General features: G+C 72.1%; 87 protein-coding genes, 1 tRNA gene and 2 pseudogenes. 38 read left to right on the top strand and 52 right to left on the bottom strand.

Features of this window, described 5'->3' with window-relative positions:
• Positions 1-187: 187 nt before the first annotated feature.
• Together AC3ET4_RS08855 and glgB are read left to right on the top strand one after the other, a co-directional pair.
• Positions 188-1,657, top strand: a complete 1,470-nt coding sequence (locus AC3ET4_RS08855) for a maltokinase N-terminal cap-like domain-containing protein (RefSeq protein WP_431947753.1) — start codon at positions 188-190, stop codon at positions 1,655-1,657.
• Positions 1,658-1,693: 36 nt separating this feature from the next.
• Complete coding sequence (gene glgB, locus AC3ET4_RS08860; protein WP_431947755.1) at positions 1,694-4,306, top strand: 1,4-alpha-glucan branching enzyme; 2,613 nt, start codon at positions 1,694-1,696, stop codon at positions 4,304-4,306.
• A 103-nt stretch (positions 4,307-4,409) separates the two neighbouring features.
• Here glgB and AC3ET4_RS08865 read toward each other — a convergent pair whose 3' ends face one another.
• Both AC3ET4_RS08865 and AC3ET4_RS08870 read right to left on the bottom strand, forming a co-directional pair.
• On the bottom strand, positions 4,410-5,189 hold the full coding sequence (locus AC3ET4_RS08865; RefSeq protein WP_431947757.1) for a metallophosphoesterase family protein: 780 nt from the start codon (positions 5,187-5,189) through the stop codon (positions 4,410-4,412).
• Between the two features lie 476 nt (positions 5,190-5,665).
• On the bottom strand, positions 5,666-7,039 hold the full coding sequence (locus AC3ET4_RS08870; protein ID WP_431947914.1) for a cation:dicarboxylate symporter family transporter: 1,374 nt from the start codon (positions 7,037-7,039) through the stop codon (positions 5,666-5,668).
• A gap of 142 nt (positions 7,040-7,181) precedes the next feature.
• Between AC3ET4_RS08870 and AC3ET4_RS08875 the strand changes: the two genes are divergently transcribed.
• The gene (locus AC3ET4_RS08875; protein WP_431947759.1) at positions 7,182-8,816 is read left to right on the top strand and encodes a sensor histidine kinase; all 1,635 of its coding nucleotides are present in this window, start codon (positions 7,182-7,184) and stop codon (positions 8,814-8,816) included.
• Positions 8,813-9,496, top strand: a complete 684-nt coding sequence (locus AC3ET4_RS08880) for a response regulator (RefSeq protein WP_431947761.1) — start codon at positions 8,813-8,815, stop codon at positions 9,494-9,496. Before AC3ET4_RS08875 ends, AC3ET4_RS08880 begins: the two co-directional genes overlap by 4 nt.
• A gap of 38 nt (positions 9,497-9,534) precedes the next feature.
• Here the strand turns inward: AC3ET4_RS08880 and AC3ET4_RS08885 are convergent, their stop codons facing one another.
• Positions 9,535-10,560 carry an ATP-dependent 6-phosphofructokinase gene (locus tag AC3ET4_RS08885; protein ID WP_431947763.1) on the bottom strand — a complete coding sequence of 342 codons (1,026 nt, stop codon included), beginning with the start codon at positions 10,558-10,560 and terminating at the stop codon, positions 9,535-9,537.
• Between the two features lie 159 nt (positions 10,561-10,719).
• On the opposite strand from AC3ET4_RS08885, the gene pta reads away from it, so the two are divergent.
• From pta to pyk, 3 genes are all read left to right on the top strand, one after another.
• On the top strand, positions 10,720-12,798 hold the full coding sequence (gene pta, locus AC3ET4_RS08890; protein WP_431947765.1) for a phosphate acetyltransferase: 2,079 nt from the start codon (positions 10,720-10,722) through the stop codon (positions 12,796-12,798).
• 23 nt (positions 12,799-12,821) lie between these two features.
• Entirely contained in the window at positions 12,822-13,973 is a 1,152-nt protein-coding gene (locus tag AC3ET4_RS08895; RefSeq protein WP_431947767.1) for an acetate kinase, read from the top strand.
• A 109-nt stretch (positions 13,974-14,082) separates the two neighbouring features.
• On the top strand, positions 14,083-15,507 hold the full coding sequence (gene pyk, locus AC3ET4_RS08900; RefSeq protein ID WP_431947769.1) for a pyruvate kinase: 1,425 nt from the start codon (positions 14,083-14,085) through the stop codon (positions 15,505-15,507).
• 133 nt (positions 15,508-15,640) lie between these two features.
• Here the strand turns inward: pyk and AC3ET4_RS08905 are convergent, their stop codons facing one another.
• From AC3ET4_RS08905 to AC3ET4_RS08920, 4 genes are all read right to left on the bottom strand, one after another.
• Positions 15,641-16,975: a hydrogenase expression protein HypF gene (locus AC3ET4_RS08905; protein WP_431947771.1), complete on the bottom strand. Its 1,335-nt coding sequence runs from the start codon at positions 16,973-16,975 to the stop codon at positions 15,641-15,643.
• A complete protein-coding gene (locus AC3ET4_RS08910) occupies positions 16,965-17,585 on the bottom strand; it encodes a DUF6114 domain-containing protein (RefSeq protein ID WP_431947773.1) in 621 nt (206 codons plus the stop codon). Before AC3ET4_RS08910 ends, AC3ET4_RS08905 begins: the two co-directional genes overlap by 11 nt.
• A gap of 92 nt (positions 17,586-17,677) precedes the next feature.
• Positions 17,678-18,307 carry a DUF6230 family protein gene (locus AC3ET4_RS08915; protein ID WP_431947775.1) on the bottom strand — a complete coding sequence of 210 codons (630 nt, stop codon included), beginning with the start codon at positions 18,305-18,307 and terminating at the stop codon, positions 17,678-17,680.
• 620 nt (positions 18,308-18,927) lie between these two features.
• On the bottom strand, positions 18,928-19,890 hold the full coding sequence (locus AC3ET4_RS08920; protein ID WP_431947777.1) for a tetratricopeptide repeat protein: 963 nt from the start codon (positions 19,888-19,890) through the stop codon (positions 18,928-18,930).
• Positions 19,891-20,084: 194 nt separating this feature from the next.
• Here AC3ET4_RS08920 and AC3ET4_RS08925 point away from each other — a divergent pair, with 194 nt between their 5' ends.
• Positions 20,085-20,702, top strand: coding sequence for a TetR/AcrR family transcriptional regulator (locus tag AC3ET4_RS08925; RefSeq protein WP_431947779.1), 618 nt, complete (start codon positions 20,085-20,087; stop codon positions 20,700-20,702).
• A gap of 228 nt (positions 20,703-20,930) precedes the next feature.
• Positions 20,931-22,073, top strand: coding sequence for a DUF3103 family protein (locus AC3ET4_RS08930; RefSeq protein WP_431947781.1), 1,143 nt, complete (start codon positions 20,931-20,933; stop codon positions 22,071-22,073).
• Between the two features lie 85 nt (positions 22,074-22,158).
• Here AC3ET4_RS08930 and icmA read toward each other — a convergent pair whose 3' ends face one another.
• The 4 genes from icmA to AC3ET4_RS08950 all read right to left on the bottom strand — a co-directional run bounded on the left by icmA (position 22,159) and on the right by AC3ET4_RS08950 (position 26,214).
• Positions 22,159-23,859: a coenzyme B12-dependent isobutyryl-CoA mutase large subunit gene (gene icmA / locus AC3ET4_RS08935; RefSeq protein WP_431947783.1), complete on the bottom strand. Its 1,701-nt coding sequence runs from the start codon at positions 23,857-23,859 to the stop codon at positions 22,159-22,161.
• Positions 23,860-24,008: 149 nt separating this feature from the next.
• The gene (locus AC3ET4_RS08940; RefSeq protein ID WP_431947785.1) at positions 24,009-24,344 is read right to left on the bottom strand and encodes a DUF3817 domain-containing protein; all 336 of its coding nucleotides are present in this window, start codon (positions 24,342-24,344) and stop codon (positions 24,009-24,011) included.
• A 62-nt stretch (positions 24,345-24,406) separates the two neighbouring features.
• Positions 24,407-24,913: a MarR family winged helix-turn-helix transcriptional regulator gene (locus AC3ET4_RS08945; protein WP_431947787.1), complete on the bottom strand. Its 507-nt coding sequence runs from the start codon at positions 24,911-24,913 to the stop codon at positions 24,407-24,409.
• A gap of 731 nt (positions 24,914-25,644) precedes the next feature.
• Positions 25,645-26,214 (bottom strand): GNAT family N-acetyltransferase, encoded by a 570-nt coding sequence (locus AC3ET4_RS08950; RefSeq protein WP_431947789.1) that lies wholly within the window; start codon positions 26,212-26,214, stop codon positions 25,645-25,647.
• Positions 26,215-26,377: 163 nt separating this feature from the next.
• Between AC3ET4_RS08950 and AC3ET4_RS08955 the strand changes: the two are divergent.
• Positions 26,378-26,803 (top strand): annotated as a pseudogene (locus tag AC3ET4_RS08955) (ArsR/SmtB family transcription factor); the annotation flags it as partial.
• Between the two features lie 35 nt (positions 26,804-26,838).
• On the opposite strand, the gene AC3ET4_RS08960 reads toward AC3ET4_RS08955, so the two are convergent.
• The gene (locus AC3ET4_RS08960; RefSeq protein ID WP_431947791.1) at positions 26,839-27,135 is read right to left on the bottom strand and encodes an MTH1187 family thiamine-binding protein; all 297 of its coding nucleotides are present in this window, start codon (positions 27,133-27,135) and stop codon (positions 26,839-26,841) included.
• Entirely contained in the window at positions 27,132-27,485 is a 354-nt protein-coding gene (locus AC3ET4_RS08965; RefSeq protein ID WP_431947793.1) for a DUF3817 domain-containing protein, read from the bottom strand. Before AC3ET4_RS08965 ends, AC3ET4_RS08960 begins: the two co-directional genes overlap by 4 nt.
• 302 nt (positions 27,486-27,787) lie before the next feature.
• On the opposite strand from AC3ET4_RS08965, the gene AC3ET4_RS08970 reads away from it, so the two are divergent.
• The 4 genes from AC3ET4_RS08970 (at position 27,788) to AC3ET4_RS08985 (ending at position 30,389) form a co-directional block, all read left to right on the top strand.
• Positions 27,788-28,426, top strand: coding sequence for an AIM24 family protein (locus tag AC3ET4_RS08970; RefSeq protein WP_431947795.1), 639 nt, complete (start codon positions 27,788-27,790; stop codon positions 28,424-28,426).
• Positions 28,426-29,076: an AIM24 family protein gene (locus tag AC3ET4_RS08975; protein WP_431947797.1), complete on the top strand. Its 651-nt coding sequence runs from the start codon at positions 28,426-28,428 to the stop codon at positions 29,074-29,076. Before AC3ET4_RS08970 ends, AC3ET4_RS08975 begins: the two co-directional genes overlap by 1 nt.
• A complete protein-coding gene (locus AC3ET4_RS08980) occupies positions 29,073-29,849 on the top strand; it encodes an AIM24 family protein (protein WP_431947799.1) in 777 nt (258 codons plus the stop codon). The genes AC3ET4_RS08975 and AC3ET4_RS08980 overlap by 4 nt, the downstream gene beginning before the upstream one ends.
• Positions 29,850-29,912: 63 nt before the next feature.
• Positions 29,913-30,389, top strand: coding sequence for a MarR family winged helix-turn-helix transcriptional regulator (locus tag AC3ET4_RS08985; RefSeq protein WP_431947801.1), 477 nt, complete (start codon positions 29,913-29,915; stop codon positions 30,387-30,389).
• Between the two features lie 131 nt (positions 30,390-30,520).
• On the opposite strand, the gene meaB is transcribed toward AC3ET4_RS08985, so the two are convergent.
• A complete protein-coding gene (meaB, locus tag AC3ET4_RS08990; RefSeq protein WP_431947803.1) occupies positions 30,521-31,477 on the bottom strand; it encodes a methylmalonyl Co-A mutase-associated GTPase MeaB in 957 nt (318 codons plus the stop codon).
• 182 nt (positions 31,478-31,659) lie between these two features.
• Positions 31,660-32,835, bottom strand: coding sequence for an acetyl-CoA C-acetyltransferase (locus AC3ET4_RS08995; RefSeq protein WP_431947916.1), 1,176 nt, complete (start codon positions 32,833-32,835; stop codon positions 31,660-31,662).
• A gap of 172 nt (positions 32,836-33,007) precedes the next feature.
• Between AC3ET4_RS08995 and mce the strand changes: the two genes are divergently transcribed.
• The 7 genes from mce to AC3ET4_RS09030 all read left to right on the top strand — a co-directional run bounded on the left by mce (position 33,008) and on the right by AC3ET4_RS09030 (position 42,692).
• A complete protein-coding gene (gene mce, locus AC3ET4_RS09000; protein ID WP_431947805.1) occupies positions 33,008-33,436 on the top strand; it encodes a methylmalonyl-CoA epimerase in 429 nt (142 codons plus the stop codon).
• A 177-nt stretch (positions 33,437-33,613) separates the two neighbouring features.
• Positions 33,614-37,510 (top strand): polarized growth protein Scy, encoded by a 3,897-nt coding sequence (scy, locus tag AC3ET4_RS09005; RefSeq protein WP_431947807.1) that lies wholly within the window; start codon positions 33,614-33,616, stop codon positions 37,508-37,510.
• A 103-nt stretch (positions 37,511-37,613) separates the two neighbouring features.
• Positions 37,614-38,546 carry a coiled-coil domain-containing protein gene (locus AC3ET4_RS09010; protein WP_431947809.1) on the top strand — a complete coding sequence of 311 codons (933 nt, stop codon included), beginning with the start codon at positions 37,614-37,616 and terminating at the stop codon, positions 38,544-38,546.
• Positions 38,547-38,675: 129 nt separating this feature from the next.
• Entirely contained in the window at positions 38,676-39,662 is a 987-nt protein-coding gene (locus AC3ET4_RS09015) for an ABC transporter ATP-binding protein (RefSeq protein WP_431947811.1), read from the top strand.
• 1 nt (position 39,663) lies between these two features.
• Entirely contained in the window at positions 39,664-40,440 is a 777-nt protein-coding gene (locus tag AC3ET4_RS09020; RefSeq protein WP_431947813.1) for an ABC transporter permease, read from the top strand.
• Between the two features lie 105 nt (positions 40,441-40,545).
• Positions 40,546-41,826 carry an ABC transporter ATP-binding protein gene (locus AC3ET4_RS09025; protein ID WP_431947815.1) on the top strand — a complete coding sequence of 427 codons (1,281 nt, stop codon included), beginning with the start codon at positions 40,546-40,548 and terminating at the stop codon, positions 41,824-41,826.
• Complete coding sequence (locus AC3ET4_RS09030) at positions 41,823-42,692, top strand: ABC transporter permease subunit (RefSeq protein WP_431947817.1); 870 nt, start codon at positions 41,823-41,825, stop codon at positions 42,690-42,692. The genes AC3ET4_RS09025 and AC3ET4_RS09030 overlap by 4 nt, the downstream gene beginning before the upstream one ends.
• Before the next feature lie 33 nt (positions 42,693-42,725).
• Here AC3ET4_RS09030 and AC3ET4_RS09035 read toward each other — a convergent pair whose 3' ends face one another.
• The gene (locus AC3ET4_RS09035; protein WP_431947819.1) at positions 42,726-43,049 is read right to left on the bottom strand and encodes an ATP/GTP-binding protein; all 324 of its coding nucleotides are present in this window, start codon (positions 43,047-43,049) and stop codon (positions 42,726-42,728) included.
• A gap of 211 nt (positions 43,050-43,260) precedes the next feature.
• On the opposite strand from AC3ET4_RS09035, the gene AC3ET4_RS09040 reads away from it, so the two are divergent.
• A complete protein-coding gene (locus tag AC3ET4_RS09040) occupies positions 43,261-44,286 on the top strand; it encodes an LLM class flavin-dependent oxidoreductase (RefSeq protein WP_431947821.1) in 1,026 nt (341 codons plus the stop codon).
• A gap of 63 nt (positions 44,287-44,349) precedes the next feature.
• On the opposite strand, the gene AC3ET4_RS09045 is transcribed toward AC3ET4_RS09040, so the two are convergent.
• A complete protein-coding gene (locus AC3ET4_RS09045) occupies positions 44,350-44,742 on the bottom strand; it encodes an SCO5389 family protein (protein ID WP_431947823.1) in 393 nt (130 codons plus the stop codon).
• 186 nt (positions 44,743-44,928) lie between these two features.
• On the opposite strand from AC3ET4_RS09045, the gene nucS reads away from it, so the two are divergent.
• The gene (gene nucS, locus AC3ET4_RS09050; protein ID WP_431947824.1) at positions 44,929-45,591 is read left to right on the top strand and encodes an endonuclease NucS; all 663 of its coding nucleotides are present in this window, start codon (positions 44,929-44,931) and stop codon (positions 45,589-45,591) included.
• A 392-nt stretch (positions 45,592-45,983) separates the two neighbouring features.
• Here nucS and AC3ET4_RS09055 read toward each other — a convergent pair whose 3' ends face one another.
• The 3 genes from AC3ET4_RS09055 to AC3ET4_RS09065 form a co-directional block, all read right to left on the bottom strand.
• Positions 45,984-48,689: an ATP-binding protein gene (locus AC3ET4_RS09055; protein WP_431947826.1), complete on the bottom strand. Its 2,706-nt coding sequence runs from the start codon at positions 48,687-48,689 to the stop codon at positions 45,984-45,986.
• 424 nt (positions 48,690-49,113) lie between these two features.
• Positions 49,114-49,437, bottom strand: a complete 324-nt coding sequence (locus tag AC3ET4_RS09060; RefSeq protein WP_431947828.1) for an STAS domain-containing protein — start codon at positions 49,435-49,437, stop codon at positions 49,114-49,116.
• 208 nt (positions 49,438-49,645) lie between these two features.
• Positions 49,646-50,494, bottom strand: a complete 849-nt coding sequence (locus tag AC3ET4_RS09065) for a 3-hydroxyacyl-CoA dehydrogenase family protein (protein ID WP_431947829.1) — start codon at positions 50,492-50,494, stop codon at positions 49,646-49,648.
• A 262-nt stretch (positions 50,495-50,756) separates the two neighbouring features.
• Between AC3ET4_RS09065 and AC3ET4_RS09070 the strand changes: the two genes are divergently transcribed.
• The gene (locus AC3ET4_RS09070; RefSeq protein ID WP_431947831.1) at positions 50,757-51,329 is read left to right on the top strand and encodes a cob(I)yrinic acid a,c-diamide adenosyltransferase; all 573 of its coding nucleotides are present in this window, start codon (positions 50,757-50,759) and stop codon (positions 51,327-51,329) included.
• Positions 51,330-51,339: 10 nt separating this feature from the next.
• On the opposite strand, the gene AC3ET4_RS09075 is transcribed toward AC3ET4_RS09070, so the two are convergent.
• Positions 51,340-51,750, bottom strand: a complete 411-nt coding sequence (locus tag AC3ET4_RS09075) for a hypothetical protein (protein ID WP_431947833.1) — start codon at positions 51,748-51,750, stop codon at positions 51,340-51,342.
• Between the two features lie 12 nt (positions 51,751-51,762).
• On the opposite strand from AC3ET4_RS09075, the gene AC3ET4_RS09080 reads away from it, so the two are divergent.
• Positions 51,763-52,413 (top strand): response regulator, encoded by a 651-nt coding sequence (locus tag AC3ET4_RS09080; RefSeq protein ID WP_431947835.1) that lies wholly within the window; start codon positions 51,763-51,765, stop codon positions 52,411-52,413.
• Between the two features lie 166 nt (positions 52,414-52,579).
• On the opposite strand, the gene AC3ET4_RS09085 is transcribed toward AC3ET4_RS09080, so the two are convergent.
• The 25 genes from AC3ET4_RS09085 to AC3ET4_RS09205 form a co-directional block, all read right to left on the bottom strand.
• Positions 52,580-53,026 carry a DUF2550 domain-containing protein gene (locus tag AC3ET4_RS09085; protein ID WP_431947836.1) on the bottom strand — a complete coding sequence of 149 codons (447 nt, stop codon included), beginning with the start codon at positions 53,024-53,026 and terminating at the stop codon, positions 52,580-52,582.
• Between the two features lie 99 nt (positions 53,027-53,125).
• Entirely contained in the window at positions 53,126-53,506 is a 381-nt protein-coding gene (locus AC3ET4_RS09090) for a F0F1 ATP synthase subunit epsilon (RefSeq protein WP_431947918.1), read from the bottom strand.
• 124 nt (positions 53,507-53,630) lie between these two features.
• A complete protein-coding gene (atpD, locus tag AC3ET4_RS09095) occupies positions 53,631-55,085 on the bottom strand; it encodes a F0F1 ATP synthase subunit beta (RefSeq protein WP_431947838.1) in 1,455 nt (484 codons plus the stop codon).
• Between the two features lie 4 nt (positions 55,086-55,089).
• The gene (locus AC3ET4_RS09100) at positions 55,090-56,007 is read right to left on the bottom strand and encodes a F0F1 ATP synthase subunit gamma (protein WP_431947840.1); all 918 of its coding nucleotides are present in this window, start codon (positions 56,005-56,007) and stop codon (positions 55,090-55,092) included.
• 2 nt (positions 56,008-56,009) lie between these two features.
• Entirely contained in the window at positions 56,010-57,581 is a 1,572-nt protein-coding gene (atpA, locus tag AC3ET4_RS09105; protein WP_431947842.1) for a F0F1 ATP synthase subunit alpha, read from the bottom strand.
• An 89-nt stretch (positions 57,582-57,670) separates the two neighbouring features.
• Positions 57,671-58,486, bottom strand: coding sequence for a F0F1 ATP synthase subunit delta (locus AC3ET4_RS09110; RefSeq protein ID WP_431947844.1), 816 nt, complete (start codon positions 58,484-58,486; stop codon positions 57,671-57,673).
• Positions 58,483-59,028 (bottom strand): F0F1 ATP synthase subunit B, encoded by a 546-nt coding sequence (locus tag AC3ET4_RS09115; protein WP_431947846.1) that lies wholly within the window; start codon positions 59,026-59,028, stop codon positions 58,483-58,485. Before AC3ET4_RS09115 ends, AC3ET4_RS09110 begins: the two co-directional genes overlap by 4 nt.
• A gap of 44 nt (positions 59,029-59,072) precedes the next feature.
• Complete coding sequence (gene atpE, locus AC3ET4_RS09120) at positions 59,073-59,321, bottom strand: ATP synthase F0 subunit C (protein ID WP_361800962.1); 249 nt, start codon at positions 59,319-59,321, stop codon at positions 59,073-59,075.
• Between the two features lie 78 nt (positions 59,322-59,399).
• Entirely contained in the window at positions 59,400-60,230 is an 831-nt protein-coding gene (gene atpB, locus AC3ET4_RS09125; RefSeq protein WP_431947920.1) for a F0F1 ATP synthase subunit A, read from the bottom strand.
• Positions 60,231-60,440: 210 nt separating this feature from the next.
• Positions 60,441-60,854 carry a Cg1360 family ATP-synthase-associated protein gene (locus AC3ET4_RS09130; protein ID WP_431947849.1) on the bottom strand — a complete coding sequence of 138 codons (414 nt, stop codon included), beginning with the start codon at positions 60,852-60,854 and terminating at the stop codon, positions 60,441-60,443.
• Between the two features lie 254 nt (positions 60,855-61,108).
• Positions 61,109-62,416, bottom strand: a complete 1,308-nt coding sequence (locus tag AC3ET4_RS09135; RefSeq protein WP_431947851.1) for an MraY family glycosyltransferase — start codon at positions 62,414-62,416, stop codon at positions 61,109-61,111.
• Positions 62,417-62,533: 117 nt separating this feature from the next.
• Positions 62,534-63,835 (bottom strand): serine hydroxymethyltransferase, encoded by a 1,302-nt coding sequence (locus AC3ET4_RS09140; RefSeq protein ID WP_431947853.1) that lies wholly within the window; start codon positions 63,833-63,835, stop codon positions 62,534-62,536.
• 308 nt (positions 63,836-64,143) lie between these two features.
• Positions 64,144-64,776, bottom strand: coding sequence for an arsenate reductase/protein-tyrosine-phosphatase family protein (locus AC3ET4_RS09145; protein ID WP_431947855.1), 633 nt, complete (start codon positions 64,774-64,776; stop codon positions 64,144-64,146).
• The gene (locus tag AC3ET4_RS09150) at positions 64,773-65,420 is read right to left on the bottom strand and encodes an L-threonylcarbamoyladenylate synthase (RefSeq protein WP_431947857.1); all 648 of its coding nucleotides are present in this window, start codon (positions 65,418-65,420) and stop codon (positions 64,773-64,775) included. The genes AC3ET4_RS09145 and AC3ET4_RS09150 overlap by 4 nt, the downstream gene beginning before the upstream one ends.
• A gap of 31 nt (positions 65,421-65,451) precedes the next feature.
• Positions 65,452-66,297 carry a peptide chain release factor N(5)-glutamine methyltransferase gene (gene prmC, locus AC3ET4_RS09155; protein ID WP_431947859.1) on the bottom strand — a complete coding sequence of 282 codons (846 nt, stop codon included), beginning with the start codon at positions 66,295-66,297 and terminating at the stop codon, positions 65,452-65,454.
• A 16-nt stretch (positions 66,298-66,313) separates the two neighbouring features.
• Complete coding sequence (prfA, locus tag AC3ET4_RS09160; protein ID WP_431947861.1) at positions 66,314-67,393, bottom strand: peptide chain release factor 1; 1,080 nt, start codon at positions 67,391-67,393, stop codon at positions 66,314-66,316.
• Between the two features lie 114 nt (positions 67,394-67,507).
• On the bottom strand, positions 67,508-67,732 hold the full coding sequence (gene rpmE / locus AC3ET4_RS09165; RefSeq protein WP_431947863.1) for a 50S ribosomal protein L31: 225 nt from the start codon (positions 67,730-67,732) through the stop codon (positions 67,508-67,510).
• Positions 67,733-67,855: 123 nt separating this feature from the next.
• Positions 67,856-68,980 carry an LCP family protein gene (locus AC3ET4_RS09170; RefSeq protein WP_431947865.1) on the bottom strand — a complete coding sequence of 375 codons (1,125 nt, stop codon included), beginning with the start codon at positions 68,978-68,980 and terminating at the stop codon, positions 67,856-67,858.
• 536 nt (positions 68,981-69,516) lie between these two features.
• Entirely contained in the window at positions 69,517-71,466 is a 1,950-nt protein-coding gene (gene rho / locus AC3ET4_RS09175) for a transcription termination factor Rho (protein ID WP_431947867.1), read from the bottom strand.
• A 395-nt stretch (positions 71,467-71,861) separates the two neighbouring features.
• Positions 71,862-72,785 carry a homoserine kinase gene (gene thrB, locus AC3ET4_RS09180; RefSeq protein ID WP_431947868.1) on the bottom strand — a complete coding sequence of 308 codons (924 nt, stop codon included), beginning with the start codon at positions 72,783-72,785 and terminating at the stop codon, positions 71,862-71,864.
• A gap of 301 nt (positions 72,786-73,086) precedes the next feature.
• Positions 73,087-74,175, bottom strand: coding sequence for a threonine synthase (thrC, locus tag AC3ET4_RS09185; protein WP_431947870.1), 1,089 nt, complete (start codon positions 74,173-74,175; stop codon positions 73,087-73,089).
• Between the two features lie 5 nt (positions 74,176-74,180).
• Positions 74,181-75,530: a homoserine dehydrogenase gene (locus AC3ET4_RS09190; RefSeq protein WP_431947872.1), complete on the bottom strand. Its 1,350-nt coding sequence runs from the start codon at positions 75,528-75,530 to the stop codon at positions 74,181-74,183.
• A gap of 126 nt (positions 75,531-75,656) precedes the next feature.
• Complete coding sequence (gene lysA, locus AC3ET4_RS09195) at positions 75,657-77,048, bottom strand: diaminopimelate decarboxylase (protein WP_431947874.1); 1,392 nt, start codon at positions 77,046-77,048, stop codon at positions 75,657-75,659.
• 19 nt (positions 77,049-77,067) lie between these two features.
• Complete coding sequence (gene nrtL, locus AC3ET4_RS09200) at positions 77,068-78,045, bottom strand: ArgS-related anticodon-binding protein NrtL (RefSeq protein WP_431947876.1); 978 nt, start codon at positions 78,043-78,045, stop codon at positions 77,068-77,070.
• A 66-nt stretch (positions 78,046-78,111) separates the two neighbouring features.
• Positions 78,112-78,528, bottom strand: coding sequence for a response regulator (locus AC3ET4_RS09205; protein WP_431947878.1), 417 nt, complete (start codon positions 78,526-78,528; stop codon positions 78,112-78,114).
• 267 nt (positions 78,529-78,795) lie between these two features.
• Between AC3ET4_RS09205 and AC3ET4_RS09210 the strand changes: the two genes are divergently transcribed.
• Positions 78,796-78,867: transfer RNA gene (locus tag AC3ET4_RS09210), tRNA-Arg, on the top strand.
• Positions 78,868-78,923: 56 nt separating this feature from the next.
• Positions 78,924-79,562: a hypothetical protein gene (locus AC3ET4_RS09215; protein WP_431947880.1), complete on the top strand. Its 639-nt coding sequence runs from the start codon at positions 78,924-78,926 to the stop codon at positions 79,560-79,562.
• A 264-nt stretch (positions 79,563-79,826) separates the two neighbouring features.
• Here AC3ET4_RS09215 and AC3ET4_RS09220 read toward each other — a convergent pair.
• From AC3ET4_RS09220 to AC3ET4_RS09240, 5 genes and pseudogenes are all read right to left on the bottom strand, one after another.
• Positions 79,827-80,822 (bottom strand): annotated as a pseudogene (locus AC3ET4_RS09220) (recombinase family protein); the annotation flags it as partial.
• A 31-nt stretch (positions 80,823-80,853) separates the two neighbouring features.
• Positions 80,854-80,988 (bottom strand): hypothetical protein, encoded by a 135-nt coding sequence (locus AC3ET4_RS09225; protein WP_431947882.1) that lies wholly within the window; start codon positions 80,986-80,988, stop codon positions 80,854-80,856.
• A 258-nt stretch (positions 80,989-81,246) separates the two neighbouring features.
• Entirely contained in the window at positions 81,247-82,206 is a 960-nt protein-coding gene (locus tag AC3ET4_RS09230; RefSeq protein WP_431947884.1) for a TRM11 family SAM-dependent methyltransferase, read from the bottom strand.
• Between the two features lie 23 nt (positions 82,207-82,229).
• On the bottom strand, positions 82,230-82,556 hold the full coding sequence (locus tag AC3ET4_RS09235) for a hypothetical protein (RefSeq protein ID WP_431947886.1): 327 nt from the start codon (positions 82,554-82,556) through the stop codon (positions 82,230-82,232).
• Between the two features lie 563 nt (positions 82,557-83,119).
• Positions 83,120-83,506, bottom strand: a complete 387-nt coding sequence (locus AC3ET4_RS09240; RefSeq protein WP_431947888.1) for a hypothetical protein — start codon at positions 83,504-83,506, stop codon at positions 83,120-83,122.
• Positions 83,507-84,234: 728 nt separating this feature from the next.
• Here AC3ET4_RS09240 and AC3ET4_RS09245 point away from each other — a divergent pair.
• The 11 genes from AC3ET4_RS09245 to AC3ET4_RS09295 all read left to right on the top strand — a co-directional run bounded on the left by AC3ET4_RS09245 (position 84,235) and on the right by AC3ET4_RS09295 (position 98,651).
• Complete coding sequence (locus tag AC3ET4_RS09245) at positions 84,235-86,163, top strand: ATP-dependent nuclease (RefSeq protein ID WP_431947890.1); 1,929 nt, start codon at positions 84,235-84,237, stop codon at positions 86,161-86,163.
• A 695-nt stretch (positions 86,164-86,858) separates the two neighbouring features.
• Complete coding sequence (locus tag AC3ET4_RS09250; RefSeq protein WP_431947892.1) at positions 86,859-87,617, top strand: hypothetical protein; 759 nt, start codon at positions 86,859-86,861, stop codon at positions 87,615-87,617.
• Between the two features lie 292 nt (positions 87,618-87,909).
• On the top strand, positions 87,910-88,260 hold the full coding sequence (locus AC3ET4_RS09255; RefSeq protein ID WP_431947894.1) for a pilin: 351 nt from the start codon (positions 87,910-87,912) through the stop codon (positions 88,258-88,260).
• A 305-nt stretch (positions 88,261-88,565) separates the two neighbouring features.
• Entirely contained in the window at positions 88,566-89,912 is a 1,347-nt protein-coding gene (locus tag AC3ET4_RS09260) for a TrbL/VirB6 family protein (RefSeq protein ID WP_431947896.1), read from the top strand.
• A gap of 3 nt (positions 89,913-89,915) precedes the next feature.
• Positions 89,916-90,851 carry a PrgI family protein gene (locus AC3ET4_RS09265; protein WP_431947898.1) on the top strand — a complete coding sequence of 312 codons (936 nt, stop codon included), beginning with the start codon at positions 89,916-89,918 and terminating at the stop codon, positions 90,849-90,851.
• Positions 90,848-92,683 (top strand): VirB4 family type IV secretion system protein, encoded by a 1,836-nt coding sequence (locus AC3ET4_RS09270; RefSeq protein WP_431947900.1) that lies wholly within the window; start codon positions 90,848-90,850, stop codon positions 92,681-92,683. Before AC3ET4_RS09265 ends, AC3ET4_RS09270 begins: the two co-directional genes overlap by 4 nt.
• The gene (locus tag AC3ET4_RS09275) at positions 92,680-95,070 is read left to right on the top strand and encodes a DUF8128 domain-containing protein (RefSeq protein WP_431947902.1); all 2,391 of its coding nucleotides are present in this window, start codon (positions 92,680-92,682) and stop codon (positions 95,068-95,070) included. Before AC3ET4_RS09270 ends, AC3ET4_RS09275 begins: the two co-directional genes overlap by 4 nt.
• Positions 95,071-95,077: 7 nt before the next feature.
• A complete protein-coding gene (locus tag AC3ET4_RS09280) occupies positions 95,078-96,076 on the top strand; it encodes a replication-relaxation family protein (protein WP_431947904.1) in 999 nt (332 codons plus the stop codon).
• Between the two features lie 10 nt (positions 96,077-96,086).
• Positions 96,087-97,025 carry a C40 family peptidase gene (locus tag AC3ET4_RS09285; RefSeq protein ID WP_431947906.1) on the top strand — a complete coding sequence of 313 codons (939 nt, stop codon included), beginning with the start codon at positions 96,087-96,089 and terminating at the stop codon, positions 97,023-97,025.
• A complete protein-coding gene (locus AC3ET4_RS09290; RefSeq protein WP_431947908.1) occupies positions 97,022-97,807 on the top strand; it encodes a hypothetical protein in 786 nt (261 codons plus the stop codon). The genes AC3ET4_RS09285 and AC3ET4_RS09290 overlap by 4 nt, the downstream gene beginning before the upstream one ends.
• Positions 97,808-97,955: 148 nt before the next feature.
• Entirely contained in the window at positions 97,956-98,651 is a 696-nt protein-coding gene (locus AC3ET4_RS09295) for a helix-turn-helix domain-containing protein (RefSeq protein ID WP_488175920.1), read from the top strand.
• Positions 98,652-98,883: 232 nt separating this feature from the next.
• Here the strand turns inward: AC3ET4_RS09295 and AC3ET4_RS09300 are convergent.
• Positions 98,884-99,094, bottom strand: a 211-nt coding sequence (locus tag AC3ET4_RS09300; RefSeq protein WP_431947912.1) for a hypothetical protein, incomplete at its 5' end; no start/stop codon positions are given.

Consider the following 99,094-nt stretch of genomic DNA (forward strand, 5'->3'; position numbering starts at 1 on the left):
CTCCCCCTGCCGGATCCAGCGTCATATCGGATGCTGTACGGGCCCTTGTCCCTCGCACGCCACGTACGCCAATTGCTCCACCGGCTCGGATGATATTCGTCCGACACGTCCCACTCGTCGGACCATCGCCCCAGCGCGCCCCTTCACTTAGGGAACCAGCAGGCCCGGCACCCGAGGAAAGGACGTCATGTCGGACACCTCGTGGCTTCGCACCTCCGCAGTCCGGTCGGGGACCACCGTGCCCCCCGCGCCTGGTCTGCTCCCCGCGCTCGTCCCGATGCTGCGCGAGTGGCTGCCCCGGCAGCGGTGGTTCGCCGGGAAGGGACGGCCGATCAGCGGCTTCGGGCTGGTCTCGGCCACCGAGCTGCTGCCGGCCGACGGGCGGCTCGGCGCCCCCGGTCTCCTTCATCTGCTGCTCGACGTCCACCACGACGCGCGGGAGGGGGCGTCCGGCGCCGGGCACCGGCTCGGGCAGGGGCAGCCGACCGACACCTACCAGCTGCTGCTCGGCACCCGGGCGCTGCTGCCACCCGCGCTGGCGCCCGCCCTCGTCGGTCACGCCGTCGGCGGGCCCCTGGACGGCCTGACCATCTACGAGGCCCTGCACGACCCGCGCCTGACGTCCCTGCTGCTGGAGCGGCTGCGCGCCCCCGGCCGCACCGGGCACCTGCGTTTCGGCTCCGAGCCGGGCGCGGCGATCCCGGCGGGGCTGGCACCACGGCTGTCCACCGCCGAGCAGTCCAACAGCTCGGTCATCTACGGCGACACCTTCATCCTCAAGCTGTTCCGGCGCGTCGCCCCGGGTCCCAACCCCGACCTGGAGCTCTCCCTGGCCCTGGCGCGGGCCGGCTCGCGGCGCGTCGCGGCGCCCGCCGCCTGGTTCGAGGCGCTCGGCCTGTACGACGAACCCGCCACGCTCGGCGTGCTGCAGCGCTTCCTGCCCGGTTCTGCCGGCGCGTGGGAACTCGCCCTGCAGGCCGTGGAGGACGGCAGCGACTTCTCCGGCGAGGCGCACGCGCTGGGACGCGCCACCGCCGAGGTCCATCTGGCGCTGGCGCGCGCCCTGCCGACGAGCACCCTGCGGCGTCCGCAGATCGAACTGCTCGCCGCCGCCATGGCCGCACGCCTGGACGCCGCCGCGGCGGCGGTGCCCGCTCTGCGGCCGTACCGCGCGGCGCTGCGGGCCGCCTTCGACGACCTCGCCGCGCTCGGCGCGCGCGGCACGGTGCTGGCCGCGCAGCGCGTGCACGGCGACCTCCACCTCGGGCAGGCGCTGCGCACCCGTCCCGGGGGGTGGGTGCTGATCGACTTCGAGGGCGAGCCGGCCCGGCCGCTGCCCGAACGCCGCCGTGCCGCTCCCCCGGTGCAGGACGTCGCCGGGATGCTGCGCTCCTTCGACTACGCCGCCCGGCACCACGACCCGTCCGCCGCCGAAGCGCCCGAGTGGGCGCGGACGCAGCGCGCCGCCTTCTGCGCGGGCTACGCGGAGGCCGCCGGGACCGATCCACGGGACGAGCCCGTCGTGATACGGGCCTTCGAGACCGACAAGGCCGTCTACGAAGTGCTCTACGAGGCCAGGCACCGGCCCGCCTGGCTCTCCATCCCCATGGCCGCGGTGCGCCGCCTCGCGCAGCCCCCGCACGGCCGCACCCCCTGACCGGGCATCCCGCGCCCATCCGAGGAGGACCTGATCGTGACCGATCGCCAGCCGTTCCCCGACGCCATCCCCGGCCCGGGCGGAAAGGGGAGTGCCCGCGCCGCACGTTCCGAACACGGCAGCGGGTCCGAGGGCTCGGCTCCCCCGCCGCCCCCCGTCGACCCGCTGATCCCCCCGGCCCCGGCCGCCGGGGCGCGCGGGGCCGCCGGCGCGAAGCGCGCACGCGGGGGCACGTCCGAAGGCGCCAAGCCCGGGGCCACGGGCGCCCGGCCGCCCGCGAAGCGCCCGCAGCCGGACCCCACCGGCTCCTCCGAGGCCGCCGCACGCGGCTACGACAGCACCGGGCGCGGACGGCGGCCGGCTTCCGGCGCCGCTCCGCGTCCCGCGCCGGAAGCCGGCCGGCAGGCACCGCCGCCCGCGCCCGGGGTCGCGGTCGCCGCGGGCCCCGCGGCCGGCGATGTTCCGCCGGCCCCCGGGCTCGACCCGGGCGAGCGCCGGCGCCTGCTGGACGGCTCCCACCACGACCCGCACGCCCTGCTCGGCGTCCATCGCGTGACGGACGGCCTGGCCTTCCGCGCGCTGCGGCCCTACGCGCGCAGCGTGGCCGTCGTCACCGCCGACGGGGCCCGCACGGCGCTGCACCACGAGGGCGACGGGCTGTTCAGCGGCGTGCTGCCGCTGACGGAGGTCCCCGAGTACCGGCTGGCCGTCGCCTACGACGGCGACGAGCGCGAGGTGCACGACCCCTACCGCTTCCTGCCCGCCCTCGGCGAGCTCGACCTGCACCTGATCGCCGAGGGACGGCACGAGCAGCTGTGGCGGGCGCTGGGCGCCGAGCCGATGACCCACCAGGGGGTCGCCGGCACCCGCTTCACCGTGTGGGCGCCCAACGCCCGCGGGGTGCGGGTGGTCGGCGACTTCACCTGCTGGGACGGCACCGCCTTCCCGATGCGCTCGCTGGGCTCGTCCGGCGTCTGGGAGCTGTTCCTGCCCGAGGTCGGCGAGGGGCAGCGCTACAAGTTCGAGGTCTGCGGCGCGGACGGCGGACGGCGGCTCAAGGCCGATCCGATGGCCCGCCGCACCGAGGAACCGCCGGCCACCGCCTCGATCGTCACCGTCTCCCGCCACGAGTGGCGGGACGCCGACTGGATGGCCTCGCGCGGGCGGCTGCCGGTGCACGAGGCCCCCTTCTCGGTGTACGAGGTGCACCTCGCCTCGTGGCGGCCGGGGCTGTCCTACCGCGAACTGGCCGAGCAGCTCCCCGCGTACGTGCGCGATCTGGGCTTCACGCATGTGGAGCTGATGCCGGTCGCCGAGCACCCCTTCGGCGGCTCCTGGGGCTACCAGGTCACCTCGTACTACGCCCCGACCGCCCGGATGGGCACCCCGGACGACTTCCGGTACCTGGTGGACGCGCTGCACCGGGCGGGCATCGGCGTGATCATGGACTGGGTGCCGGCCCACTTCCCCAAGGACGACTGGGCGCTGGCGGGCTTCGACGGCACCAACCTCTACGAACACCCCTGGCGCGGCGAACATCCCGACTGGGGAACCCTGGAGTTCGACTTCGGCCGCACGGAGGTCCGCAACTTCCTGGTGGCCAACGCGGTCTACTGGTGCGAGGAGTTCCACATCGACGGACTGCGGGTGGACGCCGTCGCCTCGATGCTCTACCTCGACTACTCGCGCGAGGACGGCGAGTGGGCGCCGAACGTCCACGGCGGCCGCGAGGACCTCGACGCCGTCGCCTTCCTGCAGGAGATGAACGCGACGGTCTACCGGCGCTGCCCCGGCGTCGTCACCATCGCCGAGGAGTCCACCGCCTGGGACGGCGTCACCCGGCCCACCCACCACGTCGGCCCGACCGGCTTCGGCGGGCTGGGCTTCGGTCTGAAGTGGAACATGGGCTGGATGCACGACTCGCTGGAGTACATCAAGCACGAGCCGGTGCACCGCAAGTACCACCACAACGAGATGACCTTCTCGATGGTGTACGCCTACAGCGAGAACTACGTCCTGCCGATCTCGCACGACGAGGTCGTCCACGGCAAGGACGCGCTGGTGGCCAAGATGCCCGGCGACTGGTGGCAGCAGCGCGCCAACCACCGCGCGTACCTCGGATTCATGTGGGCACATCCGGGCAAGCAACTGCTCTTCATGGGGCAGGAGTTCGCGCAGGGCGCCGAATGGCACCACGAACACGGGCCGGACTGGTGGCTGCTGGACGAGACGTACTCCGCGGCGGGCGACCACTGCGGCGTACGGGACCTCGTCCGGGACCTCAACACCCTGTACCGGGCCACGCCGCCGCTGTGGCAGCGCGACACCACCCCGGACGGCTTCTCCTGGCTCGACGGCGGCGCGGCCGAGGACAACGTCTTCTCCTTAATCCGCATGGACGCCGGGGGCGACCCTCTGGTCGCGGTCAGCAACTTCTCGCCGGTCGTCCGGCACGGCTACCGGATCGGCGTGCCGGACGGGGTGGAGGCGCTGCGGGAGGTGCTCAACACCGACGCCGCGGGCTACGGCGGGAGCGACGTCACCAACCCCGAGCCGCTGAAGTCCGAGCCGGTCCCCTGGAACGGCCGCGGCCAGAGCGTGCAGCTCACCCTGCCGCCGCTGGCCACCGTCTGGCTGCGGCCCGCCTGACCGGACGCCGTCCCGGGCCGCCGGGTGCGGCCCGCCCGCGCCCCTCGGGTGCGGGCGGGCCCGCCCGTGTCACGGCGGGACGAGACCTCGCCCCGCGTCGGCGTCAGCCGCCGCCGCGCGCGTGCTCCGGCGCGGGCCGCCCGTCGCGCGGCCCCCACGCCTCGATCACGGCCTCCGCCGGATGGCAGCCGAGGACGTACTCCCGCACCCACGGCGCGGCGCCGTCGAAACCCGACTCCGCGACGATCCGGGCGGCCGCCGCCTCACGGTCGTAGACCGTGCGCCGCAACTGGACGCCGCCCGCGCCCAGGAGTGCCCAGTGGGCGCCGCCGCGGCCGTACGGCATGCCCACGCTTCCTGGGTTGACGACGAGCCGGCCGTGGACGATCCGCGCGTACGGCATGTGCGTGTGCCCGCAGACCACGGTCTCCACCTCCGGGGCGACGCCGGACATCACCTCGGCCCAGCGTTCGGCACGGGAGTCGACGAGCACGATCTCCTCGTCGTCGCGCGGGGTCGCGTGGCAGAACAGCGTCCGGCCCGGGCCGTCGACCTCCAGCTCCAGGGTGTCCGGGAGCCCGGCCAGCAGCGCCGCCTGGTCCTCGCTGAGCCGCCGCGCCGCCCAGTCCGACTCGGGGTACCCGGTCGCGGCGCCCGTACGGCGGTGCTCGACCAGTTCCCGGTCCGCGTTGCCGCGGATCCACAGGGCGCGCCCGCCGAGGGCGCGCAGCGCGTCGAGAGTGGGCGCCGGCATCGGCCCTGCCGCGTGGTCCCCGGTGAGGACCACCCGATCGGCGGCGCGGACGTCGGGCTCGGCGAGCACGGCCTCCAGGGCGGGCAGATTGCCGTGGACGTCGGACAGGACCGCGACTCGTCTCAGCACACCCCTCACTCTGCCCGCCTCCGGGGCATGTTGCGCCGGGCGTTCGCCGAGGGCGTGACGGCCGGACCACCGAGGGCGTGACGGCCGGACCACCGAGGGCGCCCGCGGGGAGCGCGAGTTCGGCCGGACGCCCTGTACCGGCTGGGTACGGCAGGACGTGTACCTCCGGGAGCGCGTCCAGGTGCAGTCCGCGCCGGCCGTCGCGGCCTGGGCGCAGCTGCGCCGGTACAGCCCGCCACGGCCGCCGCGCGTACCGGATGGCGGCGGACGAACCGGAGCTTGTGCGGGTGCGGTCGGCGTCGCTGGACCTGGACGACCCGCATGCCGAGGCCTGCGGCCCCGGCTCACCCGGGACGCGGAGGACGCGGTGTCATGGGAGCACACCACCTGGCGGGCGCGGCGCGAGATGCGCGCGGGAGCACACCAAGGGTCCCGCCGGGCGGAGGGGATCCGCCCGACGGGATGGTGACGGATGGTCAGGCCGTCGCCACCGGCTCCTTGCCGGATGCCGCCGGAGCGGCGGGCTCGGTGGCGGCGCCGTGGCCGTGGTCGATGAGCGTGGTCTCGTCGAAGGGCAGCTCGCCGGCGAAGACGCGCTGGGCCTGCTCGCGGTCGAACTCCTTGGTCCAGGTGCCGATCAGCACCGTGGCGACGGCGTTGCCCGCGAAGTTGGTGACCGCGCGCGCCTCGCTCATGAAGCGGTCGATGCCGACGATGAGGCCGACGCCGTCGACCAGGGCCGGCTTGTGCGACTGGAGCGCCCCGGCCAGGGTCGCCAGGCCCGCGCCGGTGACGCCGGCGGCGCCCTTGGAGGCGACCATCATGAACAGCAGCAGGGTGATCTGCTGGCCGATGGCGAGCGGCTGGCCCATCGCGTCGGCGATGAACAGCGAGGCCATGGTCAGGTAGATCATGGTGCCGTCGAGGTTGAAGGAGTAGCCGGTCGGCACGGTGATGCCGACGACCGGGCGGCTGACGCCCAGGTGCTCCATCTTGGCGATGAGGCGGGGCAGCGCCGACTCCGAGGAGGAGGTGGAGACGATCAGCAGGAACTCCCGGCCGAGGTACTTCAGGAGCTGGAAGAGGCTGATCCCGGCGATGAAGCGGAGCATCAGGCCGAGGACGACCACGACGAAGATCAGGCAGGTGACGTAGAAGCCCAGCATGATCGTGGCGAGGGCCTTCAGGGCGTCCACGCCGGCCGAGCCGACGACCGCCGCGATCGCGCCGAAGGCGCCGATCGGAGCCGCCCACATGATCATCGACAGCACGCGGAAAACCAGCTTCTGGATGTGGCCGATGCCGCGCAGGACCGGCTCGCCCGCCGTGCCCAGGGCCTGCAGGCCGAAGCCGACCAGCAGCGCGACCAGCAGGGTCTGCAGCACCTGGCCCTCGGTGAAGGCGGAGACAAGGGTGACCGGGATGATGCTCAGCAGGAAGTCCGGCAGGGTCTCGGCCGGGGCGTCCTTGGCCTGCGCCTGCCCCACGTCCTTGAGCGCGTCGGTCAGGTGCAGTCCGTCGCCGGGTTGGAGGATGTTGCCGACCACCAGGCCGATGGCGAGGGCGACGAAGGACATCACCACGAAGTAGCCGAGGGCGAGGCCGCCGACCCTGCCGACCTTGGCGGCCTTGCGGACCGACCCCACGCCGAGCACGATCGTGCAGAAGATGATCGGCGAGATCATCATCTTGATCAGGTTCACGAAGCCGGTGCCGATGGGCTTCAGTTCGACGGCCGCGTCGGGCGCCACCATCCCGAGCACGGCGCCGGCGATCGCGGCGACGAGCACCGCGATGTACAGGAAGTGGGTGCGGTCTCTGCGACCCTGGGTACGGCTCTGTACCGGCACTGACACCTTCGTCTCCTCGGTCCATCCGGACGCCGTCCCAGGACGCCCGCGATCGGATAGGTCCCGGTGACTATGCGCCGTGCCGTGAGCCAGGTCACGTTTGCGTTCATTGTGTTCGCGGCACCTGTGCACACTGGTGGGCATGCCGCTTCCGACCCGCTTCCGCCGCCCCCGGCCGCGCCGCCGCGCGCACAGCCTGGCCGGCCAGTTGTTCGCGATGCAGGTGGTCATCGTGGCCATGGTGGTCGCGGGCATCGCGGCGCTCGTCTACGCGGGCACCGCCGCCCGCGCGCGGGACGCCGCGCGGGACCGGGTCACGGCCGCGGCGCGGGCGGTGGCCGACGCGCCCTCGGTCGCGGCGGCGATCCGCGGCGCTGACCCCACCGCCGCGCTCCAGCCGTACGCGGAGCAGGTCCGGCGGGACGCCGGGGTGTCCTTCGTGACCATCATGAGCCGGGACGGCATCCGCTGGACGCACCCCGAGACCGCCCAGATAGGCCACCGCTTCCTCGGCCACATAGAACGCGCCCAGCACGGCGAGACCTTCACCGAGACCTACACCGGCACGCTGGGCGCGTCCGTGCGCGTGGTCACCCCCGTCCTCGACGACGGCCGGATCGTCGGCCTGGTCAGCGTCGGCATCACGGTGGAGACCATCACCGGTCAGGTGCGCGACCAACTGGTGGTGGTCATCGGGATAGCCGCGGCGGCCCTGGTGGTCGGCGGCCTCGGCACCTACCTCGCCAACGCCCGGCTGCGGCGGCACACGCACGGCATGGCCGCGGACGAGCTGAGCCGTATGTACGACTACCACCAGGCGACCCTGCACGCGGTGCGCGAGGGCCTGATCCTGCTGGACGCGGCCCGCAGGGTCGCGCTGTGCAACGACGCCGCCCGCGAACTGCTGGGCCTGCCCGGCAACGTGGTCGGCTCGTACGTCGCCGGCCTCGGGCTGCCCGCCTCGCTGACCGGCGCGCTGCTGGCGGCCGAGCCGCGGGTGGACGAGGTGCACCTGACCGCGGAGCGGGTGGTGGTCGTCAACACCTCGCCGGTGAGCGGCGGGGAGCGCCGCGGCACCGTGGTGACCCTGCGGGACCACACGGACCTGCAGTCGCTCACCGGTGAGCTGGACTCCGTGCGCGGCTTCGCCGAGGCGCTGCGCTCTCAGGCCCACGAGGCCTCCAACCGGCTGCACGCGGTCGTCTCGCTCATCGAACTCGGCCGGGTGGAGGACGCGGTGGAGTTCGCCACCGCCGAACTGCAGCTCGCCCAGGCGCTGACCGACAGCGTGGTGGCGGCGGTGGCGGAACCGGTGCTGGCCGCGCTGCTGCTGGGCAAGGCTGCCGAGGCGAACGAGCGCGGCGTGGAGCTGACGGTCACCGAGGACAGCCGTATCGACGACGGCGTGCTGCCTGCCGCACTGACCTCCCGGGATCTCGTCACCCTGCTGGGCAACCTGATCGACAACGCCCTGGACGCCGCCATCGAGGGGGCCGCGCTGACGACCGCGCGCCCGCACGTCGAGGTCACCGCCCGGGCCGACGACGGCGAGTTGCTGCTGCGGGTCACCGACAGCGGGCGCGGGGTGGACCCGGCGGTGGTGCGCGAGGTCTTCCGGCGCGGCTGGACGACCAAGAGCCACGGGCACGGCCTCGGGCTCGCGCTCGTCGCGCAGACCGCCCGGCGTGCGGGCGGCGCCGTGGACCTGGACCGGGCGGTGGGCGGCGGCGCCTCCTTCACCGTACGGTTGCCGCTGCACAGGGAGGTACCGACATGATCAAGGTGCTGGTCGTCGAGGACGACCCGGTGGCCGCGGACGCCCACCGGCTGTACGTCGAGCGGCTGCCGGGGTTCACGGTCGCGGCGGTCGCCCACTCCGGGAGCGCCGCCCTGCGCGCGCTGGACCGGCACCAGGTGGACCTGGTCCTGCTCGATCTCAACCTGCCCGACGGGCACGGGCTGCAGGTCGTGCGCACGCTGCGGGCGGCCGGGCACACCGCCGACGTGGTGGCGGTGACCTCGGCCCGGGATCTTGGCGTGGTGCGGCAGGCCGTCTCGGTCGGGGTGGTGCAGTACCTGCTGAAGCCCTTCACCTTTCCCACGCTTCGCGACCGGCTGCAGCGCTGGGCGCGCTATCGCGACGGGCTCGCCGGCGGCGAGGCCTCCGGGCAGGACGAGGTGGACCGCGCCCTGGCGGCCCTGCGCGGCCCGGAGGGCTCGGTGCTGCCCAAGGGCCTCAGCGCCCCCACCCTGGAGGCGGTGACGGCGGCGCTGCGCGAGGCGGAGCGGGGCCTGTCGGCGAACGCGGCGGCCCAGGCCGTCGGCGTCTCCCGGATCACGGCCCGCCGCTACCTGGAGCACCTGGTGGAGACCGGCCGCGCGGTCCGCGCCCCGCAGTACGGCCAGGTCGGCAGGCCCGAACTCACCTACCGCTGGGCGCCGCAGCACCGCGCCTGAACCGTCCGCGCACACGGCCCCGTCGAGGCGACGGCCCGTCAGAAGACCACGGCCGCCTCCTCCATCCGGTCCTCGGGCACCCGCTTGAGCACCATCACCGCGTCGGCGAGCGGCACCAGTTCCACCGCGGTGCCGCGCAGCGCCGTCATGCACCCGAAGGCGCCCTTGTGCGCGGCCTCCACGGCGTGCCACCCGAAGCGGGTGGCCAGCACGCGGTCGTACGCCGTGGGCACCCCGCCGCGCTGGACGTGCCCGAGGATGACCGGGCGGGCCTCCTTGCCCAGGCGCTGCTCCAGCTCGACGGCGAGCCGCGCGCCGATGCCGGCGAAGCGCTCGTGGCCGTAGGCGTCGATCTCGCCGTGGGCGTACGGCATCGTGCCCTCGGCGGGGTGCGCGCCCTCGGCCACGCAGATGACGGCGAACTTCTTGCCACGGGCGAAGCGCTCCTCGACCATGGCGACGAGGTCGGCGGGGTCGAAGGGCCGCTCCGGCAGGCAGATGCCGTGCGCGCCGCCGGCCATGCCGGACTCCAGGGCGATCCAGCCGGCGTGCCGGCCCATGACCTCGACGACCATCACCCGCTGGTGTGACTCGGCGGTGGTCTTCAGGCGGTCGATCGCCTCGGTGGCGACGGTGACGGCGGTGTCGAAGCCGAAGGTGCGGTCGGTGGCGGAGATGTCGTTGTCGATGGTCTTGGGCACGCCGACCACCGGCATGCCGGCGTCGGCGAGCAGTCGGGCCGCGGTCAGCGTGCCCTCGCCGCCGATGGGGATGAGCACGTCCAGTCCGTAGCCGGAGCACAGGGTGCGCCAGTTGTCGGCGGCCTCGTGGAGGCGGGCGCGTTCCAGGCGGGAGGAGCCCAGAATGGTGCCGCCCCGGGCGAGGATGCCGCTGACGGAGTTGAGGTCGAGCGCGCGGTAGTGGCCCTCCAGCAGACCCCGGAAGCCGTCCTCGAAGCCGATGACCTCGTCGCCGTGGCAGCTCACCGCGCGGTGGGTCACCGAGCGGATCACGGCGTTGAGTCCCGGGCAGTCGCCGCCGGCGGTGAGGACTCCGATGCGCATGGCGCTCCACGCTCCCTCCGGTCGCGTGTACGGTCGCCTGTTCGCATCGTAGGTCCGCACCGGACCCGCCGCGCGTCATACGCACACCGAACGGTAATGTCAAGAGATGTCCGCCACCCGACTGGGGTGGATCACGCCGGGCAGAAACGGAGAGAGCGCGTGACGCGCAGCGTGTACGTAACCGGTATCGGCAGGGGGGACGGCCGCCAGGTCGTCGAGCTGGGCGTGATGGAACTGCTGTCCCGGCAGGTGGACCGGGTCGGGGTGTTCCGGCCCCTCGTCCACGACACGCCCGACCGGATGTTCGAGCTGCTGCGCAGCCGCTACCGGCTCACCCAGGACCCGGCGACCGCCTACGGGCTGAGCTACGAGGAGGCGGCCGCGCTCCAGGCCGAGCAGGGCCGGGACGCCCTCATCGCGGGCCTGGTGGACCGCTACCACCTGGTGGCCGCGGAATTCCCCACCGTGCTCGTCCTCGGCTCGGACTTCCACGAGACCAACCTCCCCGGCGAGCTCGGCATCAACGCCCGGCTGGCGAACGAGTTCGGCGCCTCGGTGATCCCGGTGATCGGCGGCCGCGACCAGAGCGCCGAGTCGGTCGTGGACGAGGTCCGCAACGCGCACCTGTCGTACAGCGGGCTGGGCTGCGACATCGTCGCCATGGTCGCCAACCGGGTGCCCCCGCAGGTGCTGGAGGAGACCGCGCAGCGGTTGCGCCGGCGGCTGCCGGTGCCCGCGTACGTGCTGCCCGACGAGCCGGCCCTGTCGGCTCCCACGGTCGCCCAGGTCGTCGAGGCGCTCCACGCCGAGGTGCTGCTCGGCGACCACGGCGGCCTGTCCCGGGACGTGATGAACTTCGTCTTCGGCGGCGCGATGCTGCCGAGGTTCATCCAGGCGCTGACGCCGGGCTGCATGGTGATCACCCCCGGCGACCGGGCGGACCTGATCATCGGCTCGCTGGCCGCGCACTCCGCCGGCGCACCGCCCATCGCCGGCATCCTGCTCACCCTGGACGAGGTGCCCGGCCCGGAGATCATGGCCCTGGCGGCCCGGCTGGCCCCCGGCACGCCGGTGCTGTCGGTGCCCGGCGGCAGCTTCCCGACCGCCGCCGAGCTCTTCGCCCTGGAGGCCCGGCTGGGCGCGGCCACCCCCCGCAAGGCGGAGACCGCGCTCGGGCTCTTCGAGAAGCACGTGGACGGCGGTGAGCTGACCGAGCGGCTGTCGGTGGTCCGCGGCGAGCGCGTCACCCCGATGATGTTCGAGCACGAGCTGATCGAACGCGCCCGCTCGGCCCGCCGCCGGGTCGTCCTCCCCGAGGGGGCGGAGGAGCGCATCCTGCACGCGGCCGAGGTCCTGCTGCGCCGGGACGTCTGCGACATCGTCCTGCTCGGCGACGAGGACGCCATCCGCAAGCGGGCCGGCGAGCTCGGCGTCAACCTCGACGTGCCCGGCTGCACCCTGACCGATCCCCAGACCTCGCCGCTGCGCGAGAGCTTCGCCGAGCTCTACGCGCGGTTGCGCGCCCACCGGGGCGTCAGCTACGAGCTGGCGTACGACGTCGTGGCCGACGTCTCCTACTTCGGGACGCTGATGGTGGAGCAGGGACTGGCCGACGGCATGGTCTCCGGCGCCGTCCACTCCACCGCGGCGACGATCCGGCCGGCCTTCGAGATCATCAAGACCTCCCCGGGCGCCTCCATCGTCAGCTCGGTCTTCTTCATGTGCCTGGCCGACCGGGTGCTGGTGTACGGCGACTGCGCGGTCAACCCGGACCCGGACGCCGAGCAGCTGGCCGACATCGCGATCCAGTCCGCCGAGACCGCCGCCCAGTTCGGGGTGCAGCCGCGGGTGGCGATGCTGTCGTACTCCACCGGCACCTCCGGCTCGGGCGCCGACGTGGACAAGGTGCGCCGGGCCACCGAACTCGTCCGGCAGCGGCGCCCGGACCTGCTGGTGGAGGGCCCGATCCAGTACGACGCGGCGGTCGACGCGAAGGTCGCGGCCACCAAGCTGCCGGACTCGGAGGTCGCCGGGAACGCCACCGTGCTGATCTTCCCGGACCTCAACACCGGCAACAACACCTACAAGGCGGTGCAGCGTTCGGCGGGCGCGGTGGCCGTCGGCCCCGTGCTGCAGGGCCTGCGCAAGCCCGTCAACGACCTGTCGCGCGGCGCGCTGGTCCAGGACATCGTCAACACCGTCGCCATCACCGCCATCCAGGCCCAGGGCGAGCGGTGACCGGCCACACCAGGGAAGGCACCGTGACCGCTACCCGCGTCCTCGTCCTCAACTCCGGCTCCTCGTCGGTGAAGTACCAGCTCCTGGACATGGCCGACGGCAGTCGGCCGGCGGCCGGGACCGTCGAGCGGATCGGCGAGCCGGGCGGGGTCGCGGACCACGCCGAGGCGCTGAAGGCCGTCGCGGCCGAACTCGCCGACCGCGGCCTCGGCCTGGACTCCCCCGAACTGGCCGCGGTGGGCCACCGGGTCGTGCACGGCGGCACGCGCTTCACCGAGCCGACGCTGATCGACGACGAGGTGCTCGCCGCCGTCGAGGCGCTGGTGCCGCTGGCCCCGCTCCACAACCCCGCGAACATCACCGGCATCCGGGTCGCCCGCGACCTGCGCCCGGACCTGCCCCAGGTCGCCGTCTTCGACACCGCCTTCCACTCCACCGTCCCCGAACACGCCTACCGCTACGCGATCGACCGGGAGACCGCCGACGCCCACCAGGTGCGCCGCTACGGCTTCCACGGCACCTCGCACGCCTACGTCTCCCGCGCCACCGCGCGGCTGCTCGGCAAGGACCCCGCCGAGGTCAACGTCATCGTCCTGCACCTGGGCAACGGCGCCTCGGCCTCCGCCGTGCGCGGCGGGCAGTGCGTGGAGACCTCGATGGGGCTCACCCCGCTGGAGGGGCTGGTGATGGGAACTCGTTCGGGGGACCTGGACCCCGCGGTGGTCTTCCACCTGGCCCGTGTCGGCGGGATGGCGGTCGACGAGATCGACGCCCTGCTCAACAAGCGCTCGGGCCTGCTGGGCCTGTGCGGTGACAACGACATGCGGGAGATCGCCCGCAGGATGGCCGAGGGCGACGCCGCCGCGCAGCTCGCCTTCGACGTCTACGTCCACCGGCTGCGCAAGTACGTCGGCGCCTACACGGCCGTGCTGGGCCGGGTCGACGCGATCGCCTTCACGGCCGGCGTCGGCGAGAACTCCGCCGCGGTGCGGGCCGCCGCCATGAGCGGCCTGGAGGGCCTGGGCGTCGAGCTGGACCCGGTGCGCAACGCGGTGCGCGGCAGCGCGGCCCGTGTGGTGTCGGCCGCGGGCAGCCGGGTCACGGTGGCGGTCGTCCCCACCGACGAGGAGTGGGAGATCGCACAGCAGGCGTACGCGCTGGTGACCGGCCGGTGACACATGGGAGCCACCCGAAGGCTCTACTCTATGCCCGCCGTCCGCACCGTCCATGCCTCCCCCGCACGGGAAAATTCCGGAGCGGAACAAACCCGATAGGATCGTCCTCATGCGCCGAGCGAAAATCGTCTGCACCCTGGGTCCCGCCGTCGACTCCTACGACCAGCTGAAGACGCTGGCCGAGGCCGGTATGAACGTGGCCCGTTTCAACTTCAGCCACGGCAGCCACGCCGAGCACGAGGAGCGCTACCGGCGGGTGCGCAAGGTCTCCGAGGAGACCGGACGTGCCATCGGCGTGCTGGCCGACCTCCAGGGCCCCAAGATCCGCCTGGAGACCTTCGCGGACGGTCCCGTGGAGCTGGTCGCCGGTGACGAGTTCGTCATCACCACCGAGGACGTCCCCGGTGACAAGACCATCTGCGGCACCACCTACAAGGGCCTGCCCTCCGACGTCCGCGCCGGGGACCCCGTCCTGATCAACGACGGCAACGTCGCGCTGCGCGTGATCGAGGTCGAGGGCCAGCGGGTCCGCTGCCTGGTCGTCGAGGGCGGCGTCATCTCCGACCACAAGGGCATCAACCTGCCCGGTGCCGCGGTCAACGTGCCCGCCCTGTCCGAGAAGGACATCGAGGACCTGCGCTTCGCGCTGCGCATGGGCGTCGACATGGTGGCGCTCTCCTTCGTCCGCGACGCCAAGGACGTCCGTGACGTCCACCGCGTCATGGACGAGGTCGGCCGGCGCGTGCCGGTCATCGCCAAGGTCGAGAAGCCGCAGGCGGTCGACAACATGGAGGACGTCGTCGCCGCCTTCGACGGCGTCATGGTGGCCCGCGGCGACCTGGCGGTGGAGTACCCGCTGGAGAAGGTCCCGATGGTGCAGAAGCGGCTGATCGAGCTCTGCCGCCGCAACGCCAAGCCGGTGATCGTCGCGACCCAGATGATGGAGTCGATGATCACCAACTCCCGTCCGACCCGCGCCGAGGCCTCCGACGTCGCCAACGCGATCCTGGACGGCACGGACGCGGTCATGCTCTCCGCCGAGTCCAGCGTCGGCAAGTACCCGATCGAGACCGTGAAGACGATGTCGCGGATCATCGAGGCGGCCGAGGTCGAGCTGCTCAAGCAGGGCCTGTGGCCGCTCAACGGCCGCAAGCCGCGCACTCAGGGCGGCGCCGTCGCCCGGGCCGCCGCCGAGCTCGCGGACTACCTGGACGCCAAGACCCTGGTCGCCTTCACCAAGTCCGGCGACACCGCCCGCCGGCTGGCCCGCTACCGCGTGCCGCAGCCGGTGGTGGCGTACACGCCCGACGAGTCGACCCGCAACATGCTGGCGCTCACCTGGGGCGTGCAGACCACCGTCGTCCCGCACGTGAACACCACCGACGAGATGGTGGAGATCGTCAACCAGGAGATGCTGAAGCTCAGCGACTACACCGAGGGCGACACCGTGATCATCACGGCCGGCTCCCCGCCCGGTGTCACCGGCACCACCAACCTGGTGCGGGTCCACCACCTCGGTCACCGCGCGGTCTGACCGGCCGCCGGACCGCCCGGCGCACGCGAGACGGCGGAGGGCGCCTCCCCTCACGGGGACGGCGCCCTCCGCCGTTTCGCGGGTGCGGGTGCGGGTAAGGTCAAGGGCTCAGGCAGGGCGGGGCGGTCCCCGCTCAGTCCGCGGTGTTGTACACGTGCATGCCGGGGATCGTCAGCGTGCCGCCGAACTGCCCGGCCTGCCGCACCGTGACGTTGCTGAAGAACGCGGCCGGCACGTCGACCGGGGGCGGGGTGTCCGGGGTGAACAGGATCGGGATGAGCCCGAAGAGGTTGCCCTCCAGCGACTCGGTGTACATCGTCACCGTGCCGTCCCGGATCGTCGAGGTGCTGCCCTTGCGGGCGTCCACGTGGCCGACGGTGCCGTTCGGGCCGATGACCTCCTGCCGCAGGTCCTTGATGTCCACGCCGGTGGCGGTGAACTTCAGGACCTTCTTGACCTTCCCGCTCCAGGTCTTGACCTCGACGATGCCGTGGTAGCGGAGCCCGGTCAGGGTCAGCAGGCTGCTGCGCAGGATCCACGGCTCGTCCGGCAGCAGCGACGGCGTCTCCTGGAAGGCGGCGTCCGCCAGGGCCTGCGCGTCGTGGGTCGGGCACGGGAACGGGCTCCTGCCGTCCTCCGGCGCGTCCGCGGGGTTCCGCGCAGGGCGCAGGGGCTGCGCGGCCTTCCCGGCGGTCTGCGCGACTTCTCCGGCGTCCTGCGCGGCCTTCCCGGCGGTCGAAGCGAGTTTCCCGCCCGTCTCCGGCACCGGCTTCCCCGCTGCGGCGGTGGTGTTCCCCGCCTCCTCAAGGACGGTGCCCGTTGCGGCGCCCGGCGAGGAGGCGGCCGACACCGCGTCCGGGGCGGGCGTCGTGGCCGGCGAGGGGGCCTCGTCGGACCCCGTGCTCCTCTTGCCGAGGCCCAGCAGGTCGCCGAGCGCGTCGTCGATCCCCAACGGGTCCAGCAGGTCGTGCTGGTCGGCCGCCGACGGCGAGGCGGACGGGGACGGCGCCGTCGCCCCCGGGCCGCCGGAGGAACCGCCACCGCCGGAAGAACCGCCTCCGCCGGCCTCGCCCTTGCCGCCGCTCCCTCCATCGGCGGAGCCCGAGGAGGGGCCGTGCGACGAGGCTCCCCCGGTCGGCGTCGGGGTCGTGGCGCCGCCGCTCGACGGTGTACCGACCGGCGGCGTGGTCGGCGTCGCGGCGTGCGACGGCTCGTCGGGCTGCTCGACGCACTTCGTGCCCGAGAACGGGTTCCTCGGCAGTTCGTCGGCGGAGGCCAGCCGCGGGGTCAGGCCCATGCCCATCAGGACCGCCGTCGGCATCGCGGCCAGGGCTATCGCCTTGCCCGCGGGCATCTGCAACTTGGTCAGCAGCGACTTCCTCGGCGCCGCGTGCCGCGGGCCCGTCCTGCCACGGGCGCCGCTGCCCGCGGCGGCCCCGGAAGCCGGCTCGACCTCATCACCCCGCACTGTGCCTCCCGTTCGCGTCTACGGTCTCGGCGGCGTCCGCCGGACGCCGCGGGGCGGTCCCCTCCTGACCCTCGGCCGGGTCGGCGGCGGCCGCCGGGTACGCGCCGTGGGCCGCCGCGTACGGGGAACCGGGCGGCGGCGCCTGGCCGGTGCCGCCGTCGTCGCCCTTGCCGCTGCCGGGCAGTTCCGCCGGGTCCGCGCCGCCGTCGGCGGGCGGTACGCCTGGGGCCCAGGAGAGGGCGAGGGCACCGCCGATAAGACCCAGCAGGAAACCCATCACGAAGCCGCCGAAGTTGGAGACGACCAGCGACACCAGCGCCAGCAGGATCGACGCGACGCCCGCGAAGAACCGCACCGCCGCCTGGAACCACATGGTCAGGCCGAGCACGACCAGCAGCACGCCGATGATCAGCGAGCCGGACCCGGCCGTGGTGGCCATGGTCAGGCTCAGCGCGCCGAGTGAGAGATGGGCGTACGGGAAGTACGCGATGGGCAGTCCGGCCAGCAGCGTCAGCAGGCCCGCCCAGAACGGCCGCTGCCCGCGCCATACGCGGAAGCGGTACCGCCACGAGCCGAACCGGCCCCTCAGTCCGTATGTCTCGGCGCTCATGGAAAACAGCTCCCTGGGACTGGCGTTCTGAAAAGAGTCGAGGAGGAGGAAAGGTGAGGGGCATCCCGTGCCCCCCACCCCCTCCGGTCAGGCTAGAAGCACTCGTACTTCTTGCCCGAGCCCATCTTCACCGACATGCTCAGCCCGCTGAGCTTGAAGGTGCCCGCGCTGGTGGCCCACGCGGTCTGCTCCACACCGGTGAGGTGGGCCGATCGGGCCTCCTGCGCGAAGGAACCGAGATCGGTCCTCTCCTTGTCACCGGCCGCGACCCCGGGGCCGTATGTGGTGTCACCGGCCGCGACACCGATGTTGATGTCCTTGAACTCCGCGTCGGCGTTCAGCTGGTCGAGGTCGATGTAGAGGTTCTTCGCCTCGACCTTCTTGCCGCCGTTGCCGGCACCGAGCTTCAGCGTGACGTCGCCGATCGGCGTCGGCACGACCACGGACTGGCACAGACCGGTGATCGTGGCCCTGTCGAACGCGGACACCGCGACCGGGATCGGCTTGCCGCCGTGCTGGATGTCGAGGGCTCCGTACTGGACGAAGCCGTGGCCGTCCAGGTCCTCGGCCTTGACCTTGAACTGCTGGCCCGACACGCTGAACGACGCGGCGAGCGCACCCTGTCCCAGGGCCACGCCTATCGCCGCGGCGGCCGCGACGCTGGGCACCATGACGACGGCGAACCGCCTCCATCTGGTACCGCCGCGGATGAGCGACTCCATGACTTTCCTCCTTCTCGGACGTACATCTCCGGCCGGAATCGTGGGGATAGCGGCGGGATGGGAGAAGTGCTACGTCCTCGGGAAGGAGAGCGCCGTATCGGCGGCCGTCACGCGGGAAAGAGCGGACGACACTGTCCGAGACATCGGCGATCACCCCCGAGCGACAACCACAACGGCCACGCTCTCGCGCAACCTGCTGGACAGGCCCTGCCGGCTGGCAGAGACCCCCCTGTCCCCGGGCCGCGGCCACTGCTGGCACAGCTTCGGCGTCCCGGCCCGGTGGGGACCCGCTCACGATCGGACGACTGGATGCCGACTGCTCGACGGCGGACCGGGCTTGGCCGATCGTGGTGCATTCGGGGCCGCTGCACAAGGGGCGTCGTTACTAGCGGGTAACGGCACGATCACCCGGACGGCATGGTCTAGACCATGGCCGTCACCCTGCGTAGTTGCGATAGGGCTGTGAAATTCGCCCATTGAATGCCAGACCGGGACAGACCCCCATCCCGCACTTACCGCAAGTAACAGCGGCCGCGCTTCATCAAGATTTGGTAAAGCGCGGCCGGTCGTTCAATCGGCTCGAAACGGCTTTCGAGGCGCGGTCAGCTTACGCGACCTTGTCAGAACAACACGCGCGCGAGGGCCGCGCGCGCGGCCGCCACCCGCGGGTCGTCTGCCCCGATCACCTCGAACAGCTCCAGCAGCCGCAGCCGAGCGGTGTCCCGGTCCTCGCCCGCGGTGCGCCGCACGGTGTCCACGAGGCGGCCGAAGGCGTCCTCGACATGCCCGCCGACCAGGTCGAGGTCGGCCACGGCAAGCTGCGCCGCCACGTCCGCCGGGGCGTCGGCCGCGGCCTTGCGGACGGCCTGCCCGTCGACGCCCTCCACCCGGCGCAGCAACTCGGCCTGCGCCAGGCCCAGCTTGGCCTCGGCGTTGGCCGGATCGTCCGACAGGACGTTGCGGTACGCCTGGATCGCACCGCCGAGGTCGCCCCGGTCCAGCGCGTCGTGCGCCGCAGACAGCGCGATCTCGCGCGGGGTGGGCGGCCGCTCCTCGGCGACCGGCGCCTCCGCGCCCTCCTCGACCGGCACACCCGTGATGCCGAACCGCTGCTCCGCCACGGCGACCAGCTGGTCCAGCACCTCGCGGATCTGCTCCTCGGGAGCGGCGCCCTGGAAGAGCGGCATGGCCTGGCCGGCCAGCACCGCGAACACCGCCGGAATGCCCTGCACCCCGAACTGCTGCACCAGCAGCTGGTTCGCGTAGACGTCGATCTTCGCTACGACGACCCGGCCCGCGTAGGAGCCGGCGAGCCGCTCCAGCGTCTCCTGCAACTGCACGCTCGCGTCCGCGCGGTCGGTCCAGAAGTGGACGACGACCGGGACCTCGGCGGAACGCTGCAGGACATCGTTCTCGAAGGTGGCCTCGGTGACCTCGGTCACCAGGGCGACGGGGCTGGCGGGCGCTCCCCCGTGGCGGGCGGCTTCCGCGCGGGCCTGGTCGGCCTTCGCCTTGGCCTCCGCGGCCGCCTTCACCGCGGCGAGGTCGACCACGCCGCTCATGGACATGTTCCGTGGCTGCATGAGACCAATCCTCCCCCCTCGTCGCGGTTCCCGGGGAATCGCCCCCCGAAAGCACCACCTACGGTGCGGAACGCTGACGCGGCCCCCGGCGCGAGGCCTGCCCTCTTCCGCGCTCGGTGGCCCACGAGTTTCGATACGACGCGTAGCGTAACCGGGGGGTCGCGCCCGGCGCAACGGGGATAGGGTGCCCAGCCATGTGCGCGCGCCCCACGGGCAGAAGGACCGGCCGCCCCCGCAGTGCGGAGGCCGACCGGGCGATCCTGGACGCCGCGCGGCAGTCGCTGGTCGAGCTCGGCTGGGGCCGGCTCACCATGGGCGACGTCGCGGCCCGCGCGGGCGTCGCCAAGACCACCCTCTACCGGCGCTGGGCGAACAAGAGCGAACTCGTCGTGGACGCTGTCGCCGTGCTCTTCGACGAACTCGACCTGCCCGACCGCGGCAGCCTGCGCTCCGACGTCGAGGGCATGGTCCTGCGGTTCGCGGCCCTGCTGGAGCAGCCCGCCGCCAGGACGGCGCTCATGGCGGTGGTCGCCGAGGCCACCCGCGACGAGGCGCTGCGGCGCAGGATCCGGCAGGCGGTCGTCGACCGGCAGAAGCGGCTGGTCGCCGAGGGCCGCCGGCGGGCCCAGGCGCGCGGGGAGATCCCGCCGGACGACGGCGACCCCGCACCGCAGGTCGACCTGGTCTTCGACGTCATCGCGGGGGCCGTGGTGCACCGCGCGCTCGTCAGTTGCGAACCGGTGGACGGCGACTGGGCGGCGCGCTTCACCGGCCTGCTGCTGGGCGGCCTCGGGGCGGGCGCGCCTACCTAGTCCCAGGGCGGGCGCGCCGACCCAGGGGTCGCCGGGCGTCCGCCCGGTCCTCACCGGGGAAAGCCGCTCCACCCCTTGCCCGCATGGCATGTCACCGTCATGCTTACCGACGGGTCATCTACTCGCATAGACAACCCGGCGGCCACGCATGGCCGTTGCCCGGTCTTCCCCTCGTTCCACCCTGTATGCGCACCGGTTGAACGCTCGCCCCCAGGAGGATCGATCCCCGTGAGACACCCTCACCCCGCCCGGCGCGGCGTCATCGCCACCGTCGCCGCCTCGTTGATCTGCCTGACGGCCGCCCAGAGCGCCACCGCGCTCCCGGCGCCCGCCGCCCCGCGCGCCCATGCCCCGTCCTCCGCCGTCACCGTGGCCGAGGACCAGGCGGCGCGCGCCATCGCCGGCTCCCTTTCCGACGCATCCTGGAGCGCCCGCGTCCGCGACGCGGCGCTCGCCTCGGACGAGGTGGCCGTCACCGACCTCGCCGGCCCCGGGCTGCGGCCGGTGCTCGCCGACGCCGACCGGCGGATCGCCGCCGCCAAGGGCCTGGGCGCCGACGTCGGCTCCCTGCTGCGGCTGCGCCTCGGCGACGAATCGATGCGCGGCGCGCTGGCCTCCGGCGTCACCCCGTGGGTGGCCGCGGCCGCTTCCGACGAGGACGCAAGCGCCGTCACCGCCTACGACAGCCTGGGCCGGGCCCACCGCCTCGACGCGCGTACCGCGCCCACCCGTCCGGTGTACGTCGTCGACATCGACGGCTCCAAGGCGCTGGCCGCGGGTCTGGACGTGCTCCGCGGAGAGCTCGACCGCCAGGGCCTGGCCTCCTCCGCTCCGTCCGCCCCGCGCTCCGCTGCCCCGTCGTCGATGGCTGCCGCCGCGGCCGGCTTCTGGACCACGCGCGTCACCCAGGTCCGGCTCTCCGACGACGAGGAGCCGTGGGTCAAGGGGGACGCGGAGATCTACACCCTCGTCACGGGCTTCGGCCAGGACGGCCTCGTGCGGGTCGATCCCGTCGACATGCCGTACCTGGACAACGACGGAACGACCTACAGCCCGAACCAGATCCTGGTCAACTGGTCGCTGTACAAGTACGACCTCGCCGACGCCGTGATGATGGAGGACGACGGCAGCACCAACTACCGCGAACTGGCCAAGGCCATCGCCGGGGTCCTGCTGACCATCGCCGACCAGGGCGTCTACGTCCCGCTGGTGAACGCCGTCCTGGACGCCGTCCCGGACGACTGGTGGACCGACGACCCGGACTACGTCGACTCCTGGTACACGCTGGCGCGGAGCGACAACGGCACCCGCTACGGCGCCCGCGGCAACGGCTGGATGACCCTGCAGCCTTACTTCGTCGAGCAGTTCTGACCCGGGGGTGCCCGGAGGGCACCCCCGGCGCACCGCGGGGCCCGGTGGGAACAGCACCTGATTCCCCCGGGCCCCGCGTCCGTCGTCAGAAGCGTGCGGGCTCGGTGTAGCTGCCCCACTCCTCGCGCAGGGCGCCGCAGATCTCGCCGAGGGTGGCCTCGGCGCGGACCGCCTCCAGCATCGGCTCGATCATGTTGCCGCCGTCCCGGGCGGCCGTCAGCATCGCGTCCAGCGCCTTGCGGACGGCCGCGTCGTCGCGCTCGGCCCTGCGGCCGGCGAGCACGCGCACCTGCTCGCGCTCGACCTCGTGGCTGACCCGGAGGATCTCCAGGTCACCCGTCACTGACCCCGTGTGGCAGTTGACGCCGACGACCTTCTTGTCGCCCTTCTCCAAGGCGCGCTGGTACTCGAAGGCGGCCTCGGCGATCTGGCCGGTGAAGTAGCCGTCCTCGATGCCGCGCAGGATGCCGGAGGTCATCGGGCCGACCGGGTGCCTGCCGTCCGGGACCGCGCGGGCGCCGAGCTCCTTGATCTTGTCGAAGATCTTCTCCGCGTCCGCCTCGATGCGGTCGGTCAGCGCCTCGACGTACCAGGAGCCGCCCAGCGGGTCGGCCACGTTGGCGACACCCGTCTCCTCCATCAGCACCTGCTGCGTCCGCAACGCGATCTCCGCCGCCTGGGCGCTGGGCAGCGCCAATGTCTCGTCCAGCGCGTTGGTGTGCAGCGAGTTGGTGCCGCCGAGCACCGCGGCCAGGGCCTCCACAGCGGTGCGCACGACGTTGTTGTACGGCTGCTGGGCGGTCAGCGAGACGCCCGCGGTCTGGGTGTGGAAGCGCAGCCACTGCGCCTTGTCGGTCTTCGCGCCGTAGACGTCGCGCATCCAGCGGGCCCAGATCCGGCGCGCCGCGCGGAACTTGGCGATCTCCTCGAAGAAGTCGAGGTGCGCGTCGAAGAAGAAGGACAGCCCCGGTGCGAAGGTGTCGACGTCCAGCCCGCGCGACAGCCCCAGCTCCACGTAGCCGAAGCCGTCGGCGAGGGTGTAGGCGAGCTCCTGCGCGGCCGTGGAGCCGGCCTCGCGGATGTGGTAACCGGAGACCGACAGCGGCTTGTACGCGGGGATGCCCGCCGCGCAGTGCTCCATCAGGTCGCCGATCAGGCGCAGGTGCGGCTCCGGGGCGAAGAGCCACTCCTTCTGCGCGATGTACTCCTTGAAGATGTCGGTCTGCAGGGTGCCGTTGAGCACCGAGGGGTCGACGCCCTGGCGCTCGGCGGCCACCAGGTACATGCAGAAGACCGGCACCGCGGGTCCGGAGATCGTCATGGAGGTGGTGACCTCGCCGAGCGGGATGTCCTTGAAGAGGACCTCCATGTCGGCGGCCGAGTCGATGGCGACACCGCAGTGGCCGACCTCGCCGAGCGAGCGGGGGTCGTCGGAGTCGCGGCCCATCAGGGTGGGCATGTCGAAGGCGACGGACAGGCCGCCGCCGCCCGCCTCCAGGATCATCTTGTAGCGCTCGTTGGTCTGCTCGGCGTTGCCGAAGCCCGCGAACTGGCGGATCGTCCACGTACGGCCCCGGTAACCGGTCGGGTGCAGACCGCGCGTGAAGGGATACTCACCCGGCCAGCCGATGCGCTCGAAGCCGGGCACGCCGGCACCCGCGGGCGGGCCGTAGACCGGCTCGACCGGGTCGCCGGACAGCGTGCTGAAGTCGGCCACGCGCTTGCGGGCGGCGTCATAGCGCGCCTGCCAGCGGCTGCGCCCCTCCTCGATGGCTGCAGCGTCCATGCCCTGTCTCCGCCTCTCTCGCCGACCGGGCGCACCCCCGCAGCACGAGGACGGCCCCTACAGGGCAAAAATACTTGGACGTCCTAGTACTTGTCGACGGCGAATCTCCCTCCCCCGGGGGGAAGGGAGAAAGGCGCAGGTCAAGGGGCTCAGACCTTGACGGGTTCACCCGAGGGGACCACCAGCGGGGCGACCTCGCGGCTCACCTTGCGCTCGACGAAGAACGCGGCGGTGGGGATCGTCCCGGCCAGCAGCACCCAGGCCAGCTTGCCGAGCGGCCACTTCGCCTTGGAGCCCAGGTCGAAGGCGAAGACCAGGTACACGACGTACAGCCAGCCGTGGGCGATGCTGACGACCTTGGTGAAGCCCGCGGCGCCGTCGATCTCCAGCACGTACTTGGCGATGACGCCGATGGTCAGCAGCACCAGCAGCACACCCGTCACATAGGCGAGGGCGCGGTACCGGGTCAGAACACTCTGCTTCATGCGGACGAGCGTAACCGGTGCGGTCGGGGCTCCTGCCCCGGCCCCGCGTGCCGTGGCGCGGGTCACTCCTGGAAGTCCCCCGCGGCTATGCGCAGCGGTCGCAGCAGCTCGAAGATCTCCGCGCAGTCCTCGTCGTCGTACGCGCCGAGCCCGAACTTCATCCCCATGAGCTCCTCGGTGGCGGCCTCGCACACCTCCCGGCCCTTGGCGGTGATGGAGGCGAGTGTGCCGCGGCCGTCGTTCGGGTTGGGCCGCTTGGCGACGAATCCGGCGGCCACCAGGCGGTCGACGGTGTTGGTGACCGAGGTGGGGTGCACCATGAGCCGTTCGCCGATCTTGGACATCGGCAGCTCGCCCTCCTTGCTGAAGGCCAGCAGCACCAGGGCCTCGTAGCGGGCGAAGGTCAGACCGTAGGGCTTGACGACCGAGTCCACCTGGGCGAGCAGGATCTGCTGGGCACGCATGATCGACGTGATCGCGACCATCGAGGGCACGCGCCCCCAGCGCCGGGTCCAGATCTCGTCGGCACGGGCGATGGGGTCGAAGGGCAGGCTCAGCGGCTTGGGCACAGGCCCGAGCCTACCCGTCGGTCATATGCTGGGCAGCCGCGTCTTGCGGAGCAAGACGGGACTGCCCACCGGCGCCACGGCACGACCGCGGGGCTCCGGGCACCGAAGGGCCACAGGTGTGCCGGCCACCGGCAAGTGGACCCCGCTCCTGGTAAGCCGCCATCCTGGGGAGGGCTGCCATGCGAGGAGCCGTCACGGCGGGGTGCCCCACCGCACCGCGGCGGGCGTGCGCTCACGCGACCGCACCACGCGCAGTCACCGCCGGCCGGCACGGTCGGGCGGAGGCGTACCGGTGAAGGCGGTCTGCGACTACGGGCGGGCGAGGGGCGTCGCCCCACGGGCGCAGGGACGCTCACGACGAGGCCAGGGGGCCGCCTCGCACCGCGCACCCGCCCCCGGCCCACCGCCCGTGCGCGCCCTGCCGCACACCAGCCGTACCGCGCCCGCACCGCCCCGGCCGCGCACCCGCTCGCCCGGGGGTCCCCACCGCCGCCGCGTGCCGGTCCCGGAGCCGTGTGGCGCCGCGCAACCCCCTTCGGTCCGCGGCGCCCCGGGCGCACGCTCGGCGCCGGGCGGCTCACACCGCGCCGGAGGCGGTCCGCCGCACCCGTGCCGGCACCAGCAGCACACACACCGCCGTCCCCGTGCCACCCGCCACCGCCGTCACGACGTACGGGTCGCTCCGCCTCGTGCTCGCCGCCTTCCGGCGGGAAGGCGGCAAGCGGACCAGGTCAGAGCGACATGGCGAAGCGGCGGCAGACGTGGACGCGGGTGAACTGCCGTCGCATTCGTTCCTCATCGGCGAGCCCGGCGTGCGCGAAAACCATGAGAGCTCGCAGCCCGGGCCGGGCCTCGGCGACAGCTCGGCCGGGCTCCGCGGGGTCGCGGTAGTGGTTGGCGTAGACGTGCAGGTAGTGATCGCTCTCCGTGAAACCCATCGCTCGGTACCAGCTCAAGGTGTCCGGGTCGTCCCGGGTCCAGGCGTCCAGGGTGGCCGCGCCGAGCTCGTGTGCCCGGTCGCGGGTCTGCTCCAGGAGTTCACGGCCCAGGCCGCGGCGCTGGTGGTCCGGATGAACGGCGACGGTGTCGATCGTCGCCACGTCTCCCTCGACACTGGTGTCCATGATCCCGACGACGCGGCCGGCTGCGTCGGCGGCGACCAGGTCCAGGCCGGGCGCCGCCGTCGTGGGCTTGGCGCGTGAGACGTCGTCGAAGTACGCGGTGCGCAGGAAGGCCAGTACCCGGCAGTGGAGCCAGGAGGTCTCGTCAGTGGGGGTGAACGCGCGGACGGTGTAGCTCACGGTTGTGGTCCTCTGCAGGCGTGGTGGTGTGTGGACGGCGGCTGCGGATTCGAGAGAGCACAGCGCGAATATCGACGCCCCGCGGTTTCCTGGCAAGCGATTTGACGGGGGCAGCCCGTCCTGGGCCCCTCTCGGCCCCGACGGCGACCCGGGCGTCGCGTCGTTGAGCTGGGCGAACGACACTCTCACCCTGCACAGGCCACGGGAGCACGACCGCGACCTGGGTGGCGACGGCCTGGTCCTGGCGCCCAGCGTCTTCGTCTGGCCGGATGTCGCGGCGGGCTTCGACCCGCCCTGGCAGGGCACCGTCGCGTATCCCGCGCGCGGCATCGGGGGCCTGTGGCAGGCGCCGCAGGCCGCCTCCGACGCCCTGGCGCGTCTGCTCGGCGCCAACCGCGCCGCTCTCCTCGGCGGCCTGGGCGAGCCCGCGACCACGACCGCGCTCGCCCACCGGCACGGTCTCGCCCTGTCGTCGGTGTCCGCGCACCTGGCGGTGCTGCGGGAGGCGGGCCTGCTCACCTCGCGCCGCTACGGCCACCAGGTGCTGTACGAGCGCACCCCGCTGGGCAGCGCGCTCGCCGGCGACTGACCGGCGGAGCGCGCACCCGGGCGGGGTGCGATGGGTTACTGCGCCAGGTAGCGCTCGACGGTCTCCACCTTGGAGGTGAGCCCGTCGGTGACGCCGGGCCGGATATCGGCCTTGAGGACCACCGAGACGCGCGGCGCCCGGGCCTCGACGGCGGCCACGGCGCGCTTGACGACGTCCATGACCTCGTCCCAGTCGGCGCCTTCGACAGAGGTGAACATCGCGTCGGTGCGGTGGGGCAGCCCGGACTCGCGGACCACCCGGACGGCGTCGGCCACATAGGAGCCGACGTCCTCGCCGACGCCGAGCGGGGTGACGGAGAAGGCGACGATCATGCCTCGACCATGCCTTCCTTGAGCTCCTTGCGCGCGCGGGCGGCGATGACGCTGTCCTCCGCCTCGCGGCGCAGCCTGCGCTCGGCGAAGAAGCCGCCGGTCGGCAGGACGGAGAGCACGAAGTACAGCGCGGCGCGGCCGAGCGGCCACTTGGCGCGGTTCCAGGCGTCCAGCCAGAACAGGACGTAGAGGACGAAGAGGATGCCGTGGATCGCCCCCATGACCCGGACGGCGTTGAAGTCCGTGGTGCGCTTGAGCACCGAGCAGACCAGCAGGATCAGGAAGGACACCGCCTCGGGGGCGGAGACCAGGCGGAGCCGGTTGAGGGCGGAGGCGGTCTTGATGTCCACGGGACCTCGCTATCGGGACAGGGCTGCGGCGGACGCGGCACGCTGCGACCAGGACGTTGTGAATGTGATCACAAGCGCTTTCCCCCATTATGACCCGGCCCGCCTGCCGCCCTTCCCCCGGGGCCCCGGGGGAAGGGCGGCCGGAAGAGGGTGAACCGCCGAAGGGCGCCGGCGCGTCCTCTTCGCCGACGGACGAAGCAGCCGCCTTTGGAGGAGGAACGCCGGTGGAGCGCCGCAGGGAACCGGAGGACATCATGTGCGACCTCGTGACGGGTTCCTCCCGGACGGATACGGTCTGACCCGTGGCTCAGTTTCGATTGCAGGGCAGCAAAGTGCTCGCCGTGGACATGGCCGGCGACGCCGTCAAGGCGAGGAACGGCTCGATGGTCGCGTACGAGGGCCAGATGAGCTTCAAGAAGATGACCGGGGGCGGCGAGGGACTGCGCGGCATGGTCACCCGGCGGCTGACCGGAGAGTCCATGGAGGTCATGGAGGTACGCGGCCAGGGCACCTGCTACTTCGCCGACCGCGCCAGCGAGATCAACCTCGTGCGGCTGAACGGCGAGAAGCTGTACGTCGAGGCCGGCAACCTGCTCGCCACCGAGGCGGCGCTGCGCACCGGCACCACCTTCACCGGACTGCGCGGCGCCTCGCAGGGCAACGGCCTGTTCACCACCACGGTGGAGGGCGTCGGCCAGGCCGCGATCATCTCCGACGGCCCGGCGGTGGTGCTCCGGGTCGCCCCGGGGATGCCGCTGCAGGTGGACCCCGGCGCCTATGTGGCGCACACCGGCAACCTCCAGCAGCACTTCCAGACCGGCGTCAGCTGGCGGACGGTGATCGGCGAGTCCGGCGGCGAGTCCTTCCAGATCCGCTTCGAGGGCGACGGCCTGGTCTATGTGCAGCCGAGCGAGCGCAACACCACCGGGGGGCAGGTCTGATGCCGTTCACCCGCATCAACTCGAAGATGGTCGAGGCCCAGGTGGTGCCGGGCCAGCGGCTGTTCAGCCAGCGCGGCGCCATGCTGGCCTACCGCGGCCAGGTCGCCTTCACCCCCAATGTGCAGGGCGGCCGGGGCGGAATCGGCTCGATGATCGGCCGCAGGCTCGCGGGCGAGGCCGCTCCCCTGATGACCGTCGAGGGCCACGGTTCAGTGATGTTCGGCCACGGCGGCCATGACGTCCACTGCGTCGACCTGACCGGCGACACCCTGTACGTCGAGGCGGACCGGCTGCTGGCCTTCGACGGCTCGCTGCGCCAGGGCACGATGTTCATGGGGTCCCAGGGCGGCGTCATGGGCGTCATCCGCGGGCAGGTCACCGGCCAGGGGCTGTTCACCACGACCCTGCAAGGGCACGGCGCGGTCGCGGTGATGGCGCACGGCGGCGTCATCGAGCTGCCGATCACCCCGCAGCGACCGGTGCACGTCGACCCCCAGGCGTACGTCGCCCACCGCGGCGACGTACGCAACAAGCTGTCCACGGCGCTCGGCTGGCGGGACATGGTGGGCCGCGGCTCCGGCGAGGCCTTCCAACTGGAGCTGTCGGGTCAGGGCACGGTCTACGTCCAGGCGAGTGAGGAGAAGCTGTGAGCACCGGACCGGTCGTCCACGACCCGTACACCCTGCCGGCCGACGACAACGTCAACCCCTACGCCTTCAGCGTCGACCTGAAGGGCCAGTGGTTCCTGCAGAAGGGGAAGATGATCGCCTACTACGGGCAGATCGCCTTCCACGGCATCGGACACGGCCCCCTCGACGGGCTGGTCCGCAGCAACTTCCACTCCCCGCTGCACGCCGCCGACTGGGTGGTCGCCGAGGGCCAGGGCAAGATGATCCTCGCCGACCGGGCGTTCGACGTGAACTCCTACGACCTAAAGGACGGCAACCTGACCATCCGGTCGGGCAACCTGCTGGCCTTCCAGCCCGGTCTGTCGCTCAAGCAGTCCATCATCCCGGGCTTCCTCACCCTGATCGGCACGGGGAAGTTCGTGGCGGCCTCCAACGGCGCCGTGCACTTCGTCGAGCCCCCGGTCCGCGTCGACCCCCAGGCCCTGGTGGGTTGGGCGGACTGCCCCTCCCCCTGCCACCATTACGACCACGGGTACCTGCGCGGCGTCCTGGGCGGACTGCGGGCGCTGACCGGCGTCGGCGGAACCTCGGGCGAGGAGCACCAGTTCGAGTTCGTCGGCGCGGGGCAGGTGCTGCTCCAGTCGAGCGAGGTCCTGATGCCCGAGCAGGCCACGGGCGCGGTCCCGCACGAGGCCGGCGTACCGGGCGGCGGCGGGGGCGTCCCCGGCGCGGGGCAGGGCGCGCCGAGACTTCCGGGGCAGCTCGGGGACCTCCAGCGCCGCTTCGGTCTGTGACCGCACCGGCACGCGCCGCGACTCGATTGATCCGTATTTCAACTTCCTGGGTATGATTTCAGCATGGAGACACCGACCGGCACCCCGTGGCTGTCCGCCGACGAGCAGCGCACCTGGCGCATCCACCTGGAGGTCAGCAAGCTGCTGACCTACCAGCTCGAACGGGACCTGCAGCCGTTCGGCCTGACGTTCAACGACTACGAGATCCTGGTGAACCTCTCGGAGTCGCCCGAGCGCCGCATGCGGATGAGCGACCTGGCCCGCGCCACCCTGCAGTCCAAGAGCCGGCTGTCCCACCAGATCAGCCGCATGGAGAGGGCGGGCCTGGTCCGCCGCGAGAACTGCGAGTCCGACCGGCGCGGGCTGTTCGCCGTCCTCACCGAGGACGGCTGGGAGACCATGAGCAAGGTCGCCCCGCACCACGTCGCCGCCGTCCGCGAGCACTTCATCGACCTGCTCCCCGAAGAGGACCTGGCGGCCCTGCGCGCGGCCCTCGCCCCGGTCGCCGAGCGCCTGCGCGCGGTGCGCGGCAAGATCTGACCCCGCGGCGGCCGATCGGCTCGCGCCGGCGCCCCGCCCCCCTCGGCACGGGCCTGCGCGCCGCCCGCGCGCGGGGCCGGTCCCCCACGCGGGCCGCGCCCGCGAACGGCGGACATCCGCGCCGCGGAGCCTCAGGCCTGTTCGGTGAGGCTCGCGACGAGCTCGTCGGCCGCCGCGTACGGGTCGAGTTCGCCGGCGACGATGCGCTCGGCCAGCGCGCCCAGCCGGCGGTCGCCGTGGAGGTCGCCGATGCGCTCGCGCAGCGCGGTGACGGCGATGTGCTCGACCTCCAGGGCCGCACGGCGCAGCCGGCGCTCCGCGAGGACGCCGTGCTCCTCCATCCAGGCACGGTGCTTCTCCAGGGCCTCGACCACCTCGTCGACGCCCTCACCGCGGGCCGCGACGGTCTTGACGATCGGGGGGCGCCAGTCGCCCGGCAGCCGGGCTTCCCCCAGCCCCAGCATGTGGTTGAGCTCGCGGGCGGTCGCGTCGGCGCCGTCCCGGTCGGCCTTGTTGACGACGTACACGTCGCCGATCTCGAGGATGCCCGCCTTGGCCGCCTGGATGCCGTCGCCCATCCCCGGGGCGAGCAGCACCACGGAGGTGTCGGCCTGGGCGGCGATCTCCACCTCGGACTGGCCGACGCCGACGGTCTCCACCAGGACCACGTCGCAGCCCGCCGCGTCGAGCACGCGGATCGCCTGCGGCGCGGCCCAGGCCAGTCCGCCCAGGTGGCCGCGGGTGGCCATCGAGCGGATGTAGACACCGGGGTCGGACGCGTGGTCGCTCATCCGCACCCGGTCACCGAGCAGGGCGCCGCCGCTGAACGGCGAGGAGGGGTCCACGGCCAGCACCCCGACCCGCTTGCCGGCCCTGCGGTACGCCGAGACCAGCGCGGAGGTCGACGTGGACTTGCCGACGCCCGGCGAGCCGGTCAGGCCGACCACGTACGCGCCGCCGGTCAGCGGCGCGAGCGCGGCCATCACCTCGCGCAGCTGCGGGGACGCCCCCTCCACCAGCGAGATCAGCCGGGCCACCGCCCTCGGGCGGCCCTGCCGTGCCTGCTCCACCAGGGTGGGGACGTCCATCGCTGCGCTCCTTGCTGCCTGTTGCCCCTCAGGGGCTCGGTTCGCCTCCGGTTCGCTCAGTCGTCGCCGGGGGCCCTCCCGGCGGTAGCCGGGAAGGGCCCCGTCCTTCGGGGCAACGACCGCTCCCCTTCGGCCCCCTCGCCGTTTCCTGCCGGTTCCTGCCGTTACGCTCCGGCGCTCCGCTACTCGCCCGGTACGCGGATGATCAGGGCGTCGCCCTGACCGCCGCCGCCGCAGAGGGCCGCCGCGCCCACGCCGCCGCCGCGCCGCCTGAGCTCCAGGGCGAGGTGCAGGACGATGCGGGCGCCCGACATGCCGATCGGGTGACCGAGGGCGATGGCGCCGCCGTTGACGTTCACCTTTTCAGGTGTCACGCCCAGGTCCTTCATGGACTGCACGGAGACCGCCGCGAAGGCCTCGTTGATCTCGATGAGGTCCAGGTCGCCCACGGACAGCCCCTCCTTCTTGAGGGCGTGCGCGATCGCGTTGGACGGCTGCGACTGCAGCGAGTTGTCCGGGCCCGCCACGTTGCCGTGGGCGCCGATCTCGGCGATCCACTCCAGGCCCAGTTCCTCGGCCTTGGCCCTGCTCATCACGACGACCGCGGCGGCGCCGTCGGAGATCTGCGAGGAGGTGCCCGCGGTGATCGTGCCCTCCTTGCTGAAGGCGGGGCGCAGCCTGGCCAGCGACTCGGCCGTGGTCTCGGGGCGGATGCCCTCGTCCTGGGCGAAGAGCACCGGCTCGCCCTTGCGCTGCGGGATCTGCACCGGGGTGATCTCGGCCTCGAACAGGCCGTTCTTCTGCGCGGCGGCCGCCCGCTGGTGGGACAGCGCGGCGATCTCGTCCTGCTCGGCACGCCCGATGCCCAGGCGTGTGTTGTGCTTCTCGGTCGACTCGCCCATGGCGATGTCCTCGAAGGCGTCGGTGAGGCCGTCGTGCGCCATGGCGTCCAGCATCTGGATGGCGCCGTACTTGAAGCCCTCGCGGGACTTGGGCAGCAGGTGCGGGGCGTTGGTCATCGACTCCTGGCCGCCGGCGACGACGACGTCGAACTCACCCGCCCGGATCAATTGGTCGGCCAGCGCGATGGCGTCCAGCCCGGACAGGCAGACCTTGTTGATCGTCAGCGCCGGCACGTCCATCGGGATGCCGGCCTTGACCGCGGCCTGGCGGGCGGGGATCTGCCCGGCACCCGCCTGGAGTACCTGCCCCATGATCACGTACTGCACCTGCTCGCCGTCGACGCCGGCCCGGTCCAGGGCGGCCTTGATGGCGGCGGCGCCCAGTTCCGCGGCGGAGAAGGAGCGCAGCGAGCCGAGCAGCCGCCCCATGGGGGTGCGCGCACCTGCGACGATCACGGACGTTCGTGCCTGGCTGGTCATGACGCGGCCCCTTTGCACGGAGGGAAGGTTAACGACGGTTCTCAAGGGTGCTGTCAATGTACTGAGGGGTGGAGCCGGCGGTCACCCGGCGGACAGTGTGATCGCGCGCACGTTGCGTGACCACATGGACCGGGCGTCCACTGGAGTCATGCTGACGCGAATCGACCACATCGGCATCGCCTGCTTCGATCTCGACACGACCGTCGAGTTCTACCGTGCCACCTACGGCTTCGAGGTGTTCCACACCGAGGTCAACGAGGAGCAGGGCGTGCGCGAGGCGATGCTCAAGATCAACGAGACCTCCGACGGCGGAGCCTCCTACCTCCAGCTGCTGGAGCCCGTCCGCGACGACTCCCCCGTCGCCAAGTGGCTGGCCAAGAACGGCGAGGGGGTGCATCACATCGCCTTCGGAACCGAGGACGTCGACGCGGAAGCGGCGGCCGTCCGCGACAAGGGGGTGCGGGTCCTGTACGACAGCCCGCGCAGGGGCTCCATGGGGTCGCGGATCACCTTCCTGCATCCCAAGGACTGCCACGGAGTGCTCACCGAGCTGGTCACCTCGGCCGAAGACCACTGACCGGAGGCGACTCGCCCCGGTAGAGTGGCCTGGCGACCCCGGGGTGGGCTGGGGTACCTGCCCGCGCCTCGGCGTGGGATCGGACACAATTCTCCGAAGGCTCCGCGGTGAACGGGGCCCCGGGGAATCTCACTCGGTTGGCGGGTGGGTACACCAGGAGACGGATGGGACCGCGCAGTGCGGGGCTACGACCGCTACGAGGTTGAGGACGACCACCTCTCGCAGTTCGAGGCCGAGATGGAGCGGCTTCGCAAGGAGCGGGACAAGGTCGTCCAGCATGCCGAAGACCTCGGCTACCAGGTCGAGGTGCTGCGCGCCAAGTTGCACGAGGCGCGCCGCAACCTCGCGAGCCGCCCTGCCTACGACAACCTCGGCCACCAGGCCGACCAGTTGCTGCGCAACGCCCAGATCCAGGCGGACCAGTTGCGCGCCGACGCCGAGCGGGAGCTGCGCGAGGCCCGCGCGGCCACCCAGCGGCTGCTGCAGGAGCAGGCCGAGCACCAGGCCCGCGTGGAGGCCGAGTGGCACGCCGAGGCCGTCGCCAGGCGCCGCCGGCTGGACGAGGAGCTGGCCGAGCGCCGCAGCAACGTCGAGAGCCACGTCAACGAGAACGTGGCCTGGGCCGAGCAGTTGCGCGCCCGCGCCGAGTCGCAGGCCCGCCGGCTCATGGAGGAGACCCGCGCCGAGTCGGAGGCCGCGCTGGCCGCCGCCCGCGCCGAGGCCCAGCGGATCGCCGAGGGCGCCCGGGACCGGCTGGAGGCCGATGCGGCGGCCGCCCGGGCCGAGGCCGAGCAACTGCTGCGCCGGGCCCGCGCGGACGCCGAGCGGCTGCTGAACGCCGCGGCCACCCAGGCCCAGGAGGCCACCGCCCAGGCCGAGCAGCTGCGTGCCTCCACCCAGAGCGACGCCGACCAGGCGCGCGCCCAGGCCGGCGAACTCTCGCGTTCCGCCGAGGAGAAGCTGCGCGCGGCCGAGGAGAAGCTGCGCGAGGCGCAGAGCGAGGCCGACCGGCTCCGCGAGGAGGCCGCGGCGAGCGCCGCCAAGCGGCTGGCCACGGTCGACGCCGACAACGAGCAGCGCACCCGTACGGCCAAGGCGGAGGTCGCGCGGCTGGTCGCCGAGGCGACCAAGGAGGCGGAGGCCGCCAAGGCCGAGGCCGAGCAGATCCTCGCCGACGCCAAGGCCGAGGCGGAGCGGCTGCGCGACCAGGCGCAGGAGACCGCGAGGTCCGAGGCGGCCGAGGACGCGGCGGCCGCTCTCGCCAAGGCGGCCCGTACCGCCGAGGAGGTCCTCACCAAGGCCACCGAGGACGCCCGCGCCACCACCCGCGCCGCGAGCGAGGAGGCCGAGCGCATCCGCCGCGAGGCGGAGACCGAGGCGGACCGGCTGCGCAGCCAGGCCGAGGAGTCCGCCGAGGAGCTGCTCGGCACCGCCAAGGACGACACCAAGGAGTACCGCGCCAAGACGGTCGAGCTTCAGGAGGAGGCCCGCAGGCTGCGCGGCGAGGCCGAGCAGCTGCGCGCCGAGGCGGTCGCCGAGGGCGAGCGCATCCGCGGCGAGGCGCGGCGCGAGGCGGTGCAGCAGATCGAGGGGGCGGCCCGGTCCGCCGAGGAGCTGCTGACCAAGGCGAAGGCCGACGCCGCGGAGCACCGCCAGAAGGCCACCGCCGACTCGGAGAAGGCCCGCACCGAGGCGATCGAGCGCGCCGCGAGCCTGCGCAAGCAGGCAGACGAGCTGCTGGAGCGCGCCAGGGGTGAGGCCGAGCAGATCCGCACCGAGGCCGAGCAGCAGGCGGAGCAGGTACGGGAGGACGCCGAGGGCGCCGGCCGGACGCTGCGTGAGGAGGCCGAGCGGGCCGCCCAGCGGCTGCGCGAGGAGGCCGAGGCCGATCTGGTCCGGCTGCGCGAGGAGGCCGAACGCCGCATCACCGCCGCCGAGGAGGCGCTGCGCGAGGCCCGCGCGGAGGCGGAGCGGCTGCGCCGCGAGACCGCCGAGGAGGCGGCCGCGCTGCGCACGGAGGTCGCCGAGCGGGTCCGCGGGCTGCAGGAGCAGGCCGAGCAGGAGACGGCGCGGCTGCGCGACGAGGCCGCCGCCGACGCGTCCAAGACCCGGGCCGAGGCCGAGCAGCTCGCCGTGCGGCTGCGGGGCGAGGCCGCCGCCGAGGCGGAGCAGCTGCGCACCGAGGCCCAGGAGACCGCCGACCGGCTGCGGGCCGAGGCGCAGGAGACGGCGGCACGGCTGCGGGCCGAGGCGGCCGAGGCGCTGTCCGCCGCCCAGGAGGAGGCCGCGCGGCGCCGCCGGGAGGCCGAGGAGCTGCTGAGCGCGGCGCGCGGCGAGGCCGAGCAGGAGCGCGCGCAGGCCGGCCGCGAGGGCGAGGAGCTGCTGGCGGCCGCTCGCAAGCGGGTGGAGGAGGCCGGCGCCGAGGCGGAGCGGCTGGTCGGCGAGGCCGAGCGGCACGCGGCCGAGCTGGTCGGCGCGGCCGAGCAGACCGCCCAGCAGGTGCGGGACTCGGTGCACGGGCTGCACGAGCAGGCCGAGGAGGAGATCGCGGGCCTGCGCTCGGCGGCCGAGCACGCCGCGGAGCGCCTGCGGTCCGAGGCCCAGGAGGCCGCGGACCGGCTGCACGCGGACGCCAACGCCGAGCGCGAGCGCGCCACCGAGGACGCCCAGCGGATGCGCCGCGAGGCGCAGGAGGAGGCCGCCGAGGCCCGCCGGCTGGCCGACCGCACGGTCGGCGAGGCGATCGAGGAGGCCGACCGGCTGCGGGCGGAGACCCGTGCGGACGCCGACCGGCAGCGTGCGGAGGCCGCGGAGCAGGCCGACCGACTGCTCACCGAGGCCATCGAGGAGGCGGACCGGCTGCGCGCCGACGCCGACGCACGGGCCGAGGAGACCGTGGCCAAGGCGCAGCGCGACGCCGAGCGGCTGGGCATCCTGGCCAAGGACGCCCTCGACGCCGCGGAGCGCGACGCCGAGGAGCGCCGCCGCGCGGCCGAGGAATCGCTGGTCGCCGCCGAGGCGGAGGGCCGCCGCATCCTGGACGAGGCGCGCGACGAGGCCAACAGGCGCCGCACGGACGCGGCCCAGCAGGCCGACCAGCTGATCACCAAGGCCCGCGCGGAGGCGGAGCGGCTGGGCATCCTCGCCAAGGACTCCCTGGAGTCCGCCGAACGGGACGCCGAGGCGGCCCGGGCGGAGTCCGACCGGATCCGCGACGAGGCGCGCGAGGACGCCAACAAGCGCCGCGCCGAGGCCGCGGAGCAGGCGGACGAACTCGTCTCCCGGGCGCAGGGCGAGGCGCTGAAGATCGGCGCCGCCGCGGAGGAGCAGGCCGACACCATGGTCGGCGCCGCCCGCACGGAGGCCGAGCGGATCGTCGCCGAGGGCACGGCGGAGAGCAACACCATGGTGGAGCGCGCCCGTACGGACGCCGACACCCTGCTGGGAGAGGCGCGCAGGGACGCGACCGCCATCCGCGAGCGCGCCCAGGAGCTGCGGCAGCGCGTCGAGGCCGAGGTCGAGGAGCTCCACGAGCGGGCACGTACCGAGTCGGCCGCCACGATGAAGTCGGCGGGCGAGCGGGTGGACAAGCTGGTCGCGGCCGCCACGGAGCAGCTGGAGAAGGCGGAGGCCAAGGCCCGCGAACTGGTCGCGGACGCCGAGGCCAAGGCCGAGGAGACGCGGTCCACCGCGAGCGCCGAGGCCAGCAAGGTCCGCATCGCCGCGGTGAAGAAGGCCGAGGAACTGCTCAAGGGGGCCGAGCAGAAGAAGAACGAGGCCGAGCGCGAGGCGGAGCGGGTGCGCGGCGAGGCCCGCGCCGAGGCCGAGCGCATCGTGGCCGAGGGCAAGAAGGAACTCGAGGTGCTCAGCCGGCGCCGCCAGGACATCAACGCCGAGATCACCCGGGTGCAGGATGTCCTCGAGGCGCTGGAGTCATTCCAGCAACCGAACGACGGAGGTAAGGGCAACGGTCAGAACGCCACACCGAACGGCAAGAACGCGGTCACTGCTGGTGCAGCAGCCGGTACGACACGGACAGGGAGCAAGCGGTCCGACGATGCGCCACTCGATTGAGCGGTCATTGTGCACAGTTACTGGACAGTGACTGTGAGGCACGCCGCCTGGGCCCCTAGGATTCCCCCCATCACCCCACCCGGTCTGAGTTGACAGGATCCTCATGAGCGACACTTCCTCCCCCTTCGGCTTCGAGCTCGTGCGGCGTGGATACGACCGCGGGCAGGTGGACGACCGCATCACCAAGCTGGTCGCCGACCGTGACAGCGCACTGGCCCGGATCAACGCGCTGGAGAAGCGCATCGAGGAGCTCCACCTCGAGACGCAGAACGCGCAGGCGCAGGTCAACGACGCCGAACCGTCCTACGCCGGTCTCGGCGCCCGCGTCGAGAAGATCCTTCGCCTCGCCGAGGAGGAGGCGAAGGACCTGCGCGACGAGGCCCGCCGTGCCGCCGAGCAGCACAGGGAGCTGGCCGAGTCCGCCGCCGCCCAGGTGCGCAACGACGCGGAGTCCTACGCCGCCGAGCGCAAGGCGAAGGCCGAGGACGAGGGCGAGCGCATCGTCGAGAAGGCCAAGGGTGAGGCCGGTCAGCTGCGCACCGACGCGCAGAAGGACGCGCAGGCCAAGCGCGAGGAGGCGGACGCCCTCTTCGAGGAGACCCGCGCCAAGGCGGCCCAGGCCGCCGCCGACTTCGAGACCAACCTGGCCAAGCGCCGCGAGCAGTCCGAGCGCGACCTGGCGTCCCGTCAGGCCAAGGCCGAGAAGCGCCTCGCCGAGATCGAGCACCGCGCCGAGCAGCTCCGCCTGGAGGCCGAGAAGCTGCGCACCGACGCCGAGCGCCGCGCCCGCCAGACGGTGGAGACCGCGCAGCGCCAGGCCGAGGACATCGTGGCCGACGCGAACGCCAAGGCGGACCGTATCCGCAGCGAGTCCGAGCGCGAGCTGGCGGCGCTCACCAACCGCCGCGACAGCATCAACGCCCAGCTGACCAACGTCCGCGAGATGCTGGCCACGCTGACCGGCGCGGCGGTCGCCGCGGCCGGCGCCCCCTCCGACGACGAGCCCGTCTCGCGCAGCGTCCCGGCCCAGCGCTGACGCTCCGGACGGCGCCGGAACGGATCGAGCCCCCCGCCTCCTCGGCGAGGGGCTCGATGATTCCGGGAACACAAACGGGTGCCTGAATTCCGGGTGCATGGCCCCTCGCGGCCGCATAGTGTATACCGCATGATCGAGTTGCAGGGGCTGACCAAGCGGTACGGCGACAAGACCGCGGTGGACGACCTCACCTTCACGGTGCGGCCGGGGGTGGTCACCGGCTTCCTCGGTCCCAACGGGGCGGGGAAGTCCACGACGATGCGCATGATGCTGGACCTGGACAGGCCGACCAGCGGCAGCATCCGCATCGACGGGAAGCACTACCGCGAACTCCACGAACCGCTCAAGCACATCGGGGCGTTGCTGGAGGCCAAGGCCGTGCACGGCGGCCGCACGGCGTACAACCATCTGCTGTGCCTGGCCCAGTCCAACCGCATCCCGCGCCGCCGGGTCGACGAGGTGCTGGAGGTCGTCGGTCTCGCACCCGTCGCCAAGAAGCGCTCCAAGGGCTTCTCCCTCGGTATGGGACAGCGCCTCGGCATCGCCGTGGCGCTGCTCGGCGACCCCGAGATCCTGATGTTCGACGAGCCGGTCAACGGACTGGACCCGGAGGGCATCCACTGGATCCGCAACCTGATGAAGGGACTGGCCGCCCAGGGCCGGACGGTCTTCGTCTCCAGCCATCTCATGAGCGAGATGGCGCTGACAGCGGACCACCTGATCGTGATCGGCCGCGGGAAGCTGATGGCGGACACGACGATGGCGGACTTCATCACCGCGAACTCCCGCTCCTATGTGCGCGTCCGCACGCCCGAGCCGGAGAAGCTGAAGGACGCGCTGGCGGCCGCGTCGATCACCCCGGTGCTCGACGGCGAAGGCGCCTTCGAGATCGAGGACGTGGAGCCGGCCACGATCGGCGAACTCGCCGCCAGCCACCAGCTGGTGCTGCACGAGCTCAGCTCCCAGCAGGCCTCTTTGGAGCAGGCATTCATGCAACTCACCGCGCAATCGGTGGAGTACCACGCCGGCGGCCCCGCAGCGGAGAGCGGCGAGGCCGCCGCCCCCGCGCCCCAGTGGGGTGCCGCCTGGAACACGCGCGCCGGAAAGGAAGCCTGACATGGCAGCGACCACCGCTGTTCTGCAGTCGGAGTGGACCAAGGTCAGGACCGTCCGGTCGACCGTGTGGACGCTGGCGTCGGCCGCCGTCTCCACCATCGTCATCAGCGGTCTGTTCTGCCTGCTCTTCCGCACCCAGTGGGACACCATCGAAGAGGGCGCCCGCGCCCAGTTCGACCCCACGGCCCAGAGCCTGTCCGGTCTCTTCCTCGGCCAGCTCGCGCTGATCACCTTCGGCGTGCTGATCATCTCCAGCGAGTACAGCACGGGCATGATCCGGGCCTCGCTCTCGGCGGTGCCGCAGCGCGCGGCCTTCTACTTCTCCAAGGTCGCCGTCGCGGCCGGCATCACCTTCGTCCTCGGGCTGATCGTCAGCTTCGTCTCCTTCTTCGTCGGGCAGGCCATCCTCGGCGGTGACCTCGCCACCTCGATCAGCGATCCGGGAGTGCTGCGCGCGGTCTTCGGGGCCGGCCTCTACATGACGCTGATGGTGCTCTTCGCGGTCGGCGTCGCGGCGATGCTGCGCAGCCCGCTGGTCTCGCTGGGCATCCTCATCCCCTTCTTCTTCCTGGTCTCCGGCATCCTCTCGGCCGTGCCGGGAGCCAAGAGCGTGGCCCGGTACTTCCCGGACCAGGCCGGCAGCACGATCATGCGGGCGACGATCCCGCCGAACGACCCCGCGCCGTACGGCCCGTGGAGCGGCCTCGGCATCATGGCGCTGTGGGTGGTCGCCGCGCTGATCGGCGGCTACGTGCTGCTGAAGAAGCGGGACGCCTGACCGCCGCCTGGTGATCCGGGCCCGCAGGGGCGGGAACCGACCCCGCCCCTGCGGGCCTCCTCACCTCTCGGGGGCGACGCGGACCGTCCGCCTGGGGGGCGAAGCATGATCGAGGCAAGCGGCCTCACCAAGACCTACGGCAGCAAGACCGCCGTCGCCAACCTGTCCTTCCAGGTGCGGCCCGGCGCCGTGACCGGCTTCCTGGGGCCCAACGGCTCCGGCAAGTCGACCACGATGCGGATGATCCTGGGCCTGGACACCCCGACGGCGGGGCGGGTGACCGTCGGCGGGCTGCCGTACCGGCACCTGCCCAACGCCGCCCGCCGGGTGGGTGCGCTGCTGGACGCCAAGGCCGTGCACGGCGGACGCAGCGCGCGCCAGCACCTGCTGTGCCTGGCGCAGCTGTCCGGGATACCGGACCGCCGGGTGGACGAGGTGCTGGCGGCGGTGGGCCTGCGGGAGGTCGCGCACCGGCGCTCGCGGGGCTTCTCGCTCGGCATGGGGCAGCGCCTCGGCATCGCGGCGGCGCTGCTGGGCGACCCCGAGGTGCTGCTGTTCGACGAGCCGGTCAACGGACTGGACCCGGAGGGCATCCACTGGGTACGGCATCTGATGCGCGGACTGGCCGCGGAGGGCCGTACCGTCTTCGTCTCCTCGCACCTGATGAGCGAGATGGCGCTGACCGCCGACCACCTGATCGTGATCGGCCGCGGGCAGCTGCTGGCCGACATGAGCGTCAAGGACTTCATCGCCCACCACTCCGCCGGCTTCGCGATGGTGCGCACCCCGGAGGTCGCCGCGGACCGCGAGAAGCTGACGAAGGCGCTCACCGAAGCGGGCGCGCAGGTGCAGCAGGAGCAGGACGGCGCCCTGCGCGTGACCGGTCTGGAGCTGCCGCGGATCAGCGACCTCGCCCACGAGGCCGGGGTACGGCTGTGGGAGCTCTCCCCGCACCAGGCCTCGCTCGAGGAGGCCTACATGCGCCTGACCAACGGCGCGGTGGACTACCGCTCCTCGGCCGACCCGCGGCAGGGCCTGCGGCAGCCCGCCACCGCGCCTGCGCCGGGCGGGTGGGGCGCGCCGCCGCAGGGACCGTGGCCGCATCCCGTCCCGCAGCAGTCGCCGTACGGGCACGGGTATCCGCAGCAGTCGCCGTACGGGCACGGCCACGGGTATCCGCAGCAGCCGTACGCCCCGCCGGTGCAGCCGGGCCCCGGGGCGGCGCCGGCCGCGGCGTCCTTCACCCCCTACGCGCAGCTGCCGGCTCCCCCCGCCCGGCCCGTGCCGCCGGCCGCGCCGGCCTTTCCCCCGCCGCCGGCCGCGCCGTCCGCCCCGCCCGGCGCGCAGCCGACCCAGCCGACCCAGCCCGCCGAGGACGCCCGATGACCGCCCCCGTCCCCCTCCCGGCCCCGCAGTTCTCCTCCACCCTCCCGACGGCCGGCACCCACCTCGGCCACGCGCTGAAGTCCGAGTGGACCAAGATCCGTACGGTGCGCTCCACCCTCTGGACGCTCGGCGTCATGCTGGTGCTGATCCTCGGCATCAACCTGCTCGTCGTCGGCCTGTCCTCGCCCGAGCGCGTCACCGAACCGGTGCTCGCCTTCGGCCTGTTCGGGGTGCTCCTCGGCCAGCTCTGCGTCATGACGCTCGGGGTGCTGGTGATCAGCTCGGAGTACGGCACGGGCATGATCCGCACGACCCTCACCGTGTGCCCCCGGCGCGGCCGGGTGCTCACCGCGAAGGCGATCGTCTTCTTCGCGCTGACGTTCACCGTCACCACCGTGGCCTGCGCGCTCACCGCGCTGATGAACGACGCCGCCTTCGGCGGCAAGCCGGTGGGGGAACCGGACTTCGTGAGCGCGCGGCTCGTCGTCGAGGACGGCCTCAGCGCCGCCGAGGGCGGCCAGTGGCTCGGCGCCACCGTCGGCGTCGGCCTGTACGTGGCCCTGCTCGGTCTGCTCTCCCTGGCCGTGGGCGCGCTGCTGCGGCACTCCGCGGGCGCGATCACCACGATGATGGGCCTGGTCCTGCTGCCGCTGATCATCGCGATCTTCATGCAGTCGGAGAACCTCCGGACGGTGCAGGAGAAACTGATCGAGTACTCCTCCCCCAACGCCATCGCGTCGCTCCACCAGATGCCGATGCTGGGCGACGGCGACGCCGACGGCGTGCGCCAGTTGGTGCTCCTGGCGATCGTCACGGCCGCCGCCCTGGGCGCGGCCTACGCGGCGCTCGCCAAGCGCGACGTCTGACCCGGCCCGGACACCGGGCCTCCTGCCCCCCGCTCAGTACCGGGGGGCGTTGCGGGACCGCTGGAGTCGTGCGCCCCGGCGGTCCCTCGCGTTCCAGCAGGCGGTGTGCCAGTGGCGCCGGTCCTCCACGCCGCCGTACTCCGGCCAGGCCACCAAGTGGCCGACCCCCGGCGGGATCTCCTGGTCGCAGCCGGGGCAGCGGTAGAACTTGCCGCCCGTGCTCCCGGACAGCTGGCGGACCGTCCACTGCTGGCCCTGCCAGGTCTCCACGCGCTCCGGGCCCCGGGCCGGTCCGGCCTCGGGTCGCTCCTCGGGTCGGCCGGCGGCGCCTCGCGGGCGGTTTCGGCGCGGGGACACGGGCACACACCTCACGCGGTCGGGGGACTCGGCCGCCACCCAGCCTACGCGCACCGTCCGCCGCGCCGAATACCCGGTCGGGCAACCCTCCCATCCGGCCGCCGCCTGAAAAATCATGAAATCGAGGTGGCCGTGCCGTGCCTTTGGCACGTGTCAGACGTTAATGCCGCTAGGGGAGCCGTGTCGGCCACCGAGGAAGGTGTGAAGCACGATGCGTGTCGGTACTTTCGTCCTCGCCGCCCAGTTCCCTGGGCAGGGACCGGAGGAGGCGCTGCACCGCGCGGTGCGGTCGGCCGAGGCGGCGGAGCGGGCGGGGCTGGACACCGTGTGGCTGGCGGAGCACCACTTCGTGCCGTACGGCGTGTGCCCGTCGGCCGTGACGCTCGCCGCGCTGCTGCTGGGCAGGACGCGCCGGATCGGGGTCGGCACGGCCGTGAGCGTCCTGCCGACCGCGCACCCGGTGGCGGTCGGCGAGCAGGCGGCGCTGCTGCACATCACCTCGGGCGGCCGGTTCACGCTGGGCGTGGGCCGCGGCGGCCCCTGGGTGGATCTGGAGGTCTTCGGCGCCGGACTCGCCGCTTTCGAGAGCGGCTTCCCCGAGTCGCTGGATCTGCTGCTGCGGTGGCTGCGCGAGCCCCGGGTGGGGGCCTCGGGGGAACGATTCGCCTTCCGAGAGGTCGAGGTCGTCCCGCGTCCCGACGCGTTCGAGGCGCCCGGTGGTCCGCCGGTCGTCGTCGCCTGCACCTCGCCGGGCAGCGTCCGTCTCGCGGCGCGCAGGGGTCTGCCCATGCTGCTGGGCATGCACTGCGGGGACGAGGACAAAGCCGCCATGGTCGCAATGTGGCAGGCGGAGGCCCGCGACGCAGGGCTTTCACCCGAATCGGTGGCCGCGGCGGAACACGTCTCCGCGGGCGTCGTACAGATCGCGGACCGCCGCGCGGACGCCGTGGAGACCCTCACCAAGGCGATGCCCGGCTGGCTCCAGCAGGGCCTGGCCGCACACCGTACGGTCGACGGCCGGCCGCGGACGATGCGCGACCCCCTCGCCTACACCGAACTCCTCTGCGGGCTCCACCCCGTGGGCCCGCCGGCGCTGTGCGCCGACCGTCTCACCGCCACCGCCGAGCGGACGGGCATCCGCCGCTTCGCCCTCCTCGTGGAGGGCTCCGGTGATCTCGCCGCCACCGAGGAGAACGTGGCACGGCTCGGCGGTGAAGTGCTCCCGCAATTGGCCTGATTGAAACCTCAAAGAGCAGTGGTGCGACCTATTGCGACCAATGGCGGGAGCACCGCGCCCGGTTCAGCAGTCCCGGAGTTCCGGGGACTGGTTCAGCAGCTGCGCGCGGACGGAGGTGAAGGTGGCGTACCGCTCGTCGACCGCCGGGTCCAGCGGGAACACCGCGACCCGGTGGCAGTTCTGGAACGCCAGCCGGACCCCGAAGTGGCGCTGCAGGGCCCCCCGTATCGCGTCACTCGCCAGGGCGCGGAGCAGCTGGCCACGCGCGTTCTCGTCCGGCGGGGGCACCTGGTTGTCGGCGAACGGACCGCCGTCCACCTTGAGTTGTGCCGCCAGAGAGCTGATCATGTCCCATGCGTAAGGCAGGGAGGTCCGGACGCAGTCGACGAACTCCCGTTCGTCGACCTCGCCTCGCTCGGCCTGTTCGAGGAGGGCCGGTGAGACGTCGAGCGACATGAGTACTCCTCTCGTGACCCCCCTGTCCGAGGAGTCAGACGGACTACGGGCAGAAGCCGCCCGGCGTTCTCCCGCATGACGGCCTCCAGGCACAACCGTAGGCGGAGAGGTCCCGTGGCACTAGGCGGGAGCACTCACTACAGGCCATTTTCCGACCGCGCCCGGTAGCGAGTAACGTAGCCGACCATGCGTCTCGTCATCGCCCGCTGCTCCGTGGACTACGCGGGCCGGCTCTCCGCCCATCTGCCGTCGGCGACCAGGCTGCTCCTGGTCAAGGCCGACGGCAGTGTCTCCGTCCATGCCGACGACCGTGCCTACAAGCCGCTGAACTGGATGTCGCCCCCCTGCACGCTCAAGGAGAGCGAGGACGGGGTCTGGACGGTCACCAACAAGGCCGGCGAGCAGCTGATCATCACCATCGAGGACGTGCTGCACGACTCCACGCACGAGCTCGGTGTCGACCCCGGGCTGATCAAGGACGGTGTCGAGGCCCACCTGCAGGAGCTGCTGGCCGACCGCATGGAGGTGCTCGGCGAGGGCTGGAGTCTCGTCCGCCGCGAGTACCCGACCGCCATCGGCCCAGTGGACATCCTGTGCCGGGACGCGTCCGGCGCGACCGTCGCGGTCGAGATCAAGCGCCGCGGCGAGATCGACGGCGTCGAGCAGCTCACCCGCTATCTCGAACTCCTCAACCGCGACCCCTTGCTGGCACCCGTGAAGGGTGTTTTCGCGGCACAGGAGATCAAGCCGCAGGCGCGGGTCCTCGCCACGGACCGCGGCATCGACTGCGTCGTCCTCGACTACGACGCGCTGCGCGGCATCGAGGACGACAAGCTCCGCCTCTTCTGAAGGAGCCTTCGACGCGCCGTGCTCCGGCAGGCGCACCGCGACGCCGACCACCGCTGCGGCCAGGGCCGGCGCTCCCGTGATCCGCGCGGGCGGTGACGGCGTGGCCGCCCCGGCCAGTCCCCCGGCGGCTCCTCGGACGACTCCAGGGGACCGGCGGCGGGGACAACACGGCGCGGCCGACGCGGGCTTCAGCTCCTGCACCGCCCGAGCACCTGCGCCGGCCGGCGAGCTGGAACCCGCTGGGCATGCCCACGGTGAGACAGCCGGCGGAGTCGGCTGTGGCCTTCCCGAGGATCACCGGCCGGTCGTGCTCGGCGGGCCGAGAACGACCCGAGGGTGTACGGCGCGGCCCGGTGGCCGGCGCGGTGCCGGCCATGCCGGGCCTGGCGCGCTCACGCGATCGTGCCGGTGGTGCCGCCGGGCAGCTCGGTGCCGGTGGCGGAACTCACGGGAGCACTCGCTCCGGTGGTGCCGCCGCCGTCCGCGCCGCCCTCGGTCGTACCTCCGTCCTCCGCGCCGCCGTCGCCACCGGGCTCGCCCGTGGTGGGCGGGGGGCTGGTCGGGTCGCTCGGAGTGGTCGTCGGTGATCCGGACGTGCCGCCGCCGGTCGGGGTGCCCGTCCCCCCGGAGTCGCCGCCGGAGGTGGTGCCTCCCCCGCCGGTGGTGCCGCCCGACGTGCCGCCCGACCCGCCGTGCGAACCACCGCCGGAACCGCCGGTCGAGGAGCCTGCGCCGGAGCCGCCGGTCGACGAACCGCCTCCCGTGCCGCCGGTCGACGAACCGCCCCCTGTGCCGCTGCCGCCGTCGCCTGTGCCGCCGTCGCCTGTGCCGCCGTCGCCTGTGCCGCCGTCGCCTGTGCCGGCGGTGGCGCCGCCGGACACCGATCCCGCGCCGCCGGGACGCGTGGTGTCGCCGGGGGTGGTTCCACCGGACGGTGCGCCAGGCGTCGCGGTGCCGCTTCCGCTCGCGGGGGGTTCGGTCCGCCTGCCGGAGCCGGCGCTCGGTGTCTCCTCGGACGGGAGACCCTCGTCCGGGTCGTCCTCCTGGGCGGACTCGACCGGCTTCACGTTCATCGGGGTGTTCTGGCCGCCGCCGGAGGCCGTCGTGCCGAGGGCCACGACGGTGCCGAGCACGGCCGCCAGGAGGGTGCCCGCGCCCGCGGCGACGAGATTGCGGCGCCGGGAGCCGGTGAGGGCGACCCGGCTCGGGGAGGCGACCGCCCCGGGCAGGCTCTTGGCGATGATCGTCGTAGGCGCCTCGGACAGGTCGACGCCCGCCGCCGCGGCCCCGGCGCCCCCGGCTCCCGAGCCGGCTATGAGACCGCCCTCCCGGTCCACGGCGAGCGCGAGGGTGCGGCGCCCCACCGTGCTGCCCTGGCGGTCCGCGAGGGCGCCGCGCAGGGCTATGGAGGCCTCCAGTTCGCTGCGGGCGCGGTCCAGATTCCCCTGGCACAGCGCCAGCACGCCGAGTTCGTGGAGGAAGTACGCCTCCTCCGCCACCTCCCCGGCGTGCCGGGCGGCCTCCTGGCCGAGGCGCAGCGCGCGTTCCCACGCGCTCCAGTGCATGGCGGCGGCGAGGACCGGCGCGACCGTACGGGCCAGGAGCACCGCGGCGCTGGTGTGCCCGCCGTCGCGGGCGGCCCCCAGGGCGGCCAGGATCGCCTCCGCCTCGGCGGCGACGCGTCGCGGGGTCACCGAGGGGTGCCCGGCCCACCAGGCGTAGTGCTGGGCGGCGGCCAGCGCCTGCGGGGAACCCTCGGCGGCGGCCTCGGCGGCCAGTCCGTCCGCGAGGGCCAGTTGCCGGGCCACGCCCGCCGCGAGGCGGTGGTGCCCGGCGACCGGAGCGGCGAGTCCGACGGCCACGATCTCGCCGAGAGCGGAGTCGCCGCGAGTGTCGCCGACGAGCGCCGGCAGGTGCGCCTGGTGCGGCAACTCGCCGCCCAGGGCCACGGCGAAGCGCAGTGCCTCCTGGGCGGAGGCGCCGAGGCGGGAGGCGAGCAAGGCGGCGGGGGCGGCGCTCTCGGCGAGTGAGGGCAGCGGCAGATGCGCGGCCGACGCGCCCGGCCCGGCGTCGTCGGAGGAAGCGCCGGCGGCGAACCCGTCCACGGCTTCCGCGTCGCCCCACACCGACTCGTCGGCCGCAGACAACTCCGCGCCGAGGGCGTCGCGCTGCCGCAGCAGCGCACCGGCCTGGACGAAGCGCAGCGGCAGGCCCTCCGACTCGAACCACAGGTCGGCCGCCCAGGCCGTCTCCTCCTCCGTCGGCGGGCGGCCGACGGCGAGTTCCAGCAACTCCAGGCAGGCGACCCGGGTCAGTCCCGGCAGGAAGACCTCCTCGACCGCGGAGTCGGCGGCCGGGGCCGGCACGTCGGGCGTGGCCGACATCAGGAAGGCGCACTCGGGCGCCGCAGCGAGCAGTTCCTCCAGAGCGGCGCCGCCGAACTCCAGGTCGTCCAGGACGACGACAGCGCCGACGTCGCGCAGCAGCTCCAGCAGACGGCGGCGGTCGGGTCGGTAGTCCTCGGCGTCGTAGACGGTGGCGAACATCTCCTGCAGCAGATCGCCGGAAGTCCGCCGGTAGCCGGAGAGCCGGATCACGCCGTCGGGGGCGAGGTCCGCGCAAGCCTCGGCGACCGCGTCGAGCAGCACGCTGCGGCCGGCGCCGGAGGGCCCGGTGACGCGCACCGAGCGGCCCCGGGTGAGCAGTCGCACCAGGCGCTCGCGCTCCTCCTGGCGCTCCAGCAGCGGGAGCTCGGGGGCGCGGGGGCCCGGCGGCACCGCCGGCCGTCCGGCGGCGGTCAGCGCGGCGCGCGCCCAGGCCGTGCGCCGTACGGGCGCGGGCAGGTCGCCGGGAGCGAGGGCGCTGACCTCGCTGCCGTCGACGGAGTTGAGGGTCAGCCTGCAGTCGCCCACGACGAGTTCGACGACGCGTGGCGCGTCGCCGTCCGCCGTGCCCGCCGCGATCTCGAGGGCGAGCGGATCGCGCGCCGGCCGGCCGACGCGCGGGATCGGCGCGGTGCGGTCCTCGGGGCCGCCGGAGGGCGCCGCTTCGGGGAAGCTCGTGGAGTCCTGTCGAGCGCCGTACTCGTCACCGGTCATGTCGGGTCCGTGTGGGTCCATTGATCTCCGCCCCCAGGTGCGTCGCAGCGGGGCCCCACCGGGACCGCGGTTGCGCCGTCGGACCGGTCCGGCTCCCCTCCTCGGCGTACGGGGTTGCGGCACGCCGGAACCGAACCCTAAACCTTCCCCCGGTAGGTGCGAAGCCCAGGGCTGCCCTGCCGCCCTTGCGTCCGTATCTGTCCGGGCTTGCCTCCCCGGCGGCGCGCCCCGGCCTCACCAGGCGGTACGGCCAGGGACTGCTGGCCACCCGCGGGGCCCGCGGTTCCCGAACTCCGCTGCAAGGCGCCCCGGACGCGTTGCAGCGCACATCGGAGAGTCGTCCTCGGAGCGGGCCGCTCGGACGATTCGGCACCGCAGCCAGGCGCCGTGCCCGCCGCCGAGGGCCGGGCGGGACTCTCGAAGGCTAGGTGCGCGGCAGCGCTTCCGCCGCGATTCCCCCCTCGATGACCAGGATGCGGTGCAGCCTCGTGGCGACCAGCAGCCGCTGCATCTGCGCGGGCACCCCCCGCAGGACGAGGCGCCGGTCCGCCCGGCCGCAGCGGCGGTGCGCCCCCATGATGACTCCCAGGCCCGTCGCGTCCCACGAGTCGAGTCCGGTCAGGTCGAGCACGAGGTCGCCGCGGCCGCCGTCCACCGCGCTGTGCAGGACCTTGCGGGCGTCCGCCGCGGTGCGGACGTCGAGGCGGCCCCCGACGACCAGCTCGGCGTGATCGCCCCTGATGTGCATGCCGCCTCCCCGTGAAGTGAATGGATGGTAGTGCCATGGCTCTATGTAACTGACGGTTCGTCGTACGAAGAGGTTGCCGTCTGTGAGCGAACCGATACCGAATTCACCCCCGCGAGTGACAGCAGGGGTCCGAGGGGCCCTGCCCGCCGACGGTCCGCGCCGGACCGGGCCGGTCCGTGCAGGGCAGGGCCCCTGGAGCGACGCCCCGTCAGTAGCGGTAGAAGCCCTCGCCGCTCTTGCGGCCGAGCGCGCCGGCGTCCACCATGCGCCGCATGAGCTCCGGCGCGGCGAACTTCTCGTCCTGGGACTCGGTGTAGATGTTGTCGGCGGCGTGCAGCAGGATGTCGACGCCTGTGAGGTCGGCGGTCGCCAGCGGGCCCATCGCGTGGCCGAAGCCGAGCTTGCAGGCGACGTCGATGTCCTCGGCCGAGGCGACGCCCGACTCGTAGAGCTTGGCGGCCTCCACGACCAGCGCCGCGATCAGCCGTGTGGTGACGAAGCCGGCCACGTCCCGGTTGACGACGATGGTCGTCTTGCCGATCTCCTCGGCGAAGGCCTTGGCGCGCGCCAGCGTGTCGTCACCGGTCTTGTAGCCGCGGACCAGTTCGCACAGCTGCATGAGCGGCACCGGCGAGAAGAAGTGGGTGCCGACCACGCTCTCCGGGCGCTCCGTGACCGCCGCGATCTTGGTGATCGGGATGGCGGAGGTGTTGGAGGCGAGCACCGCGTCCGCCTTGGCGATCTTGTCGAGCGCGCGGAAGATCTCCTGCTTGACCTCGATCTTCTCGAAGGCGGCCTCGACGACGATGTCGGCGTCGGCGGCGGCGTCCAGGTCGGTGGTGGTGGTGATGCGGGCGAGCGCGGCAGCCGCGTCCTCGGCGCTGAGCTTGCCCTTGGCGACGAACTTCCCGAAGGAGGCCTCGATCCCGCTCTTGCCCCGGGCCAGCGCCTCGTCCGTGATGTCACGCAGGACGACGTCGTAACCCGCCTGTGCGGACACCTGCGCGATGCCGGAGCCCATCAGGCCGGCTCCGATGACGGCGAGCTTCTTCGCCACGGCACACACCAATCTTCTCGATGCTGTTGCCGGGACCTTAACGTCGGTTCACAGCGGAGCGCAGCAGGAAGTTAGGCGGGTCACCCTGTGTCGTTCGTCGCACAGTTGAGACCCCCGGCGCCCAGTTGGTGCCGCAGCGCGTCCAGTTTGACCGGGACCGCCCCGCTAAGACCGCCACCGCTCGCCGCGGCGGACATGCGGCGGGCCGGCGGCGCGCCCGCCACGGGGCGCGCCCGGAGAATGCGCTGACTACGCTCGACACATGGTCAATCTGACGCGCATCTACACGCGGACCGGGGACGACGGCACGACCGCCCTCGGCGACATGAGCCGCACGGCCAAGACCGACAGCCGCATCGCGGCCTACGCGGACGCCAATGAGGCGAACGCGGTCATCGGCGTGGCGCTGGCGCTCGGCGCGCTCCCGCAGGAGGTCGCGGCCGTCCTCGTCCGGGTCCAGAACGACCTCTTCGACGTCGGCGCCGACCTCGCGACGCCCGTCGTCCCGGACCCCACGTACCCGCCGCTGCGCGTGGAGCAGTCCTATGTGGACCGGCTGGAGGCTGACTGCGACCGCTTCCTGGAGGAACTGGAGAAGCTGCGCAGCTTCATCCTGCCCGGCGGCACCCCCGGCGCCGCGCTGCTCCACCAGGCGTGCACGGTGGTGCGCCGCGCCGAGCGCTCCACATGGGCCGCGCTCGGGGAACACGGCGAGACGATGAACCCCCTCACCGCCACCTATCTCAACCGGCTCTCCGACCTGCTGTTCATCCTGGCCCGTACGGCCAACAAGGAGGTCGGCGACGTGCTGTGGGTGCCCGGCGAGAACCGCTGACCCCGCCCGCTCAGGCGCGCGGCCGCGCGGCCGGCTCCCGCTTGGGCCACAGCGTGTAGCTCGCGGCGATGACCGCGTGGATCCCGGTGATCCAGGCCATCCGCACCTGCCAGGCCTGCAGGGCCCCGGTCCGGCGCGTGTCGCCGGCGAGCCGGATCGCCAGTTGCAGCAGGACGACGGCGACCACGGCGGACACCGCCGTACGGCCGAGGAGCCGCCACTCGTGCACGGCCCGCGCCCTGCCGTACACGGGTGACGGGCTCGGCTCGGGACCGCCGGCGAAGCGGTGCGCGAAGTGGGCGTCGGCCCAGCGGATCACGGAGTGTCCGTAGCCCGCCGAGAAGCCGATGTACGCGGCCGCGAGGCCGTGCCGGGCGCCGGCCGTGCCACCGTGCCGCAGATCGGCGACGGTACTGCCCATGAAGGGGAGCGCATGATCCGGGTGGTGGTCGCCGAGGACCAGTCCGCGGTACGGGCCGGGCTGGTGCTCATCCTGAGGTCGGTGCCCGACATCGAGGTGGTGGGCGAGGCGGCGGACGGCGAGGCCGCGATCCGCGCCGCCCTCGAGCTGCGGCCCGACGTGATCCTCATGGACCTGCAGATGCCGCGGATGGACGCGGTGTCCGCGACCCGGGAGATCGTCGGGCAGGGGCTGGCCGACGTCCTCGTCCTCACCACCTTCGACCTGGACGAGTACGTCTTCGGGGCGCTGCGCGCGGGCGCCGCCGGTTTCCTGCTCAAGGACACCGAGGCGGACCGGCTGATCGAGGGCGTCCGGCTGGTGGCCCGCGGCGAGGGGATGATCGCGCCCGCCGTGACCCGCCGGCTGATCGGCGAGTTCGCCCGCCCCCGGCCTCGTCCCGCCTCCGATCACGCGGCGCTGGGAACGCTGACGCCGCGGGAGCGGGAGGTGCTGGCCTGCGTGGGCCAGGGCTTGTCCAACGCGGAGATCGCGGCGCGGCTGGAGATGGCAGAGGCCACGGCGAAGACCCACGTCAGCCGCATGCTGGCCAAACTGGAGCTGCGCAGCCGCGTGCAGGCCGCGGTACTGGCGCAGGAGTTGGGTCTGATGGGCCGGCCGTAGGGCCGGCGGAAGCGGGCGAGGCCTCAGGCGGCGTCGGCTCTCCTCGGACTCCGTCCGGGGGGACCGCCACCCAGCGCGAAGGCCAAACGGAAGATCAGGCCACGTTCAGGCTCCCCCAGACTCCGTCCGGGGGGACCCCCACCCAGCGCAAAGGGCAAACGGAAGATCAGGCCACGTTGACGCGCTGGCCGGGAGGGGCGGCCTCGAGCCATGCGAGGAAGCCGGTGAGGGCGTCGTCGCTCATGGCGAGTTCCAGCTGGGTGCCGCGGTGCTCGCAGACCAGGATCACGGCGTCGGACAGGAGCGCCAGCTCCTCCTGGCCCTGCGGGAGGCGGCGGTGCAGCACCTCGATGGCGGAGCGCTCCAGCACCCGGCGCGGCCGGGGCGCATAGGAGAAGACCCGGAACCACTCGATCCGGTCACCGCTGTAGCGGGCCACGCCGTACGCCCAGCCCTTGCCGGAGGGTTCGCCGGTGCCGGGGGGCGGCATCCGCAGGCTGCAGTCGAACGTGCCGCCGGGCCGCTGGATGAGCCGGCGCCGCAGTCCGAAGACGAACAGCCCCAGCAGCGCCACGGCCACCAGGGCTCCGCACACCTGAAAAGCGAGGATCACGCCCACCGACCTCCTCGCTCCGTGTCACGAATAGGAATACTGCAGCCGCGGGACACCCTCCCGGGCCTCCCGCGGCTCATGGCCCAGTGGGCCGGCTGCTCAGCGCGACCCGCTGGTCGCGGCGATCAGCCGGACCTCGGCCCGGCGCTCACCGGCGGCGTCGGCCTCGGCCTTCGCGCGCTCCAGAGCCCGCTCCGCACGCTGGACGTCGATCTCCTCGGCGAGCTCGGCGATCTCCGCCAGCACCGAGAGCTTGTTGTCGGCGAAGGAGACGAAGCCGCCGTGCACCGCCGCGACGACGGTGCCGCCCTCGCTGGTGCGGATCGTCACCGGACCGGACCGGAGAACGCCCAGCAGCGGCTCGTGGTTCGGCATGACGCCGATGTCGCCGGACTCGGTGCGTGCGACGACAAGAGTGGCCTCGCCGGACCAGACACTGCGGTCCGCTGCGACCAGCTCGACGTGCAGCTCAGCCAAGATGGCTCCTCGGGTCGGCACCCACCGCCGTCCGGCGGGTGCATAAAACAAAGGATAACGGGGGTGCGGCAAGGGGGCGGACACAGGGTCCGCCCCCCTGCCACGGTGAGCCGTCGGGCGACGGGCGTCAGCTGACGCCGAGCTCGCGGGCGTTGCGCTCGAGGTCCTCGATGCCACCGCACATGAAGAACGCCTGCTCAGGGAAGTGGTCGTACTTACCGTCGGCGATGGCGTTGAAGGCGGCGATCGACTCGTCCAGCGGGACGTCGGAGCCGTCGATGCCGGTGAACTGCTTCGCCGCGTGGGTGTTCTGCGACAGGAAGCGCTCGATGCGGCGGGCGCGGTGGACGGTGAGCTTGTCCTCCTCGCCGAGCTCGTCGATACCGAGGATCGCGATGATGTCCTGGAGGTCCTTGTACTTCTGCAGGATCCCCTTGACGCGCATGGCGCACGCGTAGTGGTCCTCCGCGATGTAGCGGGGGTCCAGGATGCGGGACGTCGAGTCCAGCGGGTCCACCGCCGGGTAGATGCCCTTCTCCGAGATCGGACGGGACAGAACGGTCGTCGCGTCCAGGTGGGCGAAGGTGGTCGCCGGCGCCGGGTCGGTCAGGTCGTCCGCGGGGACGTAGATCGCCTGCATCGAGGTGATCGAGTGACCGCGGGTCGAGGTGATGCGCTCCTGGAGGAGGCCCATCTCGTCCGCGAGGTTCGGCTGGTAACCCACCGCGGAGGGCATGCGGCCGAGCAGCGTGGAGACCTCGGAACCGGCCTGGGTGAAGCGGAAGATGTTGTCGATGAAGAACAGCACGTCCTGCTTCTGCACATCGCGGAAGTACTCCGCCATGGTCAGACCGGCGAGCGCCACGCGCAGACGGGTGCCCGGGGGCTCGTCCATCTGGCCGAAGACCAGGGCGGTCTTGTCCAGAACGCCGGACTCCTCCATCTCCTGGATCAGGTCGTTGCCCTCACGGGTGCGCTCGCCGACGCCGGCGAACACGGAAACGCCCTCGTGCAGCTTCGCCACACGCATGATCATTTCCTGGATGAGGACGGTCTTGCCGACGCCGGCGCCACCGAACAGACCGATCTTGCCGCCCTTGACGTACGGGGTCAGCAGGTCGACGACCTTCAGGCCGGTCTCGAACATCTCGGTCTTGGACTCGAGGTCCTCGAACTTCGGGGCCTTGCGGTGGATCGCCCAGCGCTCACCGACGTTCGCGTTCTCCTCGGGGACGTTCAGCACCTCGCCGAGGGTGTTGAACACCTTGCCCTTGGTGAAGTCGCCGACCGGGACGGTGATGCCGTCGCCGGTGTCGGTCACCGGGGCCTGGCGGACCAGGCCGTCGGTGGGCTGCATGGAGATGGCGCGGACCAGGCCGTCGCCCAGGTGCTGGGCGACCTCGAGGGTCAGCGTCTTCTTCTTGCCGGCCTCGGCCGGGTCGGAGACCTCGACGGTGAGGGCGTTGTAGATCTCCGGCATCGCGTCGACGGGGAACTCCACGTCGACGACCGGGCCGATGACCCGGGCGACGCGGCCCGTGGCACCCCCAACTTCAGGGGTCGTCTCAACAGTGGCAGTCATGAATTTAGTCACTCCCCGCAGACGCGTCGGCCAGGGCGCTGGAGCCACCGACGATCTCGCTGATTTCCTGGGTGATTTCGGCCTGGCGGGCCTGGTTGGCAAGCCGCGTGAGCGTCCTGATGAGCTCCTCGGCGTTGTCGGTCGCCGACTTCATCGCGCGGCGGCGGGCGGCGTGCTCGGAAGCGGCGCCCTGCAGCAGCGCGTTGTAGATGCGGCTCTCGACGTACCGCGGCAGCAGCGCGTCCAGGACGCCCTCAGCCGACGGCTCGAAGTCGTACAGGGGGAGGATCTCCCCCTCCTTGCGGGCCTCGCCGCCGGTGGCGTCGGCGAGCGAGAGCGGCAGCAGCCGCTTCTCCACCGGCGCCTGCGTCAGCATCGACACGAACTCCGTGAAGACGATGTGCAGCTCATCCACGCCGCCGTCCGCGATGTCCTTCAGGACCACCTCGATCAGCGGGTCGGCGACCGACTTGGCGTCCGCGTAGGTCGGCTTGTCGGTGAACCCGGTCCACGAGTCCGCGACGGGGCGCTCACGGAAGCCGTAGTACGCCACGCCCTTGCGGCCGACGACGTAGTGCACGACCTCCTTGCCCTCCGCGCGCAGCCGCTCGGTGAGCCGGTCGGCAGCCTTGATCGCGTTGGACGAGTAGCCGCCGGCCAGACCGCGGTCGCTCGTGACGAGCAGCACCGCGGCTCGGGTCGCGTTCTCGGCCTCCGTGGTCAGCGGGTGGTTCGTGTTCGAACCGGTCGCGACCGCGGCCACCGCGCGGGTGAGCTCGTCGGCGTACGGGGACGAGGCGGCGACCTGGCGCTGGGCCTTGACGATCCGGGACGCGGAGATCATCTCCATCGCCTTCGTGATCTTCTTGGTCGCGGTGACGGACTTGATGCGGCGCTTGTATACCCGAAGCTGGGCGCCCATGCTCAGCCCTCACCCAGCAGCTTGCCGTCCGAGGTCTCGAACTGCTTCTTGAAGTCCGCGACCGCGTCGGTCAGGGCCTCGACGGTGTCGTCGCCGAGCTTGCCGGTCTCGGCGATGCCCAGCAGCAGGTCCTTGCGCTCGCGGCGCAGGTAGTCCAGCAGCTCGCGCTCGAAGCGGCGGATGTCCTCGACCGGAACGTCGTCCAGCTTGCCGGTGGTGCCGGCCCAGATGGAGACGACCTGGTCCTCGATCGGGAACGGCGCGTACTGGCCCTGCTTGAGGAGCTCGACCATGCGCTTGCCGCGCTCCAGCTGCGCCTTGGAGGCCGCGTCGAGGTCGGAACCGAAGGCGGCGAACGCCTCGAGCTCGCGGTACTGGGCGAGGTCCACGCGCAGGCGGCCGGCGACCGACTTCATGGCCTTGATCTGCGCCGAGCCACCGACTCGGGAGACCGAGATACCGACGTTCAGCGCCGGGCGCTGGCCCGCGTTGAACAGGTCGGACTCCAGGAAGCACTGGCCGTCGGTGATGGAGATGACGTTGGTCGGGATGAACGCCGAGACGTCGTTGGCCTTGGTCTCGACGACCGGCAGACCGGTCATCGAGCCGGCGCCCAGCTCGTCGGAGAGCTTGGCGCAGCGCTCCAGCAGGCGGGAGTGCAGGTAGAAGACGTCACCCGGGTAGGCCTCACGGCCCGGCGGGCGGCGCAGCAGGAGGGAGACGGCGCGGTAGGCGTCGGCCTGCTTGGACAGGTCGTCGAAGACGATCAGGACGTGCTTGCCGTCGTACATCCAGTGCTGGCCGATGGCCGAGCCGGTGTACGGGGCGAGGTACTTGAAGCCGGCCGGGTCGGACGCCGGGGCCGCCACGATCGTGGTGTACTCCAGGGCGCCGGCCTCCTCCAGCGCGGCGCGCACGCCGGCGATGGTGGAGCCCTTCTGGCCGATGGCGACGTAGATGCAGCGGACCTGCTTCTTGGGGTCGCCGGAGCGCCAGTTGTCGCGCTGGTTGATGATCGTGTCGATCGCCAGGGCGGTCTTGCCGGTCTGGCGGTCGCCGATGATCAGCTGGCGCTGACCGCGGCCGATCGGGGTCATCGCGTCGACGGCCTTGAGGCCGGTCTGCATCGGCTCGTGCACGGACTTACGGGCCATGACGCCGGGAGCCTGGAGCTCCAGGGCGCGGCGGCCGTCGGTCTCGATCTCGCCGAGGCCGTCGATCGGGTTGCCGAGCGGGTCGACGACGCGACCCAGGTATCCCTCGCCGACCGCGACCGAGAGCACCTCACCGGTGCGCTGCACCGGCTGGCCCTCCTCGATGCCGCTGAACTCGCCGAGGACGATCGCACCGATCTCGCGCTCCTCGAGGTTGAGGGCGAGACCGAGGGTGCCGTCCTCGAACTTCAGCAGCTCGTTCGCCATGACCGAGGGCAGACCCTCGACCTTGGCGATACCGTCGCCGGCCAGGCTGACCGTTCCGACCTCCTCGCGCGAGGCCGCGTCCGGCTTGTACGACTGGACGAAGTTCTCCAGCGCGTCCCGGATCTCCTCCGGCCGGATCGTGAGCTCCGCCATCTGGGTTCCCTGCTCTCCTTGTTGGGCCCGAAGTATTCGCTACGGCCCAACTCGGGCCGCTGATACTGCTCTTTGAGTTGGTGGCTGGTTCAGCCGGCCATCCGCCGACTCGCCTCTTCGAGGCGGTCCGCGATGGTCCCGTCGATGACCTCGTCGCCGACCCGGACCGAGATGCCGCCCGCGACCGCGGGGTCGACGTCCAGGTTCAGGTGCACCTGCCGGCCGTAGATCTTGGCCAGCGCGGCGCCGAGGCGCTGCTTCTGCCGGTCGTCCAGCGGTACCGCCGAGACGACGACCGCGACCGTGCGGTTGCGGCGCGCCGCCGCCAGCTTGGACAGGGCGTCGATCCCTGCCTCAAGGCTACGGCCTCGCGGGTAGGTCACGAGACGGACCACGATCCGCTCCGTGACCTGGTCGGCGCGGCCGCCCAGCAGCGAGTGCAGCAGGGTCGCCTTGGCCCGGGACCCCGCGGCGCGGTCGGTCAGCGCCGCCCGCAGCTCGCTGCTGCCGGAGACGATCCGGCCGAAGCGGAACAGCTCGTCCTCGACGTCGTCGAGGCGGCCCGCCCGCTCCGCGGCGATCAGGTCGGCGCTGTAGGACAGCTCCTCCAGCGCGTCGGTCAGATCACGCGGCTGCGACCAGCGGCTGCGGACCATGCCCGAGACCAGGTCGGACGTCTCGCCGCCGATCTGCCCGCCGAGGACCGCCTGCGCAAGGCCCGCCTTGGCCTCACCCGGCTGGGCCGGGTCGGTCAAGGCGCGGCGCAGCGAACCCTCGCGGTCGAGCAGCCCCGTGACGGCGGCCAGCTCCTCGGCGAGCTTCGCCGCGTCGACGGACGTGTTGTCCGCCAGCGCGTCGAGACGCTCGCGCGCGGTGGCCAGTGCCTCGCGGCTCGCTCCGTTCATCGCGCGGCCTCGGCCTTCTCCTCGAGCTCGTCGAGGAAGCGGTCGATCACGCGGCTCTGCCGGGCGGAGTCCTCGAGGGACTCGCCGACGATCTTGCCGGCCAGGTCGGTGGCGAGCTTGCCGACGTCCTGGCGCAGGGCGTGCGCGGCGGACCGCCGGTCGGCCTCGATCTGGGCGTGACCGGCGGCGATGATCTCCTCACGCTGCCGCTGGCCTTCCGCGCGCATCTCGGCGATGAGCGCGGCGCCCTGCTCCTGCGCCTCCTGGCGCAGACGCGCGGCCTCGTGGCGGGCCTCGGAGAGCGAGTGCTTGTACTCCTCGAGGGTCCGCTGAGCCTCGGCCTGTGCGGCCTCGGCCTTCTCCATGCCGCCCTCGATGGCCTCGCGGCGCTCGTCCAGAACCTTGTTGATGTTCGGGAGCAGCTTCTTGGCGAGGAAGAAGAAGACGATGGCGAAGGCGATGAGACCGATGACGAGCTCTGGGATCGGCGGGATGAGGGGGTTCTCCGCCTCCTCGGCCGCCAGCTGTGCCAGGGCGTTCACATCAGTGCCTTCCGTCGAAAGGGGTTGGTCTCGTCAGCCCGGACTCAGGAGGTCGGGTAGACGAACGGCATGACCAGACCGATCAGGGCGAGCGCCTCACAGAAGGCGAAGCCGAGGATCTGGTTGGCACGGATCAGGCCGGCGGCCTCGGGCTGGCGGGCGAGCGCCTGCGTGCCGTTGCCGAAGATGATGCCGATGCCGACGCCGGGGCCGATGGCCGCGAGGCCGTAGCCGATGGAGCCGAGGTTGCCCTTGATTTCGACACCAGCAGCGAGGGTCTGCAGAACGGACATGCCGGTTCTTCCTTCTCTTTCACGGACCGGTGGGGGTTGGCCACCGGACAATCGGGGGGTGCGGAGCGGTCAGGCTGCTCAGTGGTGCTCGGCGAGCGCGCCCTGGATGTAGGAGCAGGCCAGGAGCACGAAGACGTACGCCTGGACGGCCTGGATGAAGAGCTCGAAGGCGGTCATGACGATGACCATCACGAACGAGACGCCGGCGTAGGCGATGCCGATGCCGTTGAGCAGGTACCAGCTGGCGATGGTGAACAGCAGCAGCAGGACGTGCCCGGCGAACATGTTCGCGAACAGTCGCACGGCGTGCGTGAAGGGCCGCACGATGACGTTGGAGAGGAACTCCAGGCCGACGACCATCGGCAGCACCGCGCCGAGGGACTTGTCGTAGCCGGTGATGTTCTTCCAGCCGCCGACGAAGCCGTGCTTCTTGAAGGTCAGCGAGATCCAGGTGACGTACACGATCGCGGCGAGCGCGGCCGGGTAGCTGATGATCGCCGTCACGGGGAACTGGGCGATCGGCACGATCGACCACAGGTTCATGATCCAGACGAAGAAGAACAGCGCGACCATGAAGGGCACGTACTTCTCGCCGTCCCGCTTGCCGATCGTCTCGTAGACGATGCCGCGCCGGACGAAGTCGTAGCCGGCCTCGGCGACCATCTGCAGCTTGCCGGGGACGATCTTCGGCTTGGCGAAGGCAGCCCAGAAGAAGCCGACGATCACGATGCTGCCGATCAGCGCCAGCAGCATCGTCTTGTTGAAGTAGACGCTGCTGTCCCCGTCGCCGATCAGCGGCTTGAAGAGGAAGGAGTGCAGGCCGGGGGCCGGGAAGCCGCACCCGTCGAAGATGTGGCAGTTCGTCTCGAAGGCGAGCGTCGTTACATCACTCACCGAGAGCTCCTTCAGCGTGGCGCATAGGTACGGCAACCTCTACGTGTCGGCGCGGCACACGGCCACGGAACGGCACTGGACTGGTCTTGCGGATGTGGGGGCGGCGGGTGGGCGCTTGGCCGAGGGGCTGTTGCGAAGGCATGACTGCCACCCGCGCCAGCTCTGCCGCAGTTGAGACCGGACGATAGCAAACGAGCGGAACGCCGCTTGCACCGGCCCTGCCTTTCACGGTGAAGTTCCGGCGGATCCGGGCTCCACGTACAGCATCTTGGTCTTCATGTGAGCACGGGCCTGGGCCGCGATCCACACCAGGGTCGTGCCGAGCAGTGTGAAGGCGAACACCTGGGTGTCGAACAGCGTCGTGTGCTTGAAGACGGCCAGCACGATGGCGAGCAGCAGCAGCTGCACGGTGTAGAGCATCAGGCCCATCGCCTGGAACAGCGAGGGGTAGGAGCGGGCGGTGCGCTGAAGCACCGTCAGGCCGATTCCCATGAAGACGATCACCACCAGCGCGCCGAAGCCCGCTCCGATCGCCCCCTTGCCGCCCGCGAGCACACCGGAGACAGCGGCCGCTGCCACCCCCGCCGCGGCCGCGGGCACGGCGCAGAGCAGGAGCGTTCGGACGTCGTTGGACTGCATGGCGGCAGCTCCTCCGGCGAGGTCGGGTACAGGGATCGTCGAGGACGAGGGTAGCCCGGCTGCGGGGGCATGCCTCATGCCGGAAGACCATCGCTCTAGGGTCTTTCGGCTTGACTCCGGGTTCTCGTGAACGGTATCACAAACTATTTGATGAGTCCTTTACCCGGTTCGTGTGTGCCCTGTCACACGGACGGAGTAATCATCGCAGCGTCAACCTGACTCCGCGAGTCGAGTGTGCTATCGGGCGGCCGAGGCTACGACCGGCGGTCCGACCCCCGGCCGGCTTCCACCAGCGAGCGGGCACTGAGCGCGGTCGCTCCGTTGACGCCGGGCGCCTCCCCGGCGGCGATGGCGGCCGCGGCGGCGCTGTGGGCCGCGTGCGCGGCCTCCGCCCGGTTGCGGCGGTAGCGCGGCGGAACGAACGACTCCGCCCAGCGCGGCGCCCGCGGCTGGAAGCGCGGCAGCAGCAGGGCGATCAGCCCCATCGCGCTCAGCACCACGATGCTCAGCACGATCCACAGGCTCGAGGAGTTGACCGAGAAGGCGACCGCGCCGAAGGAGATCAGCGCGGACCAGAAGTACATGATCCACACGGCCCGGCTGTGCGAGTGCCCGATGTCCAGCAGTCGGTGGTGGAGATGGCCGCGGTCGGCGGCGAACGGCGACTGCCCGTTCCACGTCCGGCGCACGATGGCCAGCACCAGGTCGGCCGCGGGGATCGCGATGAGCGTCAGCGGCAGCAGCAGCGGCATGTAGACCGGCACCATGAAGTGCGTGGTGTCCCGGGTCGAGCCGGTGAGGTTGGTGATGGCGTCCGGATCGGTCTGACCGGTGATCGAGATGGCGCCGGAGGCCAGCACCAGGCCGATCAGCATCGAGCCCGAGTCGCCCATGAAGATCCGCGCGGGGTGCAGGTTGTGCGGCAGGAAGCCCACGCACATCCCGATGAGGATGGCGCTGAACAGCGTCGCCGGGGCGGCGGCCTCGATGCCGTAGCCGTACCAGATCCGGTACGCGTACATGAAGAACGCGATCGCGGCGATGCACACCATCCCGGACGCGAGTCCGTCGAGTCCGTCGACGAAGTTCACCGCGTTGATCGTGATCACAACCAGTGCCACGGTCAGCAGCGTCGACTGCACCGGTGTGAGCGCGACGATGCCCTTGCCCGGGATCGGCAGCCACAGGACGGTCAGGCCCTGCAGCACCATCACGCCGGCCGCGATCATCTGCGCGCCCAGCTTGATCAGTGCGTCCACGCCCCACTTGTCGTCCAGCACACCCAGCAGCCAGATCAGTCCGGCGCCCGACAGCAGCGCCCGCGGCTCGTTGGAGAGCTCGAAGACGCTCTTGAGGTTGGTCAGGTGGGCCGCCACCAGCAGACCCGCGCACAGGCCGCCGAACATGGCGATGCCGCCGAGGCGTGGCGTGGGTTCGCGGTGGACGTCACGGTCACGGATCTCGGGCATGGCGCCTGCCGCGATGGCGAACTTCCGCACCGGCCCCGTGAGGAGGTAGGTCACGGCTGCTGCCACGCACAGGGTCAGAAGGTACTCGCGCACGGGCACACCCTATTCGCGTCCGGGTGGCGACTGTGAACACAGGTGAAGACTCACAGCGGGTCCCCAGGGTTGCACACGCCCGCCGCGATGAGCGGTCCGGCCCCTGTGAGGCGCGTCTCAGCCGGGGTACGGCGGGAATGCCCCGACCAGCTCCGCGACCTCGGCGGCCAGCCCCCGCTCCTCCCGCAGCGCCCGCACGATCAGGTCCGCGACCTGCGGCATCTGCTCCTCGCGCATCCCCTGGGTGGTCACCGACGCGGTCCCCAGGCGGATGCCCGAACCGGCCGCGCAGGGCTCCGTGTCGTAGGGCAGCGTGTACTTGTCGAGCACGATCCCGGCGGCCGCGCACAGCCCGCGGGCGTGCATCCCGGTCACGCCGAGGGCCGACACGTCGGCGGCGATCAGGTGGGTGTCCGTGCCGCCGGTGGCGATGCGCAGCCCGTGCCCGGCGAGCGCGTCGGCGAGGGCGCGGGCGTTGGCGACGACCTGGTGCGCGTAGAGCGCGAACTCCGGCCGCGCCGCCTCGCCGAGCGCCACCGCCTTCGCCGCGACGGCGTGCATGTGCGGACCCCCCTGCGAGAAGGGGAACACCGCCCGGTCGATGCGCCGGGCCAGGCCGGCGCCGCACAGGATCATCCCGCCGCGGGGGCCGCGCAGGGTCTTGTGCGTGGTGGCGCACACGACGTCCGCGTAGGGCACGGGGTTGGGGGCGGCGCCCCCGGCGACCAGGCCGAGCGTGTGCGCGGCGTCCACGATCAGATAGGCGCCGACCTCGTCCGCGATCTCCCGGAACGCGGCGTAGTCGATGTGGCGGGGGTAGGCGATCCCGCCGCAGACGATCGCCTTCGGGCGGTGCCGGTACGCCAGCTCCCGCAGCTGCTCGTAGTCGATCAGGCCGCCCTCCTCGAAGGTCTCGCTCCGCGTCACCCCGTATCCGGCGATGTGGAACCAGCGGCCGGAGAAGTTCGACTCGGACCCGTGGGTGAGGTGGCCGCCGTGCGCCAGCGACATCGCCAGGACGGTGTCCCCTGGCACCAGGAGGGCCGCGTAGGCGGCCAGTACGGCCGAGGAGCCGGAGTAGGGCTGCACGTTCGCGTGCGCGGCTCCGAACAGCCGTGTGGCCCGTTCCACGGCCAGCCGCTCGGCCAGGTCCACCAGCTCGCACCCGGCGTGGTGCCGGTGGCCGGGGTAGCCCTCGGCGTACTTGTTGGCGAGCGGCGACCCGAGGGCCGCCAGGACGGCCGGGGACGTGAAGTTCTCGCCCGCGATCAACTGCAGGCAGGACGCCTGCCGCTGGGCCTCGCCGAGGAGGATGTCGGCGAGCTCGGGGTCGTGGGCGCGCAGCTCGTCGAAGCCGGGGCCCGCGGCCGGGAGCGCGGGGGTGACTATTCGAGGTGAAGACGCTTCCGCGGTGGGCATGGCGGCGCTCCGGGGGCGGCGGGGAAGGCTCTCACCTGCCACTGTCGCACCCTTGCCGGCATTTCGCGTCGCGTTGTGCTCCACCGGGGGCCGCCGGGCGCACTCCGCGGGCGGCCGCTCGGGTTCCGGACGCGCGGTCGCGGCCGTGTGCGACGGAGGAGGGGTGCGACGGAGGAGGGGTGGGACGGGGTGCGGGTACGACAGGAGACGGGTGCGACGGGATGCCGCCGCGGCACGGCCGGACCTTCCGCCCGAGCCGCCGCGCGGTGTGCGTCGGGCGGTGTGCGGTGTGCGTCGGGCGGTCGGCGTCAGGCGGTCGGCGCCGGGACCCCGGTGAGCGCGGTCAGGACGGGGTCCAGCGCGTCGTGGATCTCCTCGCCGATGCTGCGGAAGAACGTCAGCGGGGCGCCGTAGGGGTCGTGCACCTCGTCCGCGTCGGCGGTGGGCGCCAGCAGCCACCCGCGCAACGCCGCGGCGGCGCGCACCAGGGAGCGCGCCCGCTCGGTCACACTGCCCTCCGGCAGCGTCGCCGGGTCTATCGCCTTCACCAGCCGGGTGAATTCCTTGAGCGTGAAGGTGCGCAGCCCCGCCGCGTGCCCCATGGAGATCACCTGGGCGCGGTGGTCGCGGGTCGCGGTCAGCACGAGGTCGGCGTCGATCACATGGTCGTCGAGGAGTTCACGCCCGAGGAACCCCGTCGGGTCGGCGGCGTACTCCGCGAGCACCGTCGCGGCGTGCGCCTCCATGGGCGCGCCCTCGTGCCCCCAGGTGCCGGCGCTCTCCACCACGATGCCCGCGGCGCCGTCACCGAGGCGCAGCGCCAGCTCGTGCCGGGTCAGCCGCTCGGCCATCGGCGAGCGGCAGACGTTGCCGGTGCAGACGTGGAGGATGCGGAACGGGCGCTCACCGTGATCCCACTGCCCGGGTATGGGCGGTGTCAATTGCCGGCCTCCAGGTCGGGTACGACCTCGCGGAGCTGCTCCGCGCTGATCGCGCCCGCCCGCAGCAGGACGGGCACCTTGCCGGTGACGTCCACGATGGAGGACGGCACGGCCGCGGGCGTCGGACCGCCGTCGAGGTAGATCGCGACGGAGTCGCCCAGCATCTCCTGCGCCGCGTCGCAGTCCTGCGGCGAGGGGTGGCCGGTCAGGTTGGCGCTGGAGACCGCCATCGGACCGGTCTCGGTCAGCAGTTCGATGGCGACCGGGTGCAGCGGCATGCGGACGGCGACGGTGCCCCGGGTGTCCCCCAGGTCCCACTGCAGCGACGGCTGGTGCCGGGCGACGAGGGTGAGCGCACCCGGCCAGAAGGCGTCGACCAGCTCCCAGGCGTGCTCGCTGAAGTCGGTGACCAGGCCGTGCAGGGTGTTCGGGGAGCCGACCAGCACGGGCGAGGGCATACCCCGGCCCCGGCCCTTGGCCTCCAGCAGGTCGCCGACGGCCTCGGCGTTGAACGCGTCCGCGCCGATCCCGTAGACGGTGTCGGTGGGCAGCACCACGAGCTCGCCGCGGCGTACGGCGGACGCGGCCTCGCGCAGTCCGGCAGCCCGGTCCGTCACGTCCGAGCAGTCGTAACGCCGTGCCATCAGCAGACCTCCATGACGTGTGGCGCCGTTGTCACGGCGTCGCCTTGCGGGCGGTGGTGAACCGGGGGCGGTTGTTGAGGTCGGGGTGGTCGGCGGCGTCCGCCCAGCCGGCCTCCTCGGTGAAGATCCAGGGCACCTGGCCGCCCTGGGTGTCGGCGTGCTCGATGACGACGACCCCGCCGGGCCGCAGCAGCCGGTGCGCGGTGCGCTCGATGCCGCGGATGGTGTCCAGGCCGTCCTCACCGGAGAACAGCGCCATCTCGGGGTCGTGGTCGCGGGCCTCCGGCGCCACGTACTCCCATTCGGTGAGCGGGATGTAGGGCGGATTGGAGATCACCAGGTCCACCTGGCCGTTGAGGTCCTGGAAGGCCTCCAGGGCGTCCCCCTGCCGCAGGTCGACCTTGCTGCCCTCGACGTTCTTGCGGGCCCACACCAGCGCCTCGTCGGACAGCTCCACCGCGTGCACCCGGCTGCGCGGCACCTCCTGCGCCAGGGCGAGCGCGATGGCGCCCGACCCGGTGCACAGGTCGACGATGAGCGGCTCGGCGACGTCCATGGCGCGCACGGCGTCTATGGCCCACCCGACGACCGACTCGGTCTCCGGGCGGGGCACGAACACCCCGGGGCCGACCTGGAGTTCCAGATAGCGGAAGAACGCGCGGCCCGTAATGTGCTGCAGCGGCTCACGGGCCTCGCGGCGGGCCACGGCCTCCCAGTAGCGCGCGTCGAAGTCGGCGTCGGCGACGGTGTGCAGCGCACCCCGCTTCACCCCGTGCACATACGCCGCGAGCTCCTCCGCGTCGAACCGCGGCGAGGGGACGCCGGCGTCGGCCAGCCGCTGGGTCGCCTGGGCGACCTCGGCGAGCAGCAGGTTCACGTTCTCCGCCTCCGGTTCAGCTTCCGTCGCCCGCGGCCGCCAGCTTGGCCGCCGAATCGGCGTCGACGCAGGCCTGGATCACCGCGTCCAGGTCTCCGTCGAGGACCTGGTCCAAGTTGTACGCCTTGAAGCCGACGCGGTGGTCGGAGATGCGGTTCTCCGGGAAGTTGTACGTGCGGATGCGCTCGCTGCGGTCCACGGTGCGCACCTGGCTGCGGCGGGCGTCGGAGGCCTCGCGCTCGGCCTCCTCCTGCGCGGCGGCCAGCAGCCGGGAGCGCAGGATGCGCATCGCCTGCTCCTTGTTCTGCAGCTGGCTCTTCTCGTTCTGGCAGGAGACGACGATGCCGGTGGGCAGGTGGGTGATGCGGACAGCGGAGTCGGTGGTGTTGACCGACTGGCCGCCGGGGCCGGAGGAGCGGTAGACGTCGATGCGCAGGTCGTTGGGGCCGATCTCGACCTCGACCTCCTCGGCCTCCGGGGTGACCAGCACGCCGGCGGCGGAGGTGTGGATGCGGCCCTGCGACTCGGTGGCCGGCACGCGCTGGACGCGGTGCACGCCGCCCTCGTACTTCAGCCGGGCCCAGACGCCCTGGCCGGGTTCCGCGGTGCCCTTGGTCTTCACCGCGACCTGGACGTCCTTGTAACCGCCGAGGTCGGAGGCGTTGGCGTCGATGATCTCGGTCTTCCAGCCCAGGCGCTCGGCGTAGCGCAGGTACATCCGCAGCAGGTCGCCCGCGAACAGCGCCGACTCCTCGCCGCCCTCGCCGGCCTTGACCTCGAGGATCACGTCCTTGTCGTCGCTGGGGTCGCGCGGGACGAGCAGCAGCCGCAGCTTGTCGGTGAGCTCCTCGCGGTGCCGCTCCAGGTCCTTGACCTCGGAGGCGAACTCGGGGTCGTCCGCGGCCAGTTCCCGGGCGGTCTCGATGTCCTCGCCGGCCTGCTTCCAGCCGCGGTAGGTGCCGATGATGGGGGTCAGTTCGGCGTAGCGCTTGTTGAGCCTGCGTGCGTTGGCCTGGTCGGCGAAGACCGCCGGGTCGGCAAGCTTCTTCTCGAGGTCGGCGTACTCGCCGATCAGTTCCTCGACCGCCTCGAACATCAGGATCCCTGCTTTTGAAAGGGGTGAACGCCGGTGTACCAGCCTGGGACGACAAAGCGCCGGTCCGGCCGCCGGAGGATATCCGGGCGGCCGCGGACCGGCGCTCTCGGGTCGCTACTTCTTGGCGGACCCGGCCGCCTTGCCGAAGCGGGCCTCGAAGCGGGCCACGCGGCCACCGGTGTCGAGGATCTTCTGCTTGCCCGTGTAGAACGGGTGGCACGCGGAGCACACGTCGGCGCGGATGACGCCGCCGGTGACGGTGCTACGGGTGGTGAAGGAGTTGCCGCAGGTGCAGCTGACCTGCGTCTCCACGTACTCCGGGTGGATTTCGCGCTTCAAGGGATTCTCCTAGTGTTCGGGAGGGTCCCGGGTCGTGCAGCGGGCTTGCGTCACGTGAACCGGGGCCGACGGACCAGTCTGCCAGCACTGGCCGCATCTGCCCAAACCGGGGGCCGTGGTGATCTATTCCGCGCGCTCGGCGGGCTGCCGCACGGCGCTGCGCACCACACCGCCCGTGTCGACGTCGTCACCGGCCGAGCCCTTGGTGGCGGAGGCGGGAATCGGCTTGTCGGCCCGCAGGGCGGCCCAGATCCGCTCCGCCTGGTCGGTGATCGGCAGGACGCGGTTGGGGTCGGCGGGGTCGTAGCGCACCGGCATGGTGACCATGCCGATGTCCTGCGAGCCCAGGCCCTTCAGGCTCTCCCCGAGGGAGACCAGCTTCTTGACCGACGCCAGCTCCGAGTCGGTGGTGATGGCGCCGGTGGCGGTGTCGGCGATCTCGTAGAGCCGGGTCGGCGAGCTCAGCAGCCCGATCCCGTCGACCCGGTCCACCAGGGCCTTCAGAAAGGCCTGCTGCAGCCTTATCCGGCCCAGGTCGCTGCCGTCCCCGACCCCGTGGCGGGTGCGGACCAGGCCGAGGGCCTGCTTGCCGTCCAGGTGGTGGGTGCCGGCCGGCAGGTGCAGATGGCTGCGGCTGTCGTCGATGGCCTGGCTGGTGGTGACGGTGACCCCGCCGAGGGCGTCGATGAGGTGCTGGAAGCCGACGAAGTCGATCTCGATGTAGTGGTCCATGCGGATGCCGGTCATCGTCTCGGCCGTCTTGACCGCGCAGGCGGGGCCGCCGATCGCATACGCCTCGTTGAACATCTCGCCCTGCCGGGCGGGGGCGGTGCCGCCGCCGGGCCGGGCGCAGGCGGGCCGGTCGACGAGGGTGTCGCGGGGGATGCTGACCACGCTCGCCCGCTGGTGCCCCTGGTAGACGTGGACGATCATCGCGGTGTCGGAGCGGGCGGTCCCGTCGTCCTGGCCGCCGCCGGCCCTCTGGTTGCCGCCCGAGCGGGAGTCGGAGCCGAGGACGAGGATGTCCATCGAGCCGTTGTCGACGTCGGCCGGGCGGTCGCGCCCGAGAAGGGCGTTGATGTCGATGCCCCGGATGTTGCCGTTGAGCTTGAGGTACAGGCACCCGGCGGCGGTGGTGGTCAGCACCAGGAACGACGCCACGACCCAGGCGGTGATCCGCAGGGCCCGGCGGCGTGGGCTGCGCGGGCGTCCCCGGTGGGCTCGTCCGTCCTCCGCGTGCTCGGGCATCGGCTCCTCTGTCCTGATCTGCTCCTTGTCGCAGGAATACCCCGTTCCGCATCTGATCAGCCATGGGAGGGATCCGCGCACAGGGCAATGACAGCGCGCCGGGGGCCGCCCCGCCCGCGGACGCGCCGGATACGCCGCAGGTGAGAGCCATCCGGTCGGTGCCGGGGAGACCGCGGGCGGCCGTGGGCGAGGGGGCGGCGGACGGCCGGAGGCCGGGGAACCGGAGGCAGCGAACTGCCGGAGGCCAAGGACGGCCGGGGGCAGCCTGGGGCGAGGGCTGTAGCGGATGGCCGCAGGCCGAGGCGCCGGAGGCAGCGGCCGCGGACAGCCGACGACCAGTGCCGGCAGACAGCCGGAGGCGGCCGGGGGTGACGCCAACAGCGGACGGCCGCAGGCCAAGGCGCCGGAGACAGCCGACGGCCGCGGGCAGCGAACAGCCGGAGGCCAAGGACGGCCGGGGGCGATCAACGACCGAAGGCCGGCCCCGTCACCGAAGTGACGGGGCCGGCCTCCTTCACCGGGCCGACGCCGGAGCGTCAGTCGTTGTTGCCACCCGGGGTGGTCTTGGCGATCTGCATCAGGAACTCGGCGTTGGACTTGGTCTGCTTCATCTTGTCCAGCAGCAGCTCGATCGCCTGCTGCGAGTCGAGCGCGTGCAGCACCCGGCGCAGCTTCCAGACGATGTTCAGCTCGTCCGGAGCCAGCAGGATCTCCTCCTTGCGGGTACCGGACGGGTCGACGTCCACCGCGGGGAAGATCCGCTTGTCGGCGAGCTTGCGGTCGAGCTTGAGCTCCATGTTGCCGGTGCCCTTGAACTCCTCGAAGATCACCTCGTCCATGCGCGAGCCGGTCTCGACCAGCGCGGTGGCCAGGATGGTCAGCGAGCCGCCGTCCTCGATGTTGCGCGCGGCGCCGAAGAAGCGCTTCGGCGGGTAGAGCGCGGTCGAGTCGACACCACCGGACAGGATGCGGCCGGAGGCGGGCGCCGCGAGGTTGTACGCGCGGCCCAGACGGGTGATGGAGTCGAGCAGGACGACGACGTCGTGGCCCAGCTCCACCAGCCGCTTGGCCCGCTCGATGGCGAGCTCGGCGACGGTGGTGTGGTCCTCGGCGGGGCGGTCGAAGGTCGAGGAGATGACCTCGCCCTTGACCGACCGCTGCATGTCGGTGACCTCTTCCGGACGCTCGTCGACGAGGACGACCATCAGGTGGCACTCGGGGTTGTTGCGGGTGATCGCGTTGGCGATGGCCTGCATGATGATCGTCTTGCCGGTCTTCGGCGGGGCCACGATCAGGCCGCGCTGGCCCTTTCCGATCGGGGCGACCAGGTCGATGATCCGGGTGATCAGCTGGCCGGGCTCGTTCTCCAGCCGCAGCCGCTCCTGCGGGTACAGCGGGGTGAGCTTGTTGAACTCCGGGCGGCCGCGGCCGCTCTCCGGGGCCATGCCGTTGACGGAGTCCAGGCGCACCAGCGCGTTGAACTTCTCGCGGCGCTCGCCGTCCTTGGGCTGGCGCACGGCGCCCGTGACGTGGTCGCCCTTGCGCAGGCCGTTCTTGCGCACCTGGGCGAGCGAGACGTACACGTCGTTCGGGCCCGGCAGGTAACCGGAGGTCCGGATGAACGCGTAGTTGTCCAGGATGTCCAGGATGCCGGCGACCGGGATCAGGACGTCGTCCTCGCCGACCTGCGGCTCGCCCGCGAAGTCGTCGCGGCGGTTGCCGCCGCGGCCGCGGCGGTCGCGGTAGCGGCCCCGGCGGCGGCGGCCGCCGCCGTCGAACTCGTCGTCGTCCTGCTGGCCGCCGCCCTGGGCGCCACCGCCCTGCTGCTGGCCCTGGCCCCCGCCCTGCTGCTGACGCTGCTGGCCGCCGTCCTCGCCGCCCTTGCGGCGGTCGCGCTGACGGTCCCGCTGACGGTCGCGGCGGCTCTCGCGGCGGTCGTCGCCGCCCCTGCCCTCGCCGGACTTGCCCTCGGCGGTGTCCACGGCGGCCTCGGCGCGGGCCTCGCCACGACCGTCGGCGCGGCCGTCGGCGGACTGCTCGGCCTTGGCGGGCTCCGCCTTGGCCTTGACCGCGGGTGCGGCCTTCTCGCCGGCCGGCTGGCCGGGGATCTCGATCTGCTTCGGCTGCTGCTCGCCGCCCTGGTTCCCGGCCTCGGCCGATTCACCCGTACGGGCGCGGGAGGTGGCGCGGCGCTTCGGCTTCTCGGCAACGGGCGCGCCGTCGGCGGAGGCCTTGGCGCCGCCGCCGGACTGCGCGGCCTTGATGGTCTCGATGAGCTGGCTCTTGCGCATCCGCGCGGTGCCCTTGATGCCCAGACCGGACGCGAGCTGCTGCAGCTCGGCCAGGACCATGCCCTCGAGTCCGGTACCCGTGCGGCGGCGCCGCGCGGCGGGGGCGGTGGCAGCACCGGTGGCAGGCGCGGCAGCATCGGACGCGGCGACAGGGCTGTCTGCGCGTACGCCCATCAGATCGGTGGTGTCGCTCACGAAGGGTCCTTCCCTGGAGCGGACGTCGGCCTGTCTGGCTCGGCGACCGGTCGTGCTGTCCGGATCCGGTCCTTAGCGCTTGCGCCGGACCCGGGGCGGTGGTCCGCCTGACGGCGGAGGAGATGATGTGGAACAAAAACACAGTTACCGGCGAGGTGAGAGTTCACTCTCGGGTGAAATGTCACCCGCGCCGTCTCCGGAGCGTGCTCGACACTGCCAGGCAGGCTGCCTATGCGGTGTGGGAGGCTCCCGGAAGAATGGGCGGTCCCGATGCGGGACACAGGGCACCGGGACAACAGGAACAACAAACGGGCGCCTGAGTCCACGGGTGCAGCAATGAGATTAACACTACCGGATCCAACAAACATTCCCCCTCTCTACGACCTGCAATCGTGTCACTGCCCCACAGCCAGCGGCAGCACACTCGCCCCTGCCGCGTCGAGGGCCAGACGGTTCGCCGCCCACCCCTCACCCGCCAGCCGGGAGACCTTGTCGGCGGTACCCTCGTCCGCGAGCGCCAGCACCGTGGGCCCCGCACCCGAGATGACGGCGGGCACGCCCTCGCCGCGCAGCCGGTTGACCAGTGCCGTGCTCTCCGGCATCGCGGTCGCCCGATACTCCTGGTGCAACCGGTCCTCGGTGGCGGGGAGCAGCAGGTCGGGGCGCCGGGTGAGGGCCTCGACGAGAAGTGCGGCGCGACCCGCGTTGGCCGCGGCGTCCACATGCGGGACGCTGCGCGGCAGCAGGCCCCGCGCGGTCTCGGTCAGCACCGGACGGTCGGGTACGAAGACCACCGGAACGACTGACGCGCAGGGATCCATCCGGACCGCGTGGGCCGCCCCGCCCTCAGTCCAGGCCAGTGTGAAGCCGCCGAGCAGACAGGCGGCGACATTGTCCGGGTGGCCCTCGATCTCGTTGGCCAGCTCCAGCAGCGCGGCGTCGTCGAGCCTGTCCTGCCCGCCTATCGTCACGGCGCGGGCGGCCATGATGCCGGCGCAGATGGCGGCGGAGGAGGAGCCGAGGCCGCGGCCGTGCGGGATGCGGTTGGCGCACACCACCTCCAGGCCGCGCGGCTGTCCGCCGAGCGCGTCGAAGGCGGTCCGCAGGGACCGTACGACCAGGTGGTTCTCGTCGCGGGAGAGGGAGTCGGCGCCTTCGCCGGCGATGTCGACGTGCAGACCGGAATCGGCCACCCGCACCACGACGTCGTCGTAGAGTCCGAGCGCCAGGCCGAAGGCGTCGAAGCCCGGTCCGAGGTTGGCGCTCGTCGCGGGGACGCGCACTCGGACGGCGGCGGCGCGGAAGGCTGGTCCGGCCATCGTTCGACGACTCTCCTTGCTTCAAGGGCGTTTCTGCCTCGCGGCGCCGCGGCATGCTTGCCGTACGGCGGCGAGGACTTGGGGACCGTACCAAGGGGATCCCGCGACGGGGACGCCCATGGCATGGGCCAAAACGGCGTGCGGCGGCGCCGGTGTGAGGTCAGCCTATCGAAGGAAGGTTCTCCTGCGACATAGGGCGCACAAACAGCGCGTGATGCGTGTCGCGCGTGAACCGTGCGCCCCTGCCGTCGCACGGGGGGGCGGGCGCGGCACGGGCCGCGCCCACCCCGCCACCCCGAGGTCAGCGCAGCCCGAGCCGCTCCGCGGCCGCGTCGGCGTCCACCGGAACGGTGATGGGCGGCGGTGCGCCGGCCACCGCCCAGTCGGGGTCCTTGAGGCCGTTGCCCGTGACCGTGCAGACGATCCGCTGTCCCGGGTCGACCTCGCCCTGCTCGGCGGCCTTCAGCAGCCCGGCGACGCTCGCGGCGGAGGCCGGCTCGACGAAGACGCCCTCCTGCGCGGCGAGCAGCCGGTACGCCGAGAGGATCTGACGGTCGGTCACCGAGTCGATCAGGCCGCCGGATTCGTCCCGGGCCTCCTCGGCGTACTGCCAGGAGGCCGGGTTGCCGATCCGGATCGCGGTGGCGATCGTCTGCGGACTGCGCACCGGCCGGCCCAGCACGATCGGCGCGGCGCCGGAGGCCTGGAAGCCCCACATGCGCGGACGGCGCGTCGACACGCCGTCCGCCGCGTATTCGCGGTAGCCCCTCCAGTACGCGGTGATGTTCCCGGCGTTGCCGACCGGCAGCACATGGACGTCCGGCGCGTCGCCGAGCGCGTCCACGATCTCGAAGGCGGCGGTCTTCTGACCCTCGATACGGTCCGGGTTCACCGAATTGACCAGCGCCACCGGGTACTTGTCGGACAGGCCGCGGGCGAGCTCCAGGCAGTCGTCGAAGTTGCCGTCGACCTGCAGGATCCGCGCCCCGTGCACCAGCGCCTGGCCCATCTTGCCCAGCGCGATCTTGCCCTGCGGCACCAGGACGGCGCACACCATCCCGGCCCGCACCGCGTAGGCGGCGGCCGAGGCGGAGGTGTTGCCGGTGGAGGCGCAGATGACCGCCTGCGCGCCCGCCTCCTTGGCCTTGGAGATCGCCATCGTCATGCCGCGGTCCTTGAAGGAGCCGGTGGGGTTGGCGCCCTCCACCTTCAGGAACACCTCGCACCCCGTGCGCTCGGACAGCACCTGGGCGGGGACGAGCGGGGTGCCCCCCTCCAGCAGCGTGACCACCGGGGTCGCCGCGCCGACCGGGAGCCGGTCCCGGTACTCCTCGATGAGGCCGCGCCACTGGTGGGTGGCCGGAACCCGGCCGGCGGACACTGCGTTCATGCTGGTCACTCCCCTTCCACACGCATGATGCTGGCCACGCCCCGGACGGTGTCGAGCCCCCGCAGCGCCTCGACGGTCGCCGACAGCGCCGAGTCGGGAGCCCGGTGGGTGACGACCACCAGCGAGGCCTCCCCGCCCTCCGCTCCCGCGCCGTCCCCCTGCTCGGCGGCGGCCTGGTCGCCGCCGCCCGGGTTCCGCCCCTGCTGCCGCACCGTGTCGATCGACACCTGGTGCTCCGCGAAAACCGTGGCGACCTGCGCCAGGACGCCCGGTTTGTCCGCCACGTCCAGGCTGATGTGGTAGCGGGTCACGACGTCGCCCATCGGGCTCACGGTGAGCCGCGCGTACGCGGACTCCCCCGGTCCCGTGCTGTTCGCCAGCTTGTTGCGGCACGTCGCCACCAGGTCGCCCAGCACCGCCGAGGCCGTCGGCGAGCCGCCCGCGCCGGGGCCGTAGAACATCAGCCTGCCGGCCGCCGCGGCCTCCACGAAGACCGCGTTGTACGCCTCGCGCACACTGGCCAGCGGATGCGTCAGCGGGATCATCGCCGGGTGGACGCGGGCGGAGACCGAACGCCCGTCGGCGCCGCGCTCGCAGATCGCCAGCAGCTTGACCGTGCAGCCCATCCGCCGGGCCGAGGCGATGTCGGCCGCGGTGACCTCGGTGATCCCCTCACGGTGGACGTCGCCGATGGTCACCCGGGTGTGGAAGGCGATGCCCGCCAGGATCGCGGCCTTGGCGGCGGCGTCGAAGCCCTCCACGTCGGCCGTCGGGTCCGCCTCCGCGTACCCAAGGGCGGTGGCCTCGTCCAGCGCCTCGGAGTAGCCGGCGCCGGTGGTGTCCATCTTGTCGAGGATGAAGTTGGTCGTGCCGTTGACGATGCCCAGCACCCGGTTGACCTTGTCGCCGGCCAGCGACTCGCGCAGCGGGCGGATCAGCGGGATGGCGCCGGCGACCGCGGCCTCGTAGTAGAGGTCCACCCCGTGCTCGACGGCGGCGGCGTGCAGCGCGGCGCCGTCCGCGGCCAGCAGCGCCTTGTTGGCGGACACCACGCTGGCGCCGTGCTCGAAGGCGGTGGTGATCAGCGAGCGGGCGGGCTCGACGCCGCCGATCACCTCGACGACCACGTCGATGTCCCCGCGTTTGACCAGGGCGGTCGCGTCCGTGGTGAGCAGCTCCACGGGCACGCCCGCGCGCACCCGGTTGGGCCGCCGTACGGCGATGCCGGCGAGCTCCACCGGCGCGCCGATCCGCGCGGCGAGGTCGTCGGCGTGCGTCGTCATGATGCGCGCGACCTCTGAGCCCACCACACCACAGCCCAGCAGCGCCACCTTCAGCGGACGCGTACGCATCATCCGACCTCGCTTCGCGTTTCGGCTCCTACCGAGCCTTTGGACCGTCCCAGTCTCACGCACCGGACGGGAGTTTCCCCGCACTGTCCGGATCGCGAGACCAGTCTTCTTACATGTGAGATCCCCCGGTCAGCCGACGTCGAGACGCAGGAGGTCGTCCTCCGTCTCGCGCCGGACGATCACCCGGGCCTCACCGTCCTTGACGGCGACCACCGGCGGGCGCAGGGCGTGGTTGTAGTTGCTGGCCATCGAGCGGCAGTACGCCCCCGTCGCCGGCACCGCCAGCAGGTCGCCGGGCGCCAGATCGGCGGGGAGGAAGGCGTCGCGCACCACGATGTCGCCCGACTCGCAGTGCTTGCCGACGACCCGGGTCAGCATCGGCTCGGCGTCGCTGGAGCGCGACACCAGCGCCACGCTGTACTCGGCGTCGTAGAGCGCGGTGCGGATGTTGTCCGACATCCCGCCGTCCACGCTCACATACGTCCGCAGCCCCTCCAAGGGCTTGATCGTTCCCACCTCGTACAGGGTGAACGCCGTCGGGCCCACGATCGCCCGGCCCGGCTCGACCGACAGCCGCGGCACGGTCAGCTCCGCCCCCCGGCACTCGCGGGTGACGATCTCCCCCAGCGACTTGGCGATCTCCTGCGGCTCGCGCGGGTCGTCGTCCGGGGTGTAGGCGATGCCGAGGCCGCCGCCGAGGTCGATCTCGGGCAGCTCCACCCCGTGCTCGTCGCGGATCTGCCGCAGCAGGCCGATCACCCGGTGCGCCGCCACCTCGAAGCCGGAGGTGTCGAAGATCTGCGAGCCGATGTGCGAGTGGATGCCGACCAGTTCCAGCGAGTCCAGGCGCAGCACACGGCGCACCGCCTCGGCCGCGTCCCCGCCGGTGAGGGAGAAGCCGAACTTCTGGTCCTCGTGCGCGGTGGCGATGAACTCGTGGGTGTGCGCCTCGACGCCGACGGTGACGCGGACCTGAACCCGCTGCCGGCGGCCCGCCTGCCGGGCGGCCTCCGCCACCCGGACGATCTCCTGGAAGGAGTCGAGCACGATCCGCCCCACCCCGGCCTCGACCGCCTGGCGGATCTCCGCGCCCGTCTTGTTGTTGCCGTGCAGCGCGATCCGCTCGGCCGGCATCCCCGCGGACAGCGCCACGGCCAGCTCGCCGCCGGAGCACACGTCGAGGTTGAGGCCCTCCTCGTACAGCCAGCGCACCACGGCGCGGGACAGGAACGCCTTGCCCGCGTAGAAGACGTCGGCGTCCTCCCCGAAGGCCTCGCGCCAGGCACGGCAGCGGGCCCGGAAGTCGGCCTCGTCCAGGATGTAGGCGGGGGTGCCGAACTCCTCGGCGAGGGCGCGCACGTCCAGACCGCCCACGGTGGCGACGCCCTCGGCGTCCCGGGTGACGGTGCGGGCCCAGACCCGGGGGTCGAGGGCGTTGAGGTCGGCGGGCGGCGCCGCGTAGTGGCCCTCGGGGAGGACGTCGGCGTGACGGGGTCCGGCGGGGTGTGCGGAACGGCTCATCGTCTCGTGCTCTTCACTCTCACAGGTGGCGGGGGGCGCTGATGCCGAGCAGGGTCAGGCCGTTGGCGAGCACGGTCCCGGCGGCGTCGGCGAGCGCCAGGCGGGCCCCGTGAACGGCCGAGGGTTTCTCCTCGCCCTTGGGCAGCGCCGGGCACGCGTCGTGGCAACGGAGGGAGGCGTCGGCCGTGTGCTCCAGCAGCCGCGCCACCCGGTCGGGCGCGCCGTGCCGGGCGGCGGCCTCCACGGTGCGGGGGAAGTCGGCGATCAGGCCCAGCAGTTCGGCCTCCGCGGGCTCCGGGGAACCCGCGGCGGGGCCGGGTGCCAGGCCCAGGTCGCGGGCGCCGCGCAGCAGGGCCCGGCTGCGGGCGTGGGCGTAGCGGACCAGGAACAGGGGGTTGGCCTCGCGCTGCGGCAGGTGCGCCGCGGGGTCGGTGCGGGGGGCGTCCTCGGCGGGCGGGCGCAGCAGGGCCCAGGCGGTGGCGTCGGCGCCGAGGGTGCGCAGCAGCTCGTCCCGGGTCTGCCGTACGGGGTGGGGGCGGCGGGCGGGCGGCTCGACGCCGGTGGCGGCGTGGAGACGGCGCAGGGCGGCGGCGTAGGCGTCGGCGCGGGGCTCGCCGGTGGGCGGGGGCGCGAGTGCCACGGGGTGCTCGCCGATGCCGTACCGGCTGCCCTGGGCCCGTACGAGATCGACGAGGGCGCCGTGCGAATCCCCCTGGAGGGTGATGTTGAGGAAGCCGGGGGCGGCGACGTCCACCCGGGCGATGCCGGGGGCGGCGGCCAGCCGGCGGCTGATGACGTCGGCGACGGTGAGGGGGGCGACGCCGGTCAGGGGGGCCAGTTGCAGGGCCACGTTGGTGGCGTAGTCCCCGCAGCCGGGACGCGGGGGGCGGCGCACGACGACCCGCTCGGGCACCGGGCCCGCCAGGCTGAGCTCGTCGGCCTCGACGGCGCGACGGACCGTGGCGAGCACGGTGCGGGAGAGCTCAGCGGGGGTCATGAGCGCAAGGGTAGGCGAGGAGGGGGGTGGCGGCGCGAACGGGTTTCACCCTTTGGTCATCCCTGGTCACGCGGTGCCCGGGGCGGCCGCGGGAGCGCCCCTGCGGGGGGCGTTCTCGACGAGCCGGCGCACGACGCTCAGCAGCTCGCCGGGCTCGAAGGGCTTGCCGAGGAAGGCGTCGGCCCCGGCGGCGACGGCACGCTCGACCTCGGCCGGGGTGCAGGCGCTGACCACGACGATCCGCACGTCATGGGTGCGGGGGTCGGTGCGGAGACGGGCGGCGGTCCTTATGCCGTCCAGGCGGGGCATGACGACGTCGAGGGTCACGACGTCGGGGCGCACCTGCTGCACGACGTCCAGGCACTCGGCACCATCGGCCGCGGTCACGACCTCGAAGCCCTCCAGCTCGAGGTTGACCCTGATCAGCTGCCGGATGACCTTGTTGTCGTCGACGACAAGCACCCGGCCGGACTCGCCCGGCACAGGAAGATGCTAGGCGCGCCGGATCGGATGCGTCCGCGTTTTCCCCATTCCCTCCCCGACCGGGGGACGGGGGCGGGGGCGCGGGCGACGCGGGCGGTGGGGTGGGCTGTGCGGACCCTGCTCACCGGTTCCCTCCCCCTTCCCTGCCCCTTCTCTGGTCCCCTTCTCTGTCCCTCGCGCCACAACAGCCGCCGCCGGAAACCGTGTACACGGGCACCCCTCCTGGGCTGGTAAGGTTTCACCCGTCGCCGCCACAGCGGCCGACACGCCCCCGTAGCTCAGGGGATAGAGCAACGGCCTCCGGAGCCGTGTGCGCAGGTTCGAATCCTGCCGGGGGCACCCAGAACATGGGACCGAAGCTGGACATTATGTCCCGATTTCGGAATCTGGGTGCCATGATCGGGTACCGCTGCCTTGGCAGGGGTACCCGATTTTTTGTTCCCGCTGTCCAGCTCGCGGGTGATGGACGCCAGTTCGTCAACCAGGTGCGCCGGGATCGCCACCTGCAGGGTGAGCGTCTTCTCCGGCCGGTTGTAGCGCATCTCCAGCCCGAAGGCTTCATAGAGACGCCGCTGCTTCTCTTCGGGAAGCAGCGCCAGGTCCACGTCAAGAAGCGGAAGCATGTCCACCAGTGCGGAGTAGTCGGGCTGCGCCGCGGGCTCGGGCACGTCAAGCCGGGCGAGCTGCTCGGCCAGCGCTCTCCGTTGCGCACCCAGGGCCGCATGCTCCTTGCGGATGCCGTCCCGGTAGGCCCGCTCCGTCTCCGGGTCCGGCTCCTCACTGGGCTGCCCACCCCCACCTGCCGCTGCGCCGGCGTCGGCCAGTGCCCGGATCAGTCGGCCCTGGCGGTCCTCGATGGTGGCGATGCCCTGCTCCAAGGCGGTGCGCTCCCTCGCGATCCGCTCGGCCGGGCCGTCGGTGCGCCGGGAGGCTTCCAAGGCTGTACGAAGGTGGGCTCGGCGGTCAGGACCGAAGACTCGGGTGGCAAAGAAGCGGGCGACAGCTGTGAGAAGGATCTCTTCACGGATCCATAGGCTCTTCGGGTGGGCGGGAAACCAGGGTTGGTTTCGGTGCTCGTTCGGGTCGGGCTGGCAGGCGTAGTACGGGATCTCGTGACGGCTCTTGCCGAACATCCGCCGACCGCACAGATCGCATCGCACATAGGATCGCAGCACATAGGACCGGCGTGTCGCCGGGTGGCTGTTCCTGCCCGCGCCCGAACGCGAGCCCTGGCGCGCGGTCCGCATGACACAGACGGCGTCGAACAACTCGCGGGTCACGAGGGGCTCGTGGGTCGGAAGGGGCGACCACACCCACTCCGAGGAGTGGTTGTTGCGGCCGCCCTTCTTCGTCGCTCGTCGATTCCACACCTGATAGCCGGTGTACTTCGGATTTTTGAGGATCTCGCACACCGCGGACCCGCTCCATCGGCCGAGAGCGGCATCTGTACGGGTGGGCTCTGGAGGCGGATATGCGACCAGGTCGAGGTTGAGGCGATCCGCAATGCCGTCATAGCCGAGCTTGTCCAGCGCGCGAAGATGAAAGATCTCGGTGACCGCCGCAGCCCGGGCAGGGTCCGGAACGAGCCGGTGCTTGGTCCGGCCTTCGGCACGACGGGCCGGAACCGGGTGTGGGACTTTTTCCGCCAGGTAGCCGTAGGGCGGCTTCCCTGTGTTCCAACCCTGCTGTGTGTGCTCAATGAAGCCGTCCCAGGACAGCTCCAACATCTGCAGCACATACCACTCGGAAACGGCCTGCTTGACGCGTCGGGTGAGGGTGGGGGTGGCCCGTTTGGCTCTCGGACCGGTGACGATGGGCTCGTCCGCGGCGCAGAGGGCCACCCCTGCCTGCTCCAACTCGTACTCGATCTTGGTGCCGAAGTATGTGCGCCGGGCGACGCGTTCGATGGATTCGCAGATAACGGCCGCAAAACGGCGGTCTGGGCGCTCGGATTCGTCGAGGAGATCAGCGATGCCCCCATCACGCGGGATGGGGATGGCGAACTGCTGATGCGCCAGGGAACGGCCCCTTTGGTCCAGGTCCTTCCGACCGGACTCCACATCGTAGAAGTGAGCGACGATCACCCATCCCGGCGGAAGCGCGGCTCGCGCGTTACGAAGCTGGCGCGGGAGGGACAACGTGGGGTCCTGGGCGTCCTCTGTGGACGTACGGCCCAGCCATGCCACCGGCACGCTGACGGGTACAGCAGCGGTCTCCAGACCCGCTGCGGCGGACCAGGGCCGGTCGGGCAGCGACGTAGCCCAAGGTGGTTCACTTGGGGTGCGTTCCGGCATGCGTTGTCCCTCCACAAGTTGGGGAAGGAGCTCAGGCCCTGTCGGTGCCGGCCGTAGCGCCGCGATGGGCGTACAGCCACTCCAGCACCTCCCGGATGGCGTCGGCTTGACGCTGCGCCAGAGCCTGAGATTCCTCCCCACCGACGACGACGTACTCCACGGTCACTTGCACTCCCAGGCCTGGGTCTGACGATTTCCCGGGAATGCGGGTGGCCGAGCTCCATGGACGCTCCGGCTCGGGCACGTCGTCAAGGGCGCGGCCCGGCGCGCCGCCCCACGGCGGACATGGTGGGATGCCGCTCACTTCCGTTCGGGTTGCGGCGCCACGCACCGGATTGCGGAGCGTGACGCTTGGGCATCTGCGGCTGCTCGGCACGCATCAAGCAAAGCGGAGAGCGGACCGCTGCCAGCGGATCGCGGACCCTCATTGGCCGGCATCCTGGGCGCACGTGCGGGTGCGGCAGGCTGCGGCAGTTGAGGTAGTGGCCGACCGGGCCTTGCAGCGCCGCGTAGCTGCCCCGACGGTCTTTGCTGTGCAGTGGGTGCCGGCGTTGGGACGGCGAAAGATCAGGGTGTCTTCGTGGGCGATGAGGTGAAGCGGCAGCCCCTGGGCGCGGGCGTCGCGGAGGTTCTTCAGTTGGAAGAAGGACGGGCGGGTAATCAGGCGCCCGTCGCGGATGCCGGCGAGAAGGGCGACGCAGCGTTCGGTGGGGATGAGGCCTGCGGCTTCCCCGGCAGCCAGGACGGCCGTGGGAAGATCGACGAGCTCGCCGCGTTCGCGCCAGGGTCGAGCGGTGATCACGGCGGTGCCGCCGGGGCGGAGGGCGTGGCGGCACTGGGTGAGGATGGCGGTGAAGGCGTCCAGGAGTCGGTCGGTGCCAACGTGAGCGAGATTGGCCCGGTCGGTGCCGTAGCGGTGGTCGAACTTCTGGATCTTGGGGCGGCCGGTTTCACGGGTGGACCGGACCTGTCCGTGGACGGAGTTCCCGTACGGCGGTGATGTGACGACAAGAGCGACCTGGCCGTGCTGCTCCGCGGGGAGGAGGCGGAGCAGATCGCGGGCGTCGCCCTGGAAGACCCGGCCCATGCCGGGGGCCCCTTGGCGGGTGGCGTGCTGGAGGTTGCCAAGGGCGATACGGGCCCAGCGAGGCTCGTACTCCACGCCGACGGCGATGCGACCCAGGTGGGCGGCTTCGACGAGGGTCGTGCCGGTGCCGCACATCGGGTCCAGGACGAGGTCACCGGGGCGGGTGTAGTGGGTGACGGCGTGGGCGGCGATGGCGGGGAGCATCTTGGCGGGGTGCGCGGCGGTGTCGGGTAGGTACCGGCCGGAGCGCTGAACGCGGGCGCAGGTCTGCGCGGTCAGCCATACCGAGTCGGGCACGGGCGTACTCCTTCGCTGCCGGGTCAGTCGCGGATCTCAGGCGCGTGGAAGACGAGCAGGTCGGTGTGGAGGAGACGGTGCACGGCCTGCGAGTCGTCGGGGGCCGAGGCGGGAGCATCCGGGCCGGGGGTCAGGTAGTCGCCGGCCATGGCCGCGTGGACGACGATGATGTGCTGCAGGTACGTGAAGCCCGCCGTGCGGGCGCAGGCGATCAGAGCACCGCAGGGGTCGGCGAGGCGTCCGCTGCCGTGGTGCTGACGGGATGCGGTCAGCAGCAGGCCACCGCCACGCAGGAGGCGGTGCGCCCGGTGGAAGAAGCCCGGCCAACCCGCGTCGTCGTCCACCGTCACGCCGGCACCGTGGAAGTCGCGGCTTGGCGTAAGGAGTTCCGCAAGCAAGACCAATTTCGCTCCCCTCGCCGACGCGGAGGCGGATTTAGCGGGCATCTGGGTGCAGCAGGCGCGGGCGTCCATGCCGGGAGCAGTGTCACCCAGGGCAGCATGCAGCAGCCGACGCTGCGGGACTTCGGGCCGGTGAGGGTGGATGCAGAACTCCGTGCGAATTCGGTCCAGAGCCCACAACGGCAACGCCGCGGAAGGGTTCTGCTGCCCCGTGACCGGGGCAGACTGGAGGCCCTTGGGAAGCCAGATGCTGGCAGGGATCCGCTGACGGGGAATGGAGGCGCGGCGGGGGGTACGGGGTGCGGTCATCGCGTGCGCGCTGCGGCGAGCCCGTCATCGTGCTGACACCCAATAAGGAGAATTCCACCCGGGTCTGCGACACCTGCTCTTCAACTGCTGAGCCCCACCATCAGCAGCCCCGCGAACCGGGCCAGATTCAATTGTAGAGATGTTTTGCAGGGCGTCCGCCGACGCTGCACAGGAATGAGACGCCGTGGTGCCCCTCGCCCAGATTAGACTGCGGCTTCGCTAGGGTTGTCGTCCTCAAAGGAGCCGCCCCGCTCATAACCCGACACAGGAATGACCCGCCCGTCAGCGAGCGTCCTCGTGTGCCCGGCCACCTCGTGTTTGACGGGGGGTTTCCGTCGCTCGTCCACGACCGCAGAGTCGGCAGCCGAGTCAGTGCCCTCAGCACCCTCGGCGTACCCAGTGACGCTCTGTTCCTCGTCGGGCTGGAGGGCCAAAGCGACCACGACAACGACGACCGCGCCGCCGACGACTACCACCTTCGGCCAGTTCCTCTTGAGGAAGTTCTTAACCTTCCCGCCCAAGGGAGCGGCGTTCTGGCCGTCCTCGGGGACGGTCTGGCAATTGACCTCGGGGGGCTCGTCGGCGTTCACCCGAACAGATTTACCGGACGCATCCCCCACCTGTCAGGCAATGAGCTCTTTCAGCGTTGCTTCTCCAGGGTGAGGATGACTTTGACTGCTCACGACAGGCGGTTGGGGCTGCAGCGGGCGTGACGGAAGATGCGCCAGCGCCTGAGGGGTGGCCATGCCGCGTACGGCGGGATACCGGAGCCGGGCGTGCGCCCGGTTCAGCGATCTTGCCGGGGGTGAGCTCCTTGCGGGGCGGGCGTCGGGTCGGCTTGCCGGAGGTGCCGCCGGCGCCGAGGTCGGCCAGAGCTGGGAAGTCGAGGCGGAAGCAGGTGGCCACGATGTGACGGGTGCGGGCCGCGGTCAGGTCGTGGGTGCGGCCCGATAGAGCGCGGGAGATCCATACCATCTCGCCTCGCGGGTCGGTGGCCTGTCCGTATGCGTTCGCTGCGGGCGTCGTCCGCCGGGATGTTGAACGACATCGTCGCCAGCTTAGGACTCGGTGGGAGTACACGCACCGGGCCCCAGGAGCACGCGGTCGAACGGAAAGGCGGGCCCCAGTGTCAGTGCTCAGGACTACGCTTCTGCCACAGCTCAACACAGCCCCGGGCATGCCCGGGACGACGAGCGCCCGAGGTTCGTCCTGAATGGCGTCCAGGCCACATCTTCAGCATGTGGCCCCCCTTCGCGGGGGCCCGGTCATCGTCCCCACCTGCCCGAGGCCTCCTTCCAGAGGGGGATCTCGTCCGCGCATGAAGCTCACCAATGCTCAAATAACGAAGTATCGATCGGTGGAGGACTCGCAGCGGTTCGACATCGAACCCGACGTCACCGCCTTGGTCGGCAAGAACGAGTCGGGCAAGACCACGATCCTGCAAGCGCTTTACCGACTGAACCCCGTCGAAGAGTCGGCTCAGTTGGATGAGGTCATCGACTTCCCCGCACGGCTAACCCGAGAGCGCCGGAGGCTCCCCGAGGGGGAGCGGATCCCGGTGGTCACGGCCACCTTCCGCCTCGACGAGGACGAGGTCGCCGAGATCGAAGACGATCTGGGCAAGGGTGTCCTGCGGAGTCCCGAATTCACCGTCACGATCGGCTACCGAGCGGCCGGCCGCACTATCGCCTTCGACAAGGACGAGGCGTTGGTTGTCGAACACCTGCGCAGTCCGCTCGACCTGAGCGCTACCCAGGCGGATATTCTGAACGGCGCGGACACTGTGAAGGACCTCCTTGAGGCACTCGACTCTCTTGAGGATGCCCCGGCCGCAGCCCGGGAACTCGCCAACCGGATCCGCGGGTGGCGCGACCACAGCCTGGACTGCTACTTGATCGACGAGTACGCCTGGCCGCGCATGCCGAAGTTCGTCTACTTCGCGGACTACGACATCATGCCCGGCAAGGTGTCGATCCCGGATCTCATCCGGCGCAGGGACGGGAACACCTTGAAGCGGGGTGAGCAAGCGCTTCTGAGCCTCCTGAAGATGGCAAACGTCTCCCTTGACGACTTCCTGCACACCGATCGGCACGAACGTCTGATCCGCGAACTCGAGAACACGGGCAACGTCATCTCCGACGAGGTGTTCGATTACTGGTCCCAGAACCAGGAGCTGGCGGTCGAGCTGGAAGTGTTGCCTCCTGAGGAGGGAGCGCAACCACCGTTGAACGAGGCGCCGATCCTGCAGGTCCGGGTCAAGAACTTGCGGCACCGCGCTTCGGTCCCCTTCGACGATCGCTCCCGCGGCTTCGTCTGGTTCTTCTCGTTCCTCGCCTTCTTCGACGAGTTGGAGGAGGCCGAGGACAACAACCTGGTCCTGCTGCTCGACGAACCCGGCCTATCCCTCCACGGCCGCGCCCAGGAGGATCTGCTGCGACTCATCGACGAGCGGCTGGCACCCGATCATCAAATCCTCTACACCACGCACTCACCGTTCATGGTCTCATCCGATCAGTTCCACCGCGTTCGCACCGTCATCGACCAGGACAAGGTCGGCACGAAGGTTTCTGGGGAGATCTTCAAAGCGGACGAGGACACCGCGTTTCCGTTGCTCACTGCCATGGGTATCGAGATGACTCAGACCCTGTTCATCGGCGAGGACACCCTCCTGCTAGAGGGACCCAGCGACCTGATCTATCTGGACGTCCTGACCGACCTGCTGGAGTCCCAGGGCTCGACCGGCCTTGACCCGCGCTGGGTGAAGACGCCCATCGGCGGGGCCGGCAAGCTGTCCACGTTCGTCACGCTCCTAGGCGCGAACAAGCTCAACGTCGCGGTCCTCATCGACTCGAGCACGAAGGACGTCGGGGCCATCCATCGGCTTCGCGACAATGGCCAACTCAGCAAGAACGGCCTGGTCCAGGTGAGCGAGTTCACGGGGTCCGCCGACGCTGACATCGAGGACCTCTTCGATCAAAGCTTTTACCTCGAACTTGTGAACGCGTCCTACAGCCAGCAACTGCCCCAACCGATCACAACGCCGGACCTTAACGTCAGGGACCCGCGGATCGTCCGTCAGATCGAAGCGTTCTTTAAGAAGAACGGCATCGCGAACGGCAAGTTCAACCATTACAAGCCCGCCGCCTACCTGCTGCGCGAGCAAGCAACCCTACTTTCCAAGATCGATCCTGCAACCGCCTCGCGCGCCGAGCAGCTGTTCAGCAGGCTCAACGCCCTCCTCTCCTGACGGGCCGAACGAAAACGGCGGGTTCCCGATTTTTGGGGACCCGCCGCTTTGCCTTGCCAGAAAGCCACTCGCACGGGTGATCGCACCACACCTGTTGTGCGGGAGGTGATCAGCTGATCAGGACCTCCCGCACAACGGGGGAAGCTCAGTGGGCGGGATCCGACTGCACCTGGCCGGACGGGCAGGCGCATGCGACGCAGCCTTGGTCAGCGCTGTATGTGCTCTGGGGGCAACAGGTCTCGGACAGCTCGGATACGAGTCGGCCGCACATAAATCGATGGCGTCCCTTCTCGTGGTGTAGCCGATCAAGCTGGCGGAATTCCCAGGTCGCGGCCCGAATTTCCCCGGAAAAAGGCCCTGTTGGGGCTCTGTGAGCCGGGACCAGCGGCGATCGTCAGACGGCCTGCGGCAGCACGCATCGGACCGCTCCGAAGCGGAAGCGCCATTGCGTGATCGGCTACACCACGGCGGGGGACACGACCCATAAATCTGCGAGTTTTTTCTGGCCAAATCGGGATCAGATTAGCCATACCGATGCTGCAGGTAGGTGGCGGGTCCGACAGCCGAGGGCCGGCGGCCATGGTCGGTGGCTGGCAGGGGGGCGGTCGGTAGGTGCCCTCGGGATGGGCGGTGGGTGGCAGGGGTGTTTGGCGCGATGGCGGCGTCCGATTCGACGCCGACGGCGAGGAGCCGCAATGCGCCGCACTGTCCGTTCCGTTCGTATGACTTCCCCGTCTCCGCTGGAGGATGTGGATGCCGCCTTCCTGAAGTTGGCTTCCGCTCCCTGGCCCGTGCGCCTGCCTGCCCACCTGTTCACCGACCGGTCCGACGCGCTGGATCTGCCCGTGGATCAGGCCCGGGCGCGGCTGGCGCACCCGAGTACGCCGCCGCAGGTTCGGGCGCGGGTGTGGGGGGAGGTTGTGCGGCGGGCGCGTCGGGATGGGGAGCCGTGGTCGACGGTGGCGGTCGGGTTGATCGTGCCGGGGTTGCGGAGGTCTTTGTCTCGGCTGCCGCGGTTGCCGGAGGTCGACTGGGCGGAGCTGGAGCAGGAGGTGCTGGTGGCTGTCGCCGGTGAGCTTGCCGTCGTGGAGGTGGACGACCCGCAGATCGCGCTGCAGCTGGTGCGCGCCGGTGACCGGGTGGCGCACCGGCTGGTGTATGCCGCGCGTCAGTCGCGCCGGAGCCCCGTGGTGCCGCTGGAGGAGTCGACGGAAGGTACGCCGTGCCTGCCGCCGACGGGTGGGATCGCCCATGCCTACGCCAAGCTTCGGCGGGCGGTGGATGCCGGTGTGCTCGACGAGGACGAGGTGGAGTTGATCGCCCGCACCCGCCTGGACGGAGTGCGCATGCCGGTGTGTGCGCAAGAGGCGGGCGTCAGCGCCCGTCAGCTGTATCGCAGGCGCGCTGATGCCGAGCGGCGTTTGCTGAATGCGCTGCGCAACCGTCTCCTGTGAGTGGCCGGGAGCGTCCGCGGTGTCGCGTGCGCCGTCCGGATTCTCCTTAACCGGATGAGGGCACCTCGGGCGCTGCTCGAGGTGCTTCTCGCTGAAGGTGCTCCGGGCCCGGGCACGTCGTCTCGTGCTGACACCCGAGCCGCCTGGCGCCACCGCGCGCTGCCGCCCTGAGGAGGTGACGCGTTGTGGCGGGCCGGCCCGGGACCGGAGCCCTTCAGCTCATGTCCGTCTCGTGGTGCGGGCCGCCTCGTGGTGTCGCGGCCTGGTTCGGCCCGGCTTCGGAGGTGCCCAGGTGCCTGTTCGCCGCTGTCTGTCGCGTCCCTTGGTCCGCCACGTGTTGCGGGCCGTGGCCATCGGCTGCTGCTTTGCCCTCTTCGTGCTCGTGCCGGCGTGTCCGGCGTGGGCGGTGGCCACCTTCCCGCAGGTGATCAACAACTGCCGCAACTGGATCATGGGAATCGCCGGTGGCACGGCCACGCTGTTCCTGACGGTGGGCGGCCTGCGCTATGTGATGGCCGGTGGCGATCCCGGCGAGGTCGAGGCGGCCAAGCGCGCGCTGCGGTCGGCCGCCCTCGGCTATGGCATCACCGCGATGGCGCCGATCATCTCCGCGGTCGTCCAGTCGATCGTGGGCGCCGGATGACCGGCCCGCGAGCCCGGTCCCGCACGGTCGGGTGGGGCGGGGTGGTGCTGTTGGCGGTACTGCTCGTTCCCGCCGGGGCGGGTGCGGCTTCGGCCGTGGTGTCGTCGCGGGTGGCGGCTCCGGCTGATCCGGTGCCCGCTCCGAGCCCGGGGCCGCGGCCCGTCCCGGAGCCCAGCCCTGCCGAGCCGCCGCCGGTCGATCCGGGGCCGGCGGTCGGTGAGCAGCCGGGCGGGGGCGTGCTGCCGCCGGCCGACTCGGACGGCGACGGGTCGTCGGGATGGCTGGGGTTCCTCAACATCCCCGGCTTGATCGCCAAGGCGCTGACCGCGTTCCTCGGTGTGCTGATCGAGCAGGCGCAGAAGCCGGTCCTGGAGGCGCTGGGCAGCACGGTGTTGTCCACGCCGGATGTGGCGGCCAATGCGGAGTTGGTGAAGTTATGGACTGCGGCGCTCGGGGCCACGGGCGCGGCGTATGTGCTGTTCGTGCTGGCCGGTGGTGTGACGGTCATGGGGTACGAGAGCGTGCAGACCCGGTACGCGCTCAAGCAGATCGCTCCGCGGCTGCTCCTCGGCATGGTCGGGTCGGCGGGTTCGCTGATGGTGATGAGCAAGTCCATCGCGCTGGCGAACGCGGGGTCGGTGGCCATCATGGGCCGGGGCGTGGACAGCAAGGGTGTCGCCCAGCAGTTGGCGAATGCCGTCACGAGGCGCTTCGTCACCGGGGATCAGACGTATCTGCTGGTGCTTCAGTTGCTGTTGCTCGTCTTGATGTTCGGGGTGCTGATCGGTTACGTGCTGCGGGTCGCGCTGATCTACGTGCTCGCGGTCGCCGCGCCGCCTGCGCTGGCCTGTTACAGCCTTCCGGCCGCCGATGGGGTGGCGAGGTTGTGGTGGCGGGCGTTCCTCGGGTGCCTTGCGATGCAGTTGGCGCAGTCCACGACGTTCATCGTGGGCCTGCGGTTGTTCTTCGCGCCCGGCAACACGATGGACGGCTTGGGCTTGCCCCGTACGTCGAGGCTGGGAAACCTGCTGGCCGGGCTGTGCTTGTTCTGGATTCTGTGGAAGATCCCCGGCTGGACCGCGCGAGTCGTCTTCCGCTCCACCCCGGTCAGTCTGCCGGGCACGCCGATGCCGCTGCGCATGCTGCGCTCGCTCGCGATCGCCTACGTGATGCGCGGCGCGTTCCGCGGCGCCGGGCGCCTCGGCCGCCCGCAGGCGGGTGGCCGGCCGGGGCCGTCACCCGGACCGGCAACGCGGCCTGGGCCTCCGCCGTCCCCGGGCGGTCGGCCTCCAGGCGGCTGTCCCGACCCGGGTGGCGGGTACTCTCCGCCTCTCGGAGGCGGAGGCGGTCCACAGGGCGGTCCGGCGAATCCAGGGGCCGGAACTGGTCCCTCCGGTCCCGCTCCTCGGCCCCGACCAACCGAGTCGGGCGGCGCGGGCAGCCCTTCGTCAGGGCCGGGGCCGTCCTCAAGCGGCGGCTCCAGCCCGCCCGTACAACGGGTCGAGCGCCCGCAGCCGCAAGGGCCGCGGGTGCGGCACCGGCAGACCGTTCTCCCCATTCCCGTACGGCGCGTACCGGCACGGTCGCCGCGTCCCGCCCAGTTGCGGCTGCCGTTGGAGACGCCGCCCGTCCGTCGCGATCGTGAGAGGTGAGCCATGTCCCAGGCGGATGACGAGGGCCTGACCGCTGCGCGTATCCCGGCCGACATCGAGCGCGAGGACCAGGTCCTTGGCCCGCTGACCGCCCGGCAGGCCGCGATCCTGGCCGTCGCCGCCCTGGTGCTGTGGCTCGGATACGTGGCGGGCCGGTCGTGGATCTCCCCACTCGCCTACGTCGCCTTGGTCGCGCCGGTCGCCGTGGTGGTCGCGGCCGTCGTGCTCGGGCGCCGCGACGGCGTGAGCATGGACCGCTTCCTCCTCGCGGCGGTCGCCTTCCGGCGGATGCCGAAGCGGCAGGTCCACGCTCCCGAAGGCGTGCCGGCTCTGCCCGCCGTGCTTCCGCCGTCCTGGGCTTCCGCGGCCGGAGCGCCCCCTGTACCGCTGGTCTTGCCGTGCCGGGAGGTGTCGGACGGTGGGGTGCTCGATCTCGGGCGGGAAGGGCAGGCGGCCCTGGCGGTGTGCGGGACCGTCAACTTCGACCTGCGCACCGGGGCCGAGCAGCAGGCCCTGACCGGTTCCTTCGCCCGGTGGCTGAACTCGCTGACCGGCCCCGTACAGATTCTGGTCCGAGCCCATCGACTGGATGTGGATCCGCTGGTCACGGCCCTTTCTGCCAGTGCCGGGTCATTGCCGCACCCCGCCCTGGAGCAGGCTGCGCTCGCGCACGCCGGCTTCCTGCACGCCCTGGCCGGTAAGCGGGACCTGCTCACCCGGCAGGTGCTGCTCGTCGCCCGTGAGCCGGCAATGCCCGGCCCTGGCCGCTCGGGCGGCGCCGGCCCCCGTGCCCGGCAGCGGCTGGCCGAGGCCGCCCGGGCCCTCGGCGCCGCCGAGATCCCGGTCACGGCGCTCGACGGTGCCGGCGTCGTGCGGGCGATCACCGCCACCGACGCCGCCGGTGCCACGCGATCGCCGACCGTGGGAGGAGCCCGATGACGTTCACCCGTCGCCTGCGCGGGCAGGCCCGTTCCCAAAACCGTGACGTCGTGTCCGCAGGAGAGTTGCTGACCGGTGCCGGTCCGGAGGCCGTGGAGGTCCACTCCCGGTTCGTGGCCGTGGGCGGTCACCTGGCGACCACCCTCATCGTCACGGGGTATCCGGCCGAGGTCATGCCCGGCTGGCTGGACCCGCTGCTGACGTACCCAGGGCGGCTGGATGTGGCCCTGCACATCGAGCCGGTCCCGAATCCGGTCGCGGCTGCGTCGCTGCGCAAGCAGCGAGCCCGGCTGGAGTCCACCCGCCGGGCCGGCTACGACCGGGGCCGTCTCGACGACCCGGACACCGAGGCCGCGGCCGCCGACGCCGCCGATCTCGCCTACCGGGTCGCCCGCGGCGAGGGCCGGCTCTTCCGCGTCGGCCTGTACCTGACCGTCCACGCCGACAGTGAGGAGCAGCTCGCCGAGGAGGTCGCCGCCGTGCGGGCGATCGCCGAGTCCTTGCTGGTCACGAGCGTTCCTGCCACCTACCGGTCACTTGCGGGATGGTTGGCGACCACGCCATTCGGGCTGGACACGCTGCGAGTGCGGCGGACGTTCGACACGACCGCGCTGGCCGCGTGCTTCCCGTTCTCCTCCCCCGACCTGCCCGCCGAGCAGGCGGCCGCTCCGGGCGGGGTGCTGTACGGGGTGAACAACGCCAGCTCCTCGCTGCTGCTGTGGGACCGGTTCGCGCAGGACAACTACAACTCCGTCACCTTGGCCCGCTCGGGATCCGGCAAGTCGTATCTGACAAAGCTGGAGATGCTGCGGCAGCTCTACACCGGCACCGACGTGGCGGTGATCGACCCGGAGGACGAGTACGTACGTCTGGCCGAGTCGGTCGGCGGCACGGTCATCCGCCTCGGCGGCGCCCACGTGCGGCTCAACCCCTTCGACCTGCCCACCGAGGAGTCCGGGGATGCGCTGACCCGGCGCGCGTTGTTCCTGCACACATTCCTGGCGGTGCTGGTCGGCGGCGACTTCTCCCCGGCCGAGCGCGCCGCACTGGACCGCGCAGTGCTCGCTGCCTACCGGACGGCCGGGATCACGGCGGACCCGCGGACCTGGCCCCGCCCCGCCCCGCTGCTCGCCGACCTGGCCGCGGCCCTGTCCGAGGACGAGTCCGCCGAGGGGCCGGCGCTGGCGGCCCGCCTGGAGCCCTTCACCACCGGCACTCACAAGCAGCTCTTCGACGGCCCCACCACGACCCGCCCCGTCGGTCACCTGGTCGTCTTCGCGCTCCGAGACCTGCCGGAAGAGGTCAGGACCGCCGGGATGCTGCTCACCCTGGACGCCGTCTGGCGCCGGGTCACCGACAGCCGCGCCGACCGCCGACGGCGCCTGGTCGTGGTGGACGAGGCCTGGCTGCTGATGCGGGAGAGCCACGGGGCCAGGTTCCTGTTCCGGATGGCGAAGGCGGCCCGCAAGCACTGGGCCGGTCTCGCCGTCGTCACCCAGGACGCCGAAGACGTGCTGGCCGGGGACCTCGGACGCGCCATCATCGCGAACTCCGCCACCCAGATCCTCATGCGGCAGGCCCCGCAGGCCCTGGACCAGGTCGCCGAAGCCTTCCACCTCTCCCGCGGCGAGAAGCAGTTCCTGCTGACCGCGCCGCGCGGCTGCGCCCTGCTCCTTTCCGGACGCACGAAGATCGCCTTCACCCCGGTCGCCTCGCCCGAGGAACACCGGCTCGTCACCACCGACCCTGCCGAACTCGCCACTGACCACGCCGGCGCCGAGGATCCACCGGACCCGTACGCGCCCCCAACGCCGACTGGGAGCACCCGGTGAACGGCGAGCAGCCCGGCGGACCGCTCGCCCGCTACCTCACCAACCCCGCGGACGTACTGGCCGACCTGACAGGCAGCGCCGCCGGTTTCCTGCTGCAGACCTGGCCGCTTCTGGCCCCAGGTGCCGCCCTGACCGGCGGCGGGCTACTGCTCGGACGCGCCGGCCTGCGGATGCGCCGCAACCGGGCGTTCGCCGCCGGCGCGCAGTGCGTGACGATCCTCGCCCCGCCCTCCGTTCCCACGGCGGGCGGCGAAGTGCTGTGGGCGCAGCTCGCCGGGCTGCTGCGCCCTTGGTGGCGGCGCCTCGGCTCCGGGCAGCCGCACCTGGGATTCGAGTACGTGTGGACCTCCGCCGGGATGACGGTCCGGTTGTGGCTGCCCGGCAGTGTCCCCACCGCCCTCGTGCGCCGCGCGGTCGAAGCCGCCTGGCCCGGCGCCCACACCACCCTCGCCCCGGCCGAGCCGCCGCTTCCCGCCGGACACGAGTGCACCGGCGGTGTGCTGCGTCTGGCCCGGCCCGAGGTGCTGCCGCTGCGCACCGACCACGACGCCGATCCGCTGCGGGCCCTGCTGCAGGCCGCCACCGGTATGAGCGAGACCGAGACCGCTGTCGTGCAGCTCCTCGTCCGTCCCGCCACCGGCTCCCGCCTGCGGAAGGCCAAGCGATCCGCTCGCCGCCTCAAATCCGGTGCCGCGCCGGGCCGGTTCGGCGCCCTGTTCGACCTGCTCACCCATAGCCCGCAGCGCGGTCCCGCCCCGGTGCTCGATCCGGCGCACGGAGCCGAGGTCCGCCAGAGCGTGGGCAAACTCTCCGGCCCACAGTGGGAGACCGTCATCCGCTACGGCACCGCCGTCGCCCCCGAGACCGAAGGATCCACGGACCGGGTGCGGGGCCGGGCCCACGCGCTGGCATCCGCGTTCGCCCTGTACGCGGCCCGGAACTGGCTTGCCCGCCGCCGCCTGCACCGCCCCGCCGCCCGCCTGGCCGGACGCGGGTTCCCTCGTCGCGGCGACCTGCTGTCCGTACCCGAACTCGCCGCGCTCGCCCACCTGCCCACCGACCCGGACGCCCCGGGCCTCGCCCGCGCGGGAGCCCGCTCCGTCCTTCCCCCGCCCCCGATCCTTCAGCCCGGCCCGGGGGTGAAACCGCTCGGCCATGCCGACACCGGCAGCCGCCGACCCGTGGGCCTCGCCGTCCCCGACGCCCGGCATCACCTGCACCTGATGGGCGCCACCGGCTCCGGCAAGTCCACCCTGATCGGCAACCTCGTCCTGGACGACGTCCGCGCCGGCCGCGGCGCCATCGTCATCGACCCCAAGGGCGACCTCGTCACCGACCTCCTCCACCGCCTCCCCGCCGCGTGCGCCGACCGCCTCGTGCTGATCGACCCGGACGACCACCACACCCCGCCCTGCCTCAACGTCCTGGAAGGGCAGGACATCGACGTCGTCGTCGACAACATCACCGGCATCTTCCGGCGGATCTTCACCGCCTTCTGGGGTCCCCGCACCGACGACGTGATGCGCGCCGCCTGCCTGACCCTGCTCCGCCACGCGGAGCGCACGAACCGCATCGTCACACTCGCGGACGTCCCCCGCCTCCTCGGCGAGCCCGCCTACCGGCTGCGCATGGTCCCCACCGTCAAGGACCCCGTCCTGCGCGGCTTCTGGACCTGGTACGAGTCACTGTCCGATCCATCCCGGGCCGCCGTCGTCGGCCCCGTGATGAACAAACTCCGCGCCTTCCTGCTGCGCTCCTTCGCCCGGCAGGCCATCGCCTCCAGCGAGTCCACCTTCCACCTCGCCGACATCCTGGACGGCGGCATCCTCCTGGCCCGCCTGCCCAAAGGCGCCCTCGGCGAGGAAACGGCCCGGCTGCTGGGCTCGTTCATCGTCGCGAAAACCTGGCAGGCCGCCTCCGCCCGCACCCGCACCCCCGAACAGCAGCGCATCGACGCCTCCCTCTACGTCGACGAATGCCACAACTTCCTCACCCTGCCGTATCCACTGGAGGACATGCTCGCCGAGGCCCGCGGCTACCGGCTCTCCCTCCACCTGGCGCACCAGCACCTCGCCCAGCTCCCTCGCGACCTGCGCGAAGGCATCTCCGCCAACGCCCGCAACAAGATCTTCTTCAACGCATCCCCGGAAGACGCCGGCGCCCTGGAGCGCCACACGCTGCCCACCCTGGCGGCCCACGACCTCGCCCACCTCGGCCCCTACCAGGCAGCAGCACACCTTCTCGCCGGCGGCGCCGAAACCGCCGCCTTCACCCTCACCACCCGCCCCCTTCCCCCGTCAGTGCCCGGCCGCGCCACCGCGCTGCGCGCCGCAGCCGCCGCCCGCGTCGGCGGCACCACCAGCCACTCCACACACCTGCCCATGTGAGGACTTCGTGACAGCCGACAACCTGGCCTACACCCCACGCGCCGCAACCCGGCGCCGCCGCCCCGCCCTGCCCGCCCGCTCCCGCATCGACCTGGCCGCCCTGTCCGCCCGGCTCACCGCACGCGACCTGTGGCTGGCCGAGATGTGCCACGAGCACACCGTCCTGACCTCCCACCACATCGCCGCCCTCGCCTTCACCAGCCACCGCTCCGCGAACCGGCGCCTGCGCACCCTGTACTTCCTCGGTCTCCTCGACGCCTTCCGGCCCCTTCGGCACAGCGGTTCCGCCCCCGAGCACTACACCCTCGGCCGCGCCGGCGCCGAGATCCTCGCCGCCTCCCGCGGCAGCGACGTCAAAGCCCTCGACTGGCGCAAGGACGCCTGCGCCCGCATCGCGTTCTCCCCCACCCTCGGCCACACCCTCGGCGTCAACACCCTCCTGACCGCCCTCGCCACCGCCCGCCCGCCCGGACACGCCTTGCCCGTATGGCTGTCCGAACGCTCAGCCGCGCGCCTGTGGGGCGACTGGATCCGGCCCGACGCCTATGGCCACTACCGCGACGGCGACAGCGATGCCCCCGTGCCGTTCTTCCTCGAGTACGACACCGGCACCGAACCACTGGCCCGCGTCGAAGCCAAACTCCCCGGCTACGCCGCCCTGGCCACCACCACCGGAACCCGCAGCGCACTCCTCATCCACACCTCGACGGCCCGCCGCGAGGCCTCCCTGCGCGCCCGCCTCGCCGACACCGCCACACGCCTCGGCCTCCCCGTCGCCACAGCCTGCGCCGACTACCTCCCCGACGCCGGCCCCGCAGGACCCGTCTGGCTCCCCCTCACCACCGGCGGCCGACGCCAACTCCTATCCCGACTCGCCCACACCTGGCCCGACCTCACCCCGGCCCTCACCGACGACGCCCTCACCCCCACACTCGCCCCGGCGGGCCGAACCGCCTTCCCCTGGCAGCCCGTCCCACCCCTGCCGCCCACCGGCCACCCGGGCTGACCCGACTGTCATGGGATCCCCCGCAGCAGCGGCAGCCGGCATCGCGGTCGGCCTGCTCGTCCTCATCCTCGCCTGCACCGCCGCCCTCGCCGGCCTCCTCACCGGCGCATCCCCCTCGGCCGCTCCCAGCCGGCACGCACTCACCGACATCCCGGCGCGCATGCTCACCCTCTACCAGCAGGCCGCCCCCGAATGCCCCGGGCTGCCCTGGACCGTGCTCGCGGCCATCGGCAAGGTCGAGAGCGACCACGGCCGCCACCCCACCATGACCTCCAGCGCCGGCGCCGTCGGACCGATGCAGTTCCTCCCGGCGACCTTCGCCGCCTACGCCCACCCGGTCCCGCCAGGCGGCCGCAACCCGCCCACCCCATGGGACCCGGTCGACGCCGTCCACGCCGCCGCCCGCCTGCTGTGCGCCAACGGTGCCCGGAACGGACGCAACCTGCACCGCTCCATCTGGCACTACAACCACTCCGACACCTACGTCGACCACGTCCTCGCCACCGCCCGCCGATACTCAGCCGCCGAACCGGCACCGACCGGCGCCGCGAGCAAAGCCGTCGCGTTCGCGCGCGCCCAACTCGGCACCCCCTACCGCTGGGGCGGCGACGGCCCCACCGAGGGCGGCTTCGACTGCTCCGGCCTCACCAAAGCCGCCTACGCCGCCGCCGGCGTCCACCTGCCCCGAGTCGCCCAGGACCAGTACAACGCCGGACCCCGCGTCCCACCGGGCGCGCCACTCCTCCCGGGCGACCTGGTGTTCTTCGGCACCGACCCCCGGCACATCACCCACGTCGGCATCTACACCGGCGCGGGCCGCATGCTCCACGCACCCCGCCCCGGCACCACCGTCCGCGAAGAGCCCTACCGCCTGTCCGGCAGCCGCTACCAGGACGCCACCCGCCCCAGCGCCGAAAGCGCCAACAGGCAGCGGGCGGCCAGCCCGTGAGCGCCCCCGGCGGCCCGGACACCGACGGCGTCCTCGTCTTCCTCACCCGCTCCCTTGCCGCCGTCGCCGTCCTCGCCCTGCTGTTCACCGCGGTGAACGTCACCCTCTTCGCCACCGACCACGGCGTTCCCTGGCCAATCGCACTGCTCCTGGACCCCATGGTCGCGCTCGCGCTGGCCGCGGTGCTCCTCGCCGACGCCCGGCTCACCACCTGGGGACTGCACCCGCCCGGCTGGTCCACCGCACTTCGATGGTTCACCGGGTGCACCGCCACCCTGATGAACACCTGGACCTCGCTCTGGCCCGACGGCCACGTCGGCTGGCCCCGCCACGCGGACCCGGCCGGCGTGCTCCTGCACGCAGTCCCACCAGTGCTCCTCATCCTGCTCACCGAAACGGTCGCCGCCTACCGCCGCGCCCTCGCGGACCACGCCACGCGCGCACCTCGCGGCGCCGTACCGCGCACCCGCCCATCTGCACCCGCGGCTGATCCGCACCCGCGCCCAGCCGCCCCCGCACCCGAACCGGAACCGCCCCGGCCCACGGACTCCGACCTGTTCTCCCGCGCACTGGACCTGGACACGGCGCACCTGGCTCACACCGGACGCCCCCTCAGCATCCGCGCACTGCGCCAGCACCTGCACCTCGGCCAACCTCGGGCTCGTGATCTCCGCATGCGCCTGGACGCCCACCACGCCCGCGACCACGACGCACCCGCACCCGCACCCGCACCCGCACCCGCACCCGACATCGTTCCTGGTCGGGAGCACCGACCCGCTTGACTTACCGCCCGTACAGAGCGTCCATGGTGGTCCGCCCGCGGAACCAGCGCAGCGCACGCGCCACGGGCACCCGCGACCACCCCGTCGCACCCCGGCCGGGGACCCCCATCACGCATCCGCACCACTCATGGGAGGCCCCACCATGTCCATGAACCAGACGCCTACACCCGCCGATCCCGCGACCCTGACCGGCGCACGCGCCGCCGTCTGGACCGCACTGAAAACCCACCCCGGCGAAACCGTCGCCGCCCTCGCAGCGGCCGCCGCCATCGGCCGCTCGACCGCAGGAAAGGCCCTCGTCACCCTCGAACAAGACGGCCTCACCCGCCGCGACCCCGGCGAAACCGTCAACGGCCACCGAACTCCCGACCGTTGGCACCCCGCCCCGCCCGCACCCGCCAGTGCCGCCACGACGCTCACTGACCCCGACACGGCCAACGAACCCCCGGCGGGGACAGCGCCGAGCGACGACCCGGCGGTCCCCATGCCGGAGAACCACCCCGCCAACGTGACTGCCAAGACGACGTCACCGAGCGAGACACCCTCGCCGGAGACCGTAGAGGGGCCACCCACCACGCTCGAACCGCAGCGTCCGATCCTGACCACCGTCGCGGGCGGAAAGAAGCGACTCGCCCCCGGCTCCCTGCGCCAGCTGGTCACCGACCACCTGCGCGCCCACCCCGGACAGGCCTTCACCGCAACCGCCATCAGCCGAAGGATCGACAAAAGCTCCGGAGCCATCGCCAACGCTCTGGACAGGCTGGTCGCACAGGGCATCGCTGAACAAGTGACCGCCAAGCCCCGTACCTACAGGCTGAACTCTGCCTTCGAGGCAGACGAGTAGGCGGACAACCCGGTGGGCGGACACCTCGCACAGATGTCCGCCCACCGGGCCAGCTGCACACGATCGAGGGGCGGTCCCAGGAAGACCGCCCCTGACGGGCACAGCTCACTGCACTTACCGCGCAGCCTTCTGATCAAGCAAAACGCCGAAGCCCTACTGCAGCACTGAAGGCGATCGTGGTTGAGGTTCCGCAGCTCCAGCGAGCTGGCCCCACGTCCTCCACAACAAGCAATCAAGCCGTTCGGGGCGGCTGCCACTTACGAAAAAACCGGACGTTCTCGGCGCCAGAGTCGAGTCGCTCCAGCAGCGGCTCGCTTTCGACACCGAACTCTTCGAGGCTGAGGCGAATCTTCATCGCCTGACCCTTGCTCATGCGGAGCTTGCCGGGCCGGAGGACCTCCCGCAGCGCCCTGTCAAGATCGATCTCTCCGCCGTCGACGCGG

The organism is Actinacidiphila sp. bgisy167, from assembly GCF_057707665.1.

Coding starts and splice junctions, on each gene's coding strand:
- AC3ET4_RS08855 (WP_431947753.1), top strand. CDS start 188: ATGTCGGACACCTCGTGGCTTCGCACCTCCGCAGTCCGGTCGGGGACC.
- AC3ET4_RS08875 (WP_431947759.1), top strand. CDS start 7,182: ATGCCGCTTCCGACCCGCTTCCGCCGCCCCCGGCCGCGCCGCCGCGCG.
- AC3ET4_RS08880 (WP_431947761.1), top strand. CDS start 8,813: ATGATCAAGGTGCTGGTCGTCGAGGACGACCCGGTGGCCGCGGACGCC.
- AC3ET4_RS08885 (WP_431947763.1), bottom strand. CDS start 10,560: ATGCGCATCGGAGTCCTCACCGCCGGCGGCGACTGCCCGGGACTCAAC.
- pyk (WP_431947769.1), top strand. CDS start 14,083: ATGCGCCGAGCGAAAATCGTCTGCACCCTGGGTCCCGCCGTCGACTCC.
- AC3ET4_RS08910 (WP_431947773.1), bottom strand. CDS start 17,585: ATGAGCGCCGAGACATACGGACTGAGGGGCCGGTTCGGCTCGTGGCGG.
- AC3ET4_RS08915 (WP_431947775.1), bottom strand. CDS start 18,307: ATGGAGTCGCTCATCCGCGGCGGTACCAGATGGAGGCGGTTCGCCGTC.
- AC3ET4_RS08920 (WP_431947777.1), bottom strand. CDS start 19,890: ATGCAGCCACGGAACATGTCCATGAGCGGCGTGGTCGACCTCGCCGCG.
- AC3ET4_RS08925 (WP_431947779.1), top strand. CDS start 20,085: ATGTGCGCGCGCCCCACGGGCAGAAGGACCGGCCGCCCCCGCAGTGCG.
- icmA (WP_431947783.1), bottom strand. CDS start 23,859: ATGGACGCTGCAGCCATCGAGGAGGGGCGCAGCCGCTGGCAGGCGCGC.
- AC3ET4_RS08940 (WP_431947785.1), bottom strand. CDS start 24,344: ATGAAGCAGAGTGTTCTGACCCGGTACCGCGCCCTCGCCTATGTGACG.
- AC3ET4_RS08960 (WP_431947791.1), bottom strand. CDS start 27,135: ATGATCGTCGCCTTCTCCGTCACCCCGCTCGGCGTCGGCGAGGACGTC.
- AC3ET4_RS08975 (WP_431947797.1), top strand. CDS start 28,426: ATGCCGTTCACCCGCATCAACTCGAAGATGGTCGAGGCCCAGGTGGTG.
- AC3ET4_RS08985 (WP_431947801.1), top strand. CDS start 29,913: ATGGAGACACCGACCGGCACCCCGTGGCTGTCCGCCGACGAGCAGCGC.
- meaB (WP_431947803.1), bottom strand. CDS start 31,477: ATGGACGTCCCCACCCTGGTGGAGCAGGCACGGCAGGGCCGCCCGAGG.
- mce (WP_431947805.1), top strand. CDS start 33,008: ATGCTGACGCGAATCGACCACATCGGCATCGCCTGCTTCGATCTCGAC.
- AC3ET4_RS09010 (WP_431947809.1), top strand. CDS start 37,614: ATGAGCGACACTTCCTCCCCCTTCGGCTTCGAGCTCGTGCGGCGTGGA.
- AC3ET4_RS09015 (WP_431947811.1), top strand. CDS start 38,676: ATGATCGAGTTGCAGGGGCTGACCAAGCGGTACGGCGACAAGACCGCG.
- AC3ET4_RS09020 (WP_431947813.1), top strand. CDS start 39,664: ATGGCAGCGACCACCGCTGTTCTGCAGTCGGAGTGGACCAAGGTCAGG.
- AC3ET4_RS09025 (WP_431947815.1), top strand. CDS start 40,546: ATGATCGAGGCAAGCGGCCTCACCAAGACCTACGGCAGCAAGACCGCC.
- AC3ET4_RS09030 (WP_431947817.1), top strand. CDS start 41,823: ATGACCGCCCCCGTCCCCCTCCCGGCCCCGCAGTTCTCCTCCACCCTC.
- AC3ET4_RS09040 (WP_431947821.1), top strand. CDS start 43,261: ATGCGTGTCGGTACTTTCGTCCTCGCCGCCCAGTTCCCTGGGCAGGGA.
- AC3ET4_RS09045 (WP_431947823.1), bottom strand. CDS start 44,742: ATGTCGCTCGACGTCTCACCGGCCCTCCTCGAACAGGCCGAGCGAGGC.
- nucS (WP_431947824.1), top strand. CDS start 44,929: ATGCGTCTCGTCATCGCCCGCTGCTCCGTGGACTACGCGGGCCGGCTC.
- AC3ET4_RS09055 (WP_431947826.1), bottom strand. CDS start 48,689: ATGACCGGTGACGAGTACGGCGCTCGACAGGACTCCACGAGCTTCCCC.
- AC3ET4_RS09060 (WP_431947828.1), bottom strand. CDS start 49,437: ATGCACATCAGGGGCGATCACGCCGAGCTGGTCGTCGGGGGCCGCCTC.
- AC3ET4_RS09070 (WP_431947831.1), top strand. CDS start 50,757: ATGGTCAATCTGACGCGCATCTACACGCGGACCGGGGACGACGGCACG.
- AC3ET4_RS09075 (WP_431947833.1), bottom strand. CDS start 51,750: ATGGGCAGTACCGTCGCCGATCTGCGGCACGGTGGCACGGCCGGCGCC.
- AC3ET4_RS09080 (WP_431947835.1), top strand. CDS start 51,763: ATGATCCGGGTGGTGGTCGCCGAGGACCAGTCCGCGGTACGGGCCGGG.
- atpD (WP_431947838.1), bottom strand. CDS start 55,085: ATGACTGCCACTGTTGAGACGACCCCTGAAGTTGGGGGTGCCACGGGC.
- AC3ET4_RS09100 (WP_431947840.1), bottom strand. CDS start 56,007: ATGGGCGCCCAGCTTCGGGTATACAAGCGCCGCATCAAGTCCGTCACC.
- atpA (WP_431947842.1), bottom strand. CDS start 57,581: ATGGCGGAGCTCACGATCCGGCCGGAGGAGATCCGGGACGCGCTGGAG.
- AC3ET4_RS09110 (WP_431947844.1), bottom strand. CDS start 58,486: ATGAACGGAGCGAGCCGCGAGGCACTGGCCACCGCGCGCGAGCGTCTC.
- atpE (WP_361800962.1), bottom strand. CDS start 59,321: ATGTCCGTTCTGCAGACCCTCGCTGCTGGTGTCGAAATCAAGGGCAAC.
- AC3ET4_RS09130 (WP_431947849.1), bottom strand. CDS start 60,854: ATGCAGTCCAACGACGTCCGAACGCTCCTGCTCTGCGCCGTGCCCGCG.
- AC3ET4_RS09140 (WP_431947853.1), bottom strand. CDS start 63,835: ATGCCCACCGCGGAAGCGTCTTCACCTCGAATAGTCACCCCCGCGCTC.
- AC3ET4_RS09150 (WP_431947857.1), bottom strand. CDS start 65,420: ATGGCACGGCGTTACGACTGCTCGGACGTGACGGACCGGGCTGCCGGA.
- prfA (WP_431947861.1), bottom strand. CDS start 67,393: ATGTTCGAGGCGGTCGAGGAACTGATCGGCGAGTACGCCGACCTCGAG.
- AC3ET4_RS09170 (WP_431947865.1), bottom strand. CDS start 68,980: ATGCCCGAGCACGCGGAGGACGGACGAGCCCACCGGGGACGCCCGCGC.
- thrB (WP_431947868.1), bottom strand. CDS start 72,785: ATGGCCGGACCAGCCTTCCGCGCCGCCGCCGTCCGAGTGCGCGTCCCC.
- thrC (WP_431947870.1), bottom strand. CDS start 74,175: ATGAACGCAGTGTCCGCCGGCCGGGTTCCGGCCACCCACCAGTGGCGC.
- AC3ET4_RS09190 (WP_431947872.1), bottom strand. CDS start 75,530: ATGATGCGTACGCGTCCGCTGAAGGTGGCGCTGCTGGGCTGTGGTGTG.
- lysA (WP_431947874.1), bottom strand. CDS start 77,048: ATGAGCCGTTCCGCACACCCCGCCGGACCCCGTCACGCCGACGTCCTC.
- nrtL (WP_431947876.1), bottom strand. CDS start 78,045: ATGACCCCCGCTGAGCTCTCCCGCACCGTGCTCGCCACGGTCCGTCGC.
- AC3ET4_RS09215 (WP_431947880.1), top strand. CDS start 78,924: ATGATCGGGTACCGCTGCCTTGGCAGGGGTACCCGATTTTTTGTTCCC.
- AC3ET4_RS09245 (WP_431947890.1), top strand. CDS start 84,235: ATGAAGCTCACCAATGCTCAAATAACGAAGTATCGATCGGTGGAGGAC.
- AC3ET4_RS09250 (WP_431947892.1), top strand. CDS start 86,859: ATGCGCCGCACTGTCCGTTCCGTTCGTATGACTTCCCCGTCTCCGCTG.
- AC3ET4_RS09265 (WP_431947898.1), top strand. CDS start 89,916: ATGTCCCAGGCGGATGACGAGGGCCTGACCGCTGCGCGTATCCCGGCC.
- AC3ET4_RS09270 (WP_431947900.1), top strand. CDS start 90,848: ATGACGTTCACCCGTCGCCTGCGCGGGCAGGCCCGTTCCCAAAACCGT.
- AC3ET4_RS09285 (WP_431947906.1), top strand. CDS start 96,087: ATGGGATCCCCCGCAGCAGCGGCAGCCGGCATCGCGGTCGGCCTGCTC.
- AC3ET4_RS09295 (WP_488175920.1), top strand. CDS start 97,956: ATGAACCAGACGCCTACACCCGCCGATCCCGCGACCCTGACCGGCGCA.